This is a genomic window from Azospirillum brasilense (assembly GCF_001315015.1).
GTDB lineage: Bacteria > Pseudomonadota > Alphaproteobacteria > Azospirillales > Azospirillaceae > Azospirillum > Azospirillum brasilense.
In genome coordinates this window covers 1-115,343 of the sequence record NZ_CP012919.1, presented here as the reverse complement: position 1 = coordinate 115,343, position 115,343 = coordinate 1, and the positions used below count along the sequence as shown (strand labels likewise).

Sequence of the window (115,343 nt, the reverse complement as noted above, 5' to 3'; positions counted from 1 at the left end):
ACGTCCTGCTGTTCGACGAGATCGACGGCAACTTCCCCAACCACCATCCGGACCCGACGGTCGAGAAGAATCTCGTCGACCTGAAGGCGGCGGTGGCGGAACATGGCTGCGACATCGGCATCGGCTTCGACGGCGACGGCGACCGCATCGGCGCCATCGACCATTTGGGCCGCGTGGTGTGGGGCGACCAGCTCGTGGCGATCTACGCCGCCGACGTGCTGAAGAGCCACCCCGGCGCGACGATCATCGCCGACGTGAAGGCCAGCCAGACGCTGTTCGACGAGATCGCCCGGCTCGGCGGCAACCCGCTGATGTGGAAGACCGGCCACTCGCTGCTGAAGGCGAAGATGGCCGAAACCGGCTCGCCGCTGGCCGGCGAAATGTCGGGCCACATCTTCTTCGCCGACAAGTGGTACGGCTTCGACGACGCTCTGTACTGCGCGGTGCGGCTGATCGGTCTGGTCAGCAAGCTGAACCAGCCCCTGTCGGAACTGCGCGACCGCCTGCCGGACGTGGTGAACACCCCCGAAACCCGCTTCCAGGTGAGCGAGGAGCGCAAGTTCCAGGTCGTCCAGGAGGTCAAGGCCCGCCTGAAGGCCGAGGGTGCCGATGTCAACGACATCGACGGCGTGCGCGTCAAGACGGCGGACGGCTGGTGGTTGCTGCGCGCTTCCAACACCCAGGACGTGCTGGTGGCCCGCGCGGAGTCAGGCACCCCCGAAGGGCTGGAGCGGCTGAAGGGCATGGTCGTGGCGCAGCTGGAAGCCTCCGGCCTCCAGGCCCCTTCCTTCGAGGACGGCGGCAGCGCCCACTGATCGGCTGAAATTGATCGGCCAAAATCGAAAAGGCCCTTCCCTGCGGATGCGGGGAGGGGCCTTTTTCTTCGCCTGAGTTCCGACAAGGCCGGTGAGAATTCTCACCGCTTCGCGTGAGGAAAAGGATCGGTGAGAATTCTCACCGGCTCCGCTCAGCCTTCCTCATCATCCAGAATGGCGTCGATGGAACGGCGCAGGTCGCGCAAGACTTCGCGGTCCACGTCCTCCAGCCGCTTCGGCTTTTCCTGAAACGCCTGGAGGGCTTCCCGCGTGCGCAGGATGTTGCGGGAAACGCGCAGGCTGAAAGCGCTCAGCACCGCCTCAGGCTCGTCCCGCGCTCCCGTTGCGGCAACGCCGGGCGCGCGCAGGGCAGGCTGGGGCTGGTCGTCGGTCAGGCTGTCGAGCAGGCGCATCTGCGCCTCCGCGTCTTCGAGCGCCGCGATCTGGTAGAGCTTGTAGCGGGCGATCTTCTTCTCGGCTCCCTCGTAGCGTTCCCTTACCGCCGGGGCGACCCGGGTCAGCCCAAGAGTCCGGGTGATCTCCGCCTTGTCGCGCCCCATGATCTGGCCGAGATCGGCATGGGAATAACCGTGCTTCTCCACCAAAGCCACAAAGGCGTCGGCCTCTTCGAAGGGCGTCAGATCGGCGCGCAGGACGTTCTCGACTACCGCCACCTCGGCGGTGTCGATGCCGTCCGGCACGAGGATGCAAGGCACCGTCTGCTGGCCGAGCGCGCGGACCGCGCGCAGGCGCCGCTCCCCGAAGACGAGCTGAAAGCGGCTCGGCCCCAGTTCCCGCACGCCAATCGGCTGTTGCAGGCCGTATTTGCGGATGGAGTCCGTCAAGGCGACCAGTTCCGCCTCATCGAAGCGGCGGCGCGGCTGGTCGGGATTGGCCTCGATCCAGTCCACGTCGGGGTAGACGAGCCGGACGCCCTGCTCCGGCTCCGCGAAGACGGCGAGCGCGCCGCGACTCATGGCATTCAGCCGGGCGAGGTTCCCGGTTCCGAGTTTACGCGACATTGGCCACCTCCACGCGCTTGCGCCGCTCCACGGCGATGGCGTCGGCAAGCGCCCGGTACGACGACGCTCCCGGCGCGTCCGGCACCGCCTCCAACGCGGCACGGCCGGCAAGCGCGGCGTCGCCGTAGATCGTCGCCCGCGGCACCGGCGGGAAGATGCGCAGTGTGCTCCCCAACGCGCTGTGCAGCTGCTCCAACGTCACCTGATGCTGGTTCAGGCGGGCGTTGTGCATGGTCGGCAGGATGCCCAGGACGGCGAGGCTGGGGTGACAGCGCCGCTTCAGCTTGTTGATCGTCTTCAGAAGATGGTTCACGCCGATGGAGGACAGATACTCGGTCTGGCAGGGGATGACGATGACGTCCGACGCCACCAGCCCGTTGGCCGTGCACTGGCCGAGGTTCGGCGGGCAGTCGATGAAGATGAAGTCGTAGGCCTCCCGCGCATCCTGCAGCCGCTCGCGCAGCGCCATCGGACCGCTGGGGTCGGCGGTCAGTTCCACCTCGACCGATGCCAGTTCGATGCTCGACGGGGCGATCTCCAACCCGATGTCCCCGACCGGAACCACGATGTCCTCGACGGCGACCTCCTCGCGCAGCACATGGGCGAGCGACTTGCGCCGGCCCTCCTCATACTCGATCAGGTCGATGCCGAGATGCGCCGTGGCGTTCGCCTGCGGGTCGGCGTCGATGATCAGCACGCGATAGCCCTCGCGCGCCAGGATGCTGGCGGTGTTGACCGTGCAGGTGGTCTTGCCGACCCCGCCCTTCTGGTTGGCGAGGCAGATGACCAGCGCCGGGCCATGCTTGCCGTCCACCACCGCCGTCTCCTTCAGGAGAAAGCGGACCACCGCATCGGGGATCTTCTCGCTGTTGCTTTCCCAGCGGGAGATCTTGGACCGGTCGTAGCGCCGCTCCAGCCGCTCGTTCAGCCAGGCCGCGAAATCCGGCTGTGAGAGTTTGCGCTCCTCGCGCAGGAGCCTCATGTCTTCGCCACGCACGTCAACCTCCACAGCGAATGCGCTTGCCGTGTTCAACCGATACGACGGCGCCCCGAATCGGTCAAGGTTGACGGTCATCCCCGTTGCATCAACAGCCGGCATCAACAGGAAAAGCCGATCCGGGGGAAGGCATCCCCCGGATCGGCGCGTTTCGGACTGCCTCAGATCACAGGTTGATGAAGGCGATGTAGTTCTGGTCGCCCATGGTGCCCGTGGTGGTGGTCATGGCGCCCACGGCCTTGCCGGTGAAGGTCATGCTGGCGTCGATCGTACCGTTGCCATCGATGTCGCAATGGACCGTCGCGCCCTTGTAGCCTTCGGCGCCGCCCATCTCTTCCCAGGAGAGTTTCGAGACACCCTCCTGATAGCCCCACATCGTGGCCCACTCACCCTGCTCCAGATCGACCACGGTGGACCAGGTGGTTTCAGTGCCGCGGCCATCGACGAAGAAGGTGTCCTTGCCCGTGCCGCCGATCAGCCAGTTGGACCCCGAGCCGCCGTCCAGCACGTCGTCACCGGCTCCACCCCAGGCAGCGTCGTCACCGCCCAGCAGGTTGATGAAGTCGTTGCCATCCGATCCGCCCAGCACCTCGCCGCGGGAGTCACCCAGGAAGGTCCATTGCAGGCCGGACACCGGGCCCTCATAGGCGTAGGCCTTCACATCCTCGGTCACGCCGTCCACGATCCGCTGCATGCCGGTCGAAGGACGGTCGTCCACCGGCGGGGTGGTGGTCGGCGGCTCCGTCGTGGGAGGAGTCGTGGTCGGCGGTTCGGTGGTGGGCGGCTCCGTCGTCGGCGGTTCGGTGGTGGGCGGTTCGGTGGTGGGCGGCGCGTCGATCAGCGTGACGGTGTCGCCGTTGAGCTGGAACTGCCCAGCGGTGAAGCTGCCGACGAAGCGAAGCGTCACGTCGGCGCCCGCCGTGGCGTCCATGCCGATGCGCAGGAAGGTGACACCGTCCACCGTCTCCGCCTGCACCTGCCCGGCGCCAAGCTGGCTGCCGTTGCCGGCGGTGGCCGTTCCGGTCATGGCCGTGCCGGAGATGGTGAAGGCGTCGCCCACCATGGCCCCGGCCACCCCGCTGGTGAAACCACTGGCCTGGGCGGTGGTCATCGTCACCGTGTGGCGGACGCTGCCAACCAGATCGAGGTTTTCCACGCTGGTCAGGGTCATGCCGGAGATGTCGATCTGCGGCGTCGCCGTGGTGATCTTGCCTTCCGGATCGGTCACGTTGTCGGAGCTGATGCGCAGCGTGTCGGTGCCGGTGCCGCCGTCGTAGGAGACCGTGCCGGCGTCGCCCTGCGCGGCGATGATGAAGGTGTCGTTGCCGGCGCCGCCCTCGATGACGTCGGCCTCGTTCAGGTTACCGTGCTCGCCGCTGTAGAACACGTCGTCGCCGTCGCCGCCGATCATCGTGTCGGCGTCCCAGTCGCCGACCAGCGTGTCATTGCCGGCCCCGCCCATCAGGCTGTCCTTGCCGCCGCCGCCGACCAGCAGATCGTCGCCGTCGTCGCCATAGAGCATGTCGTCGTCGGCCCGCCCGAAGATCTGGTCGTTCCCGGCCCCGCCATGGACGGTGTCGTTGCCGTTGCCGCTCTCCAGCGTGTCGTCGCCGGCCCCGCCGGTCACCGAGTCGGCACCGTCATGGGCCCAGAACCACACGGGGTCGTTCCCGGCCACCATGGTGTCATCGAAGTTGGAGCCGACCCAGCGCTCGATGTCGATGAAGGTGTCGCCTGCGGCGTCGCCCGTGCTGTTGCCCGGAGTCAGCAGGTCAAGCACGATGCCCGAGGTGGCGGTCTCGTAGGACGCCTCGTCGAAGCCGGCCCCACCGTTCAGCACGTCGGCACCCGCACCACCGATCAGCGTGTCGTTGCCGCCGCCGCCGTTCAGCGTGTCGTTGCCGGCCCCGCCTTCGATCACATCCGGCTCGTCATCGCTGGTCAGCAGGTCGGGACCCGCCGTCGTGGTGCCGGTCACGGCCAGGACATGGGTCCAGCCCTCAACCGCCGCGAAGGGAGAGGGGGTGCCGACCGGCGCGGTGCTCAGATCGAGCGTCCAGGAGGCGCCCTGCGCCGCCGGACCGACCGGCCCCGAGGAGGCCGCGACCGCGGCGCCCGTGGCGGCGGCCAGCCGGTCGAGGAGGAGACGGCCCTCGGCACCCGCACCGGCATGGCAGGCGTGGATGTGGATCTCGGTGCCGCGCGCGTCCGGCCAGGAGCGGTCGAGCAGCGAGCGCGCATCCAGCGGCTGGGCGCCCAATAGGACCCGTCCCGGCTCGCCGTGGGCGACCAGATGCAGGACGGACGGACGGACGGCGAGCGCTGCGGCCAGAACGGCGTGGGCATCGTCGGCGGCGGAGACGAGCATGACCTGGACGTCGGGACGGCGGTGGCTGAGCAGCCCGTCGAGATCCTCAAGTCCAGCGTCCGCGATGATGACTTCGTTCAAGGGAAACTCTCCGTGCATTCTGTGGTGATCGCTGGGGCGCCCGGTCGCATCGTTCGCGTTTACGGGAAGTTCGCGGATACGGGGAAGCGCGACACCCAATCACATGCGCTTTCGGAGAGCATCTTCGCAATTGCCCAATAAGAAATAATACATCCTCATCAATGGAACGTAGTTATAGGGTTATCTTACTTGATAAAAGGAAACTCAATAGACCTATGATCTTTTAACGTCCTATGAAAAGCGTGGAAAATTCTAACCATCAAGAGCGAATACAGGAAAATACGGGGATGACTATAGGATCTTTAGAAGAGATAAGCGTCACACAAACGGATTGCCTCAAACGATGAAGACAAACAGAAGCGGCCCGGGGAAGGGTTCCCCGGGCCGCTTTTCCGCTCAGCGTCTCAGATCACAAACCGGGCTGGATCACAGGCTGATGAAGGCAATGTAGTTCTGGTCGCCCATGGTGCCCGTGGTGGTGGTCATGGCGCCCACGGCCTTGCCGGCGAAGGTCATGCTGGCGTCGACGGTGCCGTTGCCGTCAATGTCGCAATGGACCGTCGCGCCCTTGTAGCCTTCGGCACCGTCCATCTCCTCCCAGCGCAGCGTGGAGACGCCTTCCTTGTAGCCCCAGAGGGTGGACCACTCGCCCTGCTCCAGGTCGGTGACGGTGGACCAGGTAACCTCGGTGCCGCGGCCATCGACGAAGAAGGTGTCCTTGCCCGAACCGCCGATCAGCCAGTTGGACCCCGAGCCGCCGTCCAGCACGTCGTCACCGGCCCCGCCCGCGGCCGCGTCGTCGCCGCCCAGCAGGTTCAGGAAGTCGTTGCCGTCCGACCCGCCCAGCACCTCGCTGCGGGCATCGCCCAGGAAGGTCCATTGCAGGGTGGAAACCGGCCCTTCATAGGCGTAGGCCTTCACGTCTTCGGTCACGCCGTCCACGATGCGCTGCATGGCGGTCGAGGGACGGTTGTCCACCGGCGGGGTGGTGGTCGGCGGCTCCGTCGTGGGAGGAGTCGTGGTCGGCGGTTCGGTGGTGGGCGGCTCCGTCGTCGGCGGGGTCGAGGGGGTCCCGCTCAGGGTGATTCCGCTGCCGTTGACCTGGAACTGGTCCGCCGTGAAGCCGCCGGCGAAGCGCAGCGTCACGTCGGCGCCCGCCGTCGCGTCGGTGCCGATGTGCAGCAGAGTGACGCCGTTCACCGTCTCGGCCTGCACCTGCCCGGCGGTGAGCTGGCTGCCGTTGCCGGCGGTGACCGCGCCCGTCATGGCCGTGCCCGTGACGGTGAAGACGTCGCCCCCGGTAGCGCCGATGATGCTGGCGAAACCGTTGGCCTGGGCGGCGGTCATCGTCACCGTGTGGCGTACGCTGCCGACCAGTTCCAGCCTCTCCACGCTGGTCAGGGCCATGCCGGAGATGTCGATCTGCGGCGTCGCCGTGGTGATCTTGTTTTCCGGATCGGCGACGTTGTCGGAGCTGATGCGCAGCGTGTCGGTGCCCTCGCCGCCGTCGTAGGAGACGGTGCCGGCGTCGCTCTGAGCGGCGATGATGAAGGTGTCGTTGCCGGCGCCGCCCTGGATGATGTCAGCCTCCGGCAGGGGATCGTGCGCACCGCTGTAGAACACGTCGTCGCCGTCGCCGCCGATCATCGTGTCGACGCCCCAATCGCCGATCAGCGTATCGTTGCCGGTGCCACCGTCGAGCATGTCGTTGCCGCCACCGCCGGCCAGCAGGTCGTTGCCGGCCTCGCCGTACAGCATGTCGTCGTCGGCCCGCCCGAAGGCCCGGTCGTCACCGCCGCCGCCATAGATCGTGTCGTTGCCGATGCCGCTTTCCATCGTGTCGTTGCCGGCGCCGCCGATCTCGACATCGTTGCCGCCATGACCCCAGAACCAGACGCCGTCATCGTTGCCGACAAGCCGATCGTCGAACTCGCTGCCGATCCAGCGCTCGATGTTGGTGAAGGTGTCGCCCGCGGCATCCCCGGTGCTGTTCGCCGGATTGCGCAGATCCAGCACGACGCCCGCGGTGGCGTTCGCGTAGGTCACCTCGTCGAAGCCGTCGCCACCGTCGAACACGTCGGCTCCGGCACCGCCCTCCATGGTGTCATGGCCAAGGCCGCCGATCAGCGTGTCGTTGCCGGCGCCGCCATTCATCAGGTCGTTGCCCTGACCGCCGTCCAGGCTGTCGTCGCCATCGCCACCGTTGATGGTGTCAGCGTCCCCTTCACCGAACAGCGTGTCGTTGCCGGCGCCGCCGTCGAGCATATCGTTGCCCCAGCCGCCGTAGATCAGATCGTTGCCGGCCTCGCCGTAGAGCACGTCGTTGTCGGCGCGGCTGTAGATCTGGTCGTCGCCATCGCCGCCATAGACGGTGTCGTTGCCGTCGCCGCTCTCCATCGTGTCGTTGCCGGCGCCGCCGATCTCCACGTCGTCGCCCGCATGGCCCCAGAACCACACGGGGTCGTTGCCGGCCACCATGGTGTCGGCGTAGTTGGAGCCGATCCAGCGCTCAATGCCGGTGAAGCTGTCGCCCGCGGCGTCGCCCGTGCTGTTCGCCGGGTTGCCGATGTCGATGACCATGCCGGAGGTCGCGTTCTCGTAGGTGACGACGTCGAAACCGTCACCGCCGTCGAACACGTCGGCCCCGGCGCCGCCGTCCATGGTGTCGTGGCCAACGCCGCCGATCAGCGTGTCGTTGCCGCCGTTGCCGATCAGAATGTCGTTGCCGGCCCCGCCGTTGATGTTGTCCGCCGCGTCATCGCTGGTCAGCGTGTCGTTGCCGTCGGTCGGCGTACCGGTGACCGCCAGTTCATGGGCCCAGCCGCGCGCCCCGGCGCCCTCGACCCCAGCGAAGGGGGAGGGGGTAAACACGGGGGCGGTGCGCACGTCGAGCTTCCACGAGGCTCCCCGATCCGCCGGACCGACCGGCCCCGAGGAGGCCGCAACCACGGCGCCCGTGGCGGCGGCCAGTCGGTCGAGGAGGAGACGCCCTTCGGCACCCGCGCCGGCATGGCAGGCGTGGATGTGGATCTCGGTGCCGCGCGCGTCCGGCCAGGAGCGGTCGAGCAGCGAGCGCGCGTCCAGCGGCTGGGCGCCCAACAGGACCCGTCCCGGCTCGCCATGGGCGACCAGATGCAGGACGGACGGGCGTGCGGCAAGGACGGCGGCCAGCACGGCGTGGCCATCGTCGGTGGCGGAGACGAGCGTAACCTGAACGTCGGGACGGCGGTGGCTGAGCAGCCCGTCGAGATCCTCGAGCCCAGCGTCCGCGATGATGACTTCGTTCAAGGGAAACTCTCCGTAAATTTTGTTGTGATCGTTGGGATGACCGGGCGCCCCGCCCGCGTATATGGCAAAGCGTGCGACTTCCTATGACATGAATTTCCAGGGTATATTCCCGCAAGAACCTAATAAGTAATAACTCCTACTCCTCATAGAAAACGACAAATCCATCAACAAGCATTCCAACTGGAGGAATTCTTCAGATGAATGACTTTATCTGAACTTAAATCCTTTGGATGCGCCCGAACCTCTTTGAGGGAAGGGAAAGACGCAATCGATAGCGCCACGGCGCATTCTGGGAGGTGGCCCTACGGACGGCGTTGACACGGATGCGCGGCCTCCCCGGATGGAGAGCCGATCACCTCGGCAACATGGACAGGCATGTGCGGATGCTCATCAGGCGGTGCCACATGCGCAAACTGGCGAGCCTGGGCTTCTCCGTCCGCACCCCCGGAGGTGGCTGTCGCGGCACAAGCAACCGCTTCAAAAGGCCGCCGACCGATCAGCAGCCTACCAAACGGTAGATCCGCATGACCGCCCGCTTCCCATCCTCACGGTGGCGCATCTGAACGACGTGCCCCCGCCTTTCCAAGGTGGAGATATGCCGGCGCACCACCTCTTCACCCGCGCGCTTGCGGGACAACGGAGGAGACTCGGGATTTTCGATTGATGGAGCGGGAACGGCCGCCATATCCGCTATCCCACCCTGCGTGCGTCGTTGATAGCGCGGGCGGGTGGTGTCCATCGCCGCCTGGATCTGCGGGAGGCTCGCTGCCGGACGTTCCACGAGAACGTGCAAGAGGCCCTCGAAGACACGATCCCGGCGGCTTGCGCGGGTGCGTTCGCCGCTCTCCAGAGCTCGTTTGATCGCGCAGGCGTCGCGCTCCAGGATGGCGCGTTCGGCGCTTTCCAGGCTGTTCAACAACGCCAACCCGGCCTCGGCGGAACGCCGAACGGCGGCGAGGCCGGCGGCAGCCCAGGTGTCCATGCGACAGGGTTCGTAGTCTTGCCGCGCCCCGCGCCCGAAGCCCACGGCGATGCCGCCGATGGCGGCGCGCGTCAGCCCGGCATGGCGCAGCCAGTGGTCGGCGAGGATGCGACCAGGGGCCGCCCCCAGGGATGGGGCAGCGGTAGCGTGCCAGCGGGCGAGGAGCATCACGGCACCAAGGACCGGCGGCATCGTCGCGAGGCTGTCCAAGGCGTTGGGGTCCAGTGCGTCCTCCAAGCCCCGGCGCGCCACCACGCGGTCGACCGGTTGTCCGATGATCTCCAGGAAGCGTTCATCGGCACCGGCCTCGATGGCGGCATCGACCTGGGCGCGGCGGTTCCGCAGGCGGCGCTCGATCACCGTGGCAGGCGGACGAAGCAGCGCCATCAGGCGAGGCGCTGCGAACAAATTTTTTGTGGCGGTTCGTCGCGCCGCGTGGCGGCTGAGGCTCAGGATTTCCCGCGCCACCCGCAGGTCCGCGTCGGCGGCGCGGGGCAACGCGCCAATGCTGTCGAGCCGCAGGTCGTCCTCGTCGAGGCCGCGTCCGTCGAGTGCCATCGAGGCGATGGTGGAGCGCAGCAACCAGCGTTCCTGCCAGCCCCGGCGAAGGTACGGCGACGCGGCCGCCAGCCGCTCGTCGAGCCGGGTGATGGCGGCGGTGGCGGCGCAGGCGGCCATCAGGATGGCGCCGTCGAAGTGTCCGGTGAAGCCAGCTCGCGCGGCGGCCGGCCGGCGGTCATCTGACTCATCCTCGCCGCCCGCAAGCAGAGCGTCGATGTCATCGATCCAGCGGTGGCCGCTACCGCCAGCAGCAGGGCTATCCAAAGATCGCCGTGGAGGTGTCGAGAAGGACTCCGTCATCGTCAGCTTTCCATACGACCAGAGCCTCGTGGGTCGACGTTGGTTCCGCTTCAGGATAGCCGGTGGAGTAAGGGGTTGGAATGTGTCATTCAACATTTAGTCTTTTAAAATAGGGTTGCCCGGACAGCTGTTTCGAACCCCTGCTCCAGCTTCAACAAATAGATTTAATTTCCGATAGCATGATTCCGATAAGGGACACTATGGGAACAAAACCGGCGGAAATGAACCATCGGCACTCATTTATGGGACCTTAACCTGTCTCCCGGCACGTTACGCGCCATGGTCTCCTTCGCTGACGAGCTTTCATGCCGACCGTTCTGCCGCCAACCGCCTTGCCATCGGCCGCCTCGCCATCGGCCGAAGAATCCGCCCGTTGGCGTGTCGAAGCCGACGGCACGCTGGTTTTTCCGACTGGCCTGTTCGGCGACCTCCGGGTGCCCCAGGGAGCGGATCGCGCCGAAGCGGAACGGCTGATAGCCCGTGCCCACGTCTTCGCCGCCCAGTCCTTGGCCGACAACACCCGCCGCGCCTACCGCGTCGCCTGGGAGCGCTATACCGTCTGGTGCACCCATGTCATGAACGTGGCCCCGCTCAGCGGCGACCCTGGTCTCATCGGCATGCACCTGACCGCGCTCGCCGACCCCCAGCCGGTGCGCCGGCCGGACGGCACGGCCATCATGCCGAAGCCGCTCGCCCGCAAGTCCATCCGCGTGGCGCTCGACGCCATCGCCATGGCCCACCGCTGGGCTGGGCTGCACCTGCCCAAGGACCACCCCAGCATCGCCCTGGTGTTCGACGGCATCCTGCGCGGTCGCGCCGGCGAGGAAGAACGCAAGGCCGAACCGATCAAGCGCGGCCTGCTCAAGGCGATGATCGCGGCGACCCGCGAAGGTCCGGCCGAGGGCGGCGCCCGTGGCGCCCGCGACCGGTTGTTGCTGCTGATCGGTTGGGGCGCCGCGCTGCGCCGCTCCGAACTCGTCGCCCTCGACTTCGGCGACTGCCAGGAAAGCCCGCGTGGCCTGCTGCTAACCATCTGCCGGGCCAAGGGCGACCAGCGGGGTGAAGGCGCTCTTGTAGGCATCGAGCGCGCGGCTGATCCCGAGCTCGATGTCTTGAAGGCTCTTGGTGATTGGCGGCAGTTGCGCGACGACGTGGACCACCATGCCCCGCTGTTCGTGTCGCTCCGCCGCAATGGCATGCCGTCCGGTCAGCGCCTGACCGACCGCAGCGTGCCGGACATCGTCGCCGGTCTGGTGTGCAAAGCCGACCCGGAGGCCTCACGGCAGGCCGCGCTGCGTGGCCGCAGCTTTTCGGGCCACTCGCTGCGTGCCGGTTTCGCGACCGAGGCGGGGAATGCCGGGGCCGACCTTCACAAGGTGATGAAACACCTGCGGCATTCGAAATCGGAAACGACAGCGGCCTATCTGCGAGAACGGGACGTCTGGGCAACCGCCATCACCGGCCTCGCTTTCGGAAACCCCGACGCGCAATGAATCCGCGCTGCTCCGGTGTGACCCGGCTCAACGGACTTCTGTTCGGGAGATCAGAGAAGGGAAGCGATCAGGTCCGTGTGACGGCGGATCGTGGATGTTGCCGCTTCCTGTCGGATCGGATCGTCTTCTGAGCACAGCAGGACGCGCCGCTCCACGCCGGCCGCCCTGGCCGCTTCCATGTCCGTCGGCTGGTCGCCCAGAAAGACCGACCGGGATAGTGACAGGTTAAGCCGACGCGCAGCGTCCAGGATCATGCCGGGGTTGGGTTTGCGCCAGAAACTGTCGCGTGCGTAGCGTTCGACCACACCACTGCGGTGATAGGGGCAATGGAAGATGCCGGCCAACTCCACGCCCTGGTCCAGGAACATGCCCCGCATCCAGTCGCTCAGTTCCAGGAACGCCGCTTCGGTGAAGTAGCCGCGCGCGATGCCCGACTGGTTGGTGACGACGACGACCCGGAAACCACGGTCCACCGCGTGCCGCGCCAGCGTGAAGACGCCGTCCAGGAACGTGAAACGACCGATGTCGCCGACATAGCCGCGGTCGACGTTCACGATCCCGTCACGGTCCAGCAGCAGGGCCTTGTAGGGCATGGAGTCCCCTGATCGGGTGTGGCGGGCTGGAGTGTTGTCGCGAGGCGTTTCGGGCCGCCGTTTGGAGTCTTGTCGCGTTTGTCCGAACGCGGCCGAAAACCCGGATCAGCGCATGAGCTGGGTCATCTTCCGTTCCGGAATCGGGGGAGGAGAGGGGTGCAGGAGCAACCCGTGATCCTCCACGTCGACCCGTGCCTCCGGGTAGACGGCAATCGCAAGCTGAAGGGCTTCGATGAAACGTTTGCGGAAATCGCGCAGACGCGAATAGCCGGCACCGAACTGTTCGAACACCGCCGGCCAAGTGATGGTCGTGGACTTGGTCAGACTGTGCAGCCGGTAGGCCAGCCAGATGTAGATGTCGATGCTGGTGCTGTTGTTCTGGATGTGGCGCAACGCCGGTTCCCAGATTGGAACCGGATGAGCCTTGAGTTCGCGGAAGAATGCCTCGGAAAGCAAGACCCGGTCTTCCCACAGCGTGCCTTGCGGGGAATTGTGTTCTGACGAGAAGTGAATGCCGCCCTTGACGATCGAGTCCTTTTCGAATCCCAGGCTGTTGGCGTCTTCCCAGGCGAAGGTCAGGTTGCAGGCCGCGATGCGCGACGCCTGTTCCCGGATGTCCCGGTAGGTCTGGCCGCCAACCGAAAGTCCCATACGGTCGAGCCAGTCGTGCATGCTGCGGCCCAGCTCGACTTCCCGGCTGTCGGTCTGAAGAGCCCTGGTCTGCAGGTAAAGCAGGATCATGCGCGCCCGACTGCCATAGGGGACGCCGTAGAGTTTGAAGCCGCCGCCACGAACAGGCAGTCGGCCCGGCTCGATCAGCAAGCGAATCCGGTGCCCGCGCCTCTCCCATGGCTGGTCGTCGGGAAGGCGTCGATGCGGAAGCGCGGTCAAGGCAAAGCCTGAATAGGTAATGCCAAGGTCCTGGCGTTCTTCTTCCAGTACCGCCGCGGCGATGTCGACCAGCGACCGCTGATCAGGGTCGGTCTGGAGTGCTTTGGCCTGTTCACGGCCCACTTGGCTGATCAGGCGATGCAACTGGCCCATAGCACGCTGTTCTCGCCGTTTGTTCCGGGTCCACTTATGGTCCGATCCATAACACGGCAGGTTGACACCCGCAATTTGGAATCTTGTCGCGCAGACTATTAGTAAGGTTACTAGATTCACCTATTAGTTTGAGCGACAAGACTCCAGTAGAGAATCGCGAGTCGCGCGACAAGAGTCCAGGAATCCCGCGACAACATTCCAGGGGATAACTCGTTCGTCCTGTGGAAGCTTGGATCGACGCGACAAAACTCCAGTTCTACGTTTCCGAATCGCTTTCGAGATCGATTCGGCTTGCGACTCGGCGATTTGGAGGCCGGGAGGGGCGGTCATGCTCCTGAGGGCCGCGTCGACAGGGGTGAGTCGGGAGCGGGGGGCGCGACAAGACTCCAAATCCGCACCGGTCCGCGGAGGGCGGCATGGCGGTGTCCGGGACAAGAAAAAGGGGGAGCGCGCCATCGGGCACGCTCCCCCTTTCCCGGCCCGCTTTGCGCGGTTTGCGGCCTGCGTCAGTCGACGAAATGGCTGCGGAAATAGTGGATGGTCCGTTCCAGCCCGTCGCGCAGGGGGATGGTGGGCTCCCACTCCAGAAGGGACTTGGCCTTGGTGATGTCGGGGCGGCGCTGCTTGGGGTCGTCCTGGGGCAGCGGGCGGTGCTCGATGGTGGAGCGCGACCCGGTCAGCGCGACCACATGCTCGGCCAACTCCAGCATGGTGAATTCGCCCGGGTTGCCGATGTTGATCGGACCGGTGACCTCGGCGGGCGAGTCCATCAGCCGGATCATGCCTTCGATCAGGTCATCGACGTAGCAGAAGGAGCGGGTTTGGGACCCGTCGCCGTAGACGGTGATGGGCTCGCCCTTAAGCGCCTGCATGATGAAGTTCGACACCACGCGGCCGTCGTTGGGGTGCATGCGCGGCCCGTAGGTGTTGAAGATGCGCATCACCTTGATCGGCAACTGGTGCTGGCGGTGGTAGTCGAAGAACAGCGTCTCGGCGCAGCGCTTGCCCTCGTCGTAGCAGGAACGCGGCCCAATCGGGTTGACGTTGCCCCAGTACTCCTCGGGCTGGGGATGGACGGCGGGATCGCCGTAGACCTCACTGGTCGAGGCCTGGAGGATGCGGGCGTTCAGCCTTTTCGCCAGACCCAGCATGTTGATGGCGCCGTGCACGCTGGTCTTGGTCGTCTGCACGGGATCGTGCTGGTAATGGACCGGGGATGCCGGGCAGGCCAGATTGAAGATCTGGTCGACCTCGACGTACAGCGGGAAGGTGACGTCGTGACGGATCGTCTCGAAGTTCGGGTTGCCCAGCAAGTGGGCGATGTTCCGCCGCGATCCGGTGAAGTAGTTGTCGACGCACACCACCTCGTCGCCGCGGGCGATCAGCCGCTCGCAGAGGTGGGAACCGAGGAAGCCGGCGCCGCCGGTCACCAGGACGCGCCGATTGTAACTACGAATTCCGGTCATGGAGTGTCTCTGGAGAGAGTTTTTGGAGCGGTTCGGCCGGCCGGGCGTCACGTCCCCACCGTCGCCCGGATGGAAAATGCTCCTGCACATGGCCGCAAGTCCGCAGCTTTGGCAAGCGATTATGCCGCGCCGACCCCGCCATGCGGCGCCGTATCAGGCCTCGGCGATGCCCTTCCGGTGCAGAAGCTCCACCACCCGCTCGGCAAGCGCGTCGGCATCCTCCGCCGTCGTGTCCAGCCGCAGTTCCGGTGCGTCCGGCGCCTCGTAGGGGGAATCCACCCCCGTGAAGTTGCGCAGGGTTCCGGCCCGCGCCTTGGCGTACAGCCCCTTGGGGTCGCGCCGCATGCACTCGTCCAGCGGAGTATCCACGAAGACCTCCAGGAAGGCGCCGTCCGGCAGAAGGGCACGCACCGCCTCCCGTTCGGCCCGGAAAGGGGCGATGAAGGCGCACAGCACGATCAGCCCGGCCTCTGTCATCAGCTTCGCCACCTCGCCGACGCGCCGGATGTTCTCCACCCGGTCGGCGTCGGTGAAGCCGAGGTCGCGGTTCAGCCCCAGCCGGACGTTGTCGCCGTCCAGCATCATCGTGTGATGGCCGAGTGTGTGCAGCCGCCGCTCCACCCGGTTGGCGATGGTGGACTTGCCGGATCCCGACAGGCCCGTGAACCACAGGACCGCCGGGCGCTGCCGCTTGAGCGCCGCGCGCTCCACTGTGGACACCGCAAGCTCCTGGCGGTGCAGGTTGGCGGCGCGCCTTAGGGGGTGCCGGATCATCCCGGCGCCGACGGTGCGGTTGGAAAAGCGGTCCACCAGGATGAAGGAGCCGGTGTGGCGGCTGGCCTCGTAAGGATCGAAGGCGAGCGGCGCCGCGGTCGACAGGTTGCACAGCCCGACCGCGTTCAGTCCCAGCACCGAGGCGGCGCCATGCTCCAGCGTTTCCACGTTCACCGCATGGCGAAGCGCGGTGACGGTTGCCGGAACCCAGCGCGCGCCCGCACGCAGCAGGTAGGAGCGGCCGGGGATCAGCGGTTCCTCCGCCATCCACAGAAGATGCGCGGCGAATTGATCGGCCACCTCCGGCGCGCCGTCCGGCCCGCTCAGCAGGTCGCCGCGCCCCGCGTCCACCGCCGCGTCCAGGGTCACGGTCACGGCGTCGCCGGCCCGCGCCTGCGTCACGTCGCCGTCGAAGGTCACGATCCGGGCGATCCGGGCGGACCGGCCCGATGGCCACACCGTCACGGCACCGCCCGTTTCCAGGCTTCCCGACAGGAGCGTTCCCGACAGGCCGCGGAAATCCAGGTTCGGGCGGTTCACCCACTCCACCAGGAAGCGCAGCGGCCCATCCTCGGTGGGGTCGTCCTCCGCGGCAGCGGTCTCCAGATGCCCCAGGAGAGTGGGGCCGTGGTGCCAGGGCATGGCCGCGGACCGGTGCACCACGTTGTCGCCGTGCCGCGCCGACAGGGGAATCGCCGTCACCGACCGGAACCCCAGCGGTGCGGAGAAGACGGTGAACGCCTGCCGGATCGCGGCGAACACGGTCTCGCCATCCTCCACCAGATCCATCTTGTTGACGGCCAGCACGACGTGACGAATGCCCATCAGGGAGGCGACGATGGCGTGCCGCCGCGTCTGGGTCAGCAGTCCCTTGCGCGCGTCCACAAGCAGCACGGCGAGCGAAGCGCCCGACGCGGCGGTCGCCATGTTCCGGGTGTACTGTTCATGCCCCGGCGCGTCGGCGACGATGAAGCTGCGGCGGTCGGTGGCGAAGTAACGGTAAGCCACGTCGATGGTGATGCTCTGCTCGCGCTCGGCTTCCAGCCCATCCACCAGCAGGGAAAAATCGATCCCGCCGTCTTCCTCCGCCCGGCCCCGGCTGTCACGCCGCGCCTGTTCCAGCTGGTCGTCCGAGATCAGCCCGGCGTCGTGCAGCAGTCGCCCGATCAACGTGGACTTGCCGTCGTCCACCGACCCGCAGGTGAGAAAGCGCAGCAGGCCGCGCCCGGTGCCCGTTTCCATCAGAAATAGCCTTCCCGCTTCTTGCGCTCCATGGAAGCCGGCTCGTCCCCGTCGATCAGGCGGCCCTGCCGCTCGGAGGTCCTCGAGGCCCGCATCTCCACGATGATGTCCTCCACGGTCGCGGCATCGGAGTCGATGGCCCCGCTCAGCGGGTAGCAGCCGAGCGTTCGGAAACGCACCCGGCGCATCTCCGGCGTCTCGCCGGGGTTCAGCGGCAGCCGTCCGTCGTCCACCATGATGAGCGCGCCGGAGCGGTGGACCACCGGGCGTTCCGCCGCGAAATAGAGCGGCACCACGGGGATGGATTGCGCGGCCACATAGCGCCAGACGTCCAGTTCGGTCCAGTTGGACAGCGGGAAGACGCGGACGGACTCCCCCGGCTGGATGCGCGGGTTCCACAGGCGCCACAGCTCGGGGCGCTGGTCCCGCGGGTCCCAGGCGTGGGCGGCGTTTCGGATGGAGAAGACGCGCTCCTTGGCGCGGCTCTTCTCCTCGTCCCTCCGCGCGCCGCCGATGGCCGCGTCGAAACCATGACGGTCGAGCGCTTGGCGCAGCGCCTCCGTCTTCATGACGCGGGTGTGGAGAGCGGAGCCGGAACGGATCGGGTCGATGCCTCGGGCGTGCCCCTCCTCGTTCCTATGAACGATCAGCGTCAACCCCAAACGTCGCACCGTCGCGTCGCGGAAGGCGATCATCTCCCGGAACTTCCAGCCGGTGTCCACATGCAGCAGAGGGAAGGGCACGGGCGAGGGGTGGAAGGCCTTGCGCGCCAGATGCAGCAGAACGCCGCTGTCCTTGCCGATGGAGTAGAGCAGAACCGGCTTGGTGAAGGACGCCGCGGTCTCGCGCAGGATGGCGATGGATTCCGCTTCGAGCAGACGGAGGTCATTGGGCAGGGTCGGCATCGGCTCTCCGGTAGCGGCGCTTCGCCCGCCGAAGTGTACGCACTTTCCGCCGCGCTGTCCCGCTTCCGCCGGTGCAAGCCCCCGCCGCTTTACCCCGCGCGCCCTGTCCGCCATCCCAGCAGGCAGGGCAGGGATCGCCACAGCAGCGCGCTGCCCCGCAGAACGGCACGGGCGTCGGCCGGCGAGCGGGATGCGAGCGCGTGGAGCAGCCGCACCAGCGGCTCCACCGTCAGGGTCGCTGCCGTCACCAGGGCAGCGGTGGGGGTGGAAAAATGCTTGGTGGCGAATTGTATCCGGCTGCGCAGGGCGTAGAACAGCCGCAGGTCGCGCACTTGGTCGGTGGTGCCGCAGCCGCGGTGGAAGGCCTCCGCACCGGCGAAATGCACCACCTCCCAGCCGGTCCGGCGGGTGCGCAGGCACAAATCCACATCGTCGAAATAGACGAAGAAGCGCTCGTCGAAGCCGCCCAGCTCCTCGAACAGGGAGCGACGAATCAGCAGGAAGGCGCCCATCACCTGATCAACGGGGCGGCTGTCCAGATGGTCCCACTCCGTCATGAAATGCGGCGGGAACAGGCCGGGCAACAGCCGGTCCAGCCCCACCGCCTGGGCGAGGATGCGGCCCGGGGTCGGCGCCCGCGCGCAGGACCGCTGTGTCCGCCCCAGCTCGTCCGTCAGCCGGATGCCGAGGATGCCGGTGTGCGCCTGCGCCGGCTCCGCCAGGAAGGCGAGGGCCGGGGCGAGCGACGTTTCGGACAGCCGGGTGTCCGGGTTCAGGAAGAGCAGCCAGTCGGCCCGCGACCCGGCGGCGCCCTGGTTGCAGGCGGCAGCAAAGCCGCGGTTCTCCAGGTTGCGCAGCACGGTCAGCGGCGCCCCCCCATCCGCCAGCCTGCCGTCCTCCAGCCCTCCGGCTTCCAGCCCGTCAGCCGATCCATCGGCGGAGGCGTTGTCCACCACCACCATGGCTTCCAGCGTGACGGCACCGATCAGCGCCGCAGGCACCGAGGCAACGCAGGCGCGCAGCAGGTCCCCGGCGTTCCAGTTCACGGTGACGATGCGGATGCTCGGGATCATGGCCGGTGCAGGAAAATTTCGGCGTTCCAGCCGCTGGGGGAATGTGGTCTGTTACCGCGCTCTCCCCGTCCGGGGCAACGCCTGTCCGGCGCGAAGAACAAAAAAGCGAGGACTTCCGGCCGCATGCGCACGATCTTCCGGCATGAGCCGGCCCGGTTCGGGTCGCGGCTGGCGGCGGTTCCCTTCTATGGCGCCGCAGCTCTCTTCTATCTGGTGTTCAGCGCGCTGCTTCTGGTGACGACCCCGCCTTACGCCGGGCTGGACGAGCCGTTCCATTGGCAGCGGGTGCTGCAGATCGCCCAGGGCCGCTTCCTGGCGGAGGAACTGGGACCCAACTCCTGGGGCGGGCCGATCGACCGGGCCAGCTATGTCCACATGCTCCATTACGTCGAGTTGATCCAGAAGCACGCCCCGGTCGATGCCGCGCAGGCCCGCGCCCTGTCCAATCATCTCGCCACCCTGCCGCCGCGGGACGAGGTGGTGCCCTTTCCAAGCTCGGCCAGTTTCGCGCCGCTCGCCTATCTGCCGCAGGCGGCCTTCACCGCCGCCGCCCGCGCCTGGGGGCTGGGGCCGCTCGACCAGATGCACGCGGGGCGGATCGGCAACGCGGTCGCCTATGGGATGATGGTCCTGGCGGTCCTGTGGGCGCTGCCCGGCGGGCGGCTGGTCTTTGCCGCGCTCGCCCTGTCGCCCTTCGCCCTGCAAAGCGCCTGTTCGCTCAGCGCCGACCCCCTGAACCTGACGATTCCCGCCCTGCTGCTGGCCCTGGTCTGGCGGTTCCGCGCCCGCGGCACAGCGCTCGCGCCGCTGGAGGTGGCGGGGCTGCTGGCCCTGTCGGCGGCGCTCGGCTTCCTGAAGCTGACCATGGTGCCCTTCGCCGCGGCGGTGCTCTACCTGCCGGGCGCGGTGGTGGGCGGGACGCGGGGCCGGATCGCGCTCACCGCGCTCTGCCTCGGCCTCGCGGCGGGCATCGCGCTTTCCTGGAACATGGCCTATCCCTTCGTCCCCGGCCCCTATTGGGGCACGGCCGCCGATCCGGCGGCGCAGATCGCGGCCATGCGCGCCGACCCGCTGGAAGCGCTGCGGATCTTCGCCACCACCACGCGGGACTGGGCGATCATGTGGTGGCGCGACGGCTACGGACGCTACGGCGGTCACCCGCCGCCCTGGAGCGGCTACGCCGACGACCGGCTGATCCTGGCGGCCCTGTGGGTTCTTCCGGCCCTGGCCCTGTGCGACGGCGCCCGCCGCCGCGACCCGGTGGTGGCGGTGGGCTATCTGCTGCCGGCCCCGGCCTATGTGCTGCTCGTCATGGCGGCCTTCTGGGTCGGCTTCACCCCGGTCGGGGCGGAGACGGTTCAGGGACTTCAGGGCCGCTATTTCCTCCCGGCACAGGTTCTGGTTGTCCTGGCGCTCGCGGCGGCGGCGGGCCCCTGGAACCCGGCGGGCCTGCGCCAGGGGCTGAGGCTCGGGCTGTTCACCGTCTTCATGGCGCTGAACGGCGCGGTTCTGCTGGACGTTCTGGCCGCCTGGGGACGGCTGTGGGTTCCGGCGAGCGGCGCGAATTGACAGCGGCGGCACGCAGCGCCTATCTGTTGCGGCCCGTTTCCTCCCGCGCCGGTGGCGGTGCCGCCTGCGGAGCCATCAGGACAGTCGCATGGAACAGCGCCCCTCCGCCCTCCGCCTCGCCGCCAGGACCCTCCGCGCCGCCCTGACGCGGACCGGCCTGCCCTCGCCGCCGCCCTCCCGCAAGCCCTTCGTCTACGCGATCGAGGTCTTCTGGTGCGACCGCAACGGCCTCTATCTGGAAGGCTGGATACACGCCTATGAGCGGCGGATACTGGCCCTGCGCGTCGCCGCGGGGGAGGATGCCTACGAGATCGCGAGTTTCGCGCCGCGCCCGGACGTGCTGCCCCATTACGCGGAGTTTCCCAACAGCGCGGAGAGCGGCTTCAAGCTCTATCTCCCCTGGAGGGCCGGCACCCCGGTGACCTTCGAGGTGATCACCGCCGACGACCGCTTCATCGAGACGGTGGAGCTTCCCCGGTCCCCCGAAGCCGCCCGCAAGCCCTACTGCCTGACCGACGGCAGCGCCTGGCAGGACCCGAAGCCGGAGCGCGGCGCCGCGGAGCAGGCGTTCGAGGACTTCCAGCGCGAAGTCAATGAACGCAGGCTGGTCGTCGCCGAGGTCGGCGCCCGCGTGGTCAGCTCGCAGATGAGCCCGCTGCGCGCCGCTTTCGCCGGGGCGGAGCGCTACATCGGCATGGACATCCACGCCGCCCCCAACGTCGACGTGGTCGGCGACGCCCACTACATCCACGAGCTGATCGGTGCGAGGGCGGCCGGGGCGGTCTTCTCCCTCTCGGTGATGGAGCATCTCGCGCATCCCTGGCTGTTCGCCTCTGGGGTCAACCAGGCGCTCCAGATCGGCGGTCTCACCTTCCACACGACGCACCAGTCCTGGCCCGTGCACGAGGAGCCGAACGACTTCTGGCGTTTCAGCGACGAGGGGCTCAAGGTCCTGTTCGGCCCGGCCATGGGGTTCGAGATCATCGCCGCCGGCATGAACCAGAGGGTTCGCATATACATGGAGCATTGTGTTCCGGCACATGCGCTCATGCCGCTCGTTTCCTCCTTCGGCGGGTCCTTCGTTTTGGCGCGCAAGGTGCGGGAGTTGCCGGACGGCGTGGTGGCGTGGCCGACGGACCGCGGGAGTTCGGAAGAGCTCGCCCGCCATTACCCGCAGCGCGGCTGAGGACGGGCCCGCGCCTGTCCGGCACGGCGCTCCTTCTCGATAGCGCTCCTTGTCGTTGAGGGACCGGCTTGTTAAGACGACAAGGAGCGGATCGGGACCATGTTGGGGATGGAATGAACAAGATCGATATGGGTGGTACGGAAATCATCGACTGGACCCGGACGATCGTCTGGGAGGCCGGGGATAGCCACCTCGACGCCATCTGCCCGGCTTGCGGCGACGCCGCGGCCAAGCGGGTCCGTCTGAGGGTCCGCTCTCCATGGCCTCCGCATCCGGAACAACCCCTGGTGTCTTGCCCGGCCTGCGGAACCGCTTTCCATCCGACCATGGGACAACCGCCCTACGAGGCTGTTCTGGACCCGCTGGTGGATGTCTATCTGGAGCAGAACGCGGGCATCGACGTGATGGCCGAACTGCTGGCGGCGATCGATCCCGCCGGGGTGCGCCGCTACATCGAGATCGGCTGCGGCTTCGGCTTCCTGCTCGACTACGCCCGCGTGGCGTTCGGCTGGGATGCCCGGGGGTTCGATCCGGGATACAGCGCCCGCTTCGGACGCGAGGCGCTCGGCGTCGACATCCAGCACGTCTACCTGCATTCGGCGGCCGATGCGGGACCGGAACCCTACGACCTCGCTCTGTGCGCCGAACTGATCGAGCATGTCTTCGAACCGGAGAAGCTGCTCGTCGTCCTGCGCGATGCGTTGACGACCGACGGCACGCTGCTGCTCACCACGCCCAGCGCCACGGGCATCCGCCCGGAAACGCAACCGGGCACCCTGCTGTCGATGCTGTGCCCCGGCTACCACTACGCGCTCTACAGCCCCAAGGGCATCGAAGCCCTCTTGCGGAGGGTCGGGTTCAAGAGCGTCATGGTCGTGGACCGTGGGCACACCCTGAGAGTGGCGGCATCGGTTGGCGACGAGCTGAAGGCCGATCTGACACGGGCCTTCGACCGCAGCCCCTACCATGATTATCTGCGGACGCGCGTCGGAACGACGGATCCGGCCTCGTCTCTCGGCGTGGGGTATCGGTACCGGCTTCTGAAGGAGCTGACCAACGCTGGGAATTTCGAGGCCGCACGCGCCGCGCAGGCGGAGGTGTTCGCGGCGTGCCGGCAGCGTTGGAACCTCGATTTCACCGATCCCGCCCGTCTGCTCGCCGATCTGTCGGCCGCTCCGAAGCCGAGGAGCATCGAGGAGCATCACAACGCCTATCCTTTCTGCCTGGGCAGCATCCTGTATTTCAGCGGCATTCTGGCGTGGCTGGCCGACGGGCAGCATGACCTTGCCCAGCGCTGGTTCCAGGTGGCCGCGTTCGCCGGCGAACAGATGCGCGCGACCCTGCACATCATCGGAGCCGACGACGAGGAAAGCGAAGAGCTGATGTGGCGGGCCTGCTGCTACGCCAGCCATCTGCTCGTCTGGAGCCAGCCGGATCGGGCTGTGGAGGAGCTGCAAGCGCTCGCCCACACGCCGAGCGCTCTGCTCGGCGAGCGCATTCCCGCCGGCATTCTGGAGGACGCGCAGCGCAAGGTCTTCGTGGATCTGGTGAATCTCGGTCAGTACAAGGCGGCGGACCGGCTGGCCGCGGCGGTGGAAGCCGCCCTGCCGGAGAGTGGCGCCGTCCTCGCCTCCACCGCCTTCGCGCTCGGCATCCTGACGCTGAACCACCGCAAGGCGCCGCGGAGCGCCGCGGCCTTCTTCGAGCGTGCCCACCGGGCCTGCCTGGAACTGCCCGACCGCGCCACCGCGCCGATCGTTCAGGCCCTGCTGTGGCCGTCGCTGTTCCATCAGGGACAGGCGTTGGCCAACGCCGGGCGACGGGACGAGGCGGGCGCGGCCTTGCGCGGCCTGCTGAAACCCGAAGCCGGCCTGCCGTCCGTGCCGCTCGACCTGCGGGCGCGGACGGAGCTTCTCGTCCGCACTCAGCGCCTGCCCACCTGACCGCGAGCCAGAGAGAGGACGGAAACGCCCTGATGTTGAGCACCCTGATCCGTCTTCCCTTCCGTCTGCGCTTCGTGATCGCCTGGGCGATCGTGCAGAGCAAGATCCTCGCCGGCTACGCCTCCTACGCGCTCAGCACTTTCCGCAAGGACAGCTACGTGCGGGAGCGCTGGGACGGGCGGGTGCCGCTCGCCGGGGCGCGGCGCGTGGTGGTGTTCGTGCATTACGACCGGCAGGGCATCGTCCACGACTTCGTGTGGCATTATCTGCGCCAGCTCCACGCGCTGGGCTTCGCCATCGTCTTCGCCAGCAATGCGCCGCGCCTGGCCGAATCCCAGATCGAGCCGCTGCGGGACATCTGCGCGCTCATTCTCCGGCGCGACAACGTCGGCTACGACTTCGGCGCCTACAAGGAAGGCATCGCCGCCGTTCCGGAACTGCCTGCGCTGGACATGCTGCTGCTCGCCAACGACAGTGTCTACGGCCCGCTGCACCATCTGGCGGGACTGCTGGAGCGGATGGATCCGCAGGATGCCGATGTCTGGGGCGCGTCGGACAGTTGGGAGTTTTCCTTCCACCTGCAAAGCTACTTCCTTCTGTTTCACAAGGCGGCGCTCGCGTCTCCCGCCTTCGGGGCTTTCTGGGATCGGCTCCGCTACGTCCAGTCCAAGACCTGGATCGTGCGCAAATACGAGATCGGGCTGACCCGCGCGCTGCGCCGCACCGGCCTGCGCTGCCGCGCCGCCTTCCCCTACCGTCAGGCGGCGACTGCCTTGATCGAGGCGGTGGTGGAGCGCAACATCGCCGGAGACGGCATCGATCCCGTGCGCAAGACCTTCATCCAGCAGGTTTTCCGGACGATCAACGCCGGCGTGCCGCTGAACGGGACGCACTTCTTCTGGGACTATCTGATCGCCCAGATGGACTTCCCGTTCCTGAAGCGCGACCTGCTGCAAAAGAATCCGGCGCGCATTCCGCTGCTGAATTATTGGGAACGGGTGGTGAAGCAGTCGAGCGACTACGACACCGAGCTGATCCTGCGTCATCTGGAACTGTCCCTGAAGAACCGCAGCGTCTGACCGGCTCCGCCCCGCAAGCAAGGGGTGGAGGAGCGCCCGGTCTGAAGGAAATCGACGCAAGGTGCGCGTCGCCTCTTCCCGCCGCGCAGGGTGCTGCCCTATGGTCGGACCGCAACGGTTGCCGTGCCGCGAACGAGATCGTCGATGGAAGAGCCACTGGTCAGCGTCGTCATACCGGCTTTCAATCGGGCTCATACGCTGCGCCGTGCCATCGAGAGCGTGCGGATGCAGGACGTTTCCTCCTGGGAACTGCTGGTCGTGGACGACGGTTCCACCGACGGCAGCGTGGACATTCCCGAGTCCTTCGGCGACGAGCGAATTCGCCTGATCCGGCACGCGGTCAACCGCGGGGCTGCCGCGGCCCGCAACACGGGGGTGGCGGCGGCGCGCGGCTGCTACATCGCCTTCCTCGATTCCGATGACGAATGGCTGCCGGGCAAGCTTCGTGCCCAGATCGACGCCCTGGAAAGCGGACCGGACGCGCCGCAGGCCCTGTGCACCGGCTTCCTGCTGCACCGGGAGGAAACCGGACGCCGCACGAAGCGGTGGCCGAAGCCCGAGGGGACATGGTTCGAGACCCTTCTGGACGGCTGCTACGTCTCGCCCGGCTCCACCCTGATGGTGCGGCGCGACTGCTTCGCCGCTGTGGGGCCGCTCGACGAGACATTGCCCCGGCTTGAGGACTGGGACTGGCTTCTGCGCTGCATGGAACGCTTCGCCTTCGATTGCCTGCCGGTCCTGGGGGCGGTGGTGCATGTGGGACGCCCCGCGCGCTCGGCGCCGGTTGCCGTCGCCATCGACCGCCTCGACGCGCAGCACGCCGACCGCGTGCTGCGCGTCGCCGGTCCGGAGGGGCTGCGGCGCTTCCGCGCCAGCCTCGCCATCGAACAGGCGGTCGCCGCGGTGCATGAGGACGCCCACGCGATGGCGCTCAGCCACATCGGCCGCGCCTTCTCCTGGTCCCCGACGCGCACCGCGCGCTTCCTGGCCCGCTGCGCCGTCCGGGCTTTCTGAGTCCGCCTTCGGCGCGGTTCAGTGGCGGGCAGGCAGGCGGCGGTAGAGGGCCAGCAGCCGGTCGGCGGCCGCCGTCCAGGTGAAGTCGCGGACGCGGCGTCGGCCGTCGGCGATCAACCGGTGGCGCAAGGCGCCGTCGTCGAGCACCCGCTCCAGAACCTGGGTCAGGCTTTCGGGAGTGGCGGGGTCGAAATAGACGGCGGCATCGCCGGCGATTTCGGGGAAGCAGCTCCGGTCGCTCAGCACTGCCGGGCAGCCGTTGGCGAAGCTTTCCAGGATCGGCAGCCCGAACCCTTCGTACAGCGACGGGAAGACGAAGGCGGCGGCGTGCGCGTAGGCGTAGGCAAGGTCGCCGGCCGGCAACGTGCGCTGGTGCAGGCGGGTGGCGCAGCCGGCCTCCAGGAAGGGCTGGCGCTCCTCATCCTGGAGATGGCCCCCGCCGACGCAGACCAGATGCAGGTCGGCCCGGCGCGCCAGCAGGGCAGCCAGGCGCCGCGCCACGCCCGCGAAGTTCTTGTAGCCGTCGCGGCGCCCCACGATCAGCAGATAGCGGTCCGGCAGCGCAATCCCCGCACGGCGCCCCGGCGCCCACACGGCGTCCCGCGACAGGCCGTGGTGAACCACCTCCACCCGCGCCGGGTCGATTCCGTAGAGCCGGACCAGATCGGCCTTGGTGTGGGCCGACACCGCGACGATGGCAGCGGCGGCGGCGCAGAGCGCCCGCTTGCCGGGATGGATCTCCTCCGGCTTCGGGAATATCTCCGGCATCAGTTCCGGTGCCATGTCGTGCACCGTCACCACCATGGGCCGCCCGTGCAGGAGATCGATCAGACCGGCGTCGTAGAAGGTCTGGTGGAAGACGTCGAAGGCCCCGTGGCCGAGCGCCCGGCGGACGAGCCTGCGGTTGTGGGCGCGCAGCAGGCTGCGCTTGCCGGGGAAATGTCCGGCGCCCAGGAAGCCCCGGACGTCCAGGCCCGGCTGATCCATCAGGTGGCTGTTGATGACCTGCCGGAACGGCAGGACCACCTGCACGCCGGGTCGGGCGCGCAGTTCCGCGACGACCTCGGCGAAGCAGCGGGACACCCCGCCGTGGCGCTGGATGGAGAAGATGTGGTCGTCGAAGAGAACGCGCATGCCGCGGCTCAGCGCCGCCAGTTCACGCCGAGCCTCACCAGGATGCCCAGCGTGACCGTGCGCAGGCGCCAGAAGGGGCTGTTCTGCATGCTGGTCAGCTCGTTCTGGACCGTGCGCAGATGCTGCTCGCTGCGTTGCAGGCGGCGCCGCAGGACCCAGGGCGACTCATCATCTTCGTCGCCGGTGCCGGCGGCCATGCCCGCCGCCTGCGTGGTCCGCAACTCCTGCCATACCGGCGGCGGCGGGGCGAGGCGCCCGTCCTTCAGTTTCGCCGCGCTGTCCAGCAGATGAGCGGCCATGGCCTCGGCCATGGCGCCGAAGGTGAAGCGGGTGGCCTGCGCCAGACCGCGGCGGACCAGTTCGGCGCGGCGCTCTGGGTCGCGGGCGGCGGCGAGGGCCGAAACCATGCCCGCGGCATCGTCCTCGCCCACGAACAGTGCAGCGTCGCCGGCCACCTCGATCAGCGAGGAATTGGCGCAGGTCACGACCGGACAGCCGCAGGCCATCGCTTCCACCACCGGCATGCCGAAGCCCTCGTAGCGCGACGGGTAGGCGAGGGCTTCCGCTCCGGCGTAGGCCAGCCGCAGCTCCTCGTCGGTCAGCGACAGGCGCAGCGTCCGGGTGTCGGGGGCCAGGGTGCGGAACATCGGCTCCACCTCCTTGCCGCCGCCCACGCACACGACCGTCAGGTCGTGGGTTGCCGGATCGCCCAGCCCGAGCGCGCGGAACAGCAGAAGGCCGTTCTTGTAACCCTGATAGCCGGACCGTTCGCCCACCATCAGCACATACGGGCCGGTCAGCCCGTGCGCCTTGCGGAAGCCGTCCACCTCCGCCGCGTCCGCCGGGCGGAAGGCGTCCCCGGCGCCGCAGTAGGCCACCGAAGTGCTGCCCGGCGGGACCGAGGGGAACAGCCGCTCCAGGTCGCGGGCGGAATTCCGCGAGATCATGATGTGGGACGAGGCGTGCAGGATCGCCCGGTGCTTCTCCCGCCAGGTCTCGTCGGCGAGCGGAAAGCCCAGCGCCTCCGGGATCATGTCGTAGCCCATGAAGACCGAGGGCGTGGCGGTCGGCGCCGTGTAGTAGGTGGAGACGAAGAGATCCGCCCCCTCCTCCCGGCAGATCCGCTCCAGATACAGGCTGTCGGCGCCGGGGGACGCCTTGTCATGGCGGCGGATGGTGCGGGTGTGCACGCCGGGAATGCGCGGGGCGGTGCCGGCGCGGTCGAGCAGGACGACATGCTCCGCGAAGCCGGTGGCGGCCCAGGCCTGGAGCACCGCCGTCCAGACCCGTGCGATGCCGGAGCCGAGATGCTGGTAGAAGACCCCGTCCACCAGGATCTTCGGACGCACCGGCGCCAGGGCCTTGCGGCGTTCGGCGACCTCCGCGGGATCGGGGAAGCGCCAAGCCCCGTTGCCCGCCGCCTCATCCGGCACGGCGACGGGCACCACGCCACGGGCGGCGGCGGTGTCGGCCAGGGTCTCGTCGCTCACCCAGGGCAGGTAGTCGCGCAGCAGCGCCGATCCCGTCACCTCCTCCTGAAGGCGGCGCCAGTGGGCGCGGGCGTCCTTGTAGCCGTAATAGCTTTCCTTGAAGGCGGCCTGCGCCTCGGTCGCGTAGGCGAAATGCTGGAAGACGACGCCGGCCTCCTCCATCTCGTCCTGGGTGAAGGGGTCGATCTGGGCGCCGTCCTTGCCGTCGGCGCCGACGAGGGTCGGCGGCTCGTGCGCCGCCCAGGTCATGCCGGGCTCGAAGCGCCAGGTGCGCAGCCATTCCTGCTGCGGGTTCTGGGCGTAGTTGTGGCGCGTGCTGATGATCCGCTCCGGCCCGACGAAATAGTCGCACCAGTAGAAGGCGGCGGTGCGCTTCGGGTTCGCCTGGAACATGGCGTGGACGGTGCGGATCTGCTCCGCCGTCCACAGCTCGTCGGCGTCCACCTGCCAGAGCAGGCCGGCCTCGCGGATGTGGGGCAGGGGGGCGTTGACCATCTCGCGCTTGCCGTCCCAGAAGGAGTCCAGCGGCTTGCGGTGGATGGTGATGCGGTCCGGATGGCGGGCCGCCAGCTCGTCCAGATAGGCGGAGGTGCCGTCGTTGCTGCGGCCCCGGTCGTGCACGCTGTCCAGCACCCGTCCGCCGGACGCCAGGCTCCAGCCGGTGTCGTGGGACAGCGAGGCCACGCCCTCCACGATGTGCCAGTGCCACCGCAGGGGCAGCGAGGCGAAGACCGCTTCGTGGTAACGGATGAAGGGCTCGCCGTTCAGAACGATGGTGAAGAAGTGGATCGGCAGGTCGGTCCCGGACTCCACGGGACGCCGCCGGAAGGCCGCCCAGTCCCCGCCCTCGGCGATCGTCTCCCAGTCGGGCTCGTCGCGCAGGCGGCGGCGCATCAGCCAGCCGCTGCCGCTCGCGGATGAGGTTCGGATCACGACGGTGGCGGTGTCGTCGGCCCGGTCCAGCGCGCGCAGCCCGGTGAATCCGGCATCCTCGATCAGCACCATTCCGAAACCGCCGCGCGTCCGCCGCGCGCCGGCCTCGGGAGGTGGGGCGGGATGGCGCTTCAGATCCTCTTCGAGTTCGGCGAGCAGCCCGGCGAGCGGCGGCAGATCGGCGTCGTTGCGGAGGCGCAGCCACGTTTCGCCGATCTCATGGGCGTTGGGAGGCGTGATGACGATGCCATTCCCGCTTCCGGTCTCCGTCAGGGACGGGCGCAGCGGGTTGCGTTCCAGCCCGCGTCGCAGGGCGTCCCGCCCCGGTCCCGAACCGACCGCCAGAATCCGGGCGACCGGCTCGGTGCTTGCAAGCCGTTCGACGAAATCGGCGAAGCCGGGTGCGGACGGAGACTGGGATGAGGGCATGGACAAGGAACTCGGCTGGAAAGACTTAAGGGTGTCAGAGTGTATCGGGGCGTTCCTTTGCCCGTTCGCGACGGCGAAGGCAATAGTGGCGAAGGCAATAGCCGCTCGCCTGCCGCGCGAATCGGGCCGGCCAGATGGGGTCGGTGGCGATGCCGGCAAAGGCCAGTCGTGCCGCCTGCCCGGCACTGCCCGTGGTCAGGGCGCGGGCGGCGGCCCGGCCCAGTTCGAAGGCGTGCCAGTCCCGGGCTTCGCGGCGCAGGGCCGGCGAACTGGCCGGATCGTCCATCACCCGGCGGGCGAGCCGCAGGTGTTCGTCGAGCCATGGGACCATGTGCCGCATGCCGCCGACGATGGTCATCGAGCCGTCATGCTGGCGGTAGAGATAGACCCGCTCCGCCACAGGAACGGTTTTCATGCCGGCGGTCCAGGCGCGGATCAGGAACTCGCGGTCGCCGGCGTAGCGATAGGACGGGTCGTAGCCGCCGACCCGCTCGTACAGGCTGCGTCGGAAGAAACGGGCGTTGATCATCGGCACGCCGCGGCACAGGTCGAAGGGGCGCAGCCTTTTCATCGCCGGATCGTCGTAGCCGCAGGCTTCCCGTGGCCGTTCGGTTCCGTCGAGCCCGGAACCGGTTTCGACCACCGTGGCGCCACCGCAGGCCGCGTCGGCCTCCGGCGCCGTGGCCAGGGCGCGGGCCACGGCGGTCAGTGCCCCCGGAAGCAGGAGGTCGTCGCTGTTCAGATGGCCGACGACCGAGCCGCGCGCAATCCCCAGCCCACGGTTGATGGCGTCGTAGACGCCCCGGTCCGGTCCGGTGAGCACGCGCAGATGCGGGTAGCGCGCCAGGACCTCCAGCGTGCCGTCGGTGGAGCCGCCGTCCACCACGATGTGCTCAACCGTTACCCCGTCCTGGGCCAGCACGCTTTCCACCGCCTCCGCCACCAGGGCGGCGCGGTTCAGGCAGGGGGTGATGATGGTGAAGGCGGGAGCGGCGTCCTGCTCTGGCACGACCGGTGCGGAGCCCTCGACGCCGGTCGCCGGAAACCGTCCTTTAAGCATGCCCGTGATCGTCGCTTCCCCCTGGATTCAGGCTCCGGAACGCCGGCCCGATGACGCGGCGGCCTTATGACCCGCAAGGCCGCAAGGTGCCGGATTTCGCTGTAGCATGCCTGCGGCAAAACCTCTACACAGGGAGTCGAATTCTTAACCAAAGGTGCAGTTTCGCCAGCCATGACGAACGCCTCACAGAACAGCCGGATACACCCCGTGATCTTGTCCGGCGGTGCAGGAGTCCGGCTCTGGCCTATGTCGCGGGAGCAATATCCCAAGCAGTTCCTGCCGCTCTGCTCGGAACGTTCGATGTTGCAGGACACCGCGGGGCGGGTTTCCGATGCTGCGCGCTTCGCCGATCCGCTGATCGTCTGCAACCAGGAGCATCGCTTCGTCATCGCCGAACAGATGCGCCAAACCGGGCGCGGCACGGCGCGCATCGTTCTTGAACCGGTCGGGCGCAACACCGCTCCCGCCGCCGCGGTCGCCGCCCTGATCGTGGCGGAGCAGGACCCCGACGGGCAGATCCTGCTGCTGCCGGCCGACCACGCGATCCAGGATCAGGACGCCTTCCTTCAGGCGGTCGCCACGGCGGCGGCGGCGGCGGCATCCGGCCATCTGGCCACTTTCGGCATCGTCCCGACCGCGCCGGAGACCGGCTATGGCTACATCCGCCGGGGTGGCGCGGTGGAGGGGCACGGGGGTGCTTTCCGGGTCGCCGCCTTCGTGGAGAAGCCTCCGCGTGAGCAGGCTGAGCGCTATCTGGCGGAAAAGGATTTCTTCTGGAACAGCGGCATGTTCCTGCTGCCGGTCCGCCAGTATCTCGCTGAGCTGGAGCGCTGGGCGCCGGCGGTCCTGGAGGCCTGCCGGACGGCGCTTGCCCGCGGCCGCTCCGACCTCGACTTCTTCCGCCTGGACGAGGAGGCTTTCGCCGCCTCCCCCAACATCTCCATCGACTACGCGGTGATGGAGCGCACCGAGGCTGCCGCCGTGGTGCCCTGCAGCATCGGCTGGACCGATGTCGGCGCTTGGTCGGCGCTGTGGGAGATTGGCGTCAAGGACCAGGGCGGCAATGTCTGCCACGGTGACGCCGTCGCCTGGGACAGCCGCGGCTGCTACGTCCGCAGCGAGGACGGCGCGCTTGTCGCCTTGCTCGGCATGGAGGACACGGTGGTGGTCGCCACCGAGGACGCCATCCTGGTCGCCGCCAAGGACCGGGCACAGGACATCAAGCCGCTGGTCGAGCACCTGAAGACGCAGGGTCGCAGCGAGCCGCTGCTGCATCGCCGGGTGCACCGCCCCTGGGGCTTCTACCAGTCCCTGCACGCCGGCGACCGCTTCCAGGTGAAGCGGCTGACGGTGTCTCCGGGCGCCCGCCTGTCGCTGCAGAAGCATTATCACCGCGCGGAGCACTGGGTGGTGGTGAACGGCACCGCGCTGGTCACCCGCGGCGACGAGCAGATCCTGCTGCGCGAGAACGAGTCCGTCTATATCCCGTTGGGCACCCCGCATCGGCTGGAGAACCCCGGGAAGGTCCCGCTGAACCTGATCGAGGTGCAGTCCGGCTCCTATCTGGGAGAAGACGACATCGTCCGTTTCGACGACCATTACGGCCGCTCGTAGCCGGCCGGTCCGGATGGCCCCGGCGCCACGGCGTGGGCCATCCGGACGGTGCGGCATGGGGCTTGCGATGGAATTCCGCCCGGATGCGTCCGACACAAATCGCCCTGCCGGATGACTCGGTCATCCTCACCCTGACCTCGCCGGGGTTCGACGCCGCTTATCCCCGTCTCGTCAACGGGGACCTAATCCCGGACTCTGTCCGGCAGGTGATGGAATGGGCGTGGAGCACCCTGCGCTTTCCAGAGCGTCCGGTGCGGGTGGCGCGCCTCGCCGACGTGTGGGTGGCCAAGGAGGGGTTGGTCTTCGACCGCGGCGGCAATCTCTATCGCGAAACCATCACCCAGCATTCCGAAACGGAGATCGATCAGGCCCATGACGCCGTCCTGGCCTCCATGCGGCACTGGGAGGAGATGGGGTGGGCTGCCGACCGCGAGGGGCCGGTCCTCCTGTGCAAGAAGCGTGGCGTCGGCAACTATGGGCACTGGATGATGGAGATGCTGCCCAAGGCTCATCTCGTCCATGACCGTCTTTCGGATCTCGGCTCGCGGTTTCTCGTCGCGCAGGCGCCGGAGCATCTGAACAACTCGATGGCCTTCTCCCTGTCCATGCTGGGGATCGATCTGGCGCGGACCATCGTCGCCGACGACACGCCACGGCGCTTTGCCGACCTTCTGCTGGTGGATGGCCTGACGGAGCATGGCGGCTACATGTCACCGCTCGTCCTGGACACGGTGGATGCCATGGCGCGGGACGTGGCTTCCGCCGGCGTGGAGCAGCTGTTCGTCACCCGCCGATCCACGGGAATCCGCCGCATCGTGGACGAGGATGCCCTCGCCGCCCAGGCCGAGGCCCGGGGTTACCGGGTGGTCGAGCCGGGGCTTCTCGACCTGCCGCAGCAGATCGCGCTGTTCAAGGGCGCCTCGCGGATCATCGGCGTCATGGGAGCGGCCATGACCAACATTGCCTTCGCCCCGCCCGGTGCGCGCGTCATCAACTTGACGCCAGCCGGCATGCCCGACACGTTCTTCTGGTTCATCGCAACTCTGCGTGGTCTTGATTATACGGAAATCCGCTGCGCGCAGAGCGGCCCGGTTCGAGGCATCATGCCATGGGACACCGATCTGATCCTTTCCCCGGACAACCGGGACAGCATCTTCGCCGATTGACGGCCCGAACACGGGGGGCCCGATTACAGATGAATGGATCCCAACGCGGCAATCGGGACGTAAGGCGATGAGCACAGACGGGGCGTTCGGGTACTTCATCGAGCGGGTGGAGGTCGGCACCGAACTGCGGATCGAAGGCTGGGCTTTCCACAACCGGCACGGTCTTTGCGGTTTCGAGGTGGTGATCGACGGGGGGCAGCGTCCGCCCGCCATCCATGTCCAAAGGGGAATCGACCGGCACGACGTCGGGCTTGCCATCGGAAACCCTCTGGCCGACCGTTCGGGGTTCGCGGTGGTCGCGGCCCTGCCGCTCAGCACGTCGGCCGTCGTCCTGCGGCTGACCGCCGGAGGCGAGGAATTCCTCGTGCCGTTGATGCTGCGTGAAGGCTTGTCGTTGCGCAGTTGGCAACTCGCCTGCGAGCGTGGTCCGGGGGCGGTGGAATACAGCTTCCTGACCGAGCGTGGTTTGCGCTACGCCGCGGCCTTGCCATCGTCCCTGGCGCGGGCGCGGGAGGCGCTCGATCGGTTCGAAGCGGCCTCGCCGGAGCGGGAGACGCCGTGCATCGCTCCCGTGACCATCATTGTGCCGGTCTACGGCGGCAAGCCGTTTCTGATCCCATTGGTGCACGCGCTGATCGAGACGGTCGAATCCCGGCACCACATCGTCTTCATCGACGACGGCAATCCCGATCGCAGCATAACCGCCTTCCTGATCGCGCTCGCCACGTCGCTGGACCATGTGACGCTTGTGGCCAAACCAGCGAACGAAGGCTATCTGAAGGCTGTCGTCAGCGGGCTGGAGGTCGCAACCCGGCTGAACCCCGACGGTCACGTCGTTCTCCTGAACACCGACGTCGAGGTACCGCCCGGCTGGTTGGAGCGGCTGGTCGGTCCGATCGAGCGGACGCCCCGCATCGCCAGCACCACTCCGTTCACCAACGCCGGCACCATCTGCGGATTTCCGGCCATGCCGGAGGACAACGCGCCCTTTCTCGGTGCGGCGGTCCAGGACATCGACGGGGTTTTCGCGACCTTGAAGGACGTCGCGCCGGTGGAGGTGCCGACCGGTGTCGGATTCTGCATGGCCTTGAACCGCAAGGCATTGCGCGACATCGGCGGTTTCGACCTGGCCGCATTCGGGCGTGGCTATGGCGAGGAAGTGGACTGGTGCCGCCGCGCCATGCGCCACGGCTACGTCAACGTGGCGGTCCCCAACCTCTACGTCCATCACAAGCACGGCGGCAGCTTCACCAGTCAGGAGAAGCAAAGCCAGATCGCCGCGTCCGGGGAGATCATCCGGCAGCGTTATCCCGAGTTTGATGCGGAAGTGCAGGACTTCATCCGCGCCGACCCATTGCGCCCTCTTCGGGCCGCCGCGGTCGTGCGCATTCTGGGGCGTTCCGACCGGTTGCGGACGGTGCTGCTGTTCGACCATTCGGGCAAGGGCGGTGCTGCGCTGTTCCGCACCAAGGAAGTGGCGCGCTTGCAGGCGGCTGGCCGGACGGTCCTGCTGGTGCGGCCGGCGGTGCAGCCGGTCCTTGGCATGCCGGACGGCGCGCTTGATGTCGAGCTTCTGCATCGTGAGGCCACAGTCCGGTTTCCGGCGAACGACCTGACCGACGTCGCGGCCTTGGCCAAGGCGCTGCCTCTGGCGGAGGTGGTGGTCAATTCACTGGTCGGCTATCGGAACCCCGAAGCGGTGATGGCGTTCGCCCGGTCGCTTCGCCTGGAGTGGGGAGTCCCGCTGCGCCTCCTGCATCACGACTACTTTCCGATCTGCCCGTCGCTGAACCTGATCGATTCCGAAGATCGCTTCTGCGGCGTGCCGGATCCCGAACGCTGCCGATCCTGCATTCCCATCAACGCTCACGTCCATTGGCCGGGCACCGATGCCGGCTGGAGCGGCGCCTTCGGAATGGAGCTGGACGGAACCTTCGACATGGCGGCCTACCGCCGGGCCTGGCAGGACTTCTTTGATCTCGCCGACCGGCACGTCGTCTTTTCAAGGAGCGCGCTTGGCACGTTGCGGCGGGCCTTCGTATTGCCGGACGAGCGGGTGCGTATCATGCCGCATCTGGTCGATCATCTGATGGTCACGCCATTGCCGCCGCCACCATCCGGCCCGGTCGCCAGCATCGCGGTCGTTGGGGGCATCAACGTGGCCAAGGGCTCGCGGATGCTGGAGGGGGTGGTGCGGCTGGCGGAGGCGCAGGCGCTGCCCTTGCTGTTCGAACTGTTCGGCAACATCGACCGTCCGATTCAATCGCCCCATTTCCGGGACAACGGCTCCTACACGCCGGAGGAACTGCGCAGCCGTCTTGCGCAACATGGTTGCCGTGCCATCTTCCTGCCGTCGATCTGGCCGGAAACCTATTGCTACATTCTGGACGAGGTGGTCGGCCTCGGCCTGCCAGTCGTGGTTTTCGACATGGGGGCGCCTGCCGAGCGGCTGCGGCACTGCGCGAACGGCTTCGTCGTTCCAGCGGTCACGCCCGAAGCCGCCCTGTCCGCATTGTGGCGGGCGGTGGGGCAGTCCACCACGGTCTGCCCGTAACCGCCTACCGCTGCTTTGGGAGGGGGAACTCTTCAGACAGTGGTGTTCGTCGGCAAGCTTCGATGGGCGGCGGATGCAGAGGCGGCGAGAAGTCTTTCCAACTCCTGGTTCCGCGTCTGGGTGCGGTGGAGATCCTCGAGAATGGTCTGGAGCGAGTTTTCCAGCTCTCGGGCTCTGACCTCCGCGCTTTTCTGGAACTCGCCTGCCAAGGCGGCCTGCGCTTCGCTGGCCGCCCCTCTTGCCTCGGCCTGACGCAGCCCTTCCTCCAGGCCGTCGATCTGGCTCTGGAGATTGTCCACCTGCTTTTTGAGAGAAGCCGTTGCCTTGCTCTGGGCGTCGGCCTGGGCGCGGGCCTCGTCGCGTTCGCCTTGCCGGGCGGCGAGGGCGCCTTCCAACTCAGCGATCCGTTCCCGCGCGGCGGCGGCGTCCTTGCCCTGGGCATCGGCCTGGGCACGGGTTTCGCTCAGCGCGGCGGTGAGATGCGCAATCTGTTCCCGCTGGGCGTCACGTTCGGCGCGGGCCTCGTCGCGTTCGCCTTGCCGGGCGGCGAGGGCGCTTTCCAACTCGGCGATCCGCGCGCGGGCGGCGGCGGCGTCCTTGCCCTGGTCGTCGGCCTGGGTGCGGGCTTCGCTCAGTGCGGCGGTGAGACGGGCAACCTCTTCCCGCTGGGCATCGGCCTGGGCGCGGGCCTCGTCGCGTTCGCCCTGCCGGGCGGCGAGGGCGCCTTCCAACTCGGCGATCCGTTCCCGCGCGGTGGCGGCGTCCTTGCCCTGGGCGTCGGCCTGGGCGCGGGCTTCGCTCAGCGTGGCGGTGAGATGCGCGACCTGCTCCCGCTGGGCATCGCGTTCGGCGCGGGCCTCGTCGCGTTCACCTTGCCGGGCGGCAAGGGCGCCATCCAGTTCGGCGATCCGCGCGCGGGCGGCGGCGGCGTCCTTGCCTTGGGCGTCGGCCTGGGCGCGGGCTTCGCTCAGCGCGGCGTCCTTGCCGTCCAGCGCCGATTGGAGGTCGGTCAGCTTGTTTTGAAGTTTGATGATTTCCTGCCAGGCTCCGTCCCGCTGGGCCACGGTTTCCGACAGGCTGGTCTTTTCCTTGGCAAGCTGTGTGTGCAGCTCGGTGATGGTCGCGCTGTGGGCCGAAAGCTTGCTCTCGGCGTTGCGGGCTGCGGCTTCGGACGACGGCAGGCGCTCCGCCCTGTGGAAGACCGGTCGGAATACCCGCGAGAAGACGTGGAAATCCTGGGCGCTGCGGCGCAATTCGGCGGACATCTCGACGCCGGTGTCGCCATCGATCCCTGGCAGGGTCGCAAAGCGGTCGTAGAGCCAATGGGCGAAGGAGCGTGAGCGGCGTCCGGGGCGGGAGTTGGTCATCCACTCCGGTTCGACCCACTCGTCAAGCGCCAGCATCGCGTTGTCGCGGGCGGTCGTCGGAACGCCCAGGAAGCGGAGCAGGCGCAGGGCATGGGCGTGATGATCGTCCAGCCAGTGATCGCCGTCGATGCGAATCCACGGCGTGTCGCCCACATGCTGGAGGAATTCCATGTGATACACGGCCCAGAGGACCAGAGCGTCGTCACGGGACATGTTGTCGCGCCGGGCCAGGGAAGCGGCGACTTCTTCGGGGGTGCGGGTGACCAGGATGATGCGCGGCTCCAGGTCGAGATCCACGCAGACATCGAGCCACAGCGGCAGAAGCCGCATCAGCCGCGGGTCCTTCAGGCCCCAGAGGCGCTGCGGGCTGTGCGGCAACTCGGCCCTGAGCCGATCGACGATCTTGTTCCGCAGGGCCAGGGCCGGCGGATCGCGCCACCAGCCCGGCGCCAGGGGCGACAGCGAATCCCAGCGGCTGCCCAGGCTTTCCAGGAACCGGTCGTGCAATTCCACCAGATGGAAGCGCTCGTAGTAGCCGCCCTTGTTGAACTCGTCGGCGGCAAGATCACCGTCGGTCATGTCGATGCCGAGACGGTGCAGCGCGCCAGCCGTCAACGATGTGCTGCTGCGGTGCATTCCCAGCACGATGGGCAGCACCCGGCGTGGTGCGGGAGACAGGGACGAGCCGGGCACGCGAGTCACCCACGGAACCACACCACGTTCGCTGAGAACCTCGTTCATGCTCGCGCCTGATTCTTCCTGATGCAACTTGGAACAAGACCTCCGGGCCAATCCAGCCTTAGGCGAAAAGTCAAGGAGGCGCCCGTTCGGCGTAGGATCATCGCCGAATGGGCGCTCGAATTCCAGTCAAGAAGCTGAAGTTCCGGTTGTGCTCAAGCGTCGCGGGCACCGGTAAGAGGAGGGGCGCTGCCGTCCTCCTGCGGCGTGTCTTTCAGCGCCGCGTAGAGAGCGCCGTATTGCAGGCCGTCGGCATCGCCGGGGTAGGAATCGCCGGCCAGGGTCAGCGTCATCACCGCAATGGGCCGGCATCCTCCGCGCCGCGCCGGTTCGTCGATGTAGCCCGCCAGCGTGACGGCGGCGGAGCGGTCGCCGCGATTCACCTGGAGGGCCAGAATGTGCCAATAGCTGGCGTCCACGCCAAAGTCGGTCGGCAACGCTTTGTTCAGGGCCATGGGAATGAGTCCTTCTCAGTTCACGACGGCGAGCCGGCGGGGCTGACCGGTGGCGTCCTTGATCTCGATGTAGCCGGCGACGGCTGCGCCCGCGGCGGCGGTGAAGGCGCCGAAGCTGACGGTGCCGCTGCCTTTCGGCCGCAGGTTCAGATCGATGTTGGTGTCGGGGCCGGTCATGCGCAGCACCGGGCCGGAGCCGGTCTCCCGCGCTTCGAGGACCAGATGGTTGACGGCGGCGGCGCTGTAGCTGGTGGCGATGAAGACCGGCGTCGTTCCCTGGGCCAGAGTGACCGAGCCCAGCCCCTGGGCGGAGAGCCGCACCGGCACGTTGGCGTCGCTTCCCTGAGCCGACAGGGACGGTGTCCCGCCCGGCGCGGCGCCGGTGGCGTTCAGCCGGTTGACGGCGCCGGCGGTGGGGGAGATGCGGAATTGTTCGGTGCCCGCGCCGACGAAGCGGTGCGTTCCGGCGTTCTTGGCGGAATAGACGATGTTGAGGTCGGTGTCGGCACCGGACGCGCCGATGCCGACCTCTCCGCCCGTCGCCGCCCCCTTGAAGGTCAGTCCGTTGATTTGGTTCGCTGCCCGCTGGAAGGTGGCTGTGGCGCCGCTCCCGATGCCGCCCAAAGCCACCGCATCGTCGGTTCCGACGGCGAAGGGAGCCCGGCTGGTGGCGCGGTTCCACAGGAAGAAATCCGTGTTTCCGTTCGCTCCCGAGTCCTGTCCGATGATCCAGCCCGGATCGATCTGGATGGTGCAGCGCCGGGAACCCGGATGGCTGGTGGGCAAAAGGACGAGCGCGTTGTCGTACTGGCCCGTCGATCCGTGTCCGACGCTGGCGGAGGCCGCCTGCACCGGTCCGTCGAAGCGGGCGGTTCCGGAGAAGGTGGGAGCTTGGCGGGGCGCATAGGGAGACAGGTCGACCGGCGTCGCGGTCTGCACCAGCCCGACCGGCAGATGATAAGGGGATTGGGGCATGGGGATCACCCGTAGAAGCCGATGGAGACGGTGCAGTCGGCCGGAGCAATCAGGCCCAGACTGCCGATGCCCTGCACGTTGCGGGCGGCGGGAGCCAGCTCCGGCGCGGCTCCGGTCAGCACATCCGCGTTCGGCAGCGCGGCGTTGGCCCCGTATTGCACCCAGAATGGCCCCGTGCCGTTGAACAGGGCGATCCGGGCACTTGTGGGGACCGTCAGGCTTTTCGGCACACCAGCGGCAAGCCGCAGAGCCATGCGGGATGTGGGAGGAGCGCAGACGGAAGTTGGTCGTCCCATAGCATCGGATTCGGTGATGAATGCTTTCATCGGAGAATTCCTTGGTTGGGCAAAAAAAACGCCCGGCATAGCCGGGCGGGCACATTTCTGTCCTTTGCATCTGCTTTATACATCTGCTCAGAACTGAGTCAAGGATTTTTTTCCTATAAAGTTAAGAGCATGCGGCGAACAGGGTGTTCCATGGCGCCATAGCTGGGTCCCTGTAATAGTCAAGAACAATATGTATAGCCTTCCACTTCCTCAATCCAAGCATCAAGCAGTGGGAGTTCTTCCGGCCCAATAACCCCAATTTTTACCAATGATGAATAGCATTTCCTAAGGTTATCTCCATGGTTTTGTATTCCTGGATGGATATCAAGTACAGAAAGCGTTTCAGCAATCCTGTTATTGTTAATGTAACCAGAAACCTCCTGCTCGAAATCGCGCATCAGATTGTGTTCGTTTCTGTCCTGATAAACAGTTGAAGAATGGAAAGATACGCTCCAATTGTTTGCCCATAGAATTCTCTGGGCGACAAACGATCTCCAAATATCCGTCATCCGGAAGGAGCAGTACGATGGCAAGTACATTAGAGGAAAGGCTTCAGGCCACCAATGCGTATTTTGGCTATTAAACGGACACCAAGATCCTGGGGAGAGGATAATATCCTTCTCATTCCGAAATTTAATCGGAAGTGGAAGTATTAAGCGGTAAACAGCATCAACATCAGGATTGTCATCAGCCAGACCTTGTTGTACTGGGCAAACATGCTCTACAGTGCGGCCTGCTGGTGGGGCAGCATCCGGTGAACGAATTTGGTCCAGAGGCAACCCTCGCGGCCAGATCAAGGCATCAGAAAAATATGCATAGGCATTGACCCAACCATCCCGCTCTACAAGCCGACCGCTAACGATCTTTGATCGAGGAACCCAAAAGTTTGAATATGGAGCGTTATCATCATCAGTATCGATGATATGGTTTATTCCAGATTTGAGCGCCACCAAATAGCCTATGTTTTTGCGGGCGTATGAGTTAACCGGAAGGATATTGGAGAATTGAGGAAATTGTTGCTCTTGCTCAGAGAGCGATAGGAAATTGCAATTTTCGAGATAGAAATCTTCTGGAGATCTGCGGTCTCCAATGACGATAACGTCAGTATGATGGCTTTCGGCGCCTGATGAAAATTCCTTCAGGCAAAAAGTGGGATGATTGATTGACGTTACCACGATCGCAGATTTATTTTCTTTCATACCGATTCTCCTTCTTAACAGACTTCTTCAGAAGGTATTCTTCTGATTGTTTACATTATTTGGGCGATTGGTGAAAAGCTGAAGCCATTTCAATTATTTTATCTATAGAATCTCCCATCTTCGAGAGTTTTACAGGGTGAATAAGTAAGAAGTTTTCATTGAGCTTTTCTTTTAGATAGGAAATGTCAAGGTTTTCTCTGCTGTTTCCCCAAACCCAATCAACCTCTAGACCGAGATCTTTGCACTGGACAACCTGTTCAGCGCATACCATGAGTCCGCTCGGAATTGCGACCTCTGCAAACAGATCCATTCCCGCACAAACGCCCTGGAAGTGAACAAATTCGTCAAAGACATCTTTGTGTAGAACAAAAAAGTCTGATATTCCAAATACAAATGGGTAAGGAAGGATGATTGATCTTTTCTCATGAGCAGAAAAGAAAAGCCCATCCATAAGAGATTTGTTTAGTGATCGAGTATGCTCTGATGAGGAGAAATGAGGAACTTTACAGTTCTCAATATTGTCATAAGTGATGGGAGCACAGCTTATCCCGTACCTCTTTGCCTTTTCTTCAGCAAACTCTTTTGGAGGAAGATACTTCAGGGCCATTTCGGCACCGCTTCCACCAAGAGAATTATGAGAATAAAACAAACGCCATACAACCCTTGTGGTCCAGAACCAACGATGAATTGGACCGGATAGGGAGTAAAATTGAGGGAAAAAGGCCATTTTAGGCCCTATTCCCAAAAATTTTTCTATATTCCCTTCATTCAAGGCAGGGTTTAGAAGGACATCATCTTGGACAAACACATAGTAATCAGATTTATATTCACTAAGGCGAGGAGCTGCATCCGCAATCATCCCTTGAAAGCTAAAAGACCCTCTGTATGACGTAATGACATCATCACCGACATTTCGGGCAAAGGGCATAATAAAAATAATATTCTTAAATCGTCCTTCATAAATCTTCCTAATTATTGGAATGTTATTTGGATACGCATGATTAAACAAAACGCATAGTGTCGCCGACATTTTCCCTCTCCGACCGAATGATTTACTACAGAAAAATAGCGGCTTCTTTGCTCTGCGCATCGAGAGCCGCTATTTTCTAGAGAGAATGTACTATTTCCCTTCTAAAGAGCCCTTAGAACAATCAGGCTCTGAGGAAGCTTAGTACCGCTCTCCATGAATTCAACAAGCTCCATTTTCATTTCTTGAGCAATCCTCTGGGCAAACCCAAGTGGGATGAATGCTTCTCCATAATGGTTTCCAGAGCCATGGCTTTGTACGTGAATAAAGTTCCCGTCATCATACTGTTTTTTCATTGACGGAAGGTCGACAAAATGCCGGACAAGCGTCTCATGCCATGCGTGTCCTAGAGGCTCTCCGCGCTCTTTGATTTCTTTCAATTGAGCAACATAGTCGAAAAAACTACGGCCTTGGCTTGTGATCGCAACAAGCCCTCCTGGTTTCAAGACTCTTCTAAATTCTTCAAGCCACTTTCTTAGAAGATACTCATCAAGGTGAGAGAATACAGACCATGCAACTACATAATCAAAAATGCCATTGCCAAACACGAGAGGGGGCTCATACTCAGATTGAATTATGTTAGTATAATAATTATTTTTTCTTGCCTCAATGGTATTGGCAGATTCTGGTTCCACAGCGTAAATCCGCGATGGCTGGATATCCTTCATGAACATCCGCCCAATTCGTCCCCATCCACAACCAAAATCAAGGAGGTAGCGAGACGGAGAGAAAGGAGATCCTACACGATTAGCAACATTTTTCACTTCAAGAAAAAAGTTAAACGCCTCGTTAATTGAAGTTACACCAGAGTGCCCATGGATTGATGATTGGAAGCTTTCGGGCGGGAACGTAGGCATGACTACGTCTTCAACTACATGCTCAGAAACGCTTCTGGTCAGGAAGAGCTTCCACTGATCGTCAGTAAGCTGGTTGACTTTTTGGTGGAAAAGTTCAACGGAAACTTTTGTGTTGCTGTCCATATTCCCTGACACTCCACGTTCCAAGTCTAAGTAGCCTGCGGTAGAATCTTTATGTGATCTTGGGTTCTGATCTTTTTAGATAATCGGAGAAGCATGAAACATAGTATCTATAACTTTCTTCAAAGTTCAAAACCATGTCCTCCATAAGAGGGCGCTCAAAATCATATGCCTTTCCGTCTACAATATCCTTAAATCTTTGAGGTTTAGGACCATGAAAATGGACAATTCTGGCGTCGCAATTAACTCCATCAACGGGACGCCAATTTAGTTCTCGTGGCATTGTCTCCCAAGCGTTTTTGAAGAACTCATTCAAGAAAGTCTGATCATAAGAATAGGTCTTTCTATGATAAAAATTGTGCTCCCTACAATATTCAATAAGTTCATTGTAGCTCCTTGCAAAATTTTTACGATTTATCAACATTACTCCAGAATTGAAGTGACTGCTGCGAGAAATAAGCTTTGATTTCACATTACTGAGATCAAGTTCTTGGCATGCGCCAAGTGTTTTTTCTTGACTCAACGTAAACTCGATGTCCTTGAGAAACATAACGTCACAATCCACCTGGAGATAAAAATCATCGTTGGTGAAATTGTGGGATATGAATTTTAGGAACGAGCCTGATGCGTGCTCCGGGTTGTAAGGAGTTCCGGTATTGGCTGACATGGTTTTTTCAGAGAAAAGCTCTCCATGAAATGGAACTCTAGTGTTAATGACCTCAACATTACGGTTCTTTACCCAATGGACCAGCGGGTGGTCCGGATTTCCATCAAAAAGCATGACAGGTTCAAGGTTGGTCGTCTCAAGTATTGACTGTGTCAACACTTTGATCATATCATTGAACCAACCCAACGCGCCATTGTTGACACAGAAAAAAGCCTTCATTTTCTTCTCCAAGAAAAACTTTGATGTCTTAGAAGATTTCTATAAAGCTCAAGGCGATTCCTTATCTCTTTGTTTCATATCGCATTCCCAAGAAACTAGGCTTTTTGCTTTCTAGTTTGCGACCTTTGTGAGGCACTCCTGTATTTACAAGAGCGCCTCGTGGCCTGAGCTGATTATTGCTCAATGGATTCAAGTCCAAACTGCACACTAAGCTCTTTCCGATAAGCCGCAGCCTTCTTACGCATGCCCTGATCCACCTTCAGTCGGTCAGCCACAAAATCCTGCATGCGGGCAACCTCGTCAAGGTGCTTGCGCTTGTTCAGGTCGTGGGTGACGCTGCTGGGGTGGCGCCGATGCCGGTTGAGAGGCTTGGCGATGTAGGACACCCTGCGGCCGAGCGCCGCAGCCTCCGCGTACAAACGCCAGTCGCCGGCAACCTTGTAGGTTGTCAGATCCGGCCCCACGATGGCGAGCGCGGACCGGAAGGCCGTGGCGGACCAGACGACTCCGCTGACGTTCAGCACCGTGTTCTTCACCGCCAGGCACTGCCGGGCGAAGCTCCAGCCGTCCAGCGTGAAGTCCGCGCTGAAGCGGCCCGGAACCTCGGCCTCGCAGTAGGGGATGTAGCTCGGCATCGTCTCGTTGCCCTCGGGATCGATAGCGCGGGAGTCGCTGAAGGCGAAGGCGCTCCGCTCCGGATCGAGCTTGGCGCACAGGGCGGCCAGGAAGCCGGGGTCGGCGTCGTCGTCGGCTTCGGCGATCCACAGCAGTTCGCCGGACGCCATTTCCGCACCCTTGCGCCACTGGGCGAAGACGTTGCCGCTGTTCCGCTCGTTCACCTCGACCGTGATGTCCCGGTGATTGGCCGCCGCCACGTTCCTGGCCACCGCGACGCTGTCGTCGGGCGAGGCGTCGTCGAGCACCAGCACCTCATAGACCGGGTAGGTCTGGGACAGGATGCTCTCCAGCCGCTCCCCCATGTAGCGGGCGTAGTTGTAGCTCGGCACGACGACGCTGACCTTCTTCAGCGACGGCTGTCCCATGCGCAGAAGCTCGAAGGCGTAGTCGCGGTGGCTGAAGTGCGCTCCGCAATAGGCCGCGTTGGCGTCGGCCCGCTCCTGGCGCCCGTCGGTCGGCACGGCCGCCAGAGCGTCGAGTGCCGCCGCCGTGTCGCCCGGCGGAACGAGCGTGCCGAAGCGGCCGTCCTCCAGCAACTCGGCATAGCCGCCGCCGCCCGCGAAGGCCACCACCGGCAGGCCGGTGTTCGCCGCTTCCATCACCACGGTCGGGAAGGGGTCCTCGCGCGAGGACAGGTAGAAGGCGTCGGCCGCCGAATAGTAGGATGCCACCTCGTCCGTGAAGCCGACCAGGGTCAGGTTCGGCGCGCAGTTCTCGCCGTTGGCCCCGACCATCCAGATCTTGGTCTGCGGGTCGATGTTGCCGATCCAGGCGAAATGCATGTCCAGCCCGGCGCGCGCCGCGTTGCGCACGGTTTCCAGGAACAGGTCGAAGCCCTTGCGCAGGTCGGCGTAGCCGATGTTGACGACCAGGCGCGTCTCGTCGCGAAGACCGAGCTGCCGGCGCGTCCTGACCCGGGCCTCCGCGTCGTAGAAGGCCGCGCTGTACAGCCCCTGCGGATGGATGACGACCTTTCCCGACGGCGCGCCGGTCAGGTCCAGGAAGCGGTCGCGCACATAGGCGCAGGCGAAGACCAGGGCGTCAGCCATCCGGGCAAGGTTCGAGGCGCTGCCCTGAAGGTGCCGCTCCTGGATGATCCGCGGCAACTCGTGAACGAGCCCGGTCACATGGTAGCCGATCTCCTTCAGCATGGGCACGGTGACCCCCGTGACCACGGTGTTCACGACCGCCGCCGTGTGGCCCTCCGCCGAAAGCTTCTCGAAGGTCTGCCGCATGTCCTCCAGCGTCGTGCAGACATGCGTTTCGGCAAGCGCGCGGTACTGGTCCACGAGCGCACCGCCGCCCAGCAGCACGATGGCGACCTGGACGCCGAATTCCCGCACGAGGATGCGCGCGATGCCCAGCAGGTTGAGCTGCGCGCCGTTCGCGTGGGCGTCGTGCCCGACCAGAACCAGCTTCGTCCGGCCCTCCACCTGGCGCCGCCCGTAGATCGCGCGCGCCGTGGCGTTGAGGTAGGCGGCGCCGAAATGCAGGTCCGGCTCAAGGTAGGCGCCCTCGGCCCACTCGTTCCAGGCGTTGATGAACATCATCCGTTCGTTGTGGAACGGGTTGGCCTTGGCGTAGGCGATCACGCCTTCCATCCACCGCCGGTAGTTCTCCGGCGTCGAGCCGTGGTACACGGCGCCGCGGCCCTGCCGGCGCGCATCGTTGTCCCAGGACGGGAACACGGTCTTGATGAGCGGGAAGGACGGCGCCGGCTCGTTCAGGCTGGCGTCGACCATGGCGTTGTAGTCGCGGATTTCACCGGAGAAGAGCGGGTCGTAGATCCGGAAGGCCGAGACGGAGTTCGCAACCTTCGCCGCCACCTTGTGCGGCGGGAACTCGATTGCGCCGTCGAACCCGTAGACGCGCGGGTCATGGTCGTTGAAGGTCTGCGCCATCAGGATCAGGGGCATCTCGCCGCGCTCGCGGAACATGGTCCGCCACCGCGCCAGACGTTCCTTCATGTTCGGGATGATCTGCGCCCGGTAGATGATGAGCACGGGCCGCCCGTCCACCCGGATGTAGCGGGAATCCTGGAAGTGCCGCAGGAAGGTGTCCACCAGCGCGGGGTCGTCCTCCTCCGCGTAGTCCTGGCGGATCAGCACCTCCTGCTCCTGGCCGTCCCACCGGCGGGTCCAGTTCTCGTTGGCCCACAGCAGGCAGAAGGGCATGTCGATCTGCGGATTGGCCAGCAGCCGCTCAAGCGGGCGCTCCAGCAGTCTCTCGCCGTTGAACCAATAGAAATAGAAGCAGAAGCCGTGGAGGCCGGCCTGGCGGGCCATCTCGACCTGCCGCTCCAGAACGCCGTCGTTGTTCAGGTCGTAGAAGCCCAGGTCGCGCGGGATGCGCGGCTGGTAATGCCCGGAGAAGCGGGGCATCGCCTTGGCGATGTTGGTCCACTCGGTGAAGCCGGTGCCCCACCACTCGTCGTTCTCGGGAAAGGCGTGGAACTGCGGCAGGTAGAAGGCGATCGCCTTTACGCGTTCCCGTCCGGCAAGTTCGGCGTGGCTTTCGAACTCCTCGAACGCGTCGCCGGGCGCGACGAAACGGCGCTTGTCCACAGCCGGGTCGAGGATGTCGCCGCCCGGCGTGGTGCGGAGCCCCGCGGCCTTGCCCGTTTCCAGGAAATGGAGCAGCGGGTTGCTTTCCGGAGACGCCGACAGATAGAGGACCCGGTAGAAGGTGGTCTGGAAGTCCGCGGACGGGTTGCGGCCTTCCCGGTGCCCCCAGTTCATGTAATGCTCGAACGGGTGGGCGTCGGACTGCGCCACGTCCGGGTAGGAGTCCAGGTAGAAGTCGGGATCGAAATACGGTGTCGGGGAGACGCGCCGATCCTGCTTGTGCGCCCGGTAATGCGCCAGACACGTCTGCGCGTCGGCATCGATGCCGTGCACCTTTCGATACCAGGCGACGTCCAGCAGCGGCGAAGGCTGGCGGCCTTCGCGGTCCCCGGCGGCAACGTAGTGGACGAGCGGGTTGAGATCGGCGGCGCCGACATCGCGGTTCTGTTCGAGATAATAGCGGGTGCTGAAATCCGCGTTGGGATTGCGCATGGCTCGCCAGCCGCGGGAGGCGAAGTCCAGCAGCGCGTCCTCCTCGGACGTCAGGCCAAGTTCATGGTAAGTGGAAAGGTACCAGGAGGCGTCGAACAGGCCGGAATTTCGAATGATGGAGGCTTCCGACAAAAGGGCGCTGTCGACGCTGTTTTCGACCTCCTGCGGTGCGGCATCGGTGGAAACCTCCATGAGCCGGGGCTCTTGGAACTCTTCCGGTGCGGGAACGACCGGCTGCTCGGAAACAGCGGGTTGTTCCTTCTTCCACCCGTGACGCCCTTCGGCTTTGCCGTAGCGGAGCCAGTGATGAAAGCCGGATATGTATGCTCCACTTTCGACGGCCTCCCGCACGTCCGGGTTGTGTTTCCGGTACGCATCCTCATCGAAGGCGTGACTGGGGTCCAGGCTGCTCGTCCGGTTACCGGCAATATACAAATTCAGGACGGTCTCCTTGTTCAGGGGCTCGACGCCCATGACAAGGTCCTTGTATTCATTAATGAAATAGACATAATCTATGTTATTGTAAACAAGAATAACATCATTTTCGTTGTGGTTCTGAATGCTTTTCATGTCGTCCGCCATCGATAAGCTGCTAACTTTCCGCTCTCTAGAAGGCTTGCCTATTATTCAAGGCTTAATAGTCTTTTTGTCCCAGATTCGGACGATAATGACCGTGTATTGAGATGGAAATGCCGGTACTGCCTCTCCTGCACATCTGTGATGGAGTATGCGCCTGACACCCAAGCTTCGATGAATTTCAAAGTCTTTCTCACGTTCTTTGCGCCAATCTTGCTGATGGTTTGCTGGCCCGCTTCAATTTCGGCCGGTCTCCGACATGATCATTTTGGTTTTAGAAATCGTTATTGGAGAGTATTTGCAGCTTAAGAATGCATGCAAATTGGTTAACAAACTCTTCTCCGCGCGTGCGGAGGCGCATTCCCCGGGTTCTTGCAAAGGAGGGGGCAACGGCGAGGGCGAAGAATTCATGGCAAGTTCCGGGAAGGCTTCGGCGCGAAGATTTTTGCCGATGCCAGATTCGCCATGCGGCTGCTACGGATACTGCATCCTTATTGCGACGCTCGTGAGGGCAGTCAAGAAATTTTTCCAAGATTAAGTTTCATTTTCGTAACATTATTGGAAAACGCGGAAATTTCTCGGTCCCGCGTGGGAAATTTGTGAATAGCGCCCGACGTGCCGGTCGGCTCCGCTCCGCGAAGCGTTGGATGTCCGGTGTTCCGGCTCCTGCGCGGCACGCCGCCGTTCCTTTGGCGATCGGGAAGAGCAAACGCGAAGGAGCGCCGCGCATCGGCAGCAAAGGTGTTGACGCGCAAGTTGGAATGGCGCACTCATGCACCGTTTTTGCGATAGAACGGCGGGTGCGGTTTTCTTGTCTCGGCGGTCCCGCCGGAAAGACTGTTCCCGCAGCTCTGCTCCAGGATAAGGGAGCGGGCTGCGAAAACGGGATCAAGGTCCAGGACTTCGACAGAACAGGAGCGAGCGTTGAGCAAGGTTGCTTTGATCACTGGCGTCACGGGACAGGACGGTGCCTATCTCGCGGAGCTGCTGCTCTCGAAGGGCTATACTGTTCACGGTGTCAAGCGGCGCTCGTCCTCGTTCAACACGGAGCGGGTGGAGCATCTGTACCATGACGTCCATGAAGGCGACGTCCGGTTCCGGATGCACTATGGCGACCTGACCGACGCGACCAACCTGATCCGCATCGTCCAGGAGGTTCAGCCGGACGAAATCTACAACCTCGCCGCCCAGAGCCATGTGCAGGTGAGCTTCGAGACGCCGGAATACACGGCGAATTCCGACGGCCTCGGCACGCTGCGCCTTCTGGAAGCGATCCGCATCCTTGGGCTGGAGAAGAAGACCCGCTTCTATCAGGCGTCCACCTCCGAACTGTACGGCCTGGTGCAGGAGACGCCGCAGAAGGAAACGACCCCCTTCTACCCGCGCAGCCCTTATGCGGCGGCCAAGCTCTATGCTTACTGGATCACGGTGAACTACCGCGAGGCCTATGGGATTCACGCCTCCAACGGCATCCTGTTCAATCATGAAGGCCCGACCCGCGGCGAAACCTTCGTCACGCGCAAGATCACCCGCGCCGTCGCCGCCATCCAGCTCGGCCTGCAGAAGACGCTCTACCTCGGCAACCTGGACGCCAAGCGCGACTGGGGCCATGCCCGCGATTACGTGGAAGGGATGTGGCGCATCCTGCAGCAGGACAACGCCGACGATTACGTGCTCGCCACCGGCGAGACTCATTCCATCCGCGAGTTCGTCGAGTTGGCCTTCGGTTGCGTCGGCCGCAAGATCGAATGGCGCGGCACGGGCATCGACGAGAAGGGCGTGGACGTGGCGACCGGCGACATCCTGATCGAGGTCGACCCTCGTTACTTCCGACCGACCGAAGTGGACCTGCTTTTGGGTGACCCGTCCAAGGCGCACGCCAAGCTGGGCTGGAAGCACACCACCACCTTCCCCGAGCTGGTGCGCGAGATGGTGTCGAACGACCTCGCGCGCACGGAGCGCGAGGCGGCGGGACGACAGGCCTGATCCTGCCGGAGCCGCTGCCTTGGCGCGGATCGCATTGATCTTCGGAATCTCCGGGCAGGATGGAAGCTATCTTGCCCGGCACCTGCTCGACCGCGGCTACACCGTCCATGGCACGTCGCGGGACTGCGAGATCGCATCGTTCCGCAACCTGACGATTCTGGGCATCCGCGACCGGGTAAACGTCCATTCGGCGACCCTGCATGATTTCCGCAGCATCGTGCAGGTGATCCGGGCGGTGAAGCCCGACGAGATCTACAACCTCTCCGCCCAGTCGGCGGTGGGTCTGTCCTTCGAGCAGCCGGTCGAGACGATCGACAGCATCCTGAACGGCACGCTGAACATTCTGGAGGCCGTCCGCTTCCTGGGGGTGGACTCGCGCTTCTACCACGCCTCCTCCAGCGAGAGCTTCGGCAACACCCTGGACGAGCCGGCCAGCGAGACGACGGCCTTTCGTCCCTGCAGCCCTTATGGCGTCGCCAAGTCGGCAGCCCACTGGATGGTCGCCAACTATCGGCAGGCCTACGGGCTCTATGCCTGCTCGGGCATTCTGTTCAATCATGAATCGCCGCTGCGCCCGGCGCGTTTCGTCACCCGCAAGATTGTCCGCGGCGCCATCGCGGTGGCGCAGGGGCGCCTGAAGACGCTGGAATTGGGCAACCTCGCCGTGGCGCGGGATTGGGGCTGGGCGCCGGAATATGTGGACGCCATGTGGCGCATGCTCCAGCAGGACGAGCCGGACGATTTCGTCATCGCCACCGGCCGGATGCATCCCCTGGAGGACTTCGTCCGGCTGGCCTTTGCGCATTTCGGCCTAGACTGGCGGGAGCATGTGGTCCAGGGGGCGACGCATCGGCGACCGATGGACATCCATTGCAGCGTCGGCAACCCGGCCAGGGCCGAAGCCCGCCTGGGCTGGAAGGCCGAAACCCTGATGCCGGATCTCGTCGGACGTCTGGTCGAGGCGGAGTTGGCCCTGCCGCAACCTTGAGAGGGGGGCTGTGAAGGCGACGGAGATCGGAGTATAGAGGCGGCCCATCCGTGCCCAAGTCCGGGCCGGTTCGCCGATCCGGCTTCCAAGCGACCCGCCACCCCTGAATGGCCCGGCTTTTTTTGAGTGGAATGCGAGAGAGATGACCACGGAGAGCTTTTCCAGCTCCCCCGCTCGGCACAAGGGCGGAGCCGTCTACGACTCTGGCGACCGCAGCGAGGCGGCGCGGGCTTGGGACGACCTCAGGGAAGGGACCCTGCGTTGGCGGCTGTGGAGCCGGCTCGGCTGGCACGACATCCGCAAGCGCTACCGCCGCTCGGTCCTGGGGCCTTTCTGGCTGACGCTCAGCATGGCCGTCATGGTGGCCAGCCTGGGGCTGATCTACGGCACCTTGTTCCGACTGGACCTGGAAGGCTATCTGCCCTTTCTGGCGGTCGGTCTGGCCATATGGACCTTCATCGCCTCCTTTCTCAACGAAGGCTGCATCAGCTTCATCGAGCTGGAACCGCTCATCAAGAACGTCCGCATTCCGATGTCGCTGCACATCCTGCGGGCGCTGTGGCGCAACCTCATCATCTTCGGCCACAACATCGTGATCTTCGCCGTGGTGGCTCTGATCTTCGGGATCTGGCCGGGGGCCGCGGGGCTGCTGGCCGTGGCCGGGCTGGCGCTGCTTCTGGTAAACGCCGGCTGGATCATGCTGCTGCTCGGCATGATCTGCACCCGTTTCCGTGACGTGCCGCCGATCATCGGCAGCGTGATCCAGCTCCTGTTCTTCGTGACCCCGGTCATGTGGAAGCCGGAGCTGCTGGGCGACCGGCGCTACCTGATGGTGCTGAACCCCTTCTATCACCTGCTGGAAGTCATCCGGGCGCCCCTGCTGGGCCACGTGCCGGGCTGGGAGAGCTGGGTCGCCGGCCTGCTGTTCGCCGCCGGCGGCTGGGCCTTTACCTTCGTCTGCTTCACCCGCTTCCGCAAACGCATCGCGTACTGGCTTTGAGATGGCTTCGATCCACCTGAACGACGTCTCGGTCGATTTCGTGCTGTATCAGGGAAGCGCGCGCTCCCTGAAGAAGACCTTGCTGCGCTCCTCCACCAGCGGCGCGCTCAAGCACGACGCGCACCACCGCATCACCGTGAAGGCGCTGAGCAACCTGAACCTGAGGCTGGAGCACGGCGACCGGGTGGGGCTGATCGGCGGCAATGGAGCCGGCAAGACGACCCTGCTGCGCGTCCTGGCCGGTGTGTACGAGCCCACCGCCGGACGCATCCGTGTCGAAGGCCGCGTCACGCCGCTGTTCGATCTGGGACTGGGGCTGGACATGGACGCCTCGGGCTACGACAACATCCGGATGCGCGCTGCCTATTTCGGCATCGACGGGGACGAGATCGAGTCCAAGATGGACGACATCGCCGCCTTCACCGAGCTTGGCGACTACCTCGATCTGCCGGTGCGCACCTATTCGGCGGGCATGACGCTGCGCCTGGCCTTCGCCGCGGCGACCGCGGTCGATCCGGAAATCCTGCTGATGGACGAATGGATCGCCGTCAGCGACACCCAGTTCCTGGAAAAGGCGCAGCGCCGTGCCGAAGGATTCGTCAGCCGCTCCAGCATCATGGTCGTGGCCTCCCATGTCGACGATGTCCTGAAGCGGCTGTGCAACAAGGCCCTCTGGCTGGAGCGTGGCGGGGCCGTGCGCATCGGTCCCGTTGACGAGGTGCTGGCGGCGTATCACAAACACAATGCGGGCGGCGAAGCGGCGCCGCGAGACGGAGACGAGTGATCGGATGACGACGGGTACGGCAGCCTTTTCGCTGGACGGCAAGCGGGTGTGGGTCGCGGGGCATCGCGGCATGGCGGGGTCGGCGGTCGTCCGCCGGCTGGAACGGGAACCCTGCGAGATCCTGACCGTGGGCCGCGAGACGGTCGACCTGCGCCGTCAGGCCGAGGTCGAGGCGTGGATGGCCGAGGCGCGGCCCGACGTCGTCTTCCTCACCGCCGCCCTGGTCGGCGGCATTCACGCCAACAACACCCGCCCGGCCGAGTTCCTCTACGAGAACCTGGCGATCGAGACCAACATCATCCACGCCGCCAAGCAGGTCGGGGTGCAGAAGCTGGTCTTCCTGGGCTCCTCCTGCATCTATCCCCGGATGGCGCCGCAGCCCATTCCGGAGGAGTCGCTGCTGACGGGGCCGCTGGAGCCGACCAACGAGTGGTACGCGATCGCCAAGATCGCCGGCATCAAGATGTGCCAAGCCTACCGCCGGCAGTACGGCTGCGACTTCATCTCGGCCATGCCGACCAACCTCTACGGCTTCGGCGACAATTTCGACATCGCGCAGGGCCATGTCGCCGCCGCGCTGATGGTCAAGATCCACCGCGCCAAGATGGAGGGCGCTCCCAGCGTCGAACTGTGGGGCGACGGCAGCCCGCTGCGCGAGTTCCTGTTCGTCGAGGATCTGGCCGACGGGCTGGTGTTCCTGGCGAAACATTATTCGGGCGAGCCGCAAGTCAACCTCGGCTCCGGCCACGAGGTGTCCATCCGCGGTCTGGCCGAGCTGCTGGCCGGCGTGATCGGGTATGAGGGCGACTTCCGCTTCGACCCGTCCAAGCCGAATGGGACCCCGCGCAAGATCATGGACTGCCACCGGCTGGCCGGGATGGGTTGGACCGCTCCGACGCCCCTGCGCGAAGGGTTCGAGCGCACCTACCGCTGGTATCTGGAGAAGCTGGACACCGGCACCCTGCGCGGCTTGCCCGCCGGCCGCTGAGGCGGGCGGCATCAGCCCTGTCGGAGGCGGCGCAGCAGCCGCCGCAGCCGATCGCGCCCGCGCCGGGCAACGCCGCGGGCCAACCGCTCCCAGGAGACGCCGCCCCCGCCCTCGGCCAGCCGCCGCTTCAGCTCGGCGTTCTCCAGCCGGACGGCCAGGAAGCTGTCCTGGTACAGCTCGATCCGCCGGCGCAGCCATGCCTCCGACTGGTAGAAGGGCAGGGCGTTCTGGATGGCGTAGACCTCCGGCTGGCCCTTGGCGAGGTTGCTGGAGGTGCCGCCCAGCCCGAAGGACGCCACGGTCACCGGCATGTGCATCAGCGTGACCGACGGATCGGCGATGGCCTTCAGGAACCAGTCGTAGTCGGCGTGGACCCGCCACCGCGTGTCGAAGGGCCCGGTACGGTCGAACACTTTTCGCCGCGCGAAGGTCCCCTGGTGCGGCAGGCAGCCGCACACCATCGCTTCGGCGGCCTTGTCGGCCTCCTGCGGGGTGTGGATGACCGATCCGCCCTCCGGCAGGCGGACCTCGATGTCGCCATAGAAGAGATCGCCGTCCGGGTGCCTCTCGACAAAGCGCACCGCGTTCTCGACCGAACGGGCGTCGTAAAGCCAGTCCTCGGCGTTCAGGAAATGGATCAGGTCTCCGGTCGCCCGCGCCAAGCCCTTGTTCATCGCGTCATAAATGCCGGCGTCGGGTTCGGACACGAGCAGGGTCGGTTTATGCCGGTGTCCTTTTAATATCTCCAGCGTCCCGTCGGTCGAGGCCCCGTCGATGATGATATGCTCAATGTTCTGGTAAGACTGATGTGCAACACTGTCCAGTGTGCGGCCTATGCCGTCACGGGCATTCCGGCAAATCGTAATAACCGAGACCTTCATCCACCTGCTCCTATTGGACTCGCTCAAATTGAGCGCTCCGAGTGCAACGCTTGTATCGGATGAAGGTGGTACAGTACAGTCGGGCCGCCGGTGAGGCCACCGGAAGAGCGACTGGGGCACAGGGGCCAGATGCAGACCAAGACCGCCGCCGATCCACAACAAGCCTCTTCCGAGGCCATGCGAACCACGAGCCTCCATGCGCTTGCTGTCGTGGCCCGGCACCATGGGCTGCACTTGTCAGTCGAGCAGCTACGGCGCGACTACGCCATCGAGGCAGGAGAGCCGTCCACGGCAACTCTGGTGAAGATCGCCGAGGACAACGGGCTGACCGTCCGCTCGGCGAGCCTCCGCTGGAAGCATCTGTCGCGTCTCGGCAAGGCGTTGCCGCTCCTGCTGCGGCTGCGCGACGGCAGCACCATGGTGCTGGTCGCCTTCCGTGAGGATGGCGGCGCGCCCGCGGCGATGCTGCAGGACCCGCTCAGCCCCGATCAGGCCTGCGTCGCGGTGGATGAACTGCGGCTCATGTCGGTCTGGGACGGCGACGCGATCTTCGTCAAGCGCCGCTACAGCATGAACGACGAGGAGCGGCCGTTCGGCTTCACCTGGCTGATTGGCCAGATCCTGCGCGAAAAGAAGATTTTCCGTGACGTCGGCGTTTCGGCCATCGTCCTCAGCCTGTTCGCGCTGGTTCCGCCGCTGGTCTTCATGGTGATCCTGGACCGCGTTCTGGTCCACCAGCGGCTGTCCACGCTGTACGTGCTGCTGACGGCCATCGGCTTCCTGCTGGTGTTCGACACCCTCTTCGGCTACATGCGCCGCTATCTCGTGGCGATCGGCACGGCCAGGGTGGACGCCCGCATCAGCACCTACATCTTCGACCGGATGATCAGCCTGCCGATCGACTTCTTCGAACGGACTCCGACCGGATTCATCAGCTACAAGCTCAACGAGATCTGGCGCGTCCGCAACTTCCTGACCGGGCAGCTGTTCGGGACGCTTCTGGACTCGATGACGCTGATCGTGCTGATCCCCACGATGTTCATCCTGAGCCCGCCCCTGGCCATCTACGTGCTGTCCATCGCCTTCATCATGGGGCTGGTGGTGGTCATCTACATCGGCCCGCTCGCCCGCGCCTACGGCAAGGTCATCAAGGCGGAGCAGCGCAAGGGCTCCTTCATGATCGAAGTGCTGCACGGCATGCGCACAGTGAAGTCGCTCGCCTTGGAAGGGCGCAAGCGGCTCGACTGGGACGTGCGGGTCGCCGAGGCGGTGCGGGCCAACACCAACATGCAGCTTCTCTCCAACCAGCCGCAGACCATCCTGCAGCCGCTGGAGAAGGCGATCTACGCCGGGTCGCTGGGCCTCGGCGCCTATCTTGCCATCGGCGAGGGCGCCATCGTCTACGGCGGTTCGCTGGTCGCCTTCAGCATGATCGCCAACCGCGCCACCCAGCCGTTCGTGCAGATCGCCGGCCTGATGCAGCAGTTCCAGGAAGTGCGCGGTGCCGTCGCGCAGGTCGCGTCGGTGGTCAACCAGGCGCCCGAGCAGACGCTGGGCCGCCAGGGCGTCCGGCCGGAGATCAAGGGCGACATCACCTTCTCCGAGGTGACCTTCCGCTATCCCGGATCGCAGAGCCCGGCGCTCGACGACATCGGCTTCTCCATCCAGGCCGGGCAGGTCATCGGCATCATGGGGCGGTCCGGTTCCGGCAAGACGACCGTCACGCGCCTGCTGCAGGGCCTGCACCAGAACTACGAGGGCTTGGTCAAGATCGACGGCGTCGACCTGCGCGAGATCGACCTCAGCCATCTGCGCTCCAATCTGGGCGTGGTGTTGCAGGACAACTTCCTGTTCAACGGCACGATCCGCGAGAACATCATGGCCGCCAACCGCAGCGCCAGCCTGGAAGAGGTGATGCGGGCCGCCCGGCTTGCCGGCGCGGAGGAGTTCATCGAGCGCCTGCCGCGTGGCTATGAAACGATGATCGAGGAAGGATCGGCCAACCTGTCGGGCGGTCAGCGTCAACGCATCGCCATTGCCCGCGCGCTTCTCGTCGATCCGAGCGTCCTCATCCTGGACGAGGCGACCAGCGCGCTCGACCCGGACAGCGAGGCGATCATCAACAACAACCTGACGCGCATCGCCCAAGGCCGGACGATGATCGTCATCTCCCACCGCCTCGCCTCTCTGGTCAGCTGTGACCAGATCATGGTGCTGGAGCGCGGCAAGCTCTACGACATGGGCAAGCACGACGAACTGCTCCAGCGCTGCGACGTCTACCGGCACCTTTGGTTCCAGCAGAACCGCCACCTTTCTCCGGGAAGCACTCATGACCGCGCTCCTCTTACGCCGGCCGCAACAGCCTGATCTGGCCGCCGAGCAGGCCATCAACGATTTCCAGGGCGAGACCGCGGAAATCATCGGCGCTCCGGAGCCCTTCAAGGCCCGGATCGTCGTGTGGGTGCTCGCAGCGATGGTGATCCTGTTCATCGTGCTGGCGTCGGTCATGAAGCTCGACCGTGTGGTCAGCGCAACGGGGCGCGTCGTGTCCCAGGCCCCGACCATCGTCGTGCAGCCGCTGGAGATCTCGATCATCCGCAGCCTGAACGTGCGCGCCGGCCAGACCGTGCGGCGCGGCGACGTCCTGGCCACGCTCGATCCGACCTTCTCGGCTGCCGACGTCGCCCAGCTCGGCCGGCAGGTGTCCAAGCTCACGGCGGAAATCGCCCGGCTGGACGCCGAGGCCGCCGGCGTGCCCTTCACGGTCGCCGGCAAGGATCAGGACATGGTCCTGCAAGAGTCGATCTGGCAGTACCGCCAAGCGGAGTATGCGGCCAAGATCGCCAACTTCGACCAGCGCATGGCGACCCTGCAGGCCACGATCAAGAGTGCCCGGACCGATGCCGAGCATTACCGCTCCCGCCTGAAGATCGTCGGGGAGATCGAGGAGATGCGCCGGACCCTGGAGAAGAACCAGACCGGCAGCCGCCTGAACTCCCTGATCGCCAGCGACACCCGCGTGGAGACGGAACGGAACCTCGGCCTCAGCGAGAACACCACCCGCACCTCCACGCACGACCTGGAGGCCCTGCGCGCCGAGCGTGAGGTCTTTGTCCAGCAGTGGCGCAGCACCGTGTTGACCGACCTGTCGACCCGCCAGGTCGAACTGGAACGCGCCCGCGAGGAACTGGCCAAGGCTCAGAAGCGGCGTGATCTGGTTGAGCTGCGCGCGATCGAGGACGCCGTGGTGCTGGAGGTCGGAAAGTACTCCGTTGGTTCCGTGGTGGAATCGGCCCAACCGATCTACACTTTGATGCCGCTGAACGCCAAGCTGGAGGTGGAGGCGGAAATCGCCGGCATCGACCAGGGCTTCGTCAAGCCCGGCGATACGGTGCAGGTCAAGCTGGACGCCTACCGCTTCATCGAACACGGGATGGCGAAGGGCGTGGTCAAGACGATCAGCGAGGACTCCTTCACCCGTCGCGAGGACCAGAGCCAGGCCCAGCGCCCGTTCTTCCGCGCGAAGATCGAACTGACCGAGATCGACCTGCGCGACGTGCCATCCGATTTCCGGTTGGTGCCCGGCATGCCCCTGGTGGCGGACATCGTGGTCGGCACGAGGACCATCATCGCTTATCTCGTCGAGGGGGCTCTGAAGAGCCGTGCGGAAGGCATGCGCGAGCCATAAGGCGCCGGAGTGGCGCCCCTCGCGCCAGGATTAGGGAAAGGGTGTGAGGCCAATGCGCAACCTCATCAAGGCCGCGGGGCGGCTGTTCGGCTCCTCCTTGCCGGAGGACGAACTCGCCAGGGGGCTGAAGGCGCACGATCGCAAGGACTACAAGGCGGCGCTCGAAGCGTGGCTGGCCGCGGCCCGGACCGGCCACGCCGATGCCCAGTACCGCCTGGGGCGCCTGTACGACCTGGGCCAGGGTGTGGTGCGCAACGCGGTGGACGCGGTCGGCTGGTACCGGCAGGCGGCCGACCAGGGGCATGGCGAGGCCCAGGCCCGTTTGGCCGAGATCTATTATTACGGATGCGGCCAGCCCAAAGGGGTCGTGCCGACCGATGAGGCGCTGTCGGTCCTCTTCCCCAAGGGCCTGAAGATCGAGCAGGACTACAAGGAAGCCCTGCGCTGGGCGCGCGCCGCAGCCGAAGGCGGCGTCGTCGGCGCCCAGGCCATGCTCGGCTACATGCACGCCGCCGGGTTCGGCATCCCGCCCGATTACGTGGAGGCGGAGCGCTGGTACCGCGTCGCCGCCGAGCAGGGCAACGCTGCGGCCCAGCTCGGGCTTGGCACCCTGCTCGCCGGCAGTTACGGAGGGGCGTCCGACCCCGCCGAGGCGCACCGCTGGTTCCGCAAGGCGGCGGAGCAGAACAACGTCATGGCCTGGTACTACATCGGCACCCAATATGCCGCGGGGCTGGGAGTCGAACAGGATTATACCGAGGCGGCCAACTGGTTCCGCAAGGCGGCGGAGGCTGGCGCTGCGGCCGCGCAGCGGGCGCTCGGCCTGCTGCACGCGCGGGGGCTCGGCGTGGCCGCCGATCCGCACGCCGCCGAGACCTGGCTGCGCAAGGCCGCCGTCCAGGGCGACGTCGAGGCGATGGTGCAGCTTGGCCATCTGAACAGCCGGGGCGGCGGAATGCAGCCCAACCTCCTCGATGCCGCGACCTGGTACCGCGCGGCCGGCGAGCTTGGCCACCGCGAGGCCCAGAAGATCATCGCCCAGATGTATTTCGCCGGTTCCGGCGTGCCGCGTGACGAGATGGAGGCAGCACGCTGGCTGGAACGGGCCGCCGGGCAGGGCGATCCGCAGGCGCAGCTGCGCATCGGCGCCCTCTACGCCGAAGGGCGCGGCGTGTCCCGCGACTATGATCGGGCGCTCGACTGGTTCCGTCGGGCGGCCGAGCAGGGCAACACCGACGCGGTCTACAACATCGGCATGCTGCACAGCCTGGGTCTGGGGGTGCCGCGCGACCCGGCGGGCGCGATCCAATGGCTGGAGCGCGCCGCCAGCCAGGGCAGCGTGCTGGCCCAGTTCCGCCTGGGAGCGGCGCTCGCGGCAGGCGACGGCGTGCCGCAGGATTATGCCGCCGCGGTTCTGTGGTCGCAGAAGGCTGCCGAGCAGGGCCATGCCGGCGCCATGGTCAATCTGGGCCGTTTCCGCATGCAGGGTCTCGGCGGGGAGCGCGATATTGCGGAGGCGATCCGCTGGCTGACCGCCGCGGCCGAGCAGAAGGAGCCGGCGGCGATGACGGCGCTCGGTGAGTTGTACGGCCATTGGAGCGACCACAAGGACTTCGTGCAGGCCCGTGCTTGGCTGGAGCGGGCGGCGGCGCTCGGCGATGGGCGGGCCAAGACGCTGCTGGAACGGATACCGGTTCCTCCGCCGTCCAACGCATCCGACCTGAACGGCGGCCGTTCCCGCGCCGCCGGTGAGGGCTGACCGCAACGCCGCCTTCTGGGGCGGCCTTTAGGACCAGGGTGAGGTCGTCCGAGAGGCAGCGCGGGAATGGGCGGCACGATGGCAGAAGGGGCAGCGCCATGTGGCGGCGCGTCTCCCCCGTGACAGGGTGCGCCACCGGGCCCAGCTTGCGATACAGGGCCAGGGCCGGCGTGTTATGCGGCAGGATGGCCAGCTCCAACCGCGTCCCGCCTCCACCCCCCAGCGTTCCGCCGCCCGATCCCGGAACCGCCACGGCAAAGCCGTAGCGTCCGTCCTCCTTGCCGGCGGATTCCAGATCGCAGGGGTGCAGATCGGCCACCGTGTCCAGCCGCAGGGCATGTCCGGAGCCGCTCTGTCCAGCAGCACCGACAGGCGCAGCCGTTGGGTAGGGTCGGCGGGAAGCCGTGCCCCACCCCGTCACCCGCGCACCGGGGCCTTCGATGCGCGCCGTCATGGATGTGGGCGGCTACTCGGTCAGGAGATGCAGCAGGTAGCTGCCATAGCCGCTCTTGGCGAGCGGGCGGGCGATGCGGGCGAGTTGCTCACCATCAATGAACCCCTTGCGCCAAGCGATCTCCTCCGGCGAAGCGATCTTCAGACCCTGCCGGGCTTCGATGGTCTGGACGAATTCCGCGGCCTGGAGCAGGGATTGGTGGGTTCCGGTGTCGAACCAGGCGTAACCGCGGCCAAGCTTTTCCACCGCCAGACGCCGCTGTTCGAGATAGACGTTGTTCACGTCGGTGATCTCAAGTTCGCCGCGCGGCGACGGCTTGATCGTCGCGGCGACGTCCAGCACGCTGTTGTCGTAGAAGTAGAGCCCGGTCACCGCGTAGTTGGACTTCGGCTGGACCGGCTTCTCCTCGATGGCGTTGGGGCGGCCCTCGGCGTCGAAGCTGACCACGCCGTAGCGCTCCGGGTCGCGCACATGGTAACCGAAGACCGTCGCCCCATCCGTCCGTCCGGCGGCGCGGACCAGGGCCGGCTCCAGATCGTGGCCGAAAAAGATGTTGTCCCCCAGGATCAGGCAGACGCTGTCCGTGCCGACGAATTCTCGCCCGATGAGGAAGGCCTGGGCCAAGCCCTCGGGATTCGGCTGCTCGGCGTAGGTGAGCGATATGCCCCACTGGCTGCCGTCGCCCAGAAGGCGCTGGAACTGCGACTGGTCCTGCGGTGTGGTGATGATCAGGATGTCGCGGATGCCGGCCAGCATCAGCGTCGACAGCGGATAATAGATCATCGGCTTGTCGAACACCGGCAGGAGCTGCTTGCTGGTCACCTGCGTCAGCGGGTAGAGCCGGGTGCCGGACCCGCCGGCCAGAATGATGCCCTTCATGCCTTCGCTCCCACGCCCTGGGTTTCGTCGAGGATGTCGTCAAGCACGCGGTCGAGTCCAGCCATCCAATCCGCCGGCGGGATGCCGTAGGCCTGGCCGAGGCGTGCGGTGTCGAGGACGGAATTGGCGGGCCGTCGGGCCGGTGTCGGAAAGTCGGCGGTGGTGATGGCGGTCACGGCCGGACGGCGGCCGATGCGGGCGGCGGCGCGATCGACGATCCGCTCGGCGAAGCCGTGCCAAGTGGTGGCCGGCGCCCCGCCATAGTGGAAGGTGCCGGGAGTCCAGCCCTCGCCGGTCAGCCGGGCCTGTGCGATGGTGGCGATGGCCGCGGCGATGGCCGCCGCCGGGGTCGGACAGCCGTGCTGGTCGGCGACGACCCGCAACTCGTCCCGCTCGCGCGCCAGCCGCAGCATGGTCTTCACGAAATTGTGCCCGTGCGCCCCGAACACCCAGGCGGTGCGCAGGATCACATGGTCGGGCTGGGCGTCCCGCACGGCTTCTTCGCCGGCCAGTTTGCTGGCGGCGTAGACGCCCTGCGGGGCGACGGGGTCGCTCTCGCTCCAGGGGGTGGTCTTGCTGGTCCCGTCGAAGACGTAGTCGGTGGAGATATGGATCAGCGGCACCCCGGCTGCGGCGCAGGCGCGCGCCAGATTCGCCGGACCGTCGCGGTTGACCGCGAAGGCCGTGTCCCGCTCGCTCTCCGCTTTGTCCACGGCGGTGTAGGCCGAGGCGTTGACCACCAGCGCCGGGCGGTGGGCAGCGATGGCCGCGCTCACCGCCTTTGCGTCGGTGACGTCGCCGGACGCGCGGTCCAGCCCGAGCGGCGCCAGGCCCGGCGCCCAGGCGGCGCGCCGCAGCTCGAAGCCGACCTGACCGTTGGCACCGAAGACGAGAACGGGGAGGGTGTGGGGGGCGGCCTCAGCCATGGGCCGGTCCGGCGACGGGGGCCACGCCGAGACGCTGACCGTCATAGCCGGCGGACAGACGCTCCCACCAGGCGCGGTTGTCCAGATACCAAGCGACGGTCTGGCGGATGCCGGATTCGAAGGTCTCGGCGGGCGTCCAACCCAGTTCGGCCTTCAGCTTGGTGGCGTCGATGGCGTAGCGGTGGTCGTGGCCGGGCCGGTCGGTGACATGCGTAATGAGGTTCCGACGCGGCCCGCCGGGCAGCGGTCCGGCCAGTTCGTCCACCAGATCGCAGATGGCGTGCACGACGTCGATGTTGCGTCGCTCGCTGTCGCCGCCGACGTTGTAGCTCTCGCCCAGACGCCCGGTGGTCAGGATGGTCCAGAGCGCCGAGGCGTGGTCGTCCACATAGAGCCAGTCGCGCACGTTCAGGCCGCTTCCGTAGACCGGCAGGGGCTGCCCCTGCAACGCCTTCAGCGTCATTAGCGGGATCAGCTTCTCGGGAAACTGCCAGCAGCCGTAGTTGTTGGAGCAGTTGCTGGCCACCGTCGGCAGGCCGTAGGTCTCGTGCCAGGCGCGCACGAAATGGTCGGATGCCGCCTTGCTGGCCGAATAGGGCGAGTTGGGCGCGTAGGGTGTGGTTTCCGAGAAGCGGCCGTCGTCGCCCAGCGTGCCGAACACCTCGTCGGTGGAGACATGGTGGAAGCGGAAGGCCGCCTTCGCATCGCCTTCCAGCGCACGCCAATGATCGAGCGCGACGCGCAGCAGGGTGACGGTGCCGACGACGTTGGTCTGCACGAAGGCCATCGGGCCGTCGATGGAGCGGTCGACGTGGGTTTCCGCCGCCAGATGGATGACCGCCGTGGGGCGGTGGTCGGCGAAGACGCGGCGCAGTTCCGTCTCGTCGCAGATGTCCACCTGTTCGAAGGCATAGCGCGGGTTTTCCGCGAAGGGAGCCAGGCTCTCGAGATCCGCGGCGTAGGTGAGCTTGTCCACGTTGACGATCGAGGCCGCCGTGTTCGCCAGGACCCAGCGGATGAAGGCCGAACCGATAAACCCCGCACCACCCGTCACCAATATGCGCATGCCATTTTCCCCCTACCGCGCCTTCTCGAAAGACGCCCTCAAACCGTCAAAGAGCCCGTTCCCATTCCGCGCCGGATCATCCCGGTGTCAGGCTGGCGTCAGGATGGCTGGGAATCGAACAGGTCGGTCGCCTTGGCCAGCCGCGGGGCCACTGCGTCCTTATCCGAAACCGACGCGCCGGCCATCGCCGGCCAATCGATGCCGAGCGCCGGGTCGTTCCACAGGATGGCCCGCTCGCACTCCCGCGAATAGGGCGCGTCCACCTTGTAGGCGACGGCCGTGTTCGGCTCCAGCGTGCAGAAGCCATGCGCGAAGCCGGCGGGGATGAACAGCTGCTCCAGCCCGTCGGCGGTCAGTTCCACCGCGACATGCCGTCCGAAGGTCGGCGAGCCGCGGCGGATGTCCACCACCACATCCAGGATGCGCCCGGCCAGGACGCGGATCAGCTTGGTCTGGGCAAAGGGGGCGAGCTGGTAATGCATGCCGCGGACCGTGCCGGGCGTGGCCGACAATGACTGATTGTCCTGGACCCAGCGCCGTTCCAGCCCGTTCAGGGCGAAGGCCTGCTCGTTCCAGGTCTCGACGAAATACCCTCGTGCATCGCCGAAGCGCTTCGGCACGACCAAGCGGACATCGGGCAATGACGTTGACGTTACCTGCATAGGAAGAGGTCCCATTGGTCGGAAGGCCCCGCGCAGCGAGGCCGAAGGCTTCGCGGGTGGATTGCGGTGAATGGCAGCGCGACGTGCCAAGGCAGACGGATGACCGGTTGCATCGAACGTTTCGTCAGGATGCCTGCATTCGGGCAAGAATAAATTGAATAGTCCGTTCCTTAGCGCAAACACCTGTTGCATCGCAAGAAAAAGCCGGATGGAAGCCGTGCATAACTTAGGACATCGCCTTTTCTGCCGGGGCGGCCTCCTGCACGAAGCCGTACTTCATCAGATGGACGAGGCTGCGCAGCAGCAGCAGACGGCGTTCCTCGGGGACGAGCGCCAGGAGTTGGGCAACCGTGCGGCCGGGGGCGTCCAGGGATTCCAGAGCCATCAGCAGGTCGGTGGCCGGCGACACGGTACCGCCGCGCGCTGTCGAGTTCAGCGGATCGGCGTGCAGCGCCGCCAGGGCCTCAGCCATTCCCGCGCGGGTCAGGCTGCCGGCCCGCGCCAGCCGGGTCGACGGGGTCAGGTGGCGCGTCGGGTAGGACGCGAACATGCGCAGGGGGTCCGGGCGCAGCGGGTTGCCGTCGCGGTCGGGGCGCCGCGGGGCGCGCTCCGCGGCATGGTTGCGGATTTCCGCCAGCTGGCGCCAGACGTCGAGATACTGCGGGATGATCGCCCGCCAATCGAAGGCGGCGATGGCGCGGGCCCGGCCGGCCTCGCCCATCCGCCGCCGCAGCGCGGGGTCCGCGGCCAGCCGTGTGTAGGCGTCCGCCGCCGCGGCCACGTCGACGGCGCTCACCTGCGAGACGCGCCCGATGTAGAAGTCGTAGGTGTCCAGCCCGGCCGCGTAGCGGTCGGCGAAATCGGGGCCGGCGCCCGGCGGCGGCAGGATGGTGGGAACCCGGAATCCGTCCACCCCGTCGCGCACCGTTTCACGGTAGCCGTTCCAGTCGGTGACGACGCAGGGCAGTCCTGCCGCCATCGCCTCCACCGGGGAGATCCCGAAGGTTTCCTGCACATTGTCCACCAGCGAGGTGAACAGGTCGGCGGCGGCCCAGATCCGGGTCCGCACCTTCGGCTTGCGGCCGTCCAGGAAGATGGCGTTGACGCTGGGGCAATAGCGCTTCGCCCCCTGGGTGAAGGCGGCGCCGATGGCGTCGTTGCCGAACCAGCCGGCCTGGATCAGGTGGAAGCGTTTGCCGGTCCGCCGGGCCGCTTCTTCCAGCGCCAGATACATGGCGATCGGGTGCGCCTTGGCGTGGAAGCTGAGGCGTCCCATGAACAGCACCGCGACGTCCTCCTCGCCGATGCCCAACGCCGTGCGTTCCGCGTCGCGGTCCGCCGGGCCGAAGCGGAAGGCGTCCGTGTCCACGCCAAGCGGGATCACCGGCAGATGGGGCATCGGAATCCCGGCGGCGCCCAGCCGGTCGCGCAGATACTCCGCGTAGGGTTCCAGAACCGCCTCCACCGAGGCGCGGGCCGCCCAGGAGGTGCAGATCACCGCGTCCCACGGCTGGATCGGCGCGGTGGCCAGGGCCCCCAGGGTCTGCGGCGATTCCGAGGTCGTGTGGGTGATGCCGCACAGGCTGTAGCCCCGCTGGTCGCGGGACCGGCGGCGCCAAGCGAACTGGTCGATGCCCGGTCCCGGCAGGAACAGGCAGCCCACATGGGCCAGCCGCGACGGTTCGCCGGTCGGGTAGAGCGACACCGCCCGGCCCGGAGCGTGGCGGGCGGCAAGGTCGGCGAACAGGCGCGCCTGCTGCGGCCCGTCGGCGTGGCAGGCGAAGCCGTCCAGCCCGGAGTGCCGGAAGAAACCGACGAGAAAGGATTCGCCCGCCACATGGCGGCCCTTCAGGTCCGCCCTCGCGGTTTCATAGCCGTCGGGGTGGAAATAGATGGCGGCGTTGGACACGGGCGGTCAGGGCCTCGGGCGGTTGTGCAGACGCTGTTCAAGCAATGCCGGCGGGAGAATACCCGTCCGCCCTCGCCAGAGCAACGCGCCCGAAGGCCCACGCCTCAGCCGTTCAGCCAGACCGCCAGATAGTCGGTCCCGTTCACCGTGCCGGGCATCGCTGTCAGAGACCCCACGGACTTGCCGCTCAGCGTCAGGCTGGCGTCCGTCTGGCCGTCGCCGTTGAGATCGATGTGGGCCGTGGCGCCCGTGAAGCCGCCGGCCCCGCCCATCTCCGCCCAGGTGATGACCGACTGCCCCGGCTGCCAGCCCCAGACGGTGACGATCTCCCCCGCCTCCAGGTCAGTCACGGTGGACCAGACCGGCTCGCCCGAGCGCGCGTCCAGGAAGAAGGTGTCGTGGCCGGCGCCGCCGGTCAGGAAGTTGGACCCCGTGCCGCCGTCCAGCACGTCGTCGCCGGCCCCGCCGTCGATGGCGTCCATGCCGCCCCGGCTGTTGATGAAGTCGTTCCCGTTTCCGCCGACGATCGCCTCGCCGTCGTCGCTGCCGATCAACTGCCATTGCAGGGTCTGGACCGGCCCGGAGTAGGTCGAGGCTTCCTGGAGGACCTGCCGTCCCGACGCGCTGTTGGCCACCCCGAAGAAGGTGCTGGCCACCGTGCCGGGGGTGGCGTCCCGGCTCAGCGCCAGCGTCATGTCGCCGAAGGACAGATGCTCGATGCTGCGCAGCGTGTTCGTGCCCTGCGGGCCGTCCACCGTCACCTCGCCCGCTCCGCTGTGGCGGATGGTGTAGGACGTGGGTGCCCCTTCGAACACCGCCGTGTCGACCCCGTCGCCGCCGTCCAGCAGGTTGTTGCCGGCCCCACCGATCAGCGTGTCGTCGCCGGCCCCGCCGTACAGGGCGTTGTCCCGTTCGTTGCCGATCAGGATGTCGTTCCCCGAGCCGCCGATGGCGTTCTCGATCCAGCAGTCGTAGGCGATGCCCAGCGTCCGGGATTCCATGTAGAAACCGGCCCGCCAAGCCGGTCCCAGGTCGCTGTAGGAGCCGGGGCGCAGGTCGATCCGGGCGTCGGTGGTCTGGTTGGCCCAGCTTATGGTATCGTTGCCGCCGCCGTCCCAGATGGTTTCGAAGATCGCCTGGCCGGGTTGCCAGGAATAGACGGTGTCCCCCGCGTTGGTGGACATGTTGGCGCCATACAGATACTGGATGGCCGCGATGTCATCGACCATGGGGGTGGTTGGGAAGCGGTCCTGCCAGTAGCCCATCCCCGGAGGCGCTCCGGGGTAGGACCGGTAGCTCATCGTGCTGTAAAGCTGACTGTCGATGCCGGTGGGGGCGATCGGGAAGGCCCCGTACTCCTCATGCAGGTGTTTCAGTCCGAAGGCGTGCCCGATCTCGTGGACGATGGTTTGGTAAGTGTAGGAACCGGACGCCCAGGACAGGGACGGGTCGGCGAAGAGGGGGCCGAACCACACGTCGCCCGCTTCCGGAATGTCCGCCACCGGTAGGACCGTGTAAGCAGTTGCCGGGGCGTTGCTGCCTCCGAAACGGAGGTCGCCGCAGGACAGGGCATTGTCGGCGACCTCGGTGCAGGTGATGTTTGCGACCGCTGTCCAGGTGTTAAGCGCTTGGCGGATCGCCGCCCGTGCCGTGCCGGACAGGGTCCAGACGCTTCCCGGATCCGGCGTCAGATAGCCATCCCGATAGGCCGACAGGCCGGCGACACCGAAAGAGTAACTTAGGGAAACCCCTTCCCCCGGCTTGCTCCCTTCGCCCCATTTGTATCCAGCGAGCAATGAATCGATTTCAATACGTCCGCTTTGGGCGATTTTGGATACTGAAAACACGTAATTCGGTGTGCTCATGGCTGCCACCTCTGAAAAAGCAGGGCTGTTCGCGAAAACAGCCCTTTAATTCAGAAAAAATTGGCGCCCCTTCAATAAAGATTAATGAGTTATCAACCAAATCTACTTACACCTTACAAAAGGTGTTTCGATTTCGAGTTCTAAATTATCTTGTGGATATTTATGAATATGTGAGGTGTAATGCGGGCGAATGGCTGAATCCGGCGGGGGATGTTTATCGGATTGGTCCTGCCCACCTGGGCGTCCCTTACGGGGTGGCGGGCCGAAGGGGAGTGGTCCGTCCGGCGATGCCACGCCTCCATTCCTGCCGTGCATCCCTCTTGCGTGAGAAGCCGCTTTTGCGGCCTTGTTGCCTCTCTAACCCATCTTTGGGTTCGGTCCTTTGGAAGGAGCGGAGAAACGATGGAGCGGGTGGACTGCGTGGTGGTCGGGGCCGGCGTGATCGGGTTGGCGGTAGCCCGGCGGCTGGCTCGCGCCGGGCGGGAGGTGGTGGTTCTGGAGGCGGCGGACGCCATCGGCACCGGCACCAGCTCGCGCAACTCCGAGGTTATCCACGCGGGCATCTACTACCCCACGGGCAGCCTGCGGGCGCGCTTGTGCGTGGCTGGGCGGGACGCGCTTTACGCCTATTGCGCGGCGCATGGGGTGGAGCACAAGCGCATCGGCAAACTGATCGTCGCCACCGAGGAGGCCCAGTTGCCCCGGCTGGAGGCCATCCGCGCCCAGGCCGCCGCCAATGGGGTGGGCGATCTCGTCGCGTTCTCCGCGTCCAAGGCCATGGCGCTGGAGCCCAGCCTGCGCTGTGTGGGCGCGCTGCTGTCGCCATCCACCGGCATCATCGACAGCCACGGTCTGATGCTGGCCCTGCGGGGTGACGCGGAGGCGGCGGGCGCCATGCTGGCCTTCCTCAGCCCTCTGGAGCGCGCCTATCGCGCCGCGGACGGTTTCGAGCTGGAGGTCGGCGGAGCGGAGCCGATGCGCGTCGCCTGCGGCACAGTGGTCAACGCCGCCGGGTTGGGCGCCTGGGGCGTGGCCCGCAATCTGGGGGGCTTTCCGGCGGAACATGTGCCGCCGCGGGTGCTGGCCAAGGGCAATTACTACGCGCTGGGGCAGGGGCGCTCACCCTTCGCGCGGCTGGTCTATCCGGTGCCGGTGGAGGGCGGGCTGGGCGTTCACCTGACATTGGATCTGGCCGGGCAGGCCCGCTTCGGCCCGGACGTCGAGTGGCTGGACCCCGCCGACTACGACCGTCCCGACTACCGGGTGGACCCGAAGCGGGCTGACGGCTTCTACGCCGAGGTTCGGCGCTATTGGCCAGACCTGCCCGACGGCGCTTTGGTTCCGGCCTATTCCGGTGTCCGCCCGAAGCTGAGCGGCCCCGGCCAGCCGCAGGCCGATTTCCTGATCCAGGGGCCGGAGACGCATGGCGTGGCGGGGTTGGTCAACCTGTTCGGCATGGAATCGCCGGGGCTGACGTCCTGCCTCGCCATCGCCGACGCCGTGGCGGAGCGGCTGAGCGGCTGAGACTGCCCCGTCGTCAGACGAAGGCGTTCTCGACCAGTTCACACAGCATGTGGCCGGCGGCGATGTGCATTTCCTGGATGCGCGGGGTGTCGGTGGATGGGACGCACAGGCAGACGTCGCACAACTCCTTCATCCGCCCGCCGGCGGCGCCGGTCAGGCCGACGGTGCGCATGCCGAGCGCGTGGGCAGCCTCCAGGGCGGCAACGACGTTGCGGCTGTTCCCGCTGGTCGAGATGCCGACCAGAACGTCGCCGGCCCGGCCCAGGCCACGGACCTGCCGGGCGAACACCTCGTCGTAGGAATAGTCGTTGGCGATGGCCGTCAGGGCGGAGGTGTCCACCGTCAGGGCCACCGCCGCCAGAGGGGCGCGGTCCCGGAGATACCGTCCGGTCAATTCCGCCGCAAGGTGCTGGGAATCGGCGGCCGACCCGCCGTTGCCGCAGAACAGCACCTTGCCGCCGCTCTTCAGCCCATCGATCATCAGCCCGGCGGCGGCCTCGATCCGGTCGGCCTGCTCGGCGAAGGCCGCGAAGTTCCGGGACGTCTCAAGCAGGGCTTCGCGGACGCGGTCGGTTGCGGAGTGGCTCATTGTCGGTTCCTGGGACGAATGCGGAAAGCGGGCGACCATACGACGGGGGCGCCGGTCGGCGCCACAGCCTCTTCGTGCGCCCGCCTTTCGGTACGGATGGCCTGTTACAGAATGCCGAGCCGCTGCCACACCGGCAGCTTCTGCGGCAGGAATTCGGCCAGCCTCGCGGCGATCCGGGGGGGCATGGCGTTGGGATCGGAGATGGCGGAACCGTCCTCGGCGAAGACCGTACGCCCGAGCGTCTGCAGCGCGTCCGTCACGAAACCGCTGAGCGGCTGGATATCCACCGGTTGTCCAGCCAGCAGGCCGGCCAGGACGAGGCGTTCCAGAGAATCGGCCCCGATGCCCAGCCCGATCGTGGGCGCGGCCAGGAAGAACAGGCTTTCGTCGACCAGCATGCGCCGGCTGATCGCACGATTCAGCCGGCCGGCCGCCTGACGGCCTTCCTCCGCAGGGTCCACCAGGGGATGGACCTGGTTGGCGGAGATCAGAAGCGCCACGAAGCGGGAGATCGTGCCGAAATCGTGCCGCGCCATCTCCGGCAGCGACGCGATCTCGCCGAGGCTCGGCGTGCCCGTGGCGAGCGCGTCAAGGATGGGCAAGCCGAGCCCCGGGTCATGGCGCAGTTCACCCAGCGGAACCGGAACCGCCAGCCCGGCGCTCTCGCGCGCGACCGTCAGCGTGAAACGAAGCCGCCGGAGTTCCGCGGCAGCCTCCACGGCGGGCAGCCGGTCCAGGCCGCGGATAAAGATGTCACGGCGGAACACCTGGTTCATGGCGAAGTCGCGCACCGTCTCGGCCAGCGTCGGGTCGGCGATCTCCGCCAGGAGGGGCCGCAGTTCCGGGCGCACCGACAGTTCGTCGATGTTGTGCGGGATGTTGGCGGAGCAGGCATAGCCCAGCTTCGCCCGCGCCATGTCCTGCGCCACCTGGGCGTGGCCCAGCGGCTCCCAATGGGCGTTCAGATACTCGTGCGTCAGATAGTGGCGGTCCTGCTTCGCGACCGTCTCGAGATGCTGTCCGGCGGTGGGGTTGGCGACGAAATAGCCCGCACCGCCCTCGCTCAGCCGGCCGATGAAGCCGAGCGCCGCGTCGAGCTGCCGGTCGCTGCGGGCCGGGTTGGCAGCAGCATGGGCCAGCATCAGCTTCTGCAAGGGGACCAGCGGCGCCCAGCCGGGCATGGCGTTGTAGCTGACGAAGACCAGCCCGCCGGGCTTCAGCGTCTTCTCCAGAATGTCCACCACCGCCCGGCGGTTCTCCGGGCTGACCCAACTGTAGACGCCGTGCAGGACGATGAAGTCGAAACCCTCGCCGGCCTCTTCCGCCGGCAGCGCTCCGGCGGCCACCTCCTGGAAGCTGCGCTCGTGGAAGGCGACGTTGGACAGCCCCGCCTCTTCGGCCAACCGGCGCGCTCCGGCGACGTGCAGCGGGTTGAAGTCGATGCCGGTGAAACGGCCGTGGGGATGGGTCGCCGCCAGGATGTTCAGGGTCATCCCCTGGCCGCAGCCCAGCTCGCAATAGCGGAAGAGACGGTCGGTGCGCGGCGGGCGGATGCCGTTCAGCAGGCAGACGTAGGACAGGTAACCGGGCGACAGCTCGCGATAGGCACCGTGGGTGTAGGCGATGTCGGCGTTGTAGCCGTCGCTCCAGGCGCTCATTTGAGTGTCCTTTCTGCGGGGGTGCGCCCGGCGATCAGATCGTCGATCAGAGCGAGATGACGCGGCAGGGTGACGGTGCGGAGATCGTAGTTCTCGACCACCGTCCGCCGCGCCCGGTCGCGCAGGGTCTGCATCCGGTCGGGATGCTCGAACATCTCGTCGATGCGGTCGGTCAGGGCCGCCCCGTCGAAGAAGTCCACCAGCAGCCCGTTCTGCCGGTCGCGCAGCACCTCCTCCACCGGAATGGTGGAGGAGCCGATCAGCAGGCAGCCCGTCGCCATGGCCTCCAGGAAGGACCAGGACAGGACGAAGGGGTAGGTCAGGTAGACGTGGGCCGACGAGACGCGCAGCACCGACAGGAAGGAGGAGTAGGGGACCTTGCCCAGGAAATGCACCCGTTCCCGGTCGATGCCATGCCCGACCTCGGCCATCAGAAGGTCGCGGTAGCTGCGTCCGTCGCCGGAGACCTGTCCATAGCTGACCTCGTCGCCGCCGACGATCAGCACATGGGCCTTGGGCCGCCGCTTCAGGATGCCCGGCAGGGCGCGCATGAAGACGTGGAAGCCGCGGTAGGGCTCCAGGTTGCGGGCGACGTAGGTGATGACCTCGTCCTTGCGGGTCAGCGTCAGACCCGACGGCAGGCGCAGCCAGGCGTCGGGCACCGGTGTGACGACGGTGGTGTCCACGCCCTCGTGGATCACGCTGATGCGGGAACGCATGTAGTCGGGGTAGAGCGACCACTGCCATCCGGTCGGGGTCTGGCCCCAGTCGGCGGCATCGAAGCCCAGCGTGTTGATGACGTTCTTGGTGCGCACCCGCGGGCCGTCGTTCTCGGTGACCGGTACCGTGGGATCGAAGCCGATGTCGGCCCCGTGCAGGTGATAGAAGAACTCGAAATAGGCGAGCAGCGGAACGTCCGGCCAGACGTCCTTCATGTAGAGCGTCTCGCCCCAGCCGTTGTGCCCGATCATGATGTCGGGGCGGAATCCTTCGGCCTTCAGCCGGCGGCAGACCTCATGGACGCTCTGCCCATAGACGACCGCCAGTTCCAGTTCCTGGATGTAGTGATGCGTCGTCGGCTTCGCCGTGCGGAAAGGCTGGTAAACCACGCGTTCCACACCGGGAATCTGCACCGGGCTTTCGTGCGAGATGAATACCACCCGGTTGCCGGGCTGGGACGCCAGATGCTGCACGATGTGCTGGTACTGGCCCGGAAAATTCTGGTGGACGAAAAGATAGTTCATCGCGTGCCGCCGATTCCGCAAAAAGAGCCCGCCACCCGCTGCGGGCCAGGATGTGCATGGTCATCGAGCATCAGCCGGTCTCAGCCGGCCGAGGGCGGGACGAGGCCAAGCTCCTCCAGCGTCCCGGCCGGCGCGGGTGGACGGTAGGCCTTGACCTGCAGCTCGTACGCCGCCGCTCGCCGCCAGATCGCCACCGGCTCGAACCCCGCCTCCTGCAACAGGCGCCCCAGCAGGTTCGGGGTGAAGCCGGTGCGGTGGGCCATGAAGCGGTTGCCTGCGGCAAGGGCCGGTCCGTAGCCGTACATGACGTCCAGCGCCCGCACCGGTCCGTTCCTGGACTCATAGAGCGGCTCGTCCAGCCGATCCTCGGCCACCAGCTTCGCCACCGCCTGCAGGTCGGGCACGCTCAGGAGAAGCGTGCCGCCCGGCGCCAGGACGCGCAGGAACTCCCGCAGCGCCACAGGCACGTCGTGCGGGTCGAGATGCTCCAGATTGTGCGACGACCAGACCGCATCCACCGATCCGTCGGGCACCGCGGCCATGTCCGTCATCGGTGCGACGATGTCCGGATCGACCTTCGGATCGATGTCGAGGCGCAGTTCCCGCCATCCGTCCGCCGGCAGGGAACTGCCGAGGATCGAAATGGCGCGCTGACCGCATCCGACATTGAGCACGGTCTTGAGCATCGGATTGGAGGCGTGCCGGATCAAGAGGAGCGCGTCTGGGCGGCGCCGGTCTGCTTCTCGACGAAGCGCAGCAGGAAGCCTTCCAGAGCGTCGCCGATCGCGTCGGAGCGGCAGGGGCTGCCGTTCTGTCCGGCGGGCGAGCGATAGCCGCTGACGAAGGCGCCCTCATAGACGCAGTCGAAACGCTCGGCCGCGGCGCCGCGCAGGCGGATCGAGAAGCCGACCAGGGGCGTGCCCAGGCCGCGGCTGCCACACATGCCGGCGCCGCTGATCCAGGGGGTTTCCCAGCCGTTCGCGGTCAGGCCCTTGTACTCGATGTCCTCGGGGGTGATGCCGTCGACCGGAGTGATCGAGAAGGCCTCGATCCACAGCCGCTGCCCAACCGCGCCGGCCCAGTTGGAATCGGCGAAACGCAGATCGCCCTGGCGCTGGATGTGGGCCAGGATCTCGGTGCGCGGACGGGCGGCGGGCGGAGCGGTCGGGGCCTGCGTGCTCTGGACCGGAGCGGACGCCATCGCCGGGGCGGCCTGCGGAGCCGCGGAGGCAGAGGCCGCCGGCGTGTCGTCGATGCGGGCGAACTGAAGCGACAGCAGCGCGTTCTGCCGTTCGATGTGCTTGTAGGAGGACAGGATCAGGGCCGCAGGCCCGCCCGACACCTTGATGATGATGGTGTCGCCCTGCTTGCTCAGCCAGTTGCCGGGCACGCTGCCGATCATCTCGACGGTGGTGCCGGGATGGTTGTTCGGGGACGCCGCCAGCTGAACGCTGGGAAGGGGAAACTCGCCTGCCGCGGCTGTGCCGCCGCCACTCGTGACGATCAGCGAATAGAAGCCGGGCAACAGCGACAGGGTCTGGGCCGTCGCCTTGATCTGAGTGGGCTGTTGGGCTTCTGCGGATGCAACGCTACCGATCATCGACGACCCCCCGCGGGACTGGGAAATTGAACAGCAGGCGTTCGGACCATCCGAATCCGCCCCTGGAATGCTTGGCTTGTAATCTGACCGAAAGGAAGAGAACTGTCCGATTGCTACGCCATGCGGCGTATGAGCGTCAAGAATGCCCAGGAGGGCGTCGTTGATTGTCGCAGCCTCCAGCAATGGTGGCAGCAGGTGGCCGCCACCCTTGCGACGGATGCGCTCGGACATGGCCCCCAGGTCGAAGGCCACCACCTCCAGTTCGGCCTTCCAAGCGGTGGACAGGGCATAGCACCAGGTTTCCGGCGAGATGGACGGCAGGAAAGCGATGTCGGCCTCCTGCGCCCGCACCAGGGCCACCGCCTCCTCCTCGGAGAAGCGGCCGGTGACGAAGCCGTGTCCCGTCTCGAACAGGGGCGGGTCGTCCTCGCTGAAGCCGACGACCACGAACTCCAGCGGCAGGCCGCGCGCTGCGGCGTCGCGGGCGCAGGCCAGCAGGACCTCGTAACCTTTCTGGATGCCGACGGCACCGATGGTGCAGACGCGCCACCGGCGGCCATTCCGGTGGCGTGGCGGCCGGGCAGGGGGCGGGGCGACATCCTCCCAGGGCCGGACCTCGATGAGGCGGGGGGCGATATGGCGCAGCAGCCGAGCCGCCACGTCGCGGGTCGGCGCCGTCACCCGACGCGCGCCGGCGGCCAGGGTGCGCGTACGCCGGCGCAGAGCGCCCACCGTCAGTTCCGGGTCGGCACGGTCGTCCGGATCGGCGGTGCAGCGTTCGCAGGCCGCCAAGTCCGGTTCCCCGCAATAGCGCCCGTTCTTGTCAACGAGGCTAAGGCGGGGGCAGATCAAGCCATAATCATGAATGGTGAGGTCGTAGGGCACGCCGAGCCGTCCGGCCAGATCCAGCACCGCGGCGTCATGCCCCAGCAGATGATGGATCTCCACCGCCGCCGTCCCGGCCAACCGCAGGGCCTCGGCCAGTTCCCCGAACTCCGCGCGGGTGCGGAACACCAGATCGCGCAGGTCCGGCCGGTCCATGACCTCGATCCGGCATCGGCGCTCGGATGGGAGGGAAGGGGCCGAAGAGGAAGGATGGCTTTGGGGGGCCGCCTCGTCATCGTCATCCTTCTCATCCTCCTCCTCGTCCCCGGCGGTTTCAGGAACAAGTCGCAGAACGCGCCAGCCCTCCGCGCGCAGGGCTTCGGCGCGCTCCTCGATGAAGCGGGCGACCCCGCCGCGTCCGGCGAGCGTGACCAGCAGGACGGCGGGAGCCCGTGCGGCTTCCGCCCCCTCCGCCCAGCGGGCGATGTCGAGGCGCCGGCGCGCGGCCATCAGCGGGTCGGCGGCGATGAAGTCCTGGACCAGCGCGTCGTATCCGGGATGCAGCCGTTCCAGCAGGTGGCTGTTGCGCGCGGCGAGGATCGCCTTCTGCCGCCCGAAGGAGCGTCCGCCCACATGCGCCACGAAGACGTCGGCGGCCCCGAGATGGCGCCAGCCCAACCGGTGCGCGCGCAGGCAGAAGTCGTTCTCCTCGCCATAACCGCGCCCGAACAGCCACTCCTCGAAGGGGCCGGTTTCCTCCAGGCAATCGCGTCGGATGTAGACGCAGAAGCCGACCGCCGTCGGCAGGTCGACCCGCAGCCCGGCGTTCACCGTCCGGGCCAGCCGGTCGAGCGCCGCCGTTTCCGCCAGGGACGGCGGGGGGGGGCGGTCCGCACCCGAGGGGTAGCTGAGGATCGTGGCGTCGTTGGATAGGGGAGTGACCGTCCCGACGTCCGGCACCGACCGGGCCGCGGCGCGCAGCCGCTCCAGCCAGTTGCCGGCGACCAGGGTGTCGGCGTTGAGCAGCACGGCGTCGCGGTCGGGGTGCAGGGCCAGTCCCCGGTTGACCGTGGCCGGGAAGCCGAGATTGCGCGGGTTGCGCAGCAGCGTGATGCGCCCTGCCTCGGCGAGTGCCGTCAGGTCGCCGACAAGATCAGCGTCCGGGCTGGCGTCGTCGATGACGACGACTTCGCGTGGCGTGGCGTCGTCCGCCGCGAGGACCGACCGCAGGCAGGCCATCGTCTCCTCCCGCCCGCGGTAGACCGGGATCACAATGTCCACCACGGGCGATGCCCCGGTGAATGAGGGGTGTCCCGTCCGCACCGGACGCAGTGGCCGTGGACCGACCGGCGCGGGACGCCGCCCGACTCCACCGGAGCCGGGCCATGGAAGAGGACTGCCGGCCAGGGGTGTACCTCCCGGTCCGGCGGTGACGTGGAGACGGCCAGGCGCGAGGCCGGCAGCGACCGGATCGATCAGGAAGCCGTAACGGCCGTCCTCGACTCCCTGGGCTCTCGCCCCCTGCAAGGGGCGGTCGGCGGCCACGGTCACGGAGCGCCCAACCTCATCCGTCACTTGGACGGTGACCGACTGCGGCGGATCGCCCGGGCACCATGCCCAGCCGGACAGCACCGCTTCGGTGGCACCGCCGGGGTCGTCGTCGAGCAGGACGCTTCCTTCGACCGTCGCATGACGCCTGGGATGCAGGGGCGCACCGAGCAGGGGCGCTCCATCCAGGGTGATGGAGAGCGGCCGCCCTTCCAGGTCCGGGCCGACGGGCAGAACGAAACGGACCAGCCCGGCACCGTCCTGTCGGCCATACTGCCGCAGGAACGACACCCGATTCATGACGAGCAGAGGGACGTGCCGGGAAGATGCGATGCGGATGGTGCCGCCCTGGTCTGATGAAGGCGCATCCTGCACATCCGGGGCAAGGGCTCCGACAACCCGCAGGCCGACGTCGGCAGCCGCCCAGCCGACGGCCTGTCCGGTCAGCACGGCATGGTCGGCAAGATCTCCCAGCAGGGGGGCGACGCTCACCGGGAAACGGTGCAGTTCGCGGACAATGAGGGGCAGTAGGCGGTCCACTTCTCCCAATCGGGCCAAGGCCTGCCCCAGTGCGATCGCCGCGGTGGGAACGGCGGCCTTGTCCACCGCAGCAGCGAGCAGCGGCGGCACCTCGGCCGACCGGCCCGCCGCGATCAGCAGGGCGGCGAAGAAAGCTTTGAGAGCGATGTCGTTCGGCGCGAAGCGGGCGCCGCGTTCGGCCCAGCGCAGCGCGGTTTCCAGATCCCCCTGTGCAAGGGAGCAGCGGGCCAGACCGGCAGCGCCGTAGACATGGGTGGCGTTGTGGCGCAGCAGGCGGCCCGCCGTCGTTTCGGCCTCGGCGATGCGCCCAGCGGCGATCAGTTCCTCCAGACGCTGGACGTCCAGACGCCGCGCCTGGGATTTCGGGCTGCCGGGCGGACTCATGAAGAACGATCCCCTGATTCGCTTTGGGGTGTCTCGATCAGAAATGCCCAGGTCGGAGCTGCGGCTCCCGCAAGGGTGCCGGAAACCGCCCGGCTGATCCTTGGCTTGGTCCCCACGTCGTCCTTTCATGCCGAAGAAAGGCCGGGGATATAAAGCGCATAAAAATGGACCTGCCGATCGCTCGGCAGGTCCACAGACGGAACAGACGTTCTATTAGACGGCGAAGTTGCTGGCGGTCAGGTTGGTGACGCCGGCGACCGTGATCTGGGTGCCGTCCGACAGCGACAGGACCGAGCTGCCGCCGGCGACCGTGACGCGCGACGCGACCTGGGCCGCGGTGAGGCCGTAGCCCTGGACCGCGATGAGGTCGGTGCCGGCCTTGAAGTCGCCGATGACATGCTTGCCGCCGCCGAAGACGGTGCTGAACACGAAGATGTCGTTGCCTTCACCACCGAACAGCGTGTCGTTGCCGACGCCGCCGATGATCGTGTCGTTGCCGGCGAAGCCGCCGATGACGGCGTTGCCCGTCTTGGCGGTGGAGCCGATCAGCAGGTCGTTGCCCGCACCGCCGGCGATGGTGGTGTTGCCCGAACCGCCGAAGATCGTGTTGTTGCCCGCCGCCGAAGCGATGGTGGTGTTGCCCTGGCCGCCGGCGATCAGGTTGTTGCCGCCGGTGATCAGCAGCTGGGAGTTGCCCGTGCCGGCGCCGATGGTGGCGTTGCCGCCCGCCGCGAAGACGGTGTCGTTGCCCGCCGCGAAGATCTGGTTGTTGCCGCCGATCGCGTGGATCTGGTTGTTGCCCGCGCCGGCGGTCAGCACGTTGTCGCCAGCCGCGGCCACGACGGTGTCGGCGCCCGCGCCGCCGAAGATGGTGGCCGAGGCGCCCGCCACGGTGCCGGTGCCCAGGAGCTGGCCGCCCGCGCCACCGATCAGGGTCTGGCCGGTGCCGGTGCCGGCCTGCAGCACGGTGCCGGCGGCGTCGTTCGCCACCAGGACGTTGTTGTTGCCCGTGCCGCCCAGCAGGGTGGCGGCGGTCTCGGTGTTCAGAACCAGCGCCGTGTTGCTGTCGCTGATCAGGCTGAGCGTCTTCGACGGCGGAAGCGCGTCGTCGCCGATCACCAGCGCCTTGGTGTCCTTGGTCGTCGCAACGAGGCTGGTGTTCTGGAGAACCGCACCCGCCAGGGTGGACGCGGTCTTAACTTCGCTGGTGATACCACCGCTGATGGTGCTCGACGTCGTCATAGTGAGGGACCCCCGCCAAAGTGACTAAAACTTTGCGCCGTACGGCATGCCTCAGGCTCGATATCATTGGTAACCCGTTTTTGCAAGTGCAGAATGGAAAGGTGGTATGGATTATCCACCTATGGGATGATGACCCGAATGGATAGCGCGCTGTGGCATTAATGTTTCATGCTTATAATGAGAGGCCAAGTTGCGTGACCGCCTAGAGCGGCACTGGCTTGGACTTGGCTTGCCATGATCGGGGGTATCGCAAGGTGAGGGAGCTGGAGAAACTTGGCTTGCGATTGCAGGGGGCAGGGATTGGTGCTTTGGGTGCTGATCCGCTTGCGTCGAGAGGCAGAATGCTTGTCCGGAACCGGTTTGGGCCGTTGGCCGGCAACCCTGACAAGATAAGGGCGATTCGGATGAGTTGTGTCACGCATCACTCCACCCGCTCCGGGAGGTGGCCATGGCGGTGTGACCGGACCGGTTCAACCTTCGGCGAACCATCCAATCCAGCCCTTGGACCGCATGCATAGGTGGATTTGTGTGTGACCTTCAGGGAAGATGGACGAAGATCGGTTCCGCGTCGCGCTCTGAACGCTCCATGAACGGCAGCTTGCCCTGAATGCCTGTCCGTTGTTCATGGTTTGCGGCACCGCAGCCGCCGTGCCATTGTCCGAAGAAACCTCGCCCGCGGCCATGCGTATCCTGCTGCTTTCTCGCTACAGCCCTCGAGGCCCCAGTAGCCGTCTCCGGCATTACCAGTTTCTGCCAGCATTGGCCGAAGCGGGGTTGACGGTCACCGTGGCGCCCCTGTTGCCCGATTCTTACCTGGAAGCCCTCTACACCGGACAGACACGCCCGCCGCGCAGCATCGCGGCGGCTTATGCGGCACGCATCCGTCAGATGGCGACGGCACGCAATTTCGATCTGCTGTGGATCGAGAAGGAACTGCTTCCCTGGTTCCCCTATGGGGCCGAGCGCTGGATTCTGGAATCGGCTCCGCCCTACGTCGTCGATTTCGACGATGCCTGGTTCCATCACTACGACCGCAGCCGCTGGCCTCTGGTACGTCGGATTCTGGGGGGCAAGCTTGATCGGGTGATGCAGCACGCGGCGCTGGTGGCTGTTGGAAACGACTATCTGGCCAAAAGGGCTGAATCAGCCGGAGCACGCTCGATCGCGATTCTTCCCACCGTCGTGGATCTTGCCCGCTATCCTGCCTGCTCTCCGATCGACCTGTCTCAAGCCGCCGGTCTGCCCACGGTGGGCTGGATCGGGTCTCCGATCACCGACCATTATCTCAATCTGGTGGAAGAGCCGCTGCGCCGGATGGTGACGAGGGACGAGGCCCGGATTTCCTTGGTCGGCGCCACCTCCGCGGCGCTGAGCGGACTGCCGGCCGAACGCCATGAATGGCGGGAGGAAACGGAAACCAGTCACATCGCCCTGTTCGACATCGGCATCATGCCGCTGGCCGACACGCCCTGGGAGCGCGGCAAGTGCGGTTACAAGCTGATCCAGTACATGGCTTGCGGCAAGCCGGTGGTGGCATCCCCGGTCGGCGTCAACCGGGACATCGTGGAGCATGGCGTCAACGGCTTCCTGGCCGAAACCCCGGAAGAATGGACCGGCGCGCTGTGCCGCCTCGCCGCCGATCCCGATCTGCGGCGGCGGCTGGGTGCGGCCGGCCGCGCCAAGGTGGAGCGGCACTATTCACTCGCAGGCGCCGCCCCGCGCCTGATCGAACTGCTGCGCGCCGCGGCGTTGCCCTCCGTGTTCTGACTCGGACGGCTGGAGAAAGGGACGGTTTCGGATTGCGCTGGGCTTTGCGCCGGGACTAGAACGCCGGGATCTTTCCCACGCTGGAATCCGTCTCACATGACCATGGCCGCAAGCGCTCCGCAAGTTCCGACCGGTTTGGCCGGCCTGTTCACGATGCCCTGGCATCACCGCGCCCTGCTGCGCCGCCTCGTCCGGCGAGAGATCGAAGCCCGATACCGGGGATCGCTGCTTGGCGTGGTCTGGGCGCTCCTGACCCCGGTCCTCATGCTGGCCGTCTTCACCTTCGTGTTCTCGGTGGTGTTCCAGGCCCGCTGGGGCAGTTCAACCGGCGGAAAGGGGGAATTCGCCCTGATCCTGTTCGCTGGCCTGATCGTCTTCAACATGTTCTCGGAGGCGCTGAACCGGTCGCCCAGCCTTGTTCTGGAGAACCCGTCCTATGTGAAGAAGGTGGTCTTCCCGCTGGAGGTGCTGCCTTGGGTGATGGTGTTGTCCAGCCTGTTCCAGGTGGTCATCAGCCTAGCCATCCTGCTCGTCTTTCATCTTGCGGTGAGTGGGCTGCCACCGCTGTCGGTGCTGTTCCTGCCGCTGGTCTGGTTGCCCCTGCTGTTTCTCTGCCTGGGCACCGGCTTTCTGTTCGGCGCGCTCGGCGTTTATCTGCGCGACCTGCGTTCGATCATGCCGGTGGCAAGCCAGCTCCTGATGTTTCTCAGCCCGCTGTTCTACCCGGCGAGCGCGCTGCCGGAGAGCTTCCGCCGCCTGCTCCACCTCAACCCGCTGACGGGCATCATCGAGAACACGCGCACGGTGCTGTTTGCAGGCACCCCGCCGGATTGGACCGTGCTGGGCGTCCAGATCGTGGCGGGGCTGCTCTTCGCAACCTTCAGCTTCCGGCTGTTCCGCCACCTTCGTACTGGATTTGCCGACATTGTGTGATCCCGGAGCCCCCCGCCGTCAGCCGCCGTCCGGCGCGGCGGGTGGGCGCTTCAATCAGACGATGGGTGACCGCAGCCAGCCCTAGACTCAGCACGGTGACGATGCTCAGGAGACCCAGGCTCGGCCACACCCCCTGTCCCCGGAGGCCCAGCGCCGCCGCGGCCATTCCGACGGCATAGATCACCGGGACATGGAAGAGGTACAGGCTGTAGGATACCAGTCCGATGAAGCGCATCATCTTGTGCCTGAGAAAGCAGGTTTCAGCCCGGCCGAGGATGGCCAGCATCACTGCCGCCGACACGGCGATGTTCACCAGCAGGCTCCAGCGCTCCGAGGGGATAAACAGCCTTTCGCAGACCATGGCCGCCACGGCGGCAAGAATCACGATCCCCTGGTGGCGTGCGATGACCAACGACCGGTCCTGGGCCAGCATGGCGCCGACCTGGAAGCACACGACATAGGACAGGCTCAGCGAGGGGAAGGTCGCCATCGACAGGACGAACAGGACAAGCAGCAGAGCGTACCGGCAGGCCCTCCCGAAGCGCGAGCCCCCGAAACGTTTGCTGATGAACAGGCTGAACGGGATGAAAAGGGATCCGATGGCCTCGACATACATTGTCCAGGTCACCGGATTCGCCTTGAACCCCGCTAGGACGAGGTTCTCGGCGACATCCCGCAAACCGATGCCTGCCGAGAAGACGGCGTTGAACCAGTCAGAAAAGATCGTCCTATCGGCCGGCGCGCCTCCGGCTGCGAGCAGGGCCGACATCAGCAGGATGGACGCCCACATCGGCGGAAAGAGCCGGAAGGCGCGCCGGATCAGATACGTCCCGAACGGCAGGGGGTCGTCGGCCAGCGACCGGGTCAGCACATAGCCGCTCAGCACAAAGAAAAAAACCACCGCGGTGCCCGGATTGAACAGAGCGCCGATGAGCGACAGCGTCAAAGTCGCCGGCGACTGGCTGCCCAGCGGCATCCCCCAATAGGCAGAGATCCCGTCCACCGAAAAGATTGCCGAGGCGTGCGCGAGCACGACGGCGATGGCCGCCAGACCACGCAGACTTTCCAGCTCCACGCTGTAGAACTTTCCGCCCGGCGGTGGTCCAGCGATCGCGGTCATGGGTTGATCGCCAGGGATACGCCGTCCATGGGAATGCCGAACAGGCCCTGCGCCACGGTCGACCATTGCACGTGGAATTCCAGGGCGTCGTACATCCAGTGATGCTGGATGTACATGTCCGACGTCCCGTTCGCGATGGCCAGATTGGTCGTGTAGGTGCCGCCCAGCAGGTAGGGGAAGTGGAAGCGGAACCCGGCGCGGAAGCGGTCGCCGACATTCACCGGCGGGATGACGAGATCGGTCTTGGTCGTGTCCCAGGCGAACATCGTCTGGCCGAGCCGGTCCTTGACGCCGAAGCCGACGATCAGGCTGTCCAGGGTCTGCTGGGCCTCGGCCTCGATGCACAGGGTCACGAGGTCGCCGCCGTTGACCATGGAGACGGGGGTGCCCCGCGCGTCCTCGATCCACGCCTGGAGAATCTTGGCCCCGCCCTCGCCGGAGGACAGCACGTCGCGGCGGAAGACGGTCTGGACCTGGGCGTCGAGCGTCTGCACCAACGCCGTCTCGCCGTCCGGCCCGCCTTGGGTCACGACGACCTCCGCCTCGACGGCGGCTTCGGCTTCGGCTTCCGCTTCCACTTCCGTCGCCTCGGCCTCCGCGGTCTTCAGGGTCTCCAGGAAGTCCTGGGCCGTCATGTGCTGCTGGGGTCCGGCCATCCAGGCCTTGTAATGATGAGCCACCTCGCGCGGCACGCCGTCCGCAACGACCGTTCCACCGCTCAACCACACCGCGCGGTCGCACAGGGCGGTTATGGCGCCGATATCGTGGGACACGAACAGCAGCGTTCCGCGTTCGCGGAACTCGCGGATGAAGCGGGTGCACTTCTGGGTGAAGGCGATGTCGCCGACCGACAGGATCTCGTCGACGATCAGGATCTCGGCGTCCACATGGGCAGCGACGGCGAAGGCCAAGCGCGCCTGCATGCCGCTCGAATAGGTTCGCACCGGCTGATGGATGAAGTCGCCGATGTCGGCGAAGGCGATGATGGCCTCGCGCCGCTCGGCGATCTGCTCTTCGCTGAGGCCGAGTACGGAGGCCGACAGCCCGATGTTCTCCATCCCGCTGAATTCGGGGTTGAAACTGCTGCCCAATTCCAGAAGCGGGGCGATCCGCCCGCGCACGTCCATGCTGCCACCGGTCGGTTGCAGAACGCCGCTGATGACCTGCAGCAAAGTTGATTTGCCGGCCCCGTTGCGCCCGATCAGCGCCACGGACTCCCCGCGGCGGATCGTCAGGTCGATGTCCTTGAGCGCCCAGAACTCCCGGTAGAACTGCCGGCGGCCGCGCAGCAGGAATTGCAGGAGGCGATCCTGCGGCCGGGCGTAGATGTGATAGCACTTGCCGACGCCGGAAACCCGGATCGAGACGTCGCCGTCGGACGGCATGTCCTGCATTGCGGTGTCGTCTTTCATTCGAACGTAGCCACCAGTTTCCCTTCAAGTCCCGGATAGAAGCGCCGGACATAGTCGACCGCGCCTTCCCAGCTCAATGCCTCGGACATGAACTCGATGTTTTTGTTGTAGATTCCGACCGAGCTGCTGTCGACCACGATGATTCCTTCGGTCTGTGCGCGCGTGATCACTGTGTCAAGATGCTGTGAAAAGGCGCTCAGGGATTTGCCGGGGTAGCTGGTGATGGACACGCCGCGCTCGGACTTATCGTATGCGGATAGGACATTCACGGCCATGCCGGCTGTTGCGCACAGAATCAGGAGCGGCGCCACCGCCCTGGGAAGCGCGGGAAGGGCGCGGGAAAAGCCAAGAAGGACCGAAAGGCCGACGAGCAGGAGAGCCGGCATGAAATAACGCGGGAAGCCGTCGCCCGGCCATGCGCTCCACAGATATCCCGTGGCGATCCCCATACCCCAGACCGCGAGCACGCACTCGACGAACCGCTCCACCAGAAGACGCCGGGCGAACAGGACCAGAAGCATCAGGCCGGCCCCCGCCACCATGATCCAGAGCGGGTAGGTGAACGGCAGATTTCTCAGGAACTGGAGAAGGATGGACTTGTCGCCCCGGGTCATCCGCTCCATGAGGAATATCCCGTAGAGATATTCCTGAACCGAAACCATCAGGCACAGGGCCACGCCGAGCGCGACGCCAAGGACGAGGCCGGCCGCGGTTCCGTTCATCCGGCGCATGGCCTGCGCATCCTGCCGACCGGGGGCGAGGCGATGCTGGAGCATGGCAATCCCCCACACCACCGCCGTCGCCGCCACCAGGGCAACCGCCCATTCGTGTTTGCCCAGCCCGGACACGAGGCCGGCCAGAACTGACGTGACAAAGATGCGCCAACCCTTTTCTGAGCGCAGGACGATGACCCAGGCTGTGATGCCGACCAGAAGAACTCCGACGCTGCCGTCGATCTGCGGCTGGAGCGAGGCCCCGACGGCCAAGGGCGTGGTCAGGATGTAGCCGGCGATGACGAAGGGAACGGCCATTGCAACGCCGCTCAGGGTCCGGGCGCTCCTGAACGCCGCGGCCAGCAGGACCGACCCGCCGATAACAAAAAGCGTCAGGAACGGCATGCGGGAGGCCAGACTGATCCGCTCGACCGAGTCGGCGCCGATCCAGGACGACCAGCCGGCGGAACGGACCACGCGGTCGAGAAAGATATAGGGGACGATGTTCCGCTCGAAACTGACGAAGAGGTCACTGCCGCCGATGCGGCCGATCATGATTTGCGGAAATCCGTTGGCCGTCCGCTGCCCGACCGTCTCCTCGCCAAGGACCAGCATGGCATGACCGCCCTCTTCTCCAACCAGAGGGCTTGTGAAGAACGGAAGCCGCACGGCAAGACTGAGCAATACGACAAGGAACAGCATGGAAAGCGCCACGACGCTCGCTTTGCTTCCTTTTCCAGAGTATGGGCGCATGGCAGCGGAGGCGATCGTTTCATTCATGACCGGATTTCTTCGGCAGGGGTCGCAAGGTATGGTCCGAGCCTCACCGCCCGCCGGAGTCCGCCCGGAGGCGGCAGGCCACGGTATCCGGGCCTGTCCCCGCCGTGGAGTCTGCAGCGGCATGAACTCCTGGAGACGACGGCCTAGCTTGGGCCGTCGGCACCATACAGGAAAAGCGGATGCTTTTCATACTGGGGAAGCTTTTTACCGGAGCAACGGCGAATGGTCCGCAAGATTGCCCGGAATTGTTCACGCCTGGGTCTGTGGGACGCGCTTGAACACCAGTGTCGGGCGGTCCTGGGTGCTGGATCCACTCGGGAGTTTGTTCGCAACCAGCCGGAAACCGCTTTCATCCATGATCCGGACGACGTCCCGCTCATCAAGCCAGACGCTGACATTGTTGTCGATGGATGCCCAGACGTGGACCTTGGCCTTCTGCTCCGGCGTCACATGCTCGGCGTGCTCGATGATTTGCCGCCCGCGGTACTGCTGCCCTTCATACTCGTAAGTCCGCATGTCGGAGAGCGGCAGGACCGACTCCCTGATGTGGTCATAAGCGAAATGACTGTCGATGATCACCAGATCGCGCGACCGCGCCGCCATTTCCTTGAGGAACCGCACGCAGTCCGGGAAATCCAGATGATAAAGAATGCCGGCGCAGATGATCACGTCGAACTCACCGACATGGTCCGGGATGTTTCTCACATCGCCGCGATGGAACTGGCAGTTCTCAAAACCCAGAACACGGCGGGCGAACTCAGCTTTCGCCAGATGGAGGTCGCGAATTTCGATACCAACCGTTTCGGCACCAAGTCGCGCGAATTCGATAGCAAACAGACCCTCAAGGCAAGCAAGATCAAGAATGCGTAACAATTTTATTGATATCGCGCTGTTTTCTTCGATGAAATTTCTAAGCCAATCCACGCGCCACTGCTGGTGCAATCCCTTTCCCATCGTGCTGATTCCTTCTGCAAGAAGGATATCATGTGCTGTCCACGGTCCATTCTGCTCAACGACAGCCGCCATCTGATTCAATATTTCATCTTTATCCACAACAAGCTCCTAATCATTTATTTTCTGGGAGTATTTCTCCTATATGGCCAAAGCGCCCGCAACCCCGCATTTGGTGCGAAGCCCATTCCTTTCGTCATATCAGAGCCTGCCCGAGAACGAGGTCGAATCGGATGAACCTCTACCAGCGGGTCCGCGAGCAGGAAGGCCGCGAGGCCAGCCCGACCGCCGCGCTGCTGGGCAATCAAAGCGCCCGTGCGGCGGAAAGGGAAACCTGCGGCGGACCCGGTCGGCTACGGCCCGGCAGGAAGATCAAGGGCGTCAAGCATCACATCCTCGTCGGCACGCTCGGACTGCTGCTGAACGTCGTCGTTCATCACGCCGGCCCCCAAGATCACGACGGCGGCGACCGGCGACTGGAGATCGTCAAGCGCTCCGATCAGGCCAAGAGCTTCGTCGTGCTCCCGAAGCGGTGGCTGGCCGAGCAAACGCTCTCACGGCTCACCCGATGCCGTCGCTTGGTACGCCATTACGAACAGTATCTCTGCACCTCCGTCGTCGTCTTCCACATCGCCATGATCCGCCTGAGGCTTTGCCAGCTCGCTCAGAAACAATCTTTCAGGTCAAGCACTTAAAGATGCATGACGATTGCAATGCTCTCTGCCGGTGGGACCGCCGCCGTCCGGAAATCCGCCAGGATCCGTTCCAGCCCGACCGCGCCGGCCGCTTCGCCGTCGGCGATCCCCACAGCCTCCAGGTCGCGGTCCACCAGGATGCGGCGCAGGACCGGCAGAGCGGCGGCAGGCAGCAGGGCCACGGGCCGGTAGCGCCACAGCCGGTAGCAGAGGACTCCGGCCTCGAACACCGACAGGCCGAGCAGGGCGGCCAGCCGCTCCATGTCCGCGGGCAGGGTGCCTTGCAGGTTCTGCCGCCGGAGCCACAGGTTCACGGCGCCGCTCGCCCGCCGCTGCTGGGCCGAATGCAGCCCGGAGACGGAACCGGAGGAGGCGGTGTAGTCGAACAGCAGTTCCTCCACCATGGCCGGCTTGAAGAAGCGCAGCCACAGGCTCCACAGCGTGTAGTCCTCGCAGTGGGAGAAGGCCGGGTCGTGCGGATAGCCGCCGAGCAGCCGGTAGACGTCGCGCCGGGCGACCACGCTGCCGTGCGGGAAGGGGCAGCCGACCTCCAGCGAGAAGCGCATGATCTCGCCCCAGCCGTCCTTGCGCAGATGGGTGTCGAGCGTACGCCCCTCGGAATCGACGATGGTCATCCCGGTGGCCACGATGGTCAGGTCGGGGTCGGCGCGGAAGCGTTCGAACTGGCGGGCGATCTTGCCGGGGCACCAGCGGTCGTCGCCGTCCATCCGGGCGATGTAGGGGTGGCTGGCCAGGGCGAGGCCGCGGTTCAGCGTATGGACCAGCCCGCTGTTGCGCTCGTTCCGCTCCCAGCGGATCTCGGGCCGGTCGGGCAGATGGCCGCTGCGCACGAGATCGGCGACCGGCATCGGGCTGCCGTCGTCGATCACCAGGATCTCCAGCGGTCCGGGATAGTCCTGCTCCAGGACCGAAGCGATGGCCCGGTCGAGCAGCGCGACTTCCGTCACCGAGGCTCCACGCATGAAAACGGGCAGCAGCACGCTGGTGCCCATGCCGGGCTCGGCCCCGGCGCCGATCGCCTTGCCCTGGCCGCTCATGGCCTGCGGTTCCTTCATGGTCATGCCGCGATCGTGTCCTGCCCTTCGGTGAAACGAGCCTGGGCGTCGATCATCATCCCGATCTCCGTAGGGGCGAGGGGCGGCCGGGCGGCGAAGTCGAAATCAAGGACGGAGCGGTGGAAGGCGTCGATGCCCATCCGCGCCGCCGTCTGCGCGCAGCGCGTCCGCAGCCTGCGGTCGGCGGCGTCGAACAACTCGGGCATGCGGCGGACCGTGGTGTTGCCGTCGCCGAACATGCGGAACTCCGAGACCGTTTCGGGCAGCATGTGGAAGCGGGCGTCGCCGCCCAGAAGCTGGATCAGCAGGTCCCAGTCCTCCAGATACTCCAGCGTCTCGTCGAAGCGCGCCCCGGTGGCCGCGAGCGCCGCCGTGCGCACCGCGTAGGTGTTGATCGGTATGAAGTTGCCGCCGAGCAGAGTCGCCGCGGGCAGCGGGTGATAGGCTTCCTCCGCCGGCTGCCAGGGAACCCGCTTGTTGCCGACGGCGTAGACGACGTCCGCCCCGCCATGGACCATCGCTCCGGCCATTCGCTCGGCGGCGAGGGGATAGAGGATGTCGTCGTCGTCGACGAACATGACGTAGCCGAAGCGGTCGGGATGGGCCAGGGCGTGCTCGATCCCGACATTGGCCGGATAGCCGCGCCGCCGTCCAGGCTGGCTAGCCGCCAGGCACAACGTGCCGGGCGCCGCGTCGTCGCACCAGGCACGCACCCGCGCGGCCAGAGCTTCATCGCCGTGGACGACCACCGCGGGAGTCATCGGCAGGGGCTGCTCCGCGATCGAGCGCACCGTTTCCCGCAGCAGGTCCAGCCGCGTGCCCCGCGTGCGCACCACCGCCATGCCGCGCAGCGGCTCTCCGGCGACCGCCCGGGGCTGGGCGGCGGGGGCAGGCTGGACGAGGCGGCGCAGGACATGCCGCTGGATGCGCCGGTGGGTTTCCATCTGGCGGATGTGGCGCGACAGCGATTGGGTGCCGCCGTGCCAGCGGTAGAAGTACAGCGGTTCCGGAACGATCAGGATCGGCTCGTCGAGCATCATCCGCAGGACAAACTCGAAGTCCTGGCAGCCGTCGAAGCGGGCGTCCAGCGGGCCGTGGTCGGCGAAAGCATCGCGCCGCACCGCCTTCAGATGGCCGGCGAGCATGCCCTGCTCCAGCATCCGCTGCGGCGGCGCGTCGTGCCGACGGAAGCGAATAACCCTCCCGTCCTCGGCGATGTCCACCATCGAGGAGGAGATGTAGCGGCATTTCGGGAAGCGCGCGGCGTAATGCCGCAGCACCTCCACCGCCTCGCGCCGGATCAGGTCGTCGCAGTCGAGGAACAGCACCCAGTCCAGGCGGCTGCGTTCGATGGCCAGATTCAGCCCGGTGGAAATCGATCCCGCCTTGCCGGTCGGCACGACGGTCACGCGGTCGCGGATCGCCGGGGGCACCCGCTCCAGCAGGGCGGCGTCGGCGATGTCCGGGTCATCGTTGGCGATCACCCACTCGACGGCCACGCCCGGCGCGCGGGCCTCCGTGTGGGCGACCAGCTCGGCCACCGAGCGGGCGCAGTCCTCGAAGAAGCCGAGATGACGGAAGAAGGGCGTGACGATGGAGAAGCCCGCGTCGGACCGCGTGGCCGGGGTCGCGGCAGCCGGAGCGGCGGCCGAGAAGCGCTGGTAGAAGCGATCGAGCGGCCCGAAGCGCAGGTACGGGTCGGGATTCGGGCAGAGGTCGTCCGGCATCTCGCCGAACAGGCCAAGGATGCGTTGCGTCCCCTCCTCGTAGCGGGCGTCCGGCCCCGCGCGGTCCGCGGCGGCGGGCGGCGTCCAGAAGCGCTCTCCGGCCTCCAGCTCGCGGCTGCCGTACCAACCGGGGTTCAGCCAGCCGCTGATCTCCGCTTCGAATGCTTCACCGCCCATGAAGGCGACGGGGACGGCGGCTGGGAGGGCCGCTGGAGCGGCGGCAGGAACCGGGACCGGCGGAGCCGGCGGTTCCGCGACGGTGCCGTTCCGAGCCGGAACGGCGGCTTCCCCGGCCGCCGTCGCGGGCGCGCCGAACTTGCTGCGCAGCAGGACGGACAGCTCATGATACCGGCGGTCGTAGATCAGCCCGGCAACGTAGCGCAGGCGCAGGCGCAGGCCGGCGTGCATCCAGCCGAGCGCGCGATCGGCCGTGCTCAGCCCCAGGAAAGCTCCTTTCAGCAAGGCCCGGCGCACCAGCCATTTCGGCGTTCCCAGCATCGCCTGGAAACGGACGGCCTCCAACTCCGCCCCCAGGGTATCGCGCTGCCGGGCCATTTCGACGGCCTGCCGCTCCAGGGCATCACCCAGATCCGCGATCCGGCATTCCCGGTCGTGGAGAATTGCCCGCAGCTCCTCGGTCCGCGCCACCTCGGCGGTGAAGGATGCGTTCAACTCCTCGGTCCAGGCCTTCTGGGCGGCCAGCAAACCCGTCAGTTCCTCGGTCCAGCTCTTCTGGGCAGCCAACGAAGCGGTCAGCACTTCGGCCCGTGCCTGCTCCGCGGCGACCGCCTGTTCGAGCGCGGCGGCGTGCACCTTCTCCCAATGCAGGGCGGCCAGCCCTTCGCCCCGTTCCCGCCGGGCGCGCAACCCGCGCCGCAGCACCGCGCCGGGGGAATCGCCCATGGCCGGGTCCGGAGGGTTCCCGTCGTCGAAGCGCTCCCAGAAGGCCCGTTCGCCCCAGGGGTCGTAGGGCACCAGGCGCTCCGTCCGGATGTCGGGGACCGCCACCCGCTGGCCGTCCGGCGCCAGAAGGGAAGCCATGCGCGAGAAGCTGCTGTTGGCGATGCCCAGATGCCCGGCGCGGCGCAGGACCTCGAAGTCGATCAGGTGGGCCAGCAGATCCGCATCGCCGGCGGAAACGTCGGCGGCGGTCAGCGGCTCGAACTCGGCGAAGGCCGGCAGGACGCCCGCCGGATCGTCGGTGGCCACGAAGACGACGGGCTCGGGCGATCCGGCTCCGGCCAGGGCGGCCAGCCGTTCGCGCAGCCACGCCACGTACCAGCTCTCGGGGATCGGGCGGTACCAGCCCAGACCCTCCCGATGCAGCCGCACATAGTCGCCGCGGCGGACATGGACGGCCAGCAGCGGGCGCCGCCCGCCCTCCGTCACGCGGTCGAACCACCGGTCCAGCGGGGATGACCAATCCGCCCGCAGCCGGAACAGACGGCGCAGGAAGGCGCGGTGCTGCCGCCAGCTTTCCGGCAGCTCCTGGAAATAGCCCCAGAAATCGACGCCGGCGGGCGGCGCGTCGAGCGCCCACAGGATGCGGTCGTCTCCGTCGAAGTCGTAGAAGCGGATTTCCGGAAGGGCGTTGGGGTCGGGCCGGTCGTCGGACAGCCCGAACAGCGCCTCCCCGTCCCAGGCGGGCACCTGGATGGACGCCCCGGCGCGCAGGCCGTAGAGGCGCAGGAAGGCGTACTGGAACATCTGGTTGGCGAAGCGCCCGTTGCTGCCGAGCGAGGTCATCGCGACGGCGGCGCCCTCATCCGCCCCGGCATCGGCCGGGTCGGGAAGGACGGCGGAGCGCACGAACAGGCGCCCGGGTCCGGCCCCGCGTAGCGGGACGAAGCCCCGGTCGAACAGGAACGGCGCCACAGGCGTCCCCGTCTCCCCCTCCGCCGCCGGGGGCAGGGCGATCACATCGAGCGGCTCCAGGCCGCCCGCAGCGCCGAGCCTGAACAAGACCTCCGTGCCGCCGGCCATCAGGGCGTTGGCGTCCGCGGCGCGCAACCGGTCCGCCCATTCCTCCGGAGCCCCGTCAAGCCGCAGCGGGTCCTGTCCGGGGGGAGCAACAGCCTCCGCGCCTTCGCGGAAACCGGCTTCGGGTGGATCGGCCAGGGCCAGGCCGCGAACGGGGATTCCGCTCCGGATTGCGCGGCCGACAATGTCAAACATGGAAGAAAACTCCGAAAACCGGACGCACGGCGAGCGGCGGCGGATAGTAACGGCGGCCAGACACGGACGCAAGCCGCGCTCCGACCGCCCGGCGGGCCGGAACCGGGGGGCCGGTGAGGCGGGATTTGTCTGATTGGGGCACCACGGTTTCCCCCGAATCCCGGTGCCGCAACCGCCGAAGACGCCTTTGAAGGCGACTTTTTGGTCAGGTTGACAGGGCTTCGGGATTTCCTGTAGCCACGGCCCATGGCCCGGTGCGCCTCCGCCCTTGCGGCGGCCTGTGACATCCGGGAGCAGGGCGAAAGGAAGTGCGCAGCATGACGGATCAAACGGCGGCCTCTCCCCGTGTCCTGGTGACCGGCGGGGCAGGGTACATCGGCAGCCATGTCCTTCACGCCCTGACCGACGCCGGCATTCCCGCGGTGACGATCGACGATCTGTCGGCCGGCCGGCGCGAGGCCATCCCCGCCGCCGTGCCCCTGGTCGAGGGGGACATCGGGTCGGCGGAACTGCTGGACCGGGTGATGCGCGACCACCGGGTGGACGCGGTGATGCATTTCGCCGGCTCCATCGTCGTCCCGGAATCGGTCGTGAAGCCGCTCGACTACTACCGGAACAACACCGCCAACAGCCTGACGCTGCTCGGCGCCTGCCTGCGGGCGGGGATCGACAAGGTGGTCTTCTCCTCCACCGCCGCGGTCTACGGCGCGCCGGAAAGCGTGCCGATCCGCGAGGACGCGCCGACCGTCCCGATCAACCCCTACGGCGCCTCCAAGCTGATGACGGAGCAGATGCTGCGCGACGCCGGAGCGGCCCATGGGCTGCGCAGCGTCATCCTGCGCTACTTCAACGTCGCCGGCGCCGATCCGGCGGGCCGCACCGGACAGGCGACGCCGGTCGCGACCCACCTCATCAAGGTGGCCTGCCAGGCGCTGCTCGGCCGCCGGCCGCCGCTGGCGATCTTCGGCACCGACTACGACACGCCGGACGGCACCTGCATCCGCGACTACATCCATGTCAGCGATCTCGCCGACGCGCATGTGCTGGCGCTGCTCCATCTGCGGCGCGGTGGCGGGAGCCTGCTGATGAACTGCGGCTACGGGCGCGGCGCCTCCGTCCGCGAGGTGGTGCGCACGCTGGAAGAGGTCAGCGGCGAGCAAGTGCCCGCCACCTTCGCCGACCGCCGGCCCGGAGATCCGCCCCAACTCGTCGCCGGGGCCGACCGCATCCGGGAGCAGCTCGGCTGGGTGCCGAAGCACGACCGGCTGGACGGGATCGTGCGCAGCGCGCTGTCCTGGGAACGCTCGCTGGAGCAGTCCGTGGGGCAGGCCGGGGCACCGGGAGGGTCCGCCTCCCGGTCATGAAGATCGCCGTTCTCAGCAAGGACCCCGCCCGCGGGGGGGCGCCGCGCGCCATGCGCCGCCTGATCCGCGGGCTGCGCGCGCGCGGCCACCGGGTCGATCTGTTCTGCCTGGACCACGACGCCGACCCGTCGGGCAGCGTGGGCATCCGCCCGCTGGCAGACCCGGACAGCGAGGCCGCTGCCTGGTTCTTCGGCGACCATTACATCGCTCCGCGCCGGACGGCCCTGTCCAATACCGTCTTCACGGCCCAAACGGTCGGCTGCGCGCTCGCCGACCTTCCGGTCCTGAGCCGCTATGACGTCCTGAACGTCCATTGGGTCGCCGAGTTCCTGTCGGCGGAGGGATTCGGGGCGTTGGCCCGTTTGGGACCGCCCGTCGTCCTCACCCTGCACGACATGGCCCATTTCACCGGCGGCTGCCATTACGCCGCCGGCTGCACGGGCTACACAGATGGCTGCACGCCCTGCGCCCAGCTTTCGGACGATCCGCTGGGGGTCACCGGACGGGTGCTCGCGGCCAAGCGCGCTGCCCTGGCGCGGCCAAACGTCGCCGCCGTGTCGCCGTCGGTCTGGCTGGCCGGGGAGGCCCGGCGCAGCCGCGTCTTCGCCGAAGGCCGGGTGCACACCATCGCCAACGCCCTGGAAACCGACGTCTTCACCCCCGCCGACAAGGCCGCGGCCAAGCGGGCGTTCGGGATCGATCCGGACGACCGGGCGCTGCTGTTCGGCGCCTACCACGCGGGCGAGCGGCGCAAGGGGTTCGAGCATCTGACCGCGATGCTGAGCCACCTGCGCGGCGACCCGCGGGGCCGGGCGCTGCTGGAGGCCGGGCGGCTGAGCGTGATGACCTTCGGCCATGCCGCAATGGAGCTGGCGGAGCAGGGGGTGCGGCTGCACGACCTCGGTTACATCGGCGACGACCGGCGGCTGGCGGCGGCCTACGCCGCGGCGGACGCCGTCGTCCTGCCGTCGTTGGAGGACAACCAGCCGAACATCATGCTGGAAGCGATGGCCTGCGGCACGTCAGTGGTCGCCTTCGCCGTCGGCGGCATGCCCGATTTGATGGAGGACGGAGTGAACGGCCGGCTCGCCACCCCCTTCGACGCCGCCGCCCTGGCGCGGGCCGTCCTGGACACGGTGGCGGACCCGGCGACCGCAGCCGCCTGGGGGCGGGAGGCCCGCCGCCGAATCGAGGAAGGCTTCACGCTCGACCATCAGGCCGGACGCTACGAGGCGCTGTTCCGCGCCATGCTGGAAGAGAGCGGCTGGCGCCCCGCCGACGGGCCACTTCTGTCGGCGGGGGACCGCGTTCCGGCGCCGCTGCGGGTTGATGACACCTTCGCCAGCGGGCTCTACCGGCTCCATCGCGACCTGCACCACGAGACGGAAGCGCTGCGGAGCGAGCTGGACAGGTCCCGCGCGGAGCTGGTCGACGCCGGCCGGCGGGTCGACGCGACGCTCGATGGTCTGCGCGGCTCGGCGGTGCGGCGGCTGCTAGGCCGTCCCCGGACCGTGGCGCTGCCACCGGCCGGCGCCCCGCTTCCGGAAAAGCTGCATGGGGCGCTCTCCGCCCTGACCTCCGGCTGGTGGGACCTGGGCGCCCCGCTACGCTTGCTGGTCCGGGTGGTCGGACGGCTGGGGGCCCGGCGGGGACCTGCGCCGCATCCGTAAGCCCGCCGCTTGAGCCCGCTCGCCCGATGGGTTACACGGCGGCGGGACGGGCAAACACGCGAGGCTTCGAAGGATGGAACTGGACGCCACGCGGGTTTCCGTGGTCATCCCACTCTACAACCATGAGCGCTTCATCGCGCAGACGCTGGACAGCGTGTTCCGGCAGACCCTGCCCGCGCACGAGATCATCGTCGTCGACGACGGCTCACGCGACGGGTCGGCGCGCATGGTGGAGGCGCTGTTCCAGGGCGCCAGCCAGACGGGGCCGCGGCTGGTCTTCTGGTCGCAACCCAACCGCGGGGCGCACGCCACGATCAACGCCGGCATCCACCGGGCGACCGGTGATCTTGTCGCCATCCTGAACTCCGACGACCTCTATCACCCCGACCGCCTCGCCGCGATGGCCGCGGCCTTCCGGGAACGGCCGGAAACAGACGCCCTGGCGACCGGCTTGGATTTCATCGACGGGGACGGGCGCCCCATGGCCAATCCGTGGCACGACGAGGCGATGGCATTCCACCGCCGCAACGGCGACCTTGCTTTGTCGCTGATCAACGCCAACCTCGTCATGACGACGTCGAACCTAATGGTCCGCCGCCGCCTGTTCGACCGGGTGGGCCATTTCAGCCCGCTACGCTACGCCCACGACTTGGACTTCTTCCTGCGTCTGCTGGCCGAGGGGGCGGATTTCCACATCCTGGACCGGCCCCTGCTGAGCTACCGGCTACACACCACCAACACGATCAGCGAGGGGCCGCAGAGGGTCAAGCCGGAGCATGCGGCTGCGGTAGCCTTTTTTCTGCGCCGACTGTGGGACCGGCCCGTCCGGGGAGGAGCGGCGGAGCGCGGGTCGGTGGATTGGGAACGGGCCGCCCGCCTGCTCGACGTGCTCGACCGGCACGCTCTGACCGGCCCGGTCCAGCTCTGCCTGACCTATTTCCACAACCACCCAACCGACACGCTGGAGCGGAGCCCGTTCCACGGCGACGCCACCTTCCAGAGCGTCCTGGCCGACGCGGTGGCGCGGGCCGAGGCGCAGGCCCAAAGCCACGAACGGGATCGCGCGGAGGCCGCAAGGCTGCGGGCCGAGGCGGCGGACCTCGCCGGGCGGCTCGACGGCGTGCTTGCCTCCACCTCCTGGCGGATGACAGCCCCGCTGCGCTGCGCCCGTGGCGCCGTTCGTAGGACCGTCCGGCGGTTCGCCTCCCATCGGGCGCTGCGGCAGGCCGCCAAGCTCGTTTTTTGGACCCTGACGCTCCAGCTTCCCGCGCGACTGCGGGAGCACCGGCAGGTCCGCGCTCTCTATGCCAGCGGCCTGTTCGATCCGGCCTTCTACTGGCGGCACAATCCGGAGGCGGCAGCGGGCGGACTCGACCCCGCCCTGCACTATCTCCGGCACGGCGCCGCCGCGGGCCGCGATCCCGGCCCGGATTTCAGCACGGCCGCCTATCTGGCCCAGCATCCCGAAGCCGCCGGCAGCGGCGTCAATCCGCTGCTTCACGCGATCGCCGCAGGATGGCCGCCCCACGGAATGACTGAAGAACGGCCGAGGCAAAGGTGAAGAACGGAAGGCGTGGTAATCTTCCTGGTAGAACGTTACAGTGCGCCCGCCTGCCGCAATTCGTATGAAACGCCGCGATCCGATTGTTCCGCCGATGAGATCCGAAGCCATTTTACCCGTCCCGACCCGTTCCGGGCACAAGATCCTGCCGCTTCTCGGGAAGGTCGGGCTCACGGTGGCGCTCGTCGGCTGGCTGATGTCCCAGGCGGATTGGGCGGGCATGGCGCACCGGTTGGCGAACGCGCCCCTGCCGCCGCTTCTGCTGGGGCTGGGGTTGAGCTTCCTCGCCGTCCTCTTCGCCGGCGAACGCTGGCGCGCCGCCTGCCGGGCTACCGGTCTGGTAATCGGCCCGGTGAAGGCGCTGATGCTGATGGCCGCCAGCCTGTTCTTCGGGCAGGTGCTGCCCGGCGCCATCGGCGGCGACGCGGTGCGCGGCTGGCTGACTTGGAAGGAAGGGCAATCCCCCGGCGCGGTGATCCTGGCGTTGGTGCTGGACCGCCTGCTCGCCCTGCTCGGCGTGTGCCTGCTGCTGTTCGCCGGCTTGCCGCGGCTGGCCGCCGTGGTGCCGCCGGACATGGCCTGGATGCTGCCGGTGCTGGTCCTGCTGGGGGTGGCAGGCTTCGCCGCCGGCCTGTCCATCGACCGCCTGCCGCTGCCGGGGGCCTTGCGCACGCACCGGCTGGTGAACGCCGCCTTCACCCTGGTCGCGCGGCTGCGCGCCGCCTTTCTGGCGCCGGCCACACTGAAGGCGCTCGGCCACAGCGTGCTGGTCCACATCTGCACGCTGGCCGCCACCCTGCTCTACGCGCGGGCCATAGGCCTGTCCCTCGGCCCGTTCGATATCCTGGCGGTGATGCCGACCGCGATCATCGCGACGGCGTTGCCGATCTCACTGAACGGCTGGGGTGTGCGCGAGGGCACGATGGTGGCTGGCTTCGCCCTGTTCGGCGTTCCGTTCGAGGATGCCCTTCTGCTTTCCCTGATGATCGGGCTGTCGGTGACGCTGACGGCTCTTCCCGGCGGCCTTGCTTGGCTCGCCCTGTCCCGCGGAAGCCAAAGCGCTTCCGGAAACGCTGTTTCGGACCGTACCCATGACCGTTGAAGCCCTTGAAACCGTGGCCGGCGCCCCCACCGCCGGCGAAACGCGCACCCTGTCGCCCCGCCAGCAGGGGGTGAGAGAGCTGTTCGACCGGCTAGCGGCGGAGCGCGATCGCTGGGTCGAGCGGAACAGCGCCTTCCACGAGGCCGACCGCGCCTATCTGCGCTTCCTCGTGCCGGAGAATGCCTCGGTGCTGGAGGTCGGCTGCGGCACGGGCGACACGCTGGCCTTCCTCCAGCCGTCGCGCGGCGTGGGCATCGACCTCAGCTCGGCGATGGTCGAGCGGGCACAGCAGCGCCATCCGGGGCTGGAGTTCCACACCGGCAACGCGGAGGACCCGGCGGTCCTGGCAGGGGTCACCGGCACCTTCGACGTGATCCTGCTGTCCGACACCATCGGCTTTCTCGACGACATCGAGGAGACGCTGCGCCACCTGCACCGGTTCGCTACACCGCGCACCCGCATCATCGTCAGCTACCATTCCCGCCTGTGGGAGCCGGTGCTGGGCCTTGCCGAGAAGCTCGGGCTGAAGATGCCGCAGGGCCAGCTCAACTGGCTGTCCAGTGCTGACATCGCCGGACTGCTGACGTTGGCCGGCTGGCAGCCGGTGAAGCGGGAGTGGCGCCAGCTTGTGCCACGCCGCCTGCTCGGCCTCGGCACGCTGATCAACCGCAGCATCGCCCCGCTACCCGGCGTCCGGAAGCTGTGCCTGCGCAACTACGTGGTGGCCCGTCCCGGCCCGCGGGCGCCGGAGAAGCAGCCGTCCTGCACGGTGCTGGTCCCCTGCCGGAACGAGCGCGGCAACATCGAGAACGCCATCCGCCGCCTGCCGCGTTTCTGCCCGGACCTGGAGGTCATCTACGTCGAGGGCAACAGCCAGGACAACACCTACGAGGAATGCCTGCGCGTCCAGGCCGCCTACCCGGACTGGGACATCAAGGTCATGAAGCAGCCCGGCAAGGGTAAGGGCGACGCGGTGCGCGCCGGCTTCAACGCGGCGCGCGGGGACATTCTCATCATCCTCGACGCCGACCTGACCGTCCCGCCGGAGAGCCTGCCGAAATTCTACCGCGCCATCGCGTCCGGCCAGGGCGAGTTCATCAACGGCACGCGCCTGGTCTACCCGATGGACGACCAAGCCATGCGCTTCCTGAACTGGATCGCCAACCGCGCCTTCGCCCGCATCTTCTCCTTCCTGCTGAACACGCGCTTCACCGACACGCTGTGCGGCACGAAGGTGCTGTGGAAGAGCGACTACGACCAGATCGTGGCGAACCGCCACTACTTCGGCGACTTCGACCCGTTCGGCGACTTCGACCTGATCTTCGGCGCGTCCAAACTGAACCTGGAGATCGTCGAGGTGCCGATCCGCTATGCCGACCGCAGCTACGGCGAGACGCAGATCAGCCGCTTCAGCCACGGTTGGCTGCTGCTGCGCATGGTGCTGTTCGCCTGGAAGAAGCTGAAGGCGTTCTGACCGCCACTGTCGACTGCAATTGGAAAACCCCGGACGGTTCGCGCGATCCGGGGGCATCGCAGAATCTGATGCCGTTGGCGAAATCGGCGGGAGCCTATGACGGCGCGGCTGGTGCTGCTGTTCGAGGTCTATCCTGGGAAGGAGGGACCACCATGCGCCTGAAGCCGGAGCCGATCAGGCCGGTGCCGGAGCGCACCGTGCAAGTCGCCAGAGCCGCCTTTCAGAAGGGCAACATTACCCTCCGCATGCGTGACGATCTCGGCGGTCTGTTCGAGGACAGCACGTTCACCGAGTTGTTCCCGATGCGCGGTCAGCCCAGCTTGGTGCCGTGGCGGCTGGCGCTGGTCACCGTGCTGCAATTTGCCGAGGGACGCCGAGAGCAAGCCGGTCGACGCAAGTTCGCACCAGGAAGTGCATGCCCATTTCCTGAGCCAGACAGAACAGTTCGTAGATGTCGCTCTCGCGATCTCCGACATGGATGCAGCGGTCGGGATCGCCGAACCGCTCCGTGGTCCAGCGCAGGTTCTCCAGCCAGCGGACGCTCTCCTTCTGCTCGATGGGCATCCGCGTCGGGTTGATCTTTCTCTTGAGAGCGGCGGTTCCCTTGAACTTGGTCCGGGTCCAGAACTTGACGGCGCCGAGGCCCATGGGCAGGCCTTCGGTCGTGACCACCAAGCTGGCGTGCATCAGCAGCCCACACACGGTGTGCATGCGGAACCGGCCGTCCTGATCCTGACCGCTGTTTACCCGGCAGGTCTGGCCGATCTTCTCGGGATGCTCGCGCTGGAAGGAGAACTCCGTAGTGTCCTGAATAACCAGGATGGGGCCGGAGGTCGCGGCGACCCGCTGGCGTGTCGAATCGAAGTGGCTGGCGAGGATCTCCGCTTCGCTCACCCGGTCGTTGGCAAAGAACCGGTAGGCCGCCTTGGTGCTGGCCCAGTCCTGGCAGGCCAAGGGGATGCTGTCGCCTATCGCCCCGGCCATCTGATCGAGCAACGTGCTCAGCCGCCGGCCCAGACGCTCATCGGCAAAGTGCCAGCCGGCCAGTTCATCCTCGATCCACGCGTTGATACCCACAGCCTTCGGCACCACCCGAACATCGTTCGATGCCAACAGGCTGGAGACTGCTCGGGTTCGGGGCGGGGCCGCCGTCACCGACGAACCGGCAGGATGTGGGTAATTGAAAGGCTCACCGGAGGCGTACGTAGAAGGTGGCCTCGCTGATCCCATGCCGGCGGCACACGTCCGCCGTCTTCTGACCGGCCTCCTGCTCCTTCAGGATGCCGATGATCTGCTCCTCGCTGAACCGGCTGCGTCTCATCCGTCCGTCTCCTCTCGATGACGGACTCTACCTATGCCTGGAGGATTTTTCCGGTCTCAGGTCAGAACATCTGGCAGTACATACGCGACAATTGGCTCTCCAACCGGATATTCGCCTCCTACCAGGACATCCTCGATCACTGCTGCTTCGCCTGGAACGCCCTCGTCGAGCAGCCCCGGACCATTATATCCATCGGACTGCGCGACTGGGCGCATCGCTCATGATCCGCGAGTCTTGATATTACTTCCGCTCAAAGCGGGCCGCAGTTACAGCCGCCACAGCTCCACGCCGTCCGGCACGCCGCCGCGGTCGAGCAGGCTCTTCACGTCCATGACGAGGCCACGGCGGTCCTTCAGCAGACCGGTCGCCAGTTCCCAGCCTTCCGCCCGGTAGACGGCGTGGGGAACGGCCAACACCACCGCATCGGCGGGCGGCAGGGCATCCCGCGCGGTCAGGGTCAGGCCATACTCGTGGGCCACCTCTTCCGCCGAAGCGAGTGGATCGTGAAGCGCGACCTCCACCCCGAAGCACGCCAGCTCCGCCACGATGTCCACCACGCGGGTGTTGCGGATGTCGGGTACGTCCTCCTTGAACGTCAGGCCCAGCACCGTCACCCGCAGCGGCCTAGCCGGCCCGGTGCTCCGACGCAGAAGCCGCTTCACCGTCTCCTGCGCCACATACTGGCCCATGGTGTCGTTGATGCGCCGGCCCGCTAGGATGACTTCCGGGTTGTGGCCGAGTTGCTCCGCCCGGTGGGTCAGATAATAGGGGTCCACGCCGATGCAGTGGCCGCCGACCAGACCTGGCTGGAATTTCAAGAAGTTCCACTTGGTGCCGGCGGCGGCCAGCACGTCGCGGGTGTCGATGCCCATGCGGTGGAAGATCACCGCCAGTTCGTTCATGAGCGCGATGTTGACGTCGCGCTGGGTGTTCTCGATGACCTTGGCGGCCTCCGCCACGGCGATAGACGCGGCCTCGTGCACGCCGGCCTTCACCACGCTGCCGTAAACCGCAGCGACGAGCGCCCGCGTCGCCGGATCGGAGCCGGAGACCACCTTGGTGATCGTCTCGAACCGGTGTTCCTTGTCGCCGGGGTTGATGCGCTCCGGCGAATAGCCGACGGTGAAGTCCCGCCCGAAGGTGAGGCCCGATTCCGCCTCCAGCACCGGCACGCAGTCCATCTCCGTGGCGCCGGGATAGACCGTGGATTCGTAGACCACCACATCGCCACGCTTCAGATGCCGCCCGACGGTACGGCTGGCAGCCAGCAGCGGGCGCAGGTCCGGGCGCCGGGCGTCGTCGATCGGGGTCGGCACGGTGACGATGTGGAAATCAGCCCGCGCCAGATCTTCTGGGGCGTCGGTCAGGTGCAGGCGCGCTTCAGCTAGATCCACGTCCGCCACCTCGCCCGTATGGTCGTGCCCGGCCCGCAGCGCCGCGATGCGGCGCGCGTCAATATCGAAGGCAACGACGGGCACGCCCGTCCGCCCGAACGCGACCGCTACGGGCAGGCCGACATAGCCGAGTCCGATCACCGAGATGCGGCGGGAATGGGTCATGGTGGCAAGGCTTCCTCAGATGGTGACAAGGCTGGGAGGGCCTGTGGTGGCATCCCCCTCACCGTCATGGAACGTTCGGGATTGCAGCAGGCCAGCGTCGGCCTGTCATAGCCGACCTGGGAATAGAGCTCCAAGCATATCGGTCAGTTTCGCGGCCCAATGCCCGTAGGTGTGACGTCCGCCGCTGTCCGGCTTCAGCAATGGTACGGCACTCCTCCGAGTACTCCTCGTACTGCCGGATCAGGCGAACGGCGTCGCCGGCATCGCGGTAGGCGGCAACCTCGGTACCAATCTCGAACGGACTGTGAAGGTTGGGCTTCCAATCGGTGAGCAGGAACGAACCGACCCCTGTGGCTTCGTAAAGGCGGAGATTGTTGGCGTAGGGCCCGGCGGCATCGAGATGGCAATTCAGCACGATGTTCGTCTCGGCCAACTTGCGGATCTCACCGTCCGGCAGGGTGTCGAGATAGTAACCGGCGAAGCCCGGGATCGCGGACTGCGCGGCCCCGCAGACGGTCGCGCCGGCGAATTCGGCCGCGGTCAGAAAATACCCCAGCGAGAAGCGGTCGTACATCCAAGGAAACGCCCGGCTTGGCCCGCCACCTCCGCCGGCCGACGGTTGCGATCGAGCCGCCAGGCCCACCAGCCGAAGGTCTTGCGCGACAACCCCTGCGCCGCGCAGTAATCGCTGCGGCTCCGGCCACTCGCCCGCCACGCCTCAACGTGCCCCCGCCAAAACGACTCGGCCGAGCCCGCCACCGTCGACCCCATCGCCGCCTCCCGCTGATGATCGGTTCGCGCGGGAAACTACTGGCCTCAGCGCCAAGTCGGCCAGGTGGGGCGCCCCTGACGGATACCGTTCATCAACGCCTGCGCCGTCTGTCCCAGGCCGATCAACGCCTTCTGGATGCCTACCAAGCCGGTGTACTGAGACTTGACGAACTTGCGGAGCGCCGCCGACATCTGGCCGATCAGCGCCAAGCCTTGGCGTTGGAGTTGGAGCACGTCGAGCAACTTCGTCAGCAACGGGCGAACGCGCGGGAGGTGATCGCGAACCTGACCGCCTTCTGCGAACGCATCCAAGGGCGGCTGCGGGACGCCACCTTTGCCGACCGACAGGCCATCTTGCAGCTCGTCATCGAGCGCATCATCGTGGGTGAAGACACGTTGAAGATCCGTCATGTTATTCCGCTACGCCCTCCACCGCCGGGGCATGATGTCCCGAAGGAGCCGGTTGTCGGATTGCGTCCGGATGGTGTGCCGCCAGCAGCGCTGGTGCCGGGTGGTCGGGAAGACCTCCTCCAGCGCCTTCCAGAAGCCCAGCGCGCCATCGGCGACGGCGAGTTCGGGGGCGGTGGTGAGGCCGCGGGCCTGGAGGTCGATCAGCAGTTCGCGCCAATTCTGGGCGCTCTCGCGCACGCCGATCTGGAAGCCGACCAGTTCCTTGTGGCCCTCCGGGGTGGCGCCGATGATCACCAGCATGCAGTCCGCGCTCGGCTCCATGCGGGCCTGGAGATAAACGCCGTCGGCCCAGACATACACATAGCGCCGCGCCGACCGGTCGCGCCGTTGCCAGCGTGCGTAGTCGGCCACCCACTCCTCCTTCAGCCGGCCGATCACCGGGGGCGACAGGTTCGGGGCGTCCCGGCCGAGCAAGGCCCCGAGCGCCTCCTGGAAGTCGCCGGTGGAGAAGCCGCGCAAGGAGAGGATGGGCAGCAACGCGTCCAGGCTGCGGGTGCGGCGTGCCCAGCGCGGCAGCAGCCCCGAGGTGAAGCGGATGCGCTCGGCGTCATTCTCCGCTCCGCGGTCGCGCACCTTAACCCGGCGCACCGGGACCGGCCCGATGCCGGTCTGGATCGCCCGCTCCGGGCCGTGGCCGTGCCGGACCACCCGCTCGCGGCCGTCCGGCAGCTTCACGTCTCTCATCGACGCCAGAAAGGCGTCCGCCTCCGCCTCGATGGCCTGTTCCAGCAACCGGCGGGCACCGGCACGGAGGATGGCCGTCAGCGGGTCATCTCGATCTCCTCCGGCTGACGCAACCGGACAACCTTGCTATTCTCGTCCATGACGTATCGCTCCCTCGTGGAGGTTCTGGCAGGCTTCGTCACCCGCCTCGATACGCCGCCTTCCTCAGCCCGTCATCACCCAGTTTCCCGCATAGCTCCACAGAATGTAAGATCGGTCCTGTTGCAAGTCTGCCGCCGTGAAGAGAATGCCTGTGGTCCGTCCCCCCGTTCCCCACTCCCGTTCCCCACTCCCGTTGCGCATGCGCGTCCTTACGGTAAGTCTGGCCGATCAGGAAGGTGGGGCGGAGCGGATCGCCTTCCGGCTGACGGCCGGGTACCGGTTCGCAGGGCATGAGGCCACGTTGGCCGTCGGATTCAAGCGGCTGGACCATGATTGGGTCAGGCCCCTGTCTCGGGATCGCAACCGGCCGTCGCGCAACCCGGCGGCACCGCCGCCCGCGGGCCCGGACGATCGGAAATGGGCTTTGCGCGCCGGTATGGAGGATTTCTTCTACCCGGGCAGTTGGGACCTTCTGGACCTTGCCGACGATCCTCCGGATCTCGTTCATCTGCACAATCTTCACAACGCCTACTTCGACCTGCGCGTGCTGCCGTGGCTGAGCACACGGGTTCCTGTCGTGATGACACTGCATGACTGCTGGCTGCTGACCGGTCATTGCGCCCATCCGATGGAATGCGAGCGGTGGCGGACAGGATGTGGGATGTGCCCCGACTTGTCCATCTACCCTCCCCTGCCGCGGGACAACACGGCGAACAACTGGGACCGTAAACGTGACCTGCTCGGCGCCAGCCGTTTCTTCCTCGCAGCGCCGTGCGACTGGTTGCGGGAACGCGCCTTGGGCAGCCTGCCTCCCTCGTCCGTCCGGGCGGCGGTGACGCTTCCCAACGGCGTCGATATCGAAGCGTTCCAGCCTGGCGACCGCCGTGCGGCGCGTGATCGGTTCGGCGTGCCGCAGGATGCTGTCGTCGCGCTGCTCGTCAGCAACGGTGGACTCGCCAACCTGTGGCGGGACGTTCGGACCCTGGAGGAGGCCGTCCGCGCGGCCGCCGCCCGATTGGCGCCGCGCCGCATCCTGTTGCTGGTCGCGGGGGGCTTGGAGGAGCGGACGCGATGGGGAAGTGTGGAGGTATGGTCCTTTCCCTTCCTTACCGATGGAAGCGGGCTGGCTGACATCTATCGGGCCGCCGATGTGTTCGTTCATTTTGCTCGGGCCGATACCTTTCCAACCGTCGTCTTGGAAGCCATGGCCTGCGGCCTGCCCGTCGTTGCCACGGCGGTTGGCGGCATTCCCGAACAGATCGCGGACGGAGAAACCGGCCTGCTCGTCACGCCGGGCGCCGTCGGGGAGGCCGCTGAAGCCTTGACGGCGCTTCTGGAGGATGAGGCGATGCGCACACGGCTCGCCGCCGCCGCCCGCCGCCGTGCCGTGGCCCATTTTGACGAGCGGGTGATGATCGAGCGGTATCTGGCCTGGTACGCCAAGATTCTTGCCGGTAACGGGGAGTGTTAGAAAATCAACGACTTCAGCTAAGCCTAAACGGCTCTGGCCGGAGTTCCGGGGCTGGTGCCCCAGGCCATGGCCATCCTGCACAACACCATGCTACGCATCACCATGCTGCGCATCACCATGCTGCGCATCGCCCACTCCTTCGACGCTCCAATCCCGGCTGTCCGCATGGCCGGTGCCGAGGATCGGCAACCGTCAAGAGCGGCTTTCTTTGAATGGCCCTGTGACGGAACCCCTTCAGGGTCATCGCTTGAACGCGGTGCGTGGGCGATGCAGGCAAGACGATCGACACGGATTGGTGCCGGATTTTACGGAAGCCCGCCAGCGAAGCCCGCGTCATCGGCCGGCGACCGGCACAGATCCGCAAAATCCGTGTCGATTCTTGCCCCGACGAAGCGCTGAAGCTCATCAAGCCCTTGCCCTGTTCCTTCACCCGATTACCCTGGGAACCCCTTGGAGGGGGGCCGGGGATTCGGATAGAGTGCGCGTCCGTGGCCGACCCGCTCCGGAACGCCGGCTCGCGGCCCGTTTGCGCAAGAGGTTCGAGTGAGTTCAGGCGACGCCCTTCATCGGCCGGCTTCCGTCGCGCCGCCCATGCCGGAGCAGGTGGAAGCCTGGCGGCAGAGCATCCGCCGCGACACCTTCGCCAATTACCAGCTCGAAATGGCGGTGGCCTTGTGCCGGGAGGGCTCACAGGCCGCAGCGGTGGAGGCGTTCCGCCGGGCCATCGCAATCATGCCGGAGTCGGCCGAGGCCCATGCCGGGCTGGTCGAGACGCTGGAGGCCATGGACCAGGACGCCGCCGCGGCCGAGGCGCGCCGGGCTGCCGCTGCCCTCGACATGGACCTCGAGGCGACCGGCTGCGTCCGCCTCGGGCTCTTGGACCTGCGGGACCGGCGCCCGGACGCCATGCGCGAGCGCGGCCGCCGGGCGCTGGTGCTGAAGCCGGGCCATCCCCCGGCCGAGATGCTCGTGTGGTTCGCCGGCATGCTGGAGGAGACGCCCGCCGCGCTCCCAGCCGGCGCTGCCTCGCCCGGGCGGGAGATGGCGTCGCTCGGCGCGGAGGCGGGGTTCCTGGGAATGGAGTGGGCGGGCCGGTCGCGCCACGATCTGGCGGAGCCACTGCTGCGGTTCGGCCTTTTCCACGAGGAGAACCCGGTCCGCCTGCGCGAGGCCGCCATCGCCTGCCAGATCCGCTTCGCCCTGGACGATGCGGCCGGCTTCCTCGCCCGGGCCTGCGCCCTGGACCCGGTGGACAGCGCGGCGGCGTTCTCCCTCGTTCTGACGGACATCGTGCGCGGGCGCCCGGACGCCGTCGCCGCCACGCTGGACTCCGTCGCAGAGCGGCAACCCGACGCGCTGCCGGTGGTCTTCCACCGCTGCCTGTTCGACCTCGTGCGGGGCCGGCCGGCGGACGCCCTGGAGCGGGGCGCCGCCAGCCCGCATGGCGGGCGCGGTTCGATCCTGGCACTCCAGGGGCTGGCCCTGATCGCCCTCGGCGAGGCGGAGCGGGCCGAGCCCCTGCTGCGCCAAGCCCTCGTCGTCGATCCCCAGATGCTCCATGGCCTGCTGGACGCCGCCATCGGCCTGCACATGCTCGGCAGGATCGCCGAGGCGGAGGAGGTCCGGCGGCGCGCCACGGCTCACCACCGCGGGGCGATGGTGCCGTTCCTGGCAGCCGTGCGTCGCTGGGTGGGGGAGGAGACGATGCGCTTCCTCGGCGTTCCGGAGGGGGCGCTGCCCGGGCCCGCCCGACCCGCCTGATGCCCGCCGCCGCACGGGCCGCCGGCCCCCCTGCACACCCTCTCGTCAGCGTTCTCATGAGCGTCCACCGGGACGTGCGGTTCCTGGACGCGGCGGTCGACAGCCTGCTGGGCCAGACTCTGGGCGACTTCGAGCTGCTCCTGGTCGATGACGGCTCGCCTCACGCGGAGCGGCTGCGCGCCCTGGCCGAGCGTGACCGCCGCGTGCGCCTGGTGGTCAACGACCGCAACCTCGGCCTGACCGTCTCGTTGAACCGGGCGGCCGGGCTGGCGCGGGCCCCGGTGATCGCGCGCATGGACGCCGACGACATCAGTCATCCCGACCGCTTGGCGGCGCAATATGAGCGGCTGTCCGCACAGCCCGGCCTGACGGTCGTCGGCAGCAACTATGTCGCGGTGGATACCGGGGGCGCCCCGCTGCGCACCATCCGGCTGCCGGAGGAGGACGCCGCGATCCGCTGGACAGCGCTCTTTGCCAACCCCTTCTGCCACCCCGCCACGCTGTTCCGCGCCGCCGATTTCCACGCCGCCGGCGGCTACGACGAGCGGCTGGCGTGCGCTCAGGACTACGACCTGTGGATGCGCCTGCTGCGGCGCGGCCAGGGGGCCAACCTTCCCGTGCCGCTGCTGCGCTACCGGATCAACGACCAGGGGATATCCGCCACCCGGAAGGTGGAGCAGGAGGCCGTGGCCGGTGCGATCCGGCGGGTGGAGTGGCTGTCCTGCGGCGTCGGCGACCTCGATCCGGAACGGGTCGCGGCGCCCGTCTGGCGCCTCCAGACGGGCGCTCCGGCCTGCGATCCCTCCGATACCCTGGCCCTGACCCTGGCCACGCTGCGCCTGCTGGACGGGCTGGCGGCGCGCGATTCCCGGAACGTCGCCGGCCTGCGGGAAACGCTGGCGGCCGTGGCGCGGCGGGTGCTGTGGACGGCCGTCGCCGCCCTGGGGTGGCGGCTGGCCGGCGGCTGGGACGGGCGCCGCCTGCTGGCGCTCGCGGCCCGTTTCGACGCGCCGGAGGTCGCGGCCTGCCTGGCGCTCGGGCGGTCCCGCGCGGCCCGGCGCTGGGCCGCCCGGCCGCCGGACTTCGACTTCGCGTGCACCGGTCACGCCGTCCCCGGCGCCGGAGTGGTTCCGTGGACGGAACTGTCGGGATTCGCCGGAGTCTGGATCTACGGGGCGGGAGAAGGCGGACGGGCGGTGCTACGCGTCTTGCGCCGGCTGCGCGGGTGCCGCGTGGCTGGCTTCGTGGACAGCGTCCGCCGGGGCGGGTTCGAGGGGCTGCCGCTGCTCAGCCGCGCCGACTTTCTGGCGCGGCCCGCTACCGGACGGGCGGTGGTTATCGCCTCCGGCGCCTGGCGGGAGATCCTGGAGGGGCTCGGCGGGCTTGCCGGCCAAGGTCTCTTCGTCGCCGATGTGGAGGGGGACCTGCGCCTCTACCGCGTGCCGCCCCCGCCGGGCGGCTCAGGGTCGGCGGACCAGGATGGCATAGCCGCTGGTCGGACCGGGAACCAGCGGGTCGAGGCGGACGGCTGCCCTGGCTAGCGCCGCGTAGATGGCCAGGAGCGGGCCGGGGCGGCGCAGCCCGGTCAGCCATGGCCGGCAGGCCAGCCCCCGCAACCGGTCGTCGGGCCCGCCGTCGCGCAGCCGGTCGTGCAGCACCCCCCGTGTCCGGCCGCTTTCCAGGATGCCGATCGCGAGCATGTGCAGCAGGAATGAGACGCCGCCGCCCTGCCGGTGCAAGGCCAGGATCTCGAAGCCGGCGTCCCGGAACAGCGCCGTGAGACCGCCGGCGCCGTAGCGCCGGTAGCCGTGATACCCGAACAGCAGGTGCGACCGCAGCCCCGGCACCAGATGCAGCCTGAGCCCTCCCGGCCGGGTGGCCGCGAAGATGCGCCGCACCGCTTGGCGGTCGTCCTCGACATGCTCCAGGGCGGAGGAGGACAGCACGAGGTCGAAGGCGCCTTCGGGCAGGGGTACGGTCTCGATCGGGCCGCAGCGGTAGGACGCCTCCAGCGGGGAGGGGGTGGCCGCGTACCGCTCCCAGTCCGCGCCGGGCACGACGTCGATCCCGAGATAGCGCCCGGACAAGCCGTGCCGGCGGAAGAACTCCACGTAATGGCCGCGCCCGCAGCCGACGTCGAGGATCGACTGGGGCATGCCGGGCAGCCCGTCCAGCAGCCTGGACAGGGACGCGTCGTTGTAGGTGCGCAGGGGCGAGGCGCCGCGCCGGAGCGGGGCCTCCTCCTCCGCCGTCAGCCGCATCGGCGGGGCGGCGGCTCGCCACGGCCCTCCGCGATCTGCGCGCGGATGAAGGCCAGGTAGGCGCGCCGGCCGGCCCGATCCAGCGGCAGGTCGCCGTTCACCGCGGACATGGCGCCTCCCCGCCGGCCCCGGCCGCCTTCGGCGGGCGCGCCAGGATGTCCCGGTACAGGGCCAGCTCGTTGTGGACCGTCCGCTCCAGCGACAGCGTCGCCAGCACTTCCTCCCGCGCCGCCCGGCCCAGCGCCGCCCGCAGGCCGCAGTCACCGGCCAGTGTCCGCACCGCGTCGCGGATGGCGTCCGCCTCCGGTTCCACCAGCAGGCCGGTCCGGCCGTGCCGGACCACCTCGCAGATGCCCGGCCGGTTGGCGCCGATCACCGGCAGGCCGCAGGCCATGGCCTCCAGCAGTGCCTTGGGATGCCCCTCGTAGCCGGAGGGCAGCAGGAAGCAATCCGCCCGCCGCAGCAGGGCGGGCAACGCCAGGTGCGGCAGGATGCCGTGGAAGGTCACGTCCATGCCCTGGGCGGCGGCGCGCATGGCAGGCAGCAGTTCCCCCTGTCCCACCACGTCGAGCGCCACGTCCAGGCCGCGCAGCCCCTCGATCAGCAGCAGCGGGTTCTTCTGCGGGACCAGCCGGCCGATGAAGGCCACCCGGAACGGCCCAGGCTCCCGCCGGGCGCCGGGATCGGGGGCGAAACGGTCGGTGTCCACGTAGTTGGGGATGACCGTGACGGCGCCCGCGTCGGCGCCGGTCGCCAGGACGCTGCCGCGCATAGCGTCGGCGGTGACGACGCAGCGGTCGGCCGCGGGGAAGACCGCGGCCTCCAGCGCCCGCGCCGACTGGGTCTGCGGGCTGTCCGGGCCGTGCAGGTGGACGCAGGCTTCCGAGAGCATGTAGCCGCAGCGCGCCATGAACCAGGCCCCGGCCGTCCGCGCGGCCGCGAACGCGGTGTCCGCGCCGGCGGTCTGGTTGGTCTTCACCAGCGTCGGACCCCGCCAGAGGCGGGGCAGCCGCCGGGCGATCCAGTCCCGGTAGCGCGCCGGCCCGAGGCCGCGGTCGCAGACGATGCGGATGCCCGGCAGGCGCGACCGGCAGGCGGCGTCCCAGCGGTCGCCGTAGGTGACGATGGTCAGGGCGCGCAGATAGGGCCGCAGCCGCCGGTACAGGGCCACTTCGCGCTCGAACATCCCCGCCTCCTCCCAGATCCGCAGCGAGATGCCGTCGGTCATGAACAGGACGAGGTGAAGATCGGCGAGGGAGGGAGGGGCCGGGACCGGCGGCTGGGGTGGAAGTCCGGAAGGCACCATACGGGAGAGTGTCCGTGTCTCGATTGCGGCCGCTGCGGCCAGGTCCATGGCACGCCCGGAGGAACGGGCGCTGCACGCTGCGGGGGGCACGCGCGGCATTGTGCCAGCCCGTCGGGCAAAGGTCCATCGCCTCCATGATGCGGGGCAGGGTCATTCAAAGAAAGCCGCTCTTGACGGTTGGATGGTTGCACACCGATCCTCGGCACCGGCCATGCGGACAGCCGGGATTGGAGCGTCGAAGGAATTGGCGATGCGCAGCATGGAAATGATCGACACGGATTTCACGGATCGAGATCGGATTTCACGGAATCAGCCAGCGAGGCCCACGTCATCGGCCGACGAACTGCCGAAGCTCTTCAAACGATTGCCCTGCGGCCAAATGCCTTGCGTCCCCGAAAACTTTCACAATAGATAGCCGGACGGTGCGCCCCGCCCGGCGATGACGAACCGACCGGACGGGCCCGCTCCGCACTGATGCAGAAGGATTCGGTGCCGTGCCCAACGCTGCTTCGATCACCGAGGCCGAACGCGTCCGCCGCCGCACCGGGGTGCTGCTGGACGCGCCGATCCCCGTGCTGGCATGAAAGGGTCCACTGCATGACCGGGGACAGGAGCATCGCCGCCGCGCAGCACGCGGTGGAGCATGCCTTCCTAGAGCGGGTGGCCGCTCTGGAGCCCGGCGACATCGCCGTGGACTGCGGGGCCAATGTCGGGCTGTTCACGCTCCCCATGGCACGCCGCGGGGCGCGCGTCTTCGCCTTCGAACCGAACCCGCACGCGTCCGGTGAGCTGGCCCGGCGGCTGACGCCATTCCCGAACGTCACGCTGCGGCAGGCCGCCGTTGCCCTCGACGACGGCCCGGCGTCCCTGCATTTCCACGTCAACGCCCGGCAGGACCCGCTGACTTGGTCGACCGGTTCCTCGCTGTTGCCGTTCAAGGGGAACGTCAGCCGGGAGGACCGAGTGACGGTGGAGGCGGTGGACTTCGCGGCCTTCGTCCGTGCGCTCGACCGCCCGGTGACGCTGCTGAAGATGGACGTGGAGGGGGCGGAGGTGGCGATCTTGCACCGGCTCCTTGATCTCGGCCTCCAGGACCGGATCCGGCACGCCTTCGTCGAGCTGCACGACGCGAAGATCCCCGAGCTCCGCCCGGAGACGGAGAGGCTGCGGAAGCGCATCCGCGACGCCGGTCTGGAGAATATCAACCTCGACTGGATGTGACGGCGGGGCCCCCGCTCGACGGACGGGGGGCGTCAGGCCGCGCAGGCATCCAAAAGCATGGCCGCCCGCCTCGTGAAGGTCCACCGCTCCGCCAGGCGGTGCGCGGCCGCTACCCGCCCGTCGCGCGCCGCGCCCGGCGCGATGGCCTCGTCGATGGCGCGGGCCAGGGCGGCGCCGTCGTCGGGTTCGCAGAACACCGCCTCCCGCCCGCTCAGCCAGTGCCTCAGCGCCGGAATGCCGGTTGCCACCACCGGCACCCGCGCCATCATGTACTCGCCGAGCTTCATCGGGCTGGTCCAGGCGGCGCTGGGGTGGGTGGCCGAGGGCGGCAGCAGCGCCACGTCGGCGCCCCACAGGAAGGGCGGGATCTCGGCGTGGGCGCGCAGCCCGTGCAGCGTTATGTTGGTCAGCCCCGCCGCCTCCACCCGCGCGCGGGTGCGCTCCACATCCTGCGGCCAGCCGCCGACCAGGTGGAAGCGGATGCCGGGGCGCAGGGCCACCGCTTCGAGAATGGCGGGGATGCCCTTGTAGTCGTAGAGATGCCCGGCGTACACCGCGTTCGGCCCCGGCCCCAGCGGGGAGGGAGGCGGTACGGCCGGACGGGCGAACAACCGTTCGTCCACCGCGTCGGGCAGCACGACGATGCGGTCGGCGGCGGCCCCGCGGGCGGCGTACCCCCGCGCCAGGACCGGCGCGATGGTGACCAGCCGGCGCAGGCCGGGCAGGTGGGTGGCGGCCAGCAGGTCGGCGAAGTCCGGCCGGGCGTTGGACGGGTCGGTGTGGGCTTCGACCAGCGTGGGAATCCCCTCCCGCGCCGTCAGCGCCGGCAGCACGTAGCTGCGGGCGTAGACGATACGGGCTTCGCGGGCCCGCGCCAGCTCCAGCGCCGGGACCGCGAAGCCCATGCCGTCGCCGCGCGGGGTGCCGTCCGCATTCGCTGGCAGCATCACCCAGTCCAGCGGCGCGTTCAGGCCGTAGAGCGCGTTCAGCCGCTCCGGCGACACCGGGCCGCCGGCCGGCTCCAGGCAGACGAAGACCACGTTCAGCCCGTTGCGGGCGAAGCCCTCGGCCATCTTGACCGTGTTGACGGCGTGGGCGAACAGCGACCCGGCCTCGATGGCGGCGGCGGCGAGCAGCGTGGGGCGGGCGCTCACAGCCACCCGCCCGCGCGCTCAGACCAGCGACTTGAACGGGTCAAGGCAGCGCTCCCCCATGATCCCGGCGGGTTGCGGCCCACATAGTGGGAGTCGCCGTTGGCCACGAGGATGATGTCGAAATCCTGGTCGTCCCGGACGACCTCCACGTCGGACCGGGTCTTCAGGTGGTCGTGCAGGAGCTGCTGCACCGCCAGCCCGAGGAACTGACCCGTTTCGCTGACGGGGTAGTCGATGAAGATCCTGAGCTTGTCCATTCCAGGGTCCATGGTGGGGGAGCGGCCCGCCCCGCCTCAACCCGCGGCCGGCGAGGTGGCGATGGCACGCAGATCGAAGCCGCGGACCAGGGAGGCGACCGTCCAGCCGCCCGCCTCCAGATGCTCGCGCAGCAGATCCAGCGTGTACTCCCGGCGGTGGTCGGGATCGTCCATCCAGAACAGGCCGATGTCCTTCCGGACCAGCTTGTACCAGGTGCTGTCCACGGCCGGGACCTTGACCACGATCTTCGGGATGTGGCGGGCGAGATTGGTGAGCAGCGGCACCGGGTCGTCGAGATGCTCCAGCACGTGCGAGCAGACGACGACATCGAACCGGCCCTCCGGCAGCTCGCGCGTCGCGTCCATGGTCAGGAAGCGCAGGTTGGGCATGGTGTTGTTGCGGATCGACTGGGCCACCCGGTCCGGGTTGATGTCGACGGCGACGACCTCCGCCGCGGTCTGCGCCATCCATTGCTGGTAGTAGCTGGCCCCGCATCCGATATCGAGGACCCGCTCGCCCGGCCGGATATTCTCCACCAGGAAGGCGGCGTGGCCGGTCCAGAGGTAATGCTTGGGATGCCGGAGGTCGTAATAGTCGTTGCAGGCGAGGTTGAGCATCCGGTCCGCATACTGGATCACCTCGAACCAGTAGGCGATGGCCTCGCGGCCTTCCGGCGAGCCCGGGGCAAATCGGTCGCCGATCGAGCACCCCTTGCGGGCCAGGCTTTCCAGGGTCTTCACATGGGGCGGCGTTTCCGGCCGTTCCCCGTCGGACGCGGACATCGGGATCTCCACGGGCTGGGTCGTGTGGTCGTGCGGGACCGTACCCCATTCGAGCGGTGCAAGCCACCATGCCGAGCACCTCGGTCCGGATACATCGGTCCATGGACCACGCTGGCCGGAGCGTCGCGGATCGCCGCCGAGCTGGGCGTCACGGAAACAGTCCGGCGCTTCTCCCCGGGGCTTCTGGACGCCGCCGGGTGACGGCGGTCCCTCCGGCCGTCATTCCATCCAGCTCCCG

85 protein-coding genes and 3 pseudogenes (1 of these 88 running past the window's edge) are annotated in these 115,343 nt (G+C 66.8%); 34 read left to right on the top strand and 54 right to left on the bottom strand.

The annotated features are described in order from the left end of the window. Positions 1-815, top strand: the 3' portion of a protein-coding gene (gene pgmG / locus AMK58_RS29140) for a phosphoglucomutase/phosphomannomutase PgmG (RefSeq protein ID WP_035683236.1). 589 nt of this gene lie to the left of the window's left edge; 815 of the gene's 1,404 nt are visible here — the last part of the coding sequence; the start codon falls outside the window, past its left edge; its stop codon occupies positions 813-815. A 152-nt stretch (positions 816-967) separates the two neighbouring features. Here pgmG and AMK58_RS29135 read toward each other — a convergent pair whose 3' ends face one another. The 5 genes from AMK58_RS29135 to AMK58_RS29110 all read right to left on the bottom strand — a co-directional run bounded on the left by AMK58_RS29135 (position 968) and on the right by AMK58_RS29110 (position 10,414). Continuing rightward, on the bottom strand, positions 968-1,837 hold the full coding sequence (locus AMK58_RS29135) for a ParB/RepB/Spo0J family partition protein (RefSeq protein ID WP_051141002.1): 870 nt from the start codon (positions 1,835-1,837) through the stop codon (positions 968-970). Beyond that, positions 1,827-2,834: an AAA family ATPase gene (locus tag AMK58_RS29130; protein ID WP_035683237.1), complete on the bottom strand. Its 1,008-nt coding sequence runs from the start codon at positions 2,832-2,834 to the stop codon at positions 1,827-1,829. The genes AMK58_RS29135 and AMK58_RS29130 overlap by 11 nt, the downstream gene beginning before the upstream one ends. Positions 2,835-3,000: 166 nt before the next feature. Then, positions 3,001-5,283 carry a DUF4347 domain-containing protein gene (locus AMK58_RS29125; RefSeq protein WP_079285517.1) on the bottom strand — a complete coding sequence of 761 codons (2,283 nt, stop codon included), beginning with the start codon at positions 5,281-5,283 and terminating at the stop codon, positions 3,001-3,003. A gap of 426 nt (positions 5,284-5,709) precedes the next feature. Continuing rightward, positions 5,710-8,571 carry a DUF4347 domain-containing protein gene (locus tag AMK58_RS29115; RefSeq protein WP_059399841.1) on the bottom strand — a complete coding sequence of 954 codons (2,862 nt, stop codon included), beginning with the start codon at positions 8,569-8,571 and terminating at the stop codon, positions 5,710-5,712. 496 nt (positions 8,572-9,067) lie between these two features. After that, entirely contained in the window at positions 9,068-10,414 is a 1,347-nt protein-coding gene (locus tag AMK58_RS29110) for a hypothetical protein (protein WP_059399840.1), read from the bottom strand. 305 nt (positions 10,415-10,719) lie between these two features. Between AMK58_RS29110 and AMK58_RS29105 the strand changes: the two genes are divergently transcribed. Then, complete coding sequence (locus AMK58_RS29105) at positions 10,720-11,907, top strand: site-specific integrase (protein WP_051141007.1); 1,188 nt, start codon at positions 10,720-10,722, stop codon at positions 11,905-11,907. Between the two features lie 50 nt (positions 11,908-11,957). Here AMK58_RS29105 and gmhB read toward each other — a convergent pair whose 3' ends face one another. The 6 genes from gmhB to AMK58_RS29075 all read right to left on the bottom strand — a co-directional run bounded on the left by gmhB (position 11,958) and on the right by AMK58_RS29075 (position 19,004). Further along, positions 11,958-12,500 carry an HAD family hydrolase gene (gmhB, locus tag AMK58_RS29100; RefSeq protein ID WP_035683256.1) on the bottom strand — a complete coding sequence of 181 codons (543 nt, stop codon included), beginning with the start codon at positions 12,498-12,500 and terminating at the stop codon, positions 11,958-11,960. A 105-nt stretch (positions 12,501-12,605) separates the two neighbouring features. After that, positions 12,606-13,544, bottom strand: coding sequence for a replication protein RepA (locus AMK58_RS29095; RefSeq protein WP_035683258.1), 939 nt, complete (start codon positions 13,542-13,544; stop codon positions 12,606-12,608). A gap of 506 nt (positions 13,545-14,050) precedes the next feature. Beyond that, positions 14,051-15,010 carry a UDP-glucuronic acid decarboxylase family protein gene (locus AMK58_RS29090; RefSeq protein WP_035683260.1) on the bottom strand — a complete coding sequence of 320 codons (960 nt, stop codon included), beginning with the start codon at positions 15,008-15,010 and terminating at the stop codon, positions 14,051-14,053. Positions 15,011-15,163: 153 nt separating this feature from the next. Beyond that, positions 15,164-17,026 (bottom strand): adenylyl-sulfate kinase, encoded by a 1,863-nt coding sequence (gene cysC / locus AMK58_RS29085; protein WP_035683262.1) that lies wholly within the window; start codon positions 17,024-17,026, stop codon positions 15,164-15,166. After that, positions 17,026-17,931, bottom strand: a complete 906-nt coding sequence (gene cysD / locus AMK58_RS29080; protein ID WP_035683265.1) for a sulfate adenylyltransferase subunit CysD — start codon at positions 17,929-17,931, stop codon at positions 17,026-17,028. The genes cysC and cysD overlap by 1 nt, the downstream gene beginning before the upstream one ends. Before the next feature lie 89 nt (positions 17,932-18,020). Continuing rightward, entirely contained in the window at positions 18,021-19,004 is a 984-nt protein-coding gene (locus AMK58_RS29075; protein WP_035683267.1) for a glycosyltransferase family 2 protein, read from the bottom strand. A 123-nt stretch (positions 19,005-19,127) separates the two neighbouring features. Here AMK58_RS29075 and AMK58_RS29070 point away from each other — a divergent pair, with 123 nt between their 5' ends. The 5 genes from AMK58_RS29070 (at position 19,128) to AMK58_RS29050 (ending at position 25,795) form a co-directional block, all read left to right on the top strand. Beyond that, positions 19,128-20,573: a DUF2142 domain-containing protein gene (locus tag AMK58_RS29070; RefSeq protein WP_035683269.1), complete on the top strand. Its 1,446-nt coding sequence runs from the start codon at positions 19,128-19,130 to the stop codon at positions 20,571-20,573. Between the two features lie 88 nt (positions 20,574-20,661). Then, the gene (locus AMK58_RS29065) at positions 20,662-21,759 is read left to right on the top strand and encodes an SH2 domain-containing protein (protein WP_059399839.1); all 1,098 of its coding nucleotides are present in this window, start codon (positions 20,662-20,664) and stop codon (positions 21,757-21,759) included. 113 nt (positions 21,760-21,872) lie between these two features. Beyond that, the gene (locus AMK58_RS29060) at positions 21,873-23,702 is read left to right on the top strand and encodes a class I SAM-dependent methyltransferase (RefSeq protein WP_035683271.1); all 1,830 of its coding nucleotides are present in this window, start codon (positions 21,873-21,875) and stop codon (positions 23,700-23,702) included. A gap of 32 nt (positions 23,703-23,734) precedes the next feature. Next, positions 23,735-24,781, top strand: coding sequence for a rhamnan synthesis F family protein (locus AMK58_RS29055; protein ID WP_035683273.1), 1,047 nt, complete (start codon positions 23,735-23,737; stop codon positions 24,779-24,781). A gap of 144 nt (positions 24,782-24,925) precedes the next feature. Beyond that, positions 24,926-25,795 (top strand): glycosyltransferase family 2 protein, encoded by an 870-nt coding sequence (locus AMK58_RS29050; protein ID WP_079285537.1) that lies wholly within the window; start codon positions 24,926-24,928, stop codon positions 25,793-25,795. Positions 25,796-25,813: 18 nt separating this feature from the next. Here the strand turns inward: AMK58_RS29050 and AMK58_RS29045 are convergent, their stop codons facing one another. From AMK58_RS29045 to AMK58_RS29035, 3 genes are read right to left on the bottom strand one after another with little or no spacing between them, the layout of a single operon-like run. Further along, positions 25,814-26,929, bottom strand: coding sequence for a glycosyltransferase family 4 protein (locus AMK58_RS29045; protein WP_059399837.1), 1,116 nt, complete (start codon positions 26,927-26,929; stop codon positions 25,814-25,816). Between the two features lie 8 nt (positions 26,930-26,937). Next, positions 26,938-29,781, bottom strand: coding sequence for a glycosyltransferase family 4 protein (locus tag AMK58_RS29040; RefSeq protein WP_059399836.1), 2,844 nt, complete (start codon positions 29,779-29,781; stop codon positions 26,938-26,940). Positions 29,782-29,815: 34 nt separating this feature from the next. Then, positions 29,816-30,841, bottom strand: a complete 1,026-nt coding sequence (locus AMK58_RS29035) for a glycosyltransferase family 2 protein (RefSeq protein ID WP_051141012.1) — start codon at positions 30,839-30,841, stop codon at positions 29,816-29,818. Positions 30,842-31,012: 171 nt separating this feature from the next. Here AMK58_RS29035 and AMK58_RS29030 point away from each other — a divergent pair, with 171 nt between their 5' ends. The 3 genes from AMK58_RS29030 to AMK58_RS29020 all read left to right on the top strand — a co-directional run bounded on the left by AMK58_RS29030 (position 31,013) and on the right by AMK58_RS29020 (position 36,175). Beyond that, positions 31,013-32,455, top strand: coding sequence for a mannose-1-phosphate guanylyltransferase/mannose-6-phosphate isomerase (locus AMK58_RS29030; protein ID WP_035683278.1), 1,443 nt, complete (start codon positions 31,013-31,015; stop codon positions 32,453-32,455). An 83-nt stretch (positions 32,456-32,538) separates the two neighbouring features. Then, complete coding sequence (locus AMK58_RS29025; RefSeq protein WP_035683280.1) at positions 32,539-33,621, top strand: glycosyltransferase family 61 protein; 1,083 nt, start codon at positions 32,539-32,541, stop codon at positions 33,619-33,621. Positions 33,622-33,688: 67 nt separating this feature from the next. Then, complete coding sequence (locus tag AMK58_RS29020; RefSeq protein WP_035683283.1) at positions 33,689-36,175, top strand: glycosyltransferase family 2 protein; 2,487 nt, start codon at positions 33,689-33,691, stop codon at positions 36,173-36,175. A gap of 32 nt (positions 36,176-36,207) precedes the next feature. On the opposite strand, the gene AMK58_RS29015 is transcribed toward AMK58_RS29020, so the two are convergent. From AMK58_RS29015 to AMK58_RS28995, 9 genes are all read right to left on the bottom strand, one after another. Then, on the bottom strand, positions 36,208-38,283 hold the full coding sequence (locus AMK58_RS29015) for a hypothetical protein (protein WP_079285536.1): 2,076 nt from the start codon (positions 38,281-38,283) through the stop codon (positions 36,208-36,210). Positions 38,284-38,435: 152 nt separating this feature from the next. Further along, positions 38,436-38,735: a hypothetical protein gene (locus tag AMK58_RS29010; RefSeq protein ID WP_035683289.1), complete on the bottom strand. Its 300-nt coding sequence runs from the start codon at positions 38,733-38,735 to the stop codon at positions 38,436-38,438. 15 nt (positions 38,736-38,750) lie between these two features. Further along, positions 38,751-39,710 carry a hypothetical protein gene (locus AMK58_RS29005; RefSeq protein ID WP_059399834.1) on the bottom strand — a complete coding sequence of 320 codons (960 nt, stop codon included), beginning with the start codon at positions 39,708-39,710 and terminating at the stop codon, positions 38,751-38,753. Positions 39,711-39,715: 5 nt separating this feature from the next. Continuing rightward, a complete protein-coding gene (locus AMK58_RS29000) occupies positions 39,716-39,964 on the bottom strand; it encodes a hypothetical protein (protein ID WP_035683293.1) in 249 nt (82 codons plus the stop codon). 251 nt (positions 39,965-40,215) lie between these two features. Next, positions 40,216-41,235, bottom strand: a complete 1,020-nt coding sequence (locus tag AMK58_RS30180; protein ID WP_079285534.1) for an STELLO glycosyltransferase family protein — start codon at positions 41,233-41,235, stop codon at positions 40,216-40,218. Positions 41,236-41,290: 55 nt separating this feature from the next. Then, positions 41,291-42,265, bottom strand: a complete 975-nt coding sequence (locus tag AMK58_RS30795; RefSeq protein ID WP_137165320.1) for a hypothetical protein — start codon at positions 42,263-42,265, stop codon at positions 41,291-41,293. A 101-nt stretch (positions 42,266-42,366) separates the two neighbouring features. Further along, a complete protein-coding gene (locus tag AMK58_RS30175) occupies positions 42,367-43,242 on the bottom strand; it encodes a class I SAM-dependent methyltransferase (protein ID WP_079285533.1) in 876 nt (291 codons plus the stop codon). 49 nt (positions 43,243-43,291) lie between these two features. Next, complete coding sequence (locus AMK58_RS30170) at positions 43,292-44,125, bottom strand: glycosyltransferase (protein WP_079285532.1); 834 nt, start codon at positions 44,123-44,125, stop codon at positions 43,292-43,294. A 173-nt stretch (positions 44,126-44,298) separates the two neighbouring features. After that, positions 44,299-48,051 (bottom strand): glycoside hydrolase family 99-like domain-containing protein, encoded by a 3,753-nt coding sequence (locus AMK58_RS28995; protein ID WP_051141017.1) that lies wholly within the window; start codon positions 48,049-48,051, stop codon positions 44,299-44,301. A gap of 12 nt (positions 48,052-48,063) precedes the next feature. On the opposite strand from AMK58_RS28995, the gene AMK58_RS31075 reads away from it, so the two are divergent. The 6 genes from AMK58_RS31075 to AMK58_RS28965 all read left to right on the top strand — a co-directional run bounded on the left by AMK58_RS31075 (position 48,064) and on the right by AMK58_RS28965 (position 54,181). After that, entirely contained in the window at positions 48,064-48,447 is a 384-nt protein-coding gene (locus AMK58_RS31075) for a hypothetical protein (protein WP_059399833.1), read from the top strand. 912 nt (positions 48,448-49,359) lie between these two features. Next, the gene (gmd, locus tag AMK58_RS28985) at positions 49,360-50,421 is read left to right on the top strand and encodes a GDP-mannose 4,6-dehydratase (RefSeq protein ID WP_035683297.1); all 1,062 of its coding nucleotides are present in this window, start codon (positions 49,360-49,362) and stop codon (positions 50,419-50,421) included. 19 nt (positions 50,422-50,440) lie between these two features. Beyond that, positions 50,441-51,409: a GDP-mannose 4,6-dehydratase gene (locus AMK58_RS28980; protein ID WP_035683299.1), complete on the top strand. Its 969-nt coding sequence runs from the start codon at positions 50,441-50,443 to the stop codon at positions 51,407-51,409. Between the two features lie 142 nt (positions 51,410-51,551). Next, positions 51,552-52,409 (top strand): ABC transporter permease, encoded by an 858-nt coding sequence (locus AMK58_RS28975; RefSeq protein WP_035683302.1) that lies wholly within the window; start codon positions 51,552-51,554, stop codon positions 52,407-52,409. 1 nt (position 52,410) lies between these two features. Continuing rightward, on the top strand, positions 52,411-53,193 hold the full coding sequence (locus tag AMK58_RS28970) for an ABC transporter ATP-binding protein (protein WP_051141013.1): 783 nt from the start codon (positions 52,411-52,413) through the stop codon (positions 53,191-53,193). 4 nt (positions 53,194-53,197) lie between these two features. After that, on the top strand, positions 53,198-54,181 hold the full coding sequence (locus AMK58_RS28965; protein WP_035683304.1) for a GDP-L-fucose synthase family protein: 984 nt from the start codon (positions 53,198-53,200) through the stop codon (positions 54,179-54,181). A gap of 11 nt (positions 54,182-54,192) precedes the next feature. On the opposite strand, the gene AMK58_RS30790 is transcribed toward AMK58_RS28965, so the two are convergent. Continuing rightward, positions 54,193-55,062 (bottom strand): glycosyltransferase family 2 protein, encoded by an 870-nt coding sequence (locus AMK58_RS30790; protein ID WP_158283096.1) that lies wholly within the window; start codon positions 55,060-55,062, stop codon positions 54,193-54,195. Between the two features lie 177 nt (positions 55,063-55,239). On the opposite strand from AMK58_RS30790, the gene AMK58_RS28955 reads away from it, so the two are divergent. From AMK58_RS28955 to AMK58_RS28945, 3 genes are read left to right on the top strand one after another with little or no spacing between them, the layout of a single operon-like run. Next, the gene (locus AMK58_RS28955) at positions 55,240-57,429 is read left to right on the top strand and encodes a peptidase domain-containing ABC transporter (protein ID WP_236778396.1); all 2,190 of its coding nucleotides are present in this window, start codon (positions 55,240-55,242) and stop codon (positions 57,427-57,429) included. After that, entirely contained in the window at positions 57,392-58,750 is a 1,359-nt protein-coding gene (locus AMK58_RS28950) for an HlyD family type I secretion periplasmic adaptor subunit (RefSeq protein WP_035683308.1), read from the top strand. Before AMK58_RS28955 ends, AMK58_RS28950 begins: the two co-directional genes overlap by 38 nt. 52 nt (positions 58,751-58,802) lie before the next feature. After that, on the top strand, positions 58,803-60,509 hold the full coding sequence (locus tag AMK58_RS28945; protein WP_059399831.1) for a tetratricopeptide repeat protein: 1,707 nt from the start codon (positions 58,803-58,805) through the stop codon (positions 60,507-60,509). Positions 60,510-60,975: 466 nt separating this feature from the next. Here AMK58_RS28945 and rfbA read toward each other — a convergent pair whose 3' ends face one another. From rfbA to AMK58_RS31815, 6 genes are all read right to left on the bottom strand, one after another. Beyond that, a complete protein-coding gene (gene rfbA, locus AMK58_RS28940; protein WP_035683311.1) occupies positions 60,976-61,842 on the bottom strand; it encodes a glucose-1-phosphate thymidylyltransferase RfbA in 867 nt (288 codons plus the stop codon). Further along, entirely contained in the window at positions 61,839-62,768 is a 930-nt protein-coding gene (gene rfbD / locus AMK58_RS28935; RefSeq protein ID WP_035683314.1) for a dTDP-4-dehydrorhamnose reductase, read from the bottom strand. The genes rfbA and rfbD overlap by 4 nt, the downstream gene beginning before the upstream one ends. Next, positions 62,761-63,834 (bottom strand): dTDP-glucose 4,6-dehydratase, encoded by a 1,074-nt coding sequence (rfbB, locus tag AMK58_RS28930; RefSeq protein ID WP_059399830.1) that lies wholly within the window; start codon positions 63,832-63,834, stop codon positions 62,761-62,763. Before rfbB ends, rfbD begins: the two co-directional genes overlap by 8 nt. A gap of 98 nt (positions 63,835-63,932) precedes the next feature. Beyond that, on the bottom strand, positions 63,933-64,496 hold the full coding sequence (rfbC, locus tag AMK58_RS28925; RefSeq protein WP_035683316.1) for a dTDP-4-dehydrorhamnose 3,5-epimerase: 564 nt from the start codon (positions 64,494-64,496) through the stop codon (positions 63,933-63,935). Between the two features lie 226 nt (positions 64,497-64,722). Next, on the bottom strand, positions 64,723-66,405 hold the full coding sequence (locus AMK58_RS28920) for a glycosyltransferase family 4 protein (protein WP_059399829.1): 1,683 nt from the start codon (positions 66,403-66,405) through the stop codon (positions 64,723-64,725). A 104-nt stretch (positions 66,406-66,509) separates the two neighbouring features. Further along, entirely contained in the window at positions 66,510-68,201 is a 1,692-nt protein-coding gene (locus tag AMK58_RS31815) for a M10 family metallopeptidase (protein ID WP_035683137.1), read from the bottom strand. A 279-nt stretch (positions 68,202-68,480) separates the two neighbouring features. Here AMK58_RS31815 and AMK58_RS28910 point away from each other — a divergent pair, with 279 nt between their 5' ends. Next, positions 68,481-69,794: an NAD(P)/FAD-dependent oxidoreductase gene (locus AMK58_RS28910; RefSeq protein WP_236778395.1), complete on the top strand. Its 1,314-nt coding sequence runs from the start codon at positions 68,481-68,483 to the stop codon at positions 69,792-69,794. 13 nt (positions 69,795-69,807) lie between these two features. Here AMK58_RS28910 and gmhA read toward each other — a convergent pair whose 3' ends face one another. The 6 genes from gmhA to AMK58_RS28880 form a co-directional block, all read right to left on the bottom strand. Next, positions 69,808-70,383, bottom strand: coding sequence for a D-sedoheptulose 7-phosphate isomerase (gene gmhA / locus AMK58_RS28905; RefSeq protein ID WP_035683141.1), 576 nt, complete (start codon positions 70,381-70,383; stop codon positions 69,808-69,810). Between the two features lie 104 nt (positions 70,384-70,487). Then, the gene (locus tag AMK58_RS28900; RefSeq protein ID WP_035683143.1) at positions 70,488-72,041 is read right to left on the bottom strand and encodes a class I SAM-dependent methyltransferase; all 1,554 of its coding nucleotides are present in this window, start codon (positions 72,039-72,041) and stop codon (positions 70,488-70,490) included. Beyond that, positions 72,038-73,285, bottom strand: a complete 1,248-nt coding sequence (locus AMK58_RS28895; RefSeq protein ID WP_035683145.1) for a glycosyltransferase family 4 protein — start codon at positions 73,283-73,285, stop codon at positions 72,038-72,040. The genes AMK58_RS28900 and AMK58_RS28895 overlap by 4 nt, the downstream gene beginning before the upstream one ends. An 80-nt stretch (positions 73,286-73,365) precedes the next feature. Beyond that, complete coding sequence (locus AMK58_RS28890) at positions 73,366-73,971, bottom strand: class I SAM-dependent methyltransferase (protein WP_051140999.1); 606 nt, start codon at positions 73,969-73,971, stop codon at positions 73,366-73,368. A 20-nt stretch (positions 73,972-73,991) separates the two neighbouring features. Continuing rightward, on the bottom strand, positions 73,992-78,182 hold the full coding sequence (locus tag AMK58_RS28885) for a glycosyltransferase (protein WP_059399827.1): 4,191 nt from the start codon (positions 78,180-78,182) through the stop codon (positions 73,992-73,994). Between the two features lie 213 nt (positions 78,183-78,395). Then, entirely contained in the window at positions 78,396-79,424 is a 1,029-nt protein-coding gene (locus AMK58_RS28880; protein WP_059399826.1) for a calcium-binding protein, read from the bottom strand. 681 nt (positions 79,425-80,105) lie between these two features. Between AMK58_RS28880 and AMK58_RS28875 the strand changes: the two genes are divergently transcribed. Further along, positions 80,106-81,191, top strand: a complete 1,086-nt coding sequence (locus AMK58_RS28875; RefSeq protein ID WP_035683148.1) for a glycosyltransferase family 4 protein — start codon at positions 80,106-80,108, stop codon at positions 81,189-81,191. A gap of 96 nt (positions 81,192-81,287) precedes the next feature. After that, complete coding sequence (locus tag AMK58_RS28870; RefSeq protein WP_079285527.1) at positions 81,288-82,124, top strand: ABC transporter permease; 837 nt, start codon at positions 81,288-81,290, stop codon at positions 82,122-82,124. On the opposite strand, the gene AMK58_RS28865 is transcribed toward AMK58_RS28870, so the two are convergent. The 4 genes from AMK58_RS28865 to AMK58_RS30160 form a co-directional block, all read right to left on the bottom strand. Then, complete coding sequence (locus tag AMK58_RS28865) at positions 82,072-83,244, bottom strand: acyltransferase family protein (RefSeq protein WP_035683149.1); 1,173 nt, start codon at positions 83,242-83,244, stop codon at positions 82,072-82,074. The two genes, AMK58_RS28870 and AMK58_RS28865, sit on opposite strands and share 53 nt — an antisense overlap. Beyond that, complete coding sequence (locus tag AMK58_RS28860) at positions 83,241-84,656, bottom strand: ABC transporter ATP-binding protein (RefSeq protein ID WP_051140991.1); 1,416 nt, start codon at positions 84,654-84,656, stop codon at positions 83,241-83,243. Before AMK58_RS28860 ends, AMK58_RS28865 begins: the two co-directional genes overlap by 4 nt. Further along, on the bottom strand, positions 84,653-86,149 hold the full coding sequence (locus tag AMK58_RS28855; RefSeq protein WP_137165314.1) for a hypothetical protein: 1,497 nt from the start codon (positions 86,147-86,149) through the stop codon (positions 84,653-84,655). Before AMK58_RS28855 ends, AMK58_RS28860 begins: the two co-directional genes overlap by 4 nt. 249 nt (positions 86,150-86,398) lie before the next feature. Continuing rightward, positions 86,399-87,202, bottom strand: a complete 804-nt coding sequence (locus tag AMK58_RS30160) for a class I SAM-dependent methyltransferase (protein ID WP_137165315.1) — start codon at positions 87,200-87,202, stop codon at positions 86,399-86,401. 131 nt (positions 87,203-87,333) lie between these two features. Here AMK58_RS30160 and AMK58_RS28845 point away from each other — a divergent pair, with 131 nt between their 5' ends. Further along, complete coding sequence (locus tag AMK58_RS28845; RefSeq protein ID WP_035683153.1) at positions 87,334-87,795, top strand: IS5/IS1182 family transposase; 462 nt, start codon at positions 87,334-87,336, stop codon at positions 87,793-87,795. Here the strand turns inward: AMK58_RS28845 and AMK58_RS28840 are convergent. Beyond that, positions 87,792-88,877, bottom strand: a complete 1,086-nt coding sequence (locus AMK58_RS28840) for a glycosyltransferase family 2 protein (RefSeq protein ID WP_051140993.1) — start codon at positions 88,875-88,877, stop codon at positions 87,792-87,794. The two genes, AMK58_RS28845 and AMK58_RS28840, sit on opposite strands and share 4 nt — an antisense overlap. Then, a complete protein-coding gene (locus tag AMK58_RS28835; RefSeq protein ID WP_105217746.1) occupies positions 88,874-92,773 on the bottom strand; it encodes a glycosyltransferase in 3,900 nt (1,299 codons plus the stop codon). The genes AMK58_RS28840 and AMK58_RS28835 overlap by 4 nt, the downstream gene beginning before the upstream one ends. A 317-nt stretch (positions 92,774-93,090) precedes the next feature. Here AMK58_RS28835 and galE point away from each other — a divergent pair, with 317 nt between their 5' ends. The 5 genes from galE (at position 93,091) to AMK58_RS28810 (ending at position 99,944) form a co-directional block, all read left to right on the top strand. Continuing rightward, the gene (gene galE / locus AMK58_RS28830) at positions 93,091-94,137 is read left to right on the top strand and encodes a UDP-glucose 4-epimerase GalE (protein ID WP_059399823.1); all 1,047 of its coding nucleotides are present in this window, start codon (positions 93,091-93,093) and stop codon (positions 94,135-94,137) included. Then, entirely contained in the window at positions 94,134-95,807 is a 1,674-nt protein-coding gene (locus tag AMK58_RS28825) for a glycosyltransferase (RefSeq protein WP_059399822.1), read from the top strand. Before galE ends, AMK58_RS28825 begins: the two co-directional genes overlap by 4 nt. Before the next feature lie 73 nt (positions 95,808-95,880). Beyond that, positions 95,881-97,368 carry a glycosyltransferase family 2 protein gene (locus AMK58_RS28820; RefSeq protein WP_059399821.1) on the top strand — a complete coding sequence of 496 codons (1,488 nt, stop codon included), beginning with the start codon at positions 95,881-95,883 and terminating at the stop codon, positions 97,366-97,368. Between the two features lie 94 nt (positions 97,369-97,462). Next, positions 97,463-98,470, top strand: a complete 1,008-nt coding sequence (locus tag AMK58_RS28815) for a lysylphosphatidylglycerol synthase transmembrane domain-containing protein (RefSeq protein WP_059399820.1) — start codon at positions 97,463-97,465, stop codon at positions 98,468-98,470. Continuing rightward, a complete protein-coding gene (locus tag AMK58_RS28810; RefSeq protein ID WP_035683160.1) occupies positions 98,460-99,944 on the top strand; it encodes a glycosyltransferase in 1,485 nt (494 codons plus the stop codon). Before AMK58_RS28815 ends, AMK58_RS28810 begins: the two co-directional genes overlap by 11 nt. Positions 99,945-100,289: 345 nt before the next feature. On the opposite strand, the gene AMK58_RS28805 is transcribed toward AMK58_RS28810, so the two are convergent. Beyond that, on the bottom strand, positions 100,290-101,057 hold the full coding sequence (locus tag AMK58_RS28805) for an IS4/Tn5 family transposase DNA-binding protein (protein WP_196813266.1): 768 nt from the start codon (positions 101,055-101,057) through the stop codon (positions 100,290-100,292). A gap of 91 nt (positions 101,058-101,148) precedes the next feature. After that, positions 101,149-101,265: pseudogene (locus AMK58_RS28800) on the bottom strand (transposase); the annotation flags it as partial. A gap of 62 nt (positions 101,266-101,327) precedes the next feature. On the opposite strand from AMK58_RS28800, the pseudogene AMK58_RS28795 reads away from it, so the two are divergent. Further along, a pseudogene (locus tag AMK58_RS28795) lies at positions 101,328-101,489 on the top strand (IS630 family transposase); the annotation flags it as partial. Positions 101,490-101,531: 42 nt separating this feature from the next. On the opposite strand, the gene AMK58_RS28790 reads toward AMK58_RS28795, so the two are convergent. From AMK58_RS28790 to AMK58_RS28775, 5 genes and pseudogenes are all read right to left on the bottom strand, one after another. Beyond that, positions 101,532-102,824 carry a nucleotide sugar dehydrogenase gene (locus AMK58_RS28790; protein ID WP_035683165.1) on the bottom strand — a complete coding sequence of 431 codons (1,293 nt, stop codon included), beginning with the start codon at positions 102,822-102,824 and terminating at the stop codon, positions 101,532-101,534. Positions 102,825-102,888: 64 nt separating this feature from the next. Further along, the gene (locus tag AMK58_RS28785) at positions 102,889-103,398 is read right to left on the bottom strand and encodes a glycosyltransferase family protein (RefSeq protein WP_035683167.1); all 510 of its coding nucleotides are present in this window, start codon (positions 103,396-103,398) and stop codon (positions 102,889-102,891) included. Continuing rightward, positions 103,365-103,595, bottom strand: coding sequence for an IS66 family insertion sequence element accessory protein TnpA (gene tnpA, locus AMK58_RS32025; protein ID WP_404801054.1), 231 nt, complete (start codon positions 103,593-103,595; stop codon positions 103,365-103,367). Before tnpA ends, AMK58_RS28785 begins: the two co-directional genes overlap by 34 nt. Before the next feature lie 45 nt (positions 103,596-103,640). After that, on the bottom strand, positions 103,641-104,006 hold the full coding sequence (locus tag AMK58_RS28780) for a hypothetical protein (protein ID WP_035683168.1): 366 nt from the start codon (positions 104,004-104,006) through the stop codon (positions 103,641-103,643). Positions 104,007-104,081: 75 nt separating this feature from the next. Continuing rightward, a pseudogene (locus AMK58_RS28775) lies at positions 104,082-104,890 on the bottom strand (IS256 family transposase); the annotation flags it as partial. A 146-nt stretch (positions 104,891-105,036) separates the two neighbouring features. Between AMK58_RS28775 and AMK58_RS28770 the strand changes: the two are divergent. From AMK58_RS28770 to AMK58_RS28760, 4 genes are all read left to right on the top strand, one after another. Continuing rightward, complete coding sequence (locus AMK58_RS28770) at positions 105,037-106,362, top strand: glycosyltransferase family 4 protein (RefSeq protein ID WP_079285523.1); 1,326 nt, start codon at positions 105,037-105,039, stop codon at positions 106,360-106,362. A 66-nt stretch (positions 106,363-106,428) separates the two neighbouring features. After that, positions 106,429-106,761: a hypothetical protein gene (locus AMK58_RS31070; protein ID WP_167555951.1), complete on the top strand. Its 333-nt coding sequence runs from the start codon at positions 106,429-106,431 to the stop codon at positions 106,759-106,761. A gap of 144 nt (positions 106,762-106,905) precedes the next feature. Next, positions 106,906-108,123, top strand: a complete 1,218-nt coding sequence (locus AMK58_RS28765; protein ID WP_143265672.1) for a tetratricopeptide repeat protein — start codon at positions 106,906-106,908, stop codon at positions 108,121-108,123. A gap of 56 nt (positions 108,124-108,179) precedes the next feature. After that, complete coding sequence (locus tag AMK58_RS28760; RefSeq protein WP_059399818.1) at positions 108,180-109,664, top strand: glycosyltransferase; 1,485 nt, start codon at positions 108,180-108,182, stop codon at positions 109,662-109,664. Here AMK58_RS28760 and AMK58_RS28755 read toward each other — a convergent pair. Further along, positions 109,584-110,384: a class I SAM-dependent methyltransferase gene (locus AMK58_RS28755; protein WP_059399817.1), complete on the bottom strand. Its 801-nt coding sequence runs from the start codon at positions 110,382-110,384 to the stop codon at positions 109,584-109,586. The two genes, AMK58_RS28760 and AMK58_RS28755, sit on opposite strands and share 81 nt — an antisense overlap. A 97-nt stretch (positions 110,385-110,481) precedes the next feature. After that, positions 110,482-111,690, bottom strand: a complete 1,209-nt coding sequence (locus AMK58_RS28750) for a glycosyltransferase family 4 protein (protein WP_059399816.1) — start codon at positions 111,688-111,690, stop codon at positions 110,482-110,484. A 597-nt stretch (positions 111,691-112,287) separates the two neighbouring features. On the opposite strand from AMK58_RS28750, the gene AMK58_RS28745 reads away from it, so the two are divergent. Then, a complete protein-coding gene (locus AMK58_RS28745) occupies positions 112,288-112,911 on the top strand; it encodes an FkbM family methyltransferase (RefSeq protein ID WP_051141036.1) in 624 nt (207 codons plus the stop codon). Between the two features lie 32 nt (positions 112,912-112,943). Here AMK58_RS28745 and AMK58_RS28740 read toward each other — a convergent pair whose 3' ends face one another. The 3 genes from AMK58_RS28740 to AMK58_RS28730 are packed head-to-tail and all read right to left on the bottom strand — an operon-like array spanning position 112,944 to position 115,105. After that, positions 112,944-114,065 carry a glycosyltransferase gene (locus tag AMK58_RS28740; protein ID WP_059399815.1) on the bottom strand — a complete coding sequence of 374 codons (1,122 nt, stop codon included), beginning with the start codon at positions 114,063-114,065 and terminating at the stop codon, positions 112,944-112,946. Beyond that, the gene (locus AMK58_RS28735) at positions 114,062-114,322 is read right to left on the bottom strand and encodes a hypothetical protein (protein WP_035683501.1); all 261 of its coding nucleotides are present in this window, start codon (positions 114,320-114,322) and stop codon (positions 114,062-114,064) included. The genes AMK58_RS28740 and AMK58_RS28735 overlap by 4 nt, the downstream gene beginning before the upstream one ends. Positions 114,323-114,358: 36 nt before the next feature. Continuing rightward, positions 114,359-115,105 carry a class I SAM-dependent methyltransferase gene (locus AMK58_RS28730; protein ID WP_079285519.1) on the bottom strand — a complete coding sequence of 249 codons (747 nt, stop codon included), beginning with the start codon at positions 115,103-115,105 and terminating at the stop codon, positions 114,359-114,361. Between the last annotated feature and the right edge of the window lie 238 nt (positions 115,106-115,343).

Excerpts from the sequence above, each read along its gene's own strand:
- tnpA (WP_404801054.1), bottom strand. The coding sequence starts at position 103,595 with ATGGGGTCGACGGTGGCGGGCTCGGCCGAGTCGTTTTGGCGGGGGCAC.
- cysD (WP_035683265.1), bottom strand. The coding sequence starts at position 17,931 with ATGCCGACCCTGCCCAATGACCTCCGTCTGCTCGAAGCGGAATCCATC.
- AMK58_RS28835 (WP_105217746.1), bottom strand. The coding sequence starts at position 92,773 with ATGTTTGACATTGTCGGCCGCGCAATCCGGAGCGGAATCCCCGTTCGC.
- AMK58_RS29055 (WP_035683273.1), top strand. The coding sequence starts at position 23,735 with ATGTTGAGCACCCTGATCCGTCTTCCCTTCCGTCTGCGCTTCGTGATC.
- AMK58_RS29035 (WP_051141012.1), bottom strand. The coding sequence starts at position 30,841 with ATGCTTAAAGGACGGTTTCCGGCGACCGGCGTCGAGGGCTCCGCACCG.
- AMK58_RS29090 (WP_035683260.1), bottom strand. The coding sequence starts at position 15,010 with ATGACCGGAATTCGTAGTTACAATCGGCGCGTCCTGGTGACCGGCGGC.
- AMK58_RS29110 (WP_059399840.1), bottom strand. The coding sequence starts at position 10,414 with ATGACGGAGTCCTTCTCGACACCTCCACGGCGATCTTTGGATAGCCCT.
- AMK58_RS28995 (WP_051141017.1), bottom strand. The coding sequence starts at position 48,051 with ATGGAGGTTTCCACCGATGCCGCACCGCAGGAGGTCGAAAACAGCGTC.
- galE (WP_059399823.1), top strand. The coding sequence starts at position 93,091 with ATGACGGATCAAACGGCGGCCTCTCCCCGTGTCCTGGTGACCGGCGGG.
- rfbD (WP_035683314.1), bottom strand. The coding sequence starts at position 62,768 with ATGGCTGAGGCCGCCCCCCACACCCTCCCCGTTCTCGTCTTCGGTGCC.
- AMK58_RS28970 (WP_051141013.1), top strand. The coding sequence starts at position 52,411 with ATGGCTTCGATCCACCTGAACGACGTCTCGGTCGATTTCGTGCTGTAT.
- AMK58_RS28730 (WP_079285519.1), bottom strand. The coding sequence starts at position 115,105 with ATGTCCGCGTCCGACGGGGAACGGCCGGAAACGCCGCCCCATGTGAAG.
- AMK58_RS30180 (WP_079285534.1), bottom strand. The coding sequence starts at position 41,235 with ATGAAAGAAAATAAATCTGCGATCGTGGTAACGTCAATCAATCATCCC.
- AMK58_RS29000 (WP_035683293.1), bottom strand. The coding sequence starts at position 39,964 with ATGGCTCTGCGGCTTGCCGCTGGTGTGCCGAAAAGCCTGACGGTCCCC.
- AMK58_RS28760 (WP_059399818.1), top strand. The coding sequence starts at position 108,180 with ATGAGCGTCCACCGGGACGTGCGGTTCCTGGACGCGGCGGTCGACAGC.
- AMK58_RS29050 (WP_079285537.1), top strand. The coding sequence starts at position 24,926 with ATGGAAGAGCCACTGGTCAGCGTCGTCATACCGGCTTTCAATCGGGCT.
- AMK58_RS28840 (WP_051140993.1), bottom strand. The coding sequence starts at position 88,877 with ATGACCATGAAGGAACCGCAGGCCATGAGCGGCCAGGGCAAGGCGATC.
- AMK58_RS28755 (WP_059399817.1), bottom strand. The coding sequence starts at position 110,384 with ATGCGGCTGACGGCGGAGGAGGAGGCCCCGCTCCGGCGCGGCGCCTCG.
- AMK58_RS29020 (WP_035683283.1), top strand. The coding sequence starts at position 33,689 with ATGAGCACAGACGGGGCGTTCGGGTACTTCATCGAGCGGGTGGAGGTC.
- AMK58_RS28825 (WP_059399822.1), top strand. The coding sequence starts at position 94,134 with ATGAAGATCGCCGTTCTCAGCAAGGACCCCGCCCGCGGGGGGGCGCCG.
- AMK58_RS28845 (WP_035683153.1), top strand. The coding sequence starts at position 87,334 with ATGAACCTCTACCAGCGGGTCCGCGAGCAGGAAGGCCGCGAGGCCAGC.
- rfbC (WP_035683316.1), bottom strand. The coding sequence starts at position 64,496 with ATGCAGGTAACGTCAACGTCATTGCCCGATGTCCGCTTGGTCGTGCCG.
- AMK58_RS30790 (WP_158283096.1), bottom strand. The coding sequence starts at position 55,062 with ATGAAGGTCTCGGTTATTACGATTTGCCGGAATGCCCGTGACGGCATA.
- AMK58_RS28865 (WP_035683149.1), bottom strand. The coding sequence starts at position 83,244 with ATGACCGCGATCGCTGGACCACCGCCGGGCGGAAAGTTCTACAGCGTG.
- AMK58_RS29005 (WP_059399834.1), bottom strand. The coding sequence starts at position 39,710 with ATGCCCCAATCCCCTTATCATCTGCCGGTCGGGCTGGTGCAGACCGCG.
- gmhA (WP_035683141.1), bottom strand. The coding sequence starts at position 70,383 with ATGAGCCACTCCGCAACCGACCGCGTCCGCGAAGCCCTGCTTGAGACG.
- AMK58_RS28860 (WP_051140991.1), bottom strand. The coding sequence starts at position 84,656 with ATGAAAGACGACACCGCAATGCAGGACATGCCGTCCGACGGCGACGTC.
- AMK58_RS28855 (WP_137165314.1), bottom strand. The coding sequence starts at position 86,149 with ATGAATGAAACGATCGCCTCCGCTGCCATGCGCCCATACTCTGGAAAA.
- AMK58_RS29045 (WP_059399837.1), bottom strand. The coding sequence starts at position 26,929 with ATGCGCGTTCTCTTCGACGACCACATCTTCTCCATCCAGCGCCACGGC.
- AMK58_RS31070 (WP_167555951.1), top strand. The coding sequence starts at position 106,429 with ATGGCCATCCTGCACAACACCATGCTACGCATCACCATGCTGCGCATC.
- AMK58_RS29030 (WP_035683278.1), top strand. The coding sequence starts at position 31,013 with ATGACGAACGCCTCACAGAACAGCCGGATACACCCCGTGATCTTGTCC.
- AMK58_RS30170 (WP_079285532.1), bottom strand. The coding sequence starts at position 44,125 with ATGAAGGCTTTTTTCTGTGTCAACAATGGCGCGTTGGGTTGGTTCAAT.
- AMK58_RS28780 (WP_035683168.1), bottom strand. The coding sequence starts at position 104,006 with ATGACGGATCTTCAACGTGTCTTCACCCACGATGATGCGCTCGATGAC.
- AMK58_RS29135 (WP_051141002.1), bottom strand. The coding sequence starts at position 1,837 with ATGTCGCGTAAACTCGGAACCGGGAACCTCGCCCGGCTGAATGCCATG.
- AMK58_RS28885 (WP_059399827.1), bottom strand. The coding sequence starts at position 78,182 with ATGAGTCCGCCCGGCAGCCCGAAATCCCAGGCGCGGCGTCTGGACGTC.
- gmhB (WP_035683256.1), bottom strand. The coding sequence starts at position 12,500 with ATGCCCTACAAGGCCCTGCTGCTGGACCGTGACGGGATCGTGAACGTC.
- AMK58_RS28820 (WP_059399821.1), top strand. The coding sequence starts at position 95,881 with ATGGAACTGGACGCCACGCGGGTTTCCGTGGTCATCCCACTCTACAAC.
- AMK58_RS28955 (WP_236778396.1), top strand. The coding sequence starts at position 55,240 with ATGCGAACCACGAGCCTCCATGCGCTTGCTGTCGTGGCCCGGCACCAT.
- AMK58_RS28975 (WP_035683302.1), top strand. The coding sequence starts at position 51,552 with ATGACCACGGAGAGCTTTTCCAGCTCCCCCGCTCGGCACAAGGGCGGA.
- AMK58_RS29040 (WP_059399836.1), bottom strand. The coding sequence starts at position 29,781 with ATGCCCTCATCCCAGTCTCCGTCCGCACCCGGCTTCGCCGATTTCGTC.
- cysC (WP_035683262.1), bottom strand. The coding sequence starts at position 17,026 with ATGGAAACGGGCACCGGGCGCGGCCTGCTGCGCTTTCTCACCTGCGGG.
- AMK58_RS28785 (WP_035683167.1), bottom strand. The coding sequence starts at position 103,398 with ATGTACGACCGCTTCTCGCTGGGGTATTTTCTGACCGCGGCCGAATTC.
- AMK58_RS28735 (WP_035683501.1), bottom strand. The coding sequence starts at position 114,322 with ATGGACAAGCTCAGGATCTTCATCGACTACCCCGTCAGCGAAACGGGT.
- AMK58_RS28810 (WP_035683160.1), top strand. The coding sequence starts at position 98,460 with ATGACCGTTGAAGCCCTTGAAACCGTGGCCGGCGCCCCCACCGCCGGC.
- AMK58_RS29095 (WP_035683258.1), bottom strand. The coding sequence starts at position 13,544 with ATGGGCCAGTTGCATCGCCTGATCAGCCAAGTGGGCCGTGAACAGGCC.
- AMK58_RS29015 (WP_079285536.1), bottom strand. The coding sequence starts at position 38,283 with ATGAACGAGGTTCTCAGCGAACGTGGTGTGGTTCCGTGGGTGACTCGC.
- AMK58_RS28750 (WP_059399816.1), bottom strand. The coding sequence starts at position 111,690 with ATGGTGCCTTCCGGACTTCCACCCCAGCCGCCGGTCCCGGCCCCTCCC.
- AMK58_RS28870 (WP_079285527.1), top strand. The coding sequence starts at position 81,288 with ATGACCATGGCCGCAAGCGCTCCGCAAGTTCCGACCGGTTTGGCCGGC.
- AMK58_RS28900 (WP_035683143.1), bottom strand. The coding sequence starts at position 72,041 with ATGAGCGCCTGGAGCGACGGCTACAACGCCGACATCGCCTACACCCAC.
- AMK58_RS29060 (WP_035683271.1), top strand. The coding sequence starts at position 21,873 with ATGAACAAGATCGATATGGGTGGTACGGAAATCATCGACTGGACCCGG.
- AMK58_RS30175 (WP_079285533.1), bottom strand. The coding sequence starts at position 43,242 with ATGGACAGCAACACAAAAGTTTCCGTTGAACTTTTCCACCAAAAAGTC.
- AMK58_RS29075 (WP_035683267.1), bottom strand. The coding sequence starts at position 19,004 with ATGATCCCGAGCATCCGCATCGTCACCGTGAACTGGAACGCCGGGGAC.
- AMK58_RS29105 (WP_051141007.1), top strand. The coding sequence starts at position 10,720 with ATGCCGACCGTTCTGCCGCCAACCGCCTTGCCATCGGCCGCCTCGCCA.
- AMK58_RS29010 (WP_035683289.1), bottom strand. The coding sequence starts at position 38,735 with ATGGCCCTGAACAAAGCGTTGCCGACCGACTTTGGCGTGGACGCCAGC.
- AMK58_RS28890 (WP_051140999.1), bottom strand. The coding sequence starts at position 73,971 with ATGCTCAAGACCGTGCTCAATGTCGGATGCGGTCAGCGCGCCATTTCG.
- rfbA (WP_035683311.1), bottom strand. The coding sequence starts at position 61,842 with ATGAAGGGCATCATTCTGGCCGGCGGGTCCGGCACCCGGCTCTACCCG.
- AMK58_RS29065 (WP_059399839.1), top strand. The coding sequence starts at position 20,662 with ATGGAACAGCGCCCCTCCGCCCTCCGCCTCGCCGCCAGGACCCTCCGC.
- AMK58_RS28945 (WP_059399831.1), top strand. The coding sequence starts at position 58,803 with ATGCGCAACCTCATCAAGGCCGCGGGGCGGCTGTTCGGCTCCTCCTTG.
- AMK58_RS28875 (WP_035683148.1), top strand. The coding sequence starts at position 80,106 with ATGCGTATCCTGCTGCTTTCTCGCTACAGCCCTCGAGGCCCCAGTAGC.
- AMK58_RS28770 (WP_079285523.1), top strand. The coding sequence starts at position 105,037 with ATGCCTGTGGTCCGTCCCCCCGTTCCCCACTCCCGTTCCCCACTCCCG.
- AMK58_RS30795 (WP_137165320.1), bottom strand. The coding sequence starts at position 42,265 with ATGTCGGCGACACTATGCGTTTTGTTTAATCATGCGTATCCAAATAAC.
- rfbB (WP_059399830.1), bottom strand. The coding sequence starts at position 63,834 with ATGCGCATATTGGTGACGGGTGGTGCGGGGTTTATCGGTTCGGCCTTC.
- AMK58_RS28815 (WP_059399820.1), top strand. The coding sequence starts at position 97,463 with ATGAGATCCGAAGCCATTTTACCCGTCCCGACCCGTTCCGGGCACAAG.
- AMK58_RS28895 (WP_035683145.1), bottom strand. The coding sequence starts at position 73,285 with ATGAACTATCTTTTCGTCCACCAGAATTTTCCGGGCCAGTACCAGCAC.
- AMK58_RS28880 (WP_059399826.1), bottom strand. The coding sequence starts at position 79,424 with ATGACGACGTCGAGCACCATCAGCGGTGGTATCACCAGCGAAGTTAAG.
- AMK58_RS28745 (WP_051141036.1), top strand. The coding sequence starts at position 112,288 with ATGACCGGGGACAGGAGCATCGCCGCCGCGCAGCACGCGGTGGAGCAT.
- AMK58_RS28910 (WP_236778395.1), top strand. The coding sequence starts at position 68,481 with ATGTTTATCGGATTGGTCCTGCCCACCTGGGCGTCCCTTACGGGGTGG.
- AMK58_RS28790 (WP_035683165.1), bottom strand. The coding sequence starts at position 102,824 with ATGACCCATTCCCGCCGCATCTCGGTGATCGGACTCGGCTATGTCGGC.
- AMK58_RS28950 (WP_035683308.1), top strand. The coding sequence starts at position 57,392 with ATGACCGCGCTCCTCTTACGCCGGCCGCAACAGCCTGATCTGGCCGCC.
- AMK58_RS29070 (WP_035683269.1), top strand. The coding sequence starts at position 19,128 with ATGCGCACGATCTTCCGGCATGAGCCGGCCCGGTTCGGGTCGCGGCTG.
- AMK58_RS29025 (WP_035683280.1), top strand. The coding sequence starts at position 32,539 with ATGCGTCCGACACAAATCGCCCTGCCGGATGACTCGGTCATCCTCACC.
- AMK58_RS28965 (WP_035683304.1), top strand. The coding sequence starts at position 53,198 with ATGACGACGGGTACGGCAGCCTTTTCGCTGGACGGCAAGCGGGTGTGG.